This is a genomic window from Pseudoduganella rivuli (genome assembly GCF_009674485.1).
Classification (GTDB): domain Bacteria; phylum Pseudomonadota; class Gammaproteobacteria; order Burkholderiales; family Burkholderiaceae_D; genus Rugamonas; species Rugamonas rivuli_B.
Window position 1 is genome coordinate 1 of the sequence record NZ_WKJJ01000008.1, and the last position, 115,343, is coordinate 115,343.

Genomic DNA, 115,343 nt, shown 5'->3' on the forward strand with positions numbered 1-115,343 from the left:
ACTCACCCGTTCGCCACTCGCCGCCAGGCCGAAGCCCGCGCTGCCGTTCGACTTGCATGTGTAAAGCATGCCGCCAGCGTTCAATCTGAGCCAGGATCAAACTCTTCAGTTCAATCTCTGTTTTTCCAGCATTGCTGCCGGAGGTCACTCACTCAAAATACTGACGAATTCTCCGAAGAGAATTACGTTAATTTTTGTGCGAGTGTTAAATAATAATTTGAGCATCAGCGATTTACATCGCCGGGCCGATCTCATCTAACACCCACACTTATCGACTGTTTATTTTTAAAGAAGGCTGCTTACTTTTCGTATTCGACGAAGCGTTTTGTTCGTCAGCAGCAGAGAAGCGAGATTATCTAGTGTTTCGTGATTCTCGTCAACCCCTTGCTTCGCTACGCTGTTTTGCTTGAGGCATCTCAGCGCTGCGGGGACAGAACTATAGCAAACCCATCCCCTCCCCGCAAGCCCTGGATTACAACCCCTCGAAATTCGGCGCGCGTTTTTCCAGGAAGGCATGCATGCCTTCACGCTGCGCCGGCGTACCGAATGCAGCCTGGAACAGGCGGCGTTCATAATTGACGCCTTCCGTCAGCGTGGTTTCAAAGGCGCGGTTCACCGCGTCCTTGATTTGCATGGCGACCGCCGACGACATCGACGCAATCTGCGTGGCCACGGCCAGGGTTTCTTCAATCAGCTTGTCGGCCGGCACCACGCGCGACACCAGGCCGATGCGTTCCGCTTCCGCCGAATCGATCATGCGCGCAGTCAGCAGCAGGTCCATGGCTTTCGCCTTGCCGATCGCGCGCGGCAAGCGCTGCGTGCCGCCGGCGCCCGGCGGCACGCCAACCTTGATTTCAGGCTGGCCAAACTTGGCGCTGTCCGCCGCAAACAGCATGTCGCACATCATCGCCAGTTCGCAGCCACCACCCAGTGCAAAGCCCGCCACGGCGCCGATCACCGGCTTGCGCACTTTCAGGATGTGCTCCCAATTGCGCGTGATGTAATTGTCGCGGTACGTGTCCTGGTACGTGTAATCCGCCATGGCGGCAATGTCCGCCCCCGCCGCAAATGCTTTTTCACTGCCCGTCAGGATGAAGCAGCCGATGGCTGGATCCGCATCGAGTTTGGCAAAGGCATCGCCCAGCTCATTCATCATGCGGTCATTCAGCGCATTCATGGCCTTGGGACGGTTCAGGCGGATCAGGGCTACCCGGCCATGGGTTTCTACGATCAGGTCTTCATATTGCATGGACGACTCCTCTATATGTGGAAAGCGATACCGGGCGATTTTAGCGGTTCTTGATGTTGCACTGTTATTATTCCCCTCTAAATGATTACTGCCATACAACGCTACCTGGCGTCCACGCTCGGCGCCGATCCCCTGCTGCGCAACGCAGCCTTCCTGCGCTACTGGTTTTCCAGCATCCTGAACAGTTTTGGTGCGCAAGTCAGCGCGCTGGCCGTGCCGCTGTGCTCCGCCATCCTGCTGCAAGCGACGCCTGGCCAGATGAGCCTGGTCGCTACCTGCCAGGCATTGCCAGCACTGCTGTTCTCGCTGCCTGCCGGCGTCTGGCTGGACCGCCGCCGCAAATTGCCCATCCTGCTGGCGTGCCAGGTCATCCAGGGCCTGTGCCTGGCCAGCATCCCGCTGGCATGGTGGCTGGGCATCCTGTCCATGCCGTGGCTGTATGCCAGCACGCTGGTTTTCCATACCTGCAATGTCATCGGCGGCGGCGCGGAACAAATCTTTGTCATGCTGGTCGTCGGCCGCGACAAGCTGATCGACGCGCAATCAAAATTCACGATGACCGATTCCGCGTCCCGGCTGATCGCCCCCGGCCTGGCGGGCTTGCTGATCCAGTGGCTGACGGCGCCCTATGCCGTGCTGGCCAATGCCGCCAGCTTCCTGCTATCCGCATGGAATCTGCGCCAGACCAACGTGACGGAACCGGCGCCGCAGCCTTCCGAAAAACACCCATTGCGTGAAATCCGCGAAGGTTTTGTCTTTATCTGGAACACGCCGCTGCTGCGCACGCTCGCATGGAGCATCGGCTTGTGGCACATGCTGTATTACGGCTTCGCTGCGCTGCAAATCCTGTTGGCGACGCGCGAACTGGGAATGACACCGGGCTTGCTGGGCGTCGCGCAAATGCTGGGCGGGCTGGGCATGCTGGCCAGCTCCATGCTGGTCAAACCAATGACGCGCCGATTCGGCGCGGGCAAGACCATGCTGACCGGCATCGCCGCGACGGTTCTCGGCGGCTTCGTACTGCAAGCCACAATTCCCGCCAACTGGTTCGGCCAGCCGCTGGCCAGCGCAGCCGCCTATGCACTGCTGGTGTTTGTCTATGACTGCGGCGTCATGCTGTTCTTCATCCCCTATTTGTCGATGCGCGCCCATGCCACGCCGGACGCTTATATGGGACGCATCATTTCCACCATGCGCTTCCTGACCGTCGCCACCGCGCCGCTGGGCGCGCTGGCAGCCGGCGCGATTGCCGACCGCTACGGTGTCCGTACCGGCCTGGCCTGCGTGGGCGCGTGCGGCATGCTGCTGACCGCCGCCATGATTGCTTCACCGCACATCCGTAGCGTGCGCCCGGACTGAAAGCTTCGCGCCTACACTGGGACCAACGGATAGCTTCAGGAGTTGGTCATGTTCAACAACATCTTATTTCCTACGGACGGTTCCGACTTGTCCGATAAAGCCGCCGCCACCGTCATCGAACTGGCCCGCAAGCACGGCGGCAAGATCGTCGCCATCAGCGTTTTGCAGCCTTACCCGTTCGTGCCAATGGGGGATTCCGGTGTGGCCGTACCAGACGTGGGCACCTATGAAACCCGCATGATGGACATCACCAACGACAATGTAAACAAGGTGGCGGCAGCGGCCAGCGCGGCCGGCATCGCGTGCGACACCGTCACATCGATGGCAGCCAGCCCTTATGAAGCGATTGTCGAGGCGGCGGAGAAGCACGGCTGCGACGCCATCGTCATGGCGTCGCATGGCCGCAAGGGCTTGAACAAGCTATTCCTCGGCAGCGAAACGCAGAAAGTGCTGGCGCACACGAAGCTGCCGGTACTGGTCTTGCGTTAGCAGATCACGACTTGCGCGGCGCAGCCGTTACCGACACGGCGGGCGACGGCGCCTCTTTCGGCATCAACACCCACACCGTGCCCTTTTGCTTCATGCGGCCCGCGTTTTCCGCCGCTTCCGTGCCGAAGCCAAAGAAGTAATCGACGCGGATGGCGCCACGGATGGCCCCGCCCGTATCCTGCGCCATCACCAGCCGTTGCAGCGGCATATCGCTGTTGGCATGGGTGGTCGACAGGAAGACCGGCGCGCCCAGCGGCAATTGCGTCGCATCGACGGCAACGGAGCGCAGCGGTGTCAGCGGCACGCCCAACGAACCTTTCGGGCCGATCTTTGGGTCCGGCAGCTTTTCTTCACGGAAGAACACATACGACGGATTCGCATTGAACAGTTCCGCCATGCGGGTCGGATGGCCCGCGATCCACGCCTTGATGCCCTGCGCGGACGCCTGGTCGCCCGTCAACTCACCCTTTTCCACCAGGTAGCGGCCGATCGACTTGTACGGATGGCCATTCTGGTCGGCATAGGCGACGCGCACGGTTTCGTCGCCCAACTGCACGCGGCCGGAACCCTGCACCTGCAGGAAAAACGCTTCCACCGGGTCATCCACCCACAGCAATTCCTTGCCCGTGAAATCCGCCCGGTCGATCTGCTCGCGCGTGGAATACGGCACCAGTTTCTTGCCCTGCAAGCGTCCACGCAAGCGCATACCCTTCAATTCCGGGTAGACGCCGGCCAGGTCCACGGTAATGAGGTCATCCGGAACCTTGTACAGCGGCGTCTGGAACGGACCGCCCTTCTTGCGCGAACCGCGCAGCAGCGGTTCATAGTAGCCGGTGACCAGGCCCGTGTCGGCGCCGTCCGGGGCAATCACCTGGCGTGGTTCAAAGAAGCTTTCAAAGAAAAGGCGGATCGCCTTGTCGTCATTGCCGTTGACCTGGCGCGCGATGGTGCACGGTTCTTTCCACTCCGCGCGCTTGACCAGCACCGAGCACGACGACATGAACGCCGGCCACGCGGCCCGCACGTCGTCACGCTCCCAGCCGGGCAGCGCGGCAAACGTGGCCGGCACGAACTGGATGGCGCCCGGTTTCGCGGGCTCCGCCGGCTTGGACGGCGGCACCGACGGCTGCACCGGCTGCTGCGGCTGTGCAGGTGGTTGCGGCTGCGGCGCCTGCGTGGCGCAACCGGCCAGGGCCAGCGCGACGGCGCTGAGGGAAAGGTTTAAACTACGGCGTGTCAAAAACATGGAGTCGGTATGTGGGTCTTGTATCTGGAAGCATTCGTGGCGCTGTTCCTGCTGGTGTTCATCGTCTGGTGGACCTTGCCGTCCAAGAAGAAGCCGGCGGCAAAGCCTTTGCCGCCCAAGCAGGAACGCGGTAAAGACGAAGCTTAATGCAGCGTGCGCGGCAGCGACAACACGAATTCGGGAATCTTGGCCTCGAACTGGTGACCGTCTTCCGCCACGCAGAAATATTCGCCCAGCATCGAGCCTTGCGGCGTGGCCAGTTGCGTGCCGCTGGTATATTCAAACTGTTCGCCCGGCTGCAGCAGCGGCTGGTGCCCGACGACGCCGAGACCGCGCACTTCCTGCGTATGGTTGTTGGCGTCGGTGATGACCCAGTGACGGGAGATCAGCTGTGCGGCCACCGTTCCCGTATTTTTAATCGTGATCGAGTAGGTGAACACGAAATTGGTGCGTTCGGGATCGGACTGTTCAGGCAGGTACTGCGTCCTGACCGACACAGTGAACTCATAAGATGCCATGGGGCTTTTCCTTGTTAATGTTTCCTCGCCAGCAAGGATGGCGAATTGTTATCGTGTATCTGTCATTGCACCCCAAATCGGACGCACATGCAAGGGTCAGCGTAAAATAGCGCATCTTTTTATAGCCAGACCTCTCAGCCATGACCACCTTCCGTATCGCTCCCAGCATCCTGTCCGCCGATTTCGCCCGCCTGGGTGAAGAAGTGCGCAACGTTGTCGCTTCCGGCGCCGACATTATCCACTTCGACGTGATGGACAACCATTACGTCCCGAACCTGACGGTCGGCCCACTGGTATGCCAGGCGATCCGCCCGCACGTGCAAGTGCCGATCGACGTGCACCTGATGGTCAAGCCGGTCGACCGCATCATCCCGGATTTCGCCAAGGCCGGCGCCAACATCATCACCTTCCACCCGGAAGCGTCCGACCACATCGACCGTTCGCTGCAACTGATCCGCGATAACGGCTGCAAAGCCGGCCTGGTATTCAACCCGGCCACTCCGCTGAGCTACCTGGACCACGTGATGGACAAGATCGACATGATCCTGATTATGTCCGTCAACCCGGGCTTCGGCGGCCAGTCGTTCATCCCGCGCGCCCTGGACAAGATCGCGGAAGCGCGCCGCCGCATCGATGAATCGGGCCGCGACATCCTGCTGGAAGTCGACGGCGGCATCAAGATCGACAACATCGCCGCCGCCGCCAAGGCCGGCGCCGATACCTTCGTGGCAGGTTCCGCCATCTTCGGCCAGCCGGACTACAAGGCCGTCATCGACGCGATGCGCGAACAGTTGAAAGGCGTATAAGCACCATGGCGGCCACGACTCCCCTGCGCGGCGTAAAGGCCGCCATCATCGACCTGGACGGCACCATGCTCGACACGGTGCTGGACATCCATGCCGCCATCAACATGATGCGCGCCGACCTGGACCTGGAACCGATGCCGGTCGCGCAAATCCGCGACATGATCGGCAAGGGTTCCGACAAGCTGGTGCGCGACGTGCTGGCCATCGATTACGACGCCGCCGGCGTGGAACTGCGTTTCCAGGCCGCGTTCGACGCCTATCAGCGCCACTACGAAACCATCAACGGCGACCATTCCACGCACTATCCGGACGTGGCCGAGGGCTTGCAGACGTTGCAGGACGATGGCTTGCGCTTGGCGTGCGTGACCAACAAGCCGATCGGCCTGGCCCGTCCGCTGCTGGAGCTGAAAGGCTTGTCGCGCTACTTCGACGTGATTTACGGCGGCGATTCGCTGGAAAAGAAAAAGCCCCATCCGATGCCGCTTTTGCAAGTGTGTAAAGATTTCGCGCTCGCCCCGCAGCAAGTGGTGGCCATCGGCGATTCGTCCAATGATGCACAGGCCGCGCGGGCCGCCGGTTGCCCGGTCCTGACGGTGCCTTATGGCTATAACCACGGCGAGTCTATACACGAAACGGATTCCGATGGTATAGTTGACACGCTGCTGCACGCGGCAAAGTTGATTCGCTTGCACAACGCAAAGTAAAAAAACTCTCAAAAACACAGCATGTTTCTCAACAAAAGACACAATGTTACCCACCGAGGCTCGATTGAGGCCTGGCTGTGGCGACGCTGGCAATCCTGGGCAAACTGACCCGCGCTGATTGCTGTCCCTGCACACCCCTTCGCAGCGACAGGTTTTTTGAACCATTACCGCCATACGTACATCCATAGTGGATCCAGGGCGGCCTGGAGAGAAGCATGACTGAACTCGAATTCAAATCGCTGGCCACGCAAGGCTACAACCGTATTCCATTGATCGCGGAAGCTTTCGCCGATCTCGAAACCCCGCTGACCCTGTACCTGAAACTGGCCCAGAGCCAGAACAACGGCAAGAACACCTTCCTGCTGGAGTCGGTGGTCGGCGGCGAACGTTTTGGCCGCTATTCCTTCATCGGCCTGCCGGCCACCACCTTGCTGCGCAACCGCGGCAAGGTGACGGAAGTGCTGAAAAACGGCCAGGTCATCGAGACGCACGAAGGCAATCCCCTCGAATTCATCGAGCAATACCAGGCCCGCTTCAAAGTCGCGCTGCGTCCCGGCATGCCCCGTTTCTGCGGCGGCCTGGCCGGCTACTTCGGCTACGACACGGTGCGCCACATCGAGAAAACGCTGGTCAACACCGCGCCGAAAGATGACCTGAACCTGCCGGACATCCAGTTGATGGTGACGGAAGAACTGGCGGTGATCGACAACATCACGGGCAAGCTGTACCTGATCGTATATGCCGACACCACGCAGCCGGAAGCCTATTCGAAAGCGCGCCAGCGCCTGAAAGACTTGCGCGCGCTGCTGCGCCGCGGCGTCGATGCGCCGGTGACGACCGCTTCGGTGCGCACGGAAATCATCCGCGATTTCGCCAAGGAAGATTACCTGAAGGCCGTCAAGGTCGCGCACGAATACGTGCTGGCGGGCGACCTGATGCAAGTGCAGATCGGCCAGCGCCTGCGCAAGCCGTACGTGGATGCACCGCTGTCGCTGTACCGCGCGCTGCGTTCGCTGAACCCGTCGCCGTACATGTACTTCTATAACTTCGGCGACATGCAGGTGGTCGGCGCGTCGCCGGAAATCCTGGTGCGCAACGAAACCAATCCGGATGGCGGCAAGACCGTTACCCTGCGCCCGATTGCCGGCACCCGCCCGCGCGGCGCGACGCCGGAACGCGATGCGGAACTCGCGAAAGAGTTGCTGGCCGATCCGAAAGAAATCGCCGAACACGTGATGCTGATCGACCTGGCCCGCAATGACCTGGGCCGCATTTCCGAAATCGGTTCCGTGAAAGTCACGGACAAGATGGTGATCGAAAAGTATTCGCACGTGCAGCACATCGTGTCGAATGTCGAAGGCAAGCTGAAAGACGGCATGTCCAACCTCGACGTGCTGCGCGCCACCTTCCCGGCCGGCACGCTGACCGGTGCACCGAAAGTGCGCGCAATGGAAATCATCGACGAACTGGAAATCTGCAAGCGCGGCATTTATGGCGGCGCGTGCGGCTACCTGTCGTTCGGCGGCGAAATGGATGTGGCGATTGCCATCCGCACCGGCGTGATCAAGGATGGCATGCTGTATGTGCAAGCCGCCGCCGGCATCGTGGCCGACTCGATACCGGAAATGGAATGGCAGGAAACTGAACACAAGGCGCGCGCCGTGCTGCGCGCCGCCGAGCAAGTGCAAGATGGCCTGGATGGGGAGTTCTGAGATGCTGCTGATGATCGACAACTACGACTCCTTCACCTACAACATCGTGCAGTACTTTGGCGAGTTGGGCGAAGAGGTGCGCACGCACCGCAACGATGAAATCACCATCGCGGAAATCGAAGCGATGAATCCGGACCGCATCTGCATTTCGCCCGGTCCGAAAGATCCTGCACAGGCAGGCATTTCCATCGAAGTGCTCAAGCATTTCGCTGGCAAGAAACCAATTCTGGGCGTTTGCCTCGGCCACCAGGCCATCGGCGAAGCCTTCGGCGGTAAAGTCATCCGTGCCAAGCAAGTCATGCATGGCAAGACTTCCGTCATCGCGCATACGGGTGTGGGCGTCTTCAAGGATTTGCCCAGCCCCTTCACGGTAATCCGTTACCACTCGCTGGCAATCGAGCGTTCGTCGCTGCCTTCCTGCCTGGAAGTCACGGCGTGGACCGACGATGGCGAGATCATGGGCGTACGCCACAAGGAATACGATATCGAGGGTGTGCAATTCCACCCTGAATCGATCCTGTCCGAACACGGACACGCCCTGTTGAAGAACTTCCTGGACCGGGTCTGACACCCCGCGCGTTTCAACGACGCGCGCCGACAATCAGACTTGATCCGCTCTCATCATACGAATGACGAAGGAATAGCCATGCCTGCGACCCAGAAACCGACGCACCAGATCACGCCCCAGGAAGCGCTGCTGCGCTGCATCGAACACCGTGAAATCTTCCACGACGAGATGCTGCACTTGTTCCGCCAGATCATGTCCGGCGAAATGTCGCCCGTGATGATCGCCGCCCTGACCATGGGCTTGCGCGTGAAAAAGGAAACCATCGGTGAAATCGCCGCCGCCGCCACGGTGATGCGCGAATTCGCCACCAAGGTGCCGATGGCCGACACCACCAACCTGCTCGACATCGTCGGCACCGGCGGCGACGGCGCGCACACGTTCAATATCTCGACCACGGCCATGTTCGTGGCGGCGGCCGCCGGCGCGCGTGTCGCCAAGCACGGCGGCCGCAGCGTCTCGTCATCGTCCGGTTCGGCCGACGTGATTGAATCGCTGGGCGCGTCGATCAGCCTGAAGCCGGAACAGATCGCGCAATCCATTGCGCAGACCGGCATCGGCTTCATGTTCGCACCGAACCACCACACGGCCATGAAGCACGTGGCGCCGGTGCGCCGCGAACTGGGCGTGCGCTCGATCTTCAACATCCTGGGCCCGCTGACCAATCCGGCCGGCGCGCCGAATATCCTGATGGGCGTGTTCCACCCGGACCTGGTGGGTATCCAGGTGCGCGTGCTGCAGCGCCTGGGCACGCAGCATGCGGTGGTGGTGTACGGCAAGGACAACATGGATGAAGTGTCGCTGGGCGCCGCCACCATGGTGGGTGAACTGGTGAACGGCGAAATCCGCGAATATGAAATCCACCCGGAAGACTTCGGCCTGCCGATGATCGCCAGCCGCAACTTGAAGGTGGCCGATGCAGCCGAATCCAAAGCGAAAATGTTCGAAGCGCTGCGCGGCGAACCGGGTCCGGCCTACGACATCGTGGCGCTGAATGCCGGCACGGCGCTGTACGCGGCGGGTGTCGCATCGTCGATAGAAGACGGCCTGGCCAAGGCCCGCGCCGCCATCACGTCGGGCGCGGCACTGGCCAAGGTCGAACAGTTCGTCAACATCACGCAAAAGCTGGCGGCGGAAGCCGCATAAAGGAGCGGCATCATGTACGGCATCCATGACCTGACCCTGTTCATCATTTCAGGCCTGCTGCTGAACATCATGCCGGGGCCGGATTCATTGCTGATCATGGCGCGCAGCGCGACGCAGGGCTGGCGCGCCGGCTGCTCCGCGGCGCTGGGTGTCGGCGCCGGCACCATGGTGCACGTGACGGCCGCCGCCATCGGGATTTCCGCGCTGCTGGCGGCGTCAAGCATGGCATTCAATATCGTCAAATGGGTCGGCGCCGCGTACATCGTGTGGATGGGCATCGGCATGCTGCGCGCCCGGCTGAAAGGTGAAGCAACGGCTCCCGCCACGGCGCCGGCATCCCAGCCCTATGGCCGCATCTTCGCCCAGGGTTTCCTCACCAATGTGCTGAACCCCAAGGTTGCGCTGTTTTTCCTGGCCTTCGTGCCGCAATTTATTTCGGCCGACTCCCCCAACAAGGCGGCCGCGTTTTTCATCCTGGGCTGTATCTTCAACTTCAACGGCATGTTGTGGTGTAACGGCCTGGCCGTGTTCACGGCATTTGCCAGCGCGCGCCTGAAGGTCAGGCCGCTGGCGGCGCTGTGGCTGAACCGCATTACCGGCAGCCTGTTTGTCGCGCTGGGCGCGCGGCTGGCGTTATCCGAACAACATTGAGCATGTAATTATTATGTCCGACATCCTGAATAAAATCCTGGCCACCAAGGCCGATGAAGTGGCCGCCGCCAAGAAATACCGCAGCTTCGCCAGCCTGCGCGCCGACGTGGAAAGCAATGCGGAATTGCGCGCCGGCCTGCGCGGCTTTGAAGCTTCCATGCGCGGCAAGATCGCGGCGGGCCAGCCAGCAGTGATTGCAGAAGTCAAGAAAGCGTCGCCGTCGAAAGGCGTGATCCGCGCGGATTTCCGTCCTGCGGAGATCGCGGCCAGCTATGCCAGCCATGGCGCGGCCTGCCTGTCGGTGCTGACGGACGTCCAGTATTTCCAGGGTTCCGAGGAATACCTGAAGCAGGCCCGCGCCGCCTGCAACATCCCTGTGCTGCGCAAGGATTTCATGGTCGACATGTACCAGATCTATGAAGCACGCGCGATGGGCGCCGATTGCATCCTGCTGATCGTGGCGGCGCTGGACCATGGCTTGATGGCGGAAATGGAAGCGTGCGCGCATGAACTGGGCATGGATGTGCTGATCGAGTCGCACGACGGCGACGAACTGGATGCGGCACTGAAACTGAAGAGCAACCTGATCGGCATTAACAACCGCAACCTGCGCACGTTTGAAGTCACGCTGGATACGACCCTGAACCTGCTGCCGCGCATTCCGCCGAACCGCATGGTGATCACGGAGTCCGCAATCCTGACGCCGGCCGACGTGAAACGCATGCGCGATGCGGACGTGCACAGTTTCCTCGTGGGTGAGGCGTTCATGCGGGCGCAGGATCCGGGGGCGGAGTTGCAGCGCTTGTTTGCCTGATTTGCCGGCCGCGCATGGCGGCTTCCGCTGCGCGGAAACCGCCCTACGGAATTACATCGCGATTTCTATACGGTCGCGGCCATTTTCCTTGGCGCGGTACAAGGCCGCATCCGTCCGCGCCAGCAGCGCGTCCAGCGATTCCTGCTCCGATGCATGGCAGCCAATGCCGATACTGACTGTCACCATCGGCAACTGGATATCGGCAAACCTGCGCAGCGCATCGCGGATACGTTCCGCCGCCAGCACCGCATTGTGTTCATCCGAATCCGGCAACAGCACGACGAATTCCTCGCCGCCAAAGCGCGCCACGTCGTCCGTCTCGCGCAAGGTCTGGCGGATGGCACGCGCCACCTGCACCAGCACTTTATCCCCCACCATGTGGCCAAAGCGGTCGTTGACGGCCTTGAAGTGATCGAGGTCGATCGCCATCAGGGTGATGGGTTTGCCCGCGCGGCGCATCTGCAAGCGCTGGTGTTCATAAAACATGGCAAAGCCGCGCCGGTTCAACACGCCCGTCAGCGGGTCATGCGTGGAGCGCTGCTCCAGGATGGTTTGCAGGCGGCGCGTGGCCATCGTCATGAAGGCCACCGTCAGCATCAGCGCCATGAAATTCGCAACACCCAAGTAAATGTTGGCCATGGCGTTGTCGCGCATCAGGTCGATATTCGCCACCATCGCGCGCAGCGCCATGCAGCCGCGCACCAGCACCACCAATGCCTGGATGCCGATCAGCGTGCCGAAGAAGCGGGTGGAAAAATGCGGCGTGCCGTGACGCCAGACAAGCCGCACCTGTTCCGCATAAAAGTAAAACACGAGGAATGAAAAGATCGTGACGCGGGCGGCAAAATCCGGCTTGATCACGAGGAACCAGCCGATCAACACAAAGCCGCCGGCCGCGATGGCCCAGAAGGTGCGCCACGACGGCTGCCGGCCAAAGAATTCCTGGGTGCCGATCATCGACAGGCCGATGCCGCAAAACAGCAGCGCATTGGTGGCCATCGGCAACGGTGTTTGCGGAAACTCGTCACGCAGCATGAAGGCCACGCCGCCGCCCACCAGCGCCAGCAAACCCATCGCCCAGCGGTCCAGGCCTTTGACTTCCTTGCCAAAGTTGCTGTGCGCCGAGTGCATGACAATCGACATGGCGACGCTCATCAGCGTCGTCATGAACAGCACCGTCTTCGGGTCGAGCGAAATCACGTCGTACTGCCAGCCCCCATCGTCGGTCAGCGGTCGGCGCTGGGGCGCAGCGGGCCGGTTGCCTTCTTTCCGGCCGGGTCCAGCGACAGCGTCACGGCGGGAATGCGCTCGCCCTGCAACGTCACGCTGAAGGTTTGCAATTCATCGCGGCGGAAGGCATGCACATCCACCGTATCCCCCACCGCATAAGGGGCCAGCAAGGTGTCGACATTGCCCGGCGTGACCCGTAAGCCATCGATGGCCACCAGCAGGTCGCCTGCCGACAGGCCGGCCTGATGCGCGGCGCCGCCCTCATGTACGGCGGACAGCTTGCAATCGGCGCCATCGCGGCCCAGGTTGGCGTCCAGGCTGGGTTTATCGGACTTGCGCACGTCGCTGTATTTGACACCGAACGGCGCCAGCAGCTTCGCCAGCGGTAAATCTTCCGTCCCGCGTACGTACCGGTCGAAGAATGGTTTCAATTTGGCGCCGCAAATGTCGTCGGCCAGGGCTTCCACTTCGGCCGGCGTGACGCCGCGGCCCGCGCCTTCATAGAAATCGCGGCCATAGCGCTGCCACAGCGCCTGCATCAAATCGTCCAGTGACTTCCTGCCATTGGTTTTCGCGCGGATGGTCAAGTCCAGCGCCATGCACACGAGAGAACCCTTGGTGTAGTAACTGACGATGGCGTTCGGTGCATTTTCATCCTGGCGGTAGTACTTGCCCCATGCATCGAAGCTGGAGTCGGCCACGCTTTGCTTCAGGCGTCCCGCGCCGCGCAGCACGCCGCCCACGGTTTTGCCCAGCATCTTGAAATACGTGGCTTCCGTGATGATGCCGGCGCGGACCAGCAGCAAATCGTCGTAGTAGCTGGTGCCGCCTTCGAACAGCCAGAGCAGCGGCGTATAGTTTTCCACGTTCAAATCGTAGGGCGCAAACGCGGCCGGCTTGATGCGCTTGACGTTCCACGTATGGAAGTATTCGTGGCTGCACAGGCCGAGGAACTTGATGTACCCCTCGCTCAATTCCTTATCCTTGCCGTTGGCCTTGCCGCCCGTGGTCGGCAAATCAGCGCGCGCGCACACCAGCGCCGTCGACGCGCGGTGCTCCAGGCCGCCATAGCCATCGCCCACCACCATGGTCATGAAGACATAGCGGTCCATCGGCGCCTTCTTGGTTTTCGGCTCGAAGAACGTGATCTGCGTTTCGCAAATGGCTTTCAAGTCCGAGCACAGGCGCGCCAGGTCCAGGTTCGGCACTTTGCCCGTGAACACGATATCGTGCGGCACGCCGTGCGCCTTGAACGTGGCCATCTGGAAGTCGCCCATTTCCACCGGGTGGTCGACCAGGTCATCGTAGTTGGCGCCGATGTACGTACCGAAACCATAGCGCTTGGCTTTCAACTCAGGCAGCGAGGTCGCCACGCGCCACGTTTTCGCGGCCGGGTCTTGCGGACGCTGGATATCGACGATGTGGGGCCCATCTTCCTGGCCCGCCACGCGCAGGAACACGCTGGTGCCGTTATAAAACGCGTGCGTGCGGTCCATGTGCGCGGCGCGCACCGACAGATCCCATGCATAGACTTCGTACTCGACCACCAGTTCGCCCTTGACGGGGGCTGCGCGCCACGTGTGCTTGTCGACCTTGGCCAGCTTGACGGCTTGGCCATCCGACTCGGCGCGGATCTGCACGATGTTGCGCGAGAATTCGCGGATCATGTAGCTGCCGGGAATCCAGGCCGGCAGCGCCAGCACCTGCCCTTGCGGGTCAGGTTCGTGCACGGTCAACGTCACCTGGAAAATATGGCCCGGCAAATCCTTGCCGACGATGGCGTAGCTGACGCCTGGTTTCTGTACGGTCTTCTTCATGGTTGTCCTTGGTCGTGCAGGTCGGCCGGGGTGTCGATGTCTTGCAGGATGCCCGCATCGTCCACGTCCACTTCCTGCACCGGATATTGCTTGAGGATGCCGCGCGCGCCCTGGTCGCCTTGCAGGGCCAGCAATTGCGGCAAATACTGGCGGCTGAACCCGACGGGGTTGCCGCGTTTGCCCCGGTACATGGGCGCGGCAATGCCGGCGCCTTGTTCCAGTGCGTATTGTAGCGAGTGTATTGTTTCCGGGCTCACCCTGGGCATGTCGCCGAGAGCGACGATCCAGCCTTGCGCATCTGCGGCCTGGCCCAGTGCGCAGACCAGCGAGGCGGCCATGCCGGTGTCGGCAAGGTCGCAGGTGACGACTTCGCAGCCGAGCTGTTTCAGTTCCGTGGCGACGGCTTCCGCGCCGGGGCGGACCACGGCGACGACACGGGGCAGGACGCTCAGCAGGTTCGCTGCGCTGGCGGCGACCACCGGGCGCGAGGGCATGGCTTGCCCAGGCGCCGCAGGCAAGGCCTGCAGCAACTTGTTTTGCGCGCCCGAAGGGTCAAACCGGCTGCCCCGGCCGGCGGCCAGCAGGATACCGACAATCCCTCCGGACGCACCCATGCTTACGCTTTGACCGTACCGGCCACGTCGAATGGCAGCTTACGCAAGCGCTTGCCCGTCAGCTTCGCGATGGCGTTGGCGTACGCGGGCGCCAGCGGCGGCAAGCCCGGTTCGCCCATGCCGGTCGGCGGCTCCGTCGACGGTACGATATGCACGGTGATTTCCGGCATATCCGGCATGCGCGCCAACGTGTAGTCGCCAAAGTTCTGCTGGTCGACCACGCCATCCTTCAGGGTCACGGCGGCTCCCGGCAACGTCATGCCCAGCCCCATCAGCGCCGCGCCCTGCACCTGCGCCGCCACCGTCAGTGGATTGACGGCCGTGTTGCAATGCACGCCCGCCGTCACCGTATGCAGTTTCGGCGTATTGCCCTTGAGCGACGCCGTCACCACGTACGCCACCACGGTGTTGAACGATTCGTGCACGGCCACGCCCCACGCCTGCCCTTTCGGCAGCTTTTTCTTGCCATAGCCGGACTGCTCGACGGCCAGGTCCAGCGCCGCGTGCACGCGCGTGTGCTTGGCGTCGATCAGCTTCTTGCGGTACGCGACCGGGTCCATTTTCGCGATCTGCGCCGCTTCATCGATCAGCGTTTCCATCACGAAGGCCGTGTGCGTGGAACCGACGGAACGCCACCACAGCACCGGCACATTGGCCTTGACGTTATGCACGGTCAGGTTCATCGGCACGTCATACGGTTCGCCCATGCCTTCCACCATGGTGGCGTCGACGCCATTCTTGACCATGAATTGTTCGAACGGCGTGCCCACGAGAATCGGCTGGCCCACGATGGTGTGGTCCCACGCGACGATATTGCCCTTGGCGTCAAGGCCGACCTCCGCGCGGTGCACGTGCGACGGGCGATAGTAGCCGCCCTTGATATCGTCTTCGCGGCTCCAGATGACTTTCAGCGGACCGGATTTGCCGGCCGCCTTGTACGCCGCCGCCAGGTTCGCCGCTTCCACCAGGTAGTCAGAGCTCGGCACGGCGCGCCGCCCAAAGCCGCCACCCGCCATCATCGTATGCAACGTCACCTGTTCCGGCTTCATGCCGACCGTGCGCGCCACGGCCGCCTGGTCCAGCGTCTGGAATTGCGAACCGGCCCACACTTCGCAGCTGTCCGCGCGCAAGTCGATCACGCAGTTCAGCGGTTCCATCGGTGCGTGCGCCAGGTAGGGGAATTCATAGACAGCGGAGATTTTCCGGGCCGCGCCTTTCAGCTTCGACGTGTCCGCCGTCTTGGCCGGCTGCCCGGTTTTTTGCGCCAGCGCGCGGTATTCCGCCATTTGCTTTTTCGTGTCGACCTTGTCGACGGCGGACGTGTCCCACTGCACGTTGAGCGCGTCGCGCCCCTGCTTGGCGGGCCAGTAACCGGTGGCGATCACAGCCACGCCACGGCCGCCACGGTCGGTCGCCACTTCCAGCACATCGGTCACACCGGGAATCGCCTTCGCTTTCGCCGCATCCAGCTTGGCCACCTTGGCGCCAAACACGGGAGGACGCGCCACCACGGCGACCTTGGTCCCGGCCGGCTTGAAATCCATGCCGAATTGCTGGGTGCCGGTGGTCTTGGCGCGCGCATCGAGGCGCGGCACGGGTTTACCGATCAAGACAAAGTCTTTCGGGTCTTTCAGCTTGACCGATTCCGGCATCGGCAACTTCATGGCCGCATCGGCCATGGCGCCATACGTGGCGCGCTGGCCCGCCGGGCCCGTGAGGATGCCTTTCGACGCCTTGACCTGGTCCGGGCTGACTTTCCATTCCGCGGCCGCGGCCGCTACCAGCATGGCGCGGGCGCGGGCGCCAATTTCGCGGTATTGCTGCCACGAGCTGCGCATCGTGTTCGAACCGCCCGTCATCTGGATGCCGAAGCCCGGATCTTTATAGGGATCGCCGGCCGGCGCCAGTTCGCCGCGCATTTGCGACCAGTCCGCATCCAGTTCTTCCGCGATCAGGATCGGCAGCGCCGTTTGCACGCCCTGGCCGAATTCCAGGCGGTTCACTTGCACGGTCACGGTATTGTCCGGCGCGATGCGCAGGAATGCATTGGGCTGATAAACCGGTTTTTGCGCCGGCTGCGCCTGGGCGAACCTGCCGCCGCCGCTGACAAAAAAGCCCAGCACCAGGCCGCTGCCGGCCGCTGCCTTCATGAAGGTGCGGCGCGACACGCCGCTACTCCCGCGACCCTGCGGTGCTGCCGCCTCGGCGACCGGCGCCAGGGCGCCGCCTTCATTTACCACTGCATCATCATTGATCCATTCTTTACGCATGGTATGGCTCCCGTAGTGGCGGTTCAGGCGATGGTTTTGGCGGCGTCCTTGATGGCGGCGCGGATGCGCTGATAGGTACCGCAGCGGCAGATATTGCCGCTCATGGCATTGTCGATGTCGGCGTCGGTAGGGGTCTTATTGGTGCGCAGCAGCGCGGTGGCGCTCATCACCTGGCCGCTCTGGCAGTAGCCGCATTGCGGCACGTCGTGCTTGACCCACGCATCCTGCACCGCCTTGCCGACGCGGTCCGCTTCCATGGCTTCGATGGTGGTGATTTTCTGGCCTGCCGTGATGGCGGAAATCGGCGTGATGCAGGAGCGGATCGGCGCGCCGTCCAGGTGCACGGTGCAGGCGCCGCACAGCGCCGCGCCGCAGCCGAACTTGGTGCCGGTCATATTCAGGTTGTCACGCAGCGCCCACAGGACGGGCGTCGATGGATCGGCATCCACCTGCATGTCGCGTCCATTGATATTCAAGGTAATCATCGGCAAACTCCCTCGTTAAGAACTCGTAAGAACACAATACGCACAATACGACACGGGCCGCGTGTATGCGGCCCCCGGGTAACACTGCACTGCGGATGAACTGCTGCTTACTGCTTGACCGTTGCCAGTTTGGCTTCCAGCGATTTCAGATCGATTGCCCCCGGCACGCGGCTGCCGTCCGCGAAGAAGATATTGGGGGTGCCGTTGATGCGCAGCTTCTGGCCCAGCGCCAGCACTTCATCGTTCGGCGTATTGCAGCCGGCCGGCGCCACTGGCGCGACTTTCCCGGACAACATCCAGTCATCCCATGCCTTGTTGCGGTCCGCCGCGCACCAGATGTTTTTCGACTTGGTGAACGAATCCGGCGACAGGATGTTGTACATGAACGTGTAGATCGTGACGTTGTCCACTTCCTTCAGCGTATTCTGGCGGAAGCGCTTGCAATAGCCACAGTTCGGATCTTCGAAAATCGCGATGACGCGCTTGCCGTTGCCCTTGACGGTTTTCAGCGCCATTTCCAGCGGCAGGTCTGAGAACTTGATCTTGTTGAGTTCGTCGATGCGTTCCTGCGTCACATTGGTCTGGGTTTTCAGATTGATGATCTGGCCCATGAACAGGTAAGTGCCCGTCTTGTCCGTGTAATGCACGTCGCCGCCGATGCGCACTTCATACAGGCCGGAATACGGGGTTTCCTTGATGCCGTCCACTTTCACGCCATTGCCCAGGCGCGGTTCGATATTCTTCTTGATCGTGGCTTCGACGGATGTCTCGGCGCCGACACAGGCCGCCACCAGGGCCGATGCGACCAATACTGCGGTCTTGCTGAATTTCATTTGTTCTCCGTTACAACTTGCCGAGGGCATGTGAAATAAGCCGGCGTTTGAGTACCGGCAACTTATCCAACAAGTTTAATCCTAAATTACGCGCCACGCGCACCGGCTCGAAACCGATGCCGAACAGGCGCTCCAGCCCGTCGGTGGCCAGTTGCATCAACAGCACGTCTTCCTTGCGGGCGCGCGCATAGCGGGCCAGCACGCGTTCGTCGCCAATGCCGCGGTGCGCTTCGCGCTCCGAAACGATGCGCACCAGGTCCGCCACGTCGCCAAAGCCCAGGTTCATGCCGTGGCCCGCCAGCGGGTGCACCACGTGGGCCGCGTCGCCCACCAGCGCCACGCGGTTCGCCACCATCGAATGGGGACGCATCAGCCGCAGCGGGAACGCGCGCACCAACTCTGGCTGCACGGGCGTGAGTTTGCCCAATTTATCGTGGGCATACTGGGACAGGCGCTCGGCCAGCACGGAGGCCGGCTTGTCCGCCAGCGATTCGGCCAACATGTCCGGCGCCGACCACACCAGCGACACCATGTCGCCGGGCAGCGGCAACAGCGCCACGATGCCCTCTTCGCCCGTGAACCACTGGTGCGCCACGCCATGGTGCGGGCGCTCGCAATGGAAGTTGGTGACGATGGCACGCTGCCCGTACGAGCGGTAATCCATGCCGATATCGCACTGGCCGCGCACCCACGATTCCGCGCCGTCCGCGCCGATCACCAGTTCCGCGTCGATGGCGGAACCGTCCGCCAGCCTGACACTGGCGCTATCGGCGTCGCACCGCAGTTCGACGGCCTTGCCCGCCACCATCGTGACATTGCTGGCAAAGCGCAGCGCCGCATCGAGCGCCTGGTTCAGGTTGGAATCTTCGACGATCCACGCCAGCGTGCCCGTGTGGGCGCCATACGCATCGAAATTCAGGCCGCCGGGCTGGCCGCCGTCGCCAAACACTTGCATGGCGTCGACCGGCGCGACACGGGCCGCGTCGAGCGCGCCCCATACTTTCAAGGCTGACAACAAATGGTAAGCCGTGTGGTTGAGCGCATACACGCGCACATCCCAATTGCCGCTGGCGGGCGGCGGGGCGGACGCGGCAGGAGTGAGCAGGGTGACGCTCTGCCCGGCCTGGGCGAACCCGAGCGCCGCCGCCTTGGCGACCGCGCCATTGCCGACGATGCAAATGCCGCTGCGCTGCCGCCGGGTGGAGGTGGTGGGATTATTCATGTCCCGCATTATATAGGGGGCCACCCTGCGCGCGGGCAGAGGGCCAGTACGACGGTCGGGATTGTGTCGGTGGCGATGCGCCGCGTATCAATCCGCGCTCGCCTCAAGAATTTTATGCATCGGCCCTTGCATTCTTTCAAAGAGTGGCTATAATAGCTGGCTCTTGGCCTGGTAGCTCAGTTGGTAGAGCAGAGGATTGAAAATCCTTGTGTCGGTGGTTCGATTCCGCCCCGGGCCACCAAGAATATCCTTCGCGAAACGCCGATCCATGCTGATCGGCGTTTTTGTTTCCGCAGCAAGAAGTCCTCGTGTCCGGTCTATTTCCGGCTCACCTTCCCACTGTCGCGCAACCGTCCGAATCGTCCGATCGGTCGGGGTTGAGCGATTGGACTTCCCAAGTGTCCATGTGGAGGCCGGCGCTCAGCCCAGCCAGACCGGATCGAACGCGGCAATGCCGGCCAGTTCGATGGTGACGCCGTCGGACAGCGTCAACAGCACATTGGCGCCTGCCGCGCCCACCGACGCCACCACCACGCCGGTCAACACGATGCGGTCGCCCTGCCCGCCGTTGAAATCCGTGATCACGTCATGCTGCGCACCGCCGCCGGCAGCCGGCGCATACACGAAGCGGTCGGCGCCAGCGCCGCCGGTGAGGGTGTCAGAGCCATCGCCGCCGGCAAGCGTATCGTTGCCATCGCCGCCACGCAGCACATCGTGTCCGCCACCGCCGGCGAGGCGGTTGTCCAGCGCGTTGCCGGTCAGCTCCACGGTGGCGTTGGCGCCGCAGATGACGTCTTCCACATTGGCCGGCACCGTCAGCACGGCCTTGCCGCCCGTGATATCAATCACGTCATGGCCCTGGCCGGGCGCTTCGACGATGCTGACCGCGCTGTCGTCCAGGGACACGATCGACAACACATAGCGGTCGTCGCCAGCGCCGCCGATCAGGGTATCGCGCGTGCTGTAGCCGTAGTTGCCGCCGCCGTGGCTGACCAGCGTATCGTTGCCTGCACCGCCATCGAGGATTTCGTCGAAATAAAACGTCGTGGCGCTATCGGACAGATAATCGTCAAAAGCCGTGCCGATCACACCGTTGATGTTGACCAGCGTGTCGTGCAGCGCCATGCCGGCCACCTGCCCGCTGCCCGTCACGTGCGCATATCCGCGGGTGCCGTCGAAGTGGTATTCGGTCGTGTTGGTGACGATGGCGCCGGACAGGAGCACCGTCACGCCGGCGCCGGCGGCGCTGTAGTCCACCGTATCGGGAACGCCCGACGGCGCCCAGTCGCCGCCGATCAGGGTGTCGCCATCGCCGCTGGCGACCAGCACGTCGCTGCCGTCGCCGCCATTGACCGTGTCGATGCCGGCTCCGCCGTCGAGGCGGTCGGCGCCCCAGCTGCCCTGCAGGCTGTCGTCGCCGCTGCCGCCCAACAGTACGTCGTTGCCGATGCCGCCATCGAGCGTATCGTTGCCGGCGCCACCAGCCAGGACATCATCGCCGCCGCGTCCCCACATGGCGTCGGCCCCCGCACCGCCATGCATATGGTCCGTGAGCGAGGTGCCCAGCAGCGTGCCGCCTGCCGCGGCAGCCGTGATGGTCATGGCCGCGCCGTCAAACACCGTGCTGGTGCCGGCGCGCTGCGCTGTTTCGCCGGCATCGGTGCCATACAGGTATTGCAGCGCTGCCAGGTCATAGGCGCCGTAATGCGCGGCAAACCGGCCGCCCGGATCATACGACGCCGTCATGACCGTATAGTCCTGGTTGTCCTCGGCCAGCGTCAGGCCGCCGTCCGACACCACCGCATGCTTCAGGCCCAGTGCGTGACCTATCTCATGCAGCAACACGTAATAGCCTTCGCTGCCCGGTTGCATGGCAGCATCGCGCATGAGCTGCGCGTTCAGGAAGACATCGCCATAGGTGCCCTCCTGGTCCAGGTTGTCCAGCGATTTGGGATTGTCGTTACTGAGACCATCGTCCACGCCCGGTTCGTAGGCGGTGCCGCCGGTATTGAGGTTCATGTCGCGCATGCCCAGTGCAATGTCGGCGCCCAGCGCGGCAGGCACTTCCTGGAACGACAGGCCGGTGGCCTGCGCCAGCACGCGGAAAATCGCGCGCGCCGCATCCATCTGCGCACTGTCGAAGGCTTCGAAGCCCGCCACGCGCGCCAGGTTGGGCTGGTGGCTATAGGCATACTCATTGTAGTAATCGGGCACGCCCGTCATGAAGCTGTACGTGACCGTCAGCGGCGTCCCGTTGGGGGCTTGCTGGATGAATTTGCCGTACCAGGACACACTGCATTGGAGCAGCGCCATGAACTTGCTGGAGTCCACGCTGCCCGGCGCAATCGATGGGTCGGGCACGAACGGATGCGCTGCCGGCACCAGGGGCACGGCGGCCACCGATGGCGCGCCCTGGCTGTCGAGCGCATGGGCGCTGCCCAGGCTCGCGGTCGCGTGGACCGCCCCCTCCAGCGCAGCGCCGGCGGCCAGGGCCGACGCGTCATCGGTCACGCCGGCCAGGAACTTCTTGGCGTAGGCCAGCGCAGCGGCGCCGTTATAGGCGCCCGGATGGTCGGAAGACGCCAGCGCCTCGGTAAAGCGGGTCGCCACCCGGACCTTGTTAGCCACGGCGTCCGCATCCTGGCCTGCCGCCGCATCGGCCAGCACCGCCACCACGTCGGCGGCGCCTATTGCGCCCGCCTCGTACAAGCCGGTCCAGAAGGCCAGCCCGGCAGCTTCCGCATGGCGGCCAAACAGGTTCAGGTAGACGCTGTCCACCACCTCGGCAGGTGTCCGCGCTCCGATCAAGCCGGCGTATTCCGGAGACTGGGCAAACGCTTGCGATACGGCACGGGTATCGCCGCCGGAAGCCGCCACCACGGCTTCCCAGTACGCCAGGCCGGCCACATCGGCGGGGCGATTGAAATACGCTACATACAGTTTTTCAATGGCGGCAGTGTAGCGGGTGACCATGGCGGCGCTCCTTTTCTTGCCAGCTTACGCCTGTCATGCCGGATTGCAACATTTTATTTGCACGCCGCCGGCAGTGGCGCCACGCGCCATGGGGACCGCTGCCGTAACAATATCCCGCGCCGTCGGCCTCGCCTTTAGCGTCGATGCCCGAAGATCCTTTCTTTATTTTCCCCGCCGTACCCAGCCATCTTGCCGCGCAGCCCGCTCCCCCTCCGCATCCAGCGCCGGACCCGCGATGCGGGCGTCGATCGCTTCCAGCACCACGGCCGGCATGGCGCTGGCAGCCTGCCGGTAGTCGCCAGCGGCGCCCCGCTCCGCTTCGGCCATCACCGGCAGGGTCCATTGTGCGCCGTTGCGGCACGCCAGGCCCGCCGCCGTCCCGATGCGGAAGCTGCGGCAAAAGGCGCCATCCCTGGCGGCAAAGCTGACGCCGATCGTGACGTTGGCGCCACCGGGCGCGCTGCCGGCCAGCTGGCTGGTCAGGGCCTCCGCCAACGCCCCCGTGGCCACCAGCGCGCCATCGGCACTGGCAATGCCGGACTGGGACTGATTGCCGCCGAGCAGCATGCTGCCGGCCAGCACCCCGACCGCCAGCGAGGCGGCCATGCCTCCCCACTCGGCCCATGACCAGCCACGGCGCGGCGCGCGGGGATCGGGCGGGACCGCCGCCGCCTCGGCCGGGCCACTCCCGCTTGCGCGGACCGCGGCCAGATCGGCCACCTTGCCCGGCAGCGCGGCGGCCGTCAGGCGCGCAGGCAATGGTTCGTCCAGCACCGGTGCAAACGCGCCAAACACGTCCGCGCGCAGCGCCTGGTGGCGCGCCACCCGGGCGGCCACTTCCGGGTCGCCGCGCATGGCGCGTTCGACTTCCTCGCACTCCGGCTGCGCCAGTTCGCCGTCGGCATACGCCATCAGGGTTTCATCGGAAAGGCTCATTTCACTGTCCTCGCTTGATCGGATAATAATTCCTGCAATGCCGCGCGGGCGCGTACCAGCCGGCTGGTCAGCGTCCCCATGGGGATTTCCAGCACCTCGGCCGCCTCCTTGTACGGCATGCCGTCCACCAGCACCAGTGCGACCACCATACGGTGCTCGTCCGACAGCATGCTGACCGCCTTTTCGATCGCCATGCGCTGCTGATGCGCTTCCGCGTAACCGTCGCCGACATGTTCGCCCGCTTCTTCCGGCGCAAACAGCCGGTCGCGCCGCATGCGCGAGCGCACCTCATCGATCCAGGCATTCTTGATGATCCTGAACATCCAGCTGTCGAGCCGCGTACCGGGCTCCCATTGCCCGCTGCGCGCCAATGCGCGCTCAATCGCGGCCTGCACCAGGTCATCCGCATCCTCGCGGTGGTACACCAGGGTGCGGGCGAAGCGGCGCAGGCGCGGCAGCAGGGCCGCGATGTCATGATTGATGGCGTGATCGGTCATGGATAACAGGTAAACGCTGGCGCCATGGATTTTAATCCCTGTCCCGTACGTTTTCCTGCTCAACAGGTACAAAGTACAGCCACTATATAATGATCCGACCAGCCATGATGCCGATCAAACCACTCATCACCGCGTTGGCCTGCGCACTCGTCACCTGCAGCGCCCACGCGCAACTGCGCTTGCCGCCATTGCAACTGCCGCAACTGCCGCAGTTGCAAGACCAGTTGGGCAGTCCCCTGCTGCGCGGCGGCCAGCGGCTGCTGGACCGCAGCGATCTTGGCGATTTGCGCGGCTTGCGCCTGAAGCAGGTTGGCGACTTGCTGAAATGGCACCGCGACGTGCTGGAAGCCGACCCGCGCGGCGAGCCGGTGGTACGGCGCCAAATCCTCGCGTGGCCGGCCAGCCCGCAAGGACTGGACATGGCGCGCGCGGACGGTCTGGCCGTGACCGGCGGCGGCGCCGATGGCGTCCTGGTCTTGCACCTGCCCGCCGGCGCGGACATGGCCGCCACACTGGAACGCCTGCGCGCCGCGGATCCCGAGGGCGCCTATGATTACAACCATATCTATACCGGCAGCGGCGCCGCGCCCCGGGAGCTGGCGCCATCCACCGGCACCGACAGCGTTCCGGCCGCTCCCGGCGCGGCCGCCGGGGCATCGCGGGTCGGGCTGGTCGACAGCGGCATCGAGCGCGGCCATGAAGTATTCGCCGATGCCGCCATCGTGCGATGGGGTTGCGACGACGGCCCCCATCCCAGCGCGCATGGCACGGCGGTGGCGGCCTTGATGGTGGGCCGCTCGGCGCGCTTCCAGGGCGCCGCGCCGCAAGCCACGCTGTATGCGGCGGACATATATTGTGACAGCGGCAGCGGCGGGTCGGCCGCGCGCATTGCCGCCGCGCTGGACTGGCTGGCGCGCGAGCAAGTCGCGGCAATCAATCTCAGCCTGGTCGGACCGCCTAACCAGATCCTCGAACGCGTGGTGCGCAACATGGTGCAGCGCGGCCACCTGCTGGTCGCCGCGGTCGGCAATGATGGGCCGGCCGCGCCGCCGTTGTATCCGGCCAGCTATCCAGGCGTGATCGGCGTCAGCGGCGTCGACAGGCAGGGGCGGCCGCTGCCGGAAGCGGCACGCGGTCCGCAAGTGATGTTCGCGGCGCCCGGCAGCCAGATGGTCAGCGCCGCCATCGGCGCACCGCCTTACCGCACCGTGCGGGGTACCTCGTTCGCGGCGCCGCTGGTGGCGGCGCTGCTGTCCCGTGGACTGGGGCCGCCCGCGCCGCACACGGCCAAGGCGGCAATCGCCAGGCTGGCCGAGTCCGCCACCGGCATGGCGGCAGGCGCCCGCAGCAATGACATTGGATATGGCGTGCTGGGGACGGCGTTCCGCACCGATCCGGCATCTTTCCGCTGACAGGCAAAAAAAACCAAAAAAATTTTCAGGGCGATGGATTAAACCGCCGAGGGCGGACGTTTTCCTTGCAACAGCCGCAGACGGTCTGCGGCGCCAACCAGGAGAACCATCATGAAAAACGTCACCATCGCCAAACCATTGATCATCGCCCTGTCCCTCGGTATCGCGTGCTCGGCCCAGGCCCAGTTGCTGGGACGGGGCGGCGCCGTCGGCGGCATCATCGGAGGTTCCGGCAGCTTCGGCGGCCAATTGAGCGGCATGACATCCTTTGCCGGCCGTGGCGACGCGCTGGAGCGCACGCGTTCAGCCACCAATGCCATCAATACCGATGAACTGCGCAAGCCGCGCAGCGCCAATGGCGAAGCCGGCGGCAATGGTGCGGCTTCCGGTTCGCTGGCCGGCAACGTGATGAAGAACGCCGCGCTGGTGCAACCCGTTGCCAACGGCGCAACCGGCAGCGCCAGTGGCAACGGCGCCGCCGAGGGTGCGGTCAGCGCCGACAGCGGCAACCATGCCGCCCTGCCGGACAGCGTGGCGCAAGGTGCACGCGGCGCGGTGCAGCCACTGCGCGACGGCGCCAGGTCCCAGACCGACAATACCCGCGGCTACACCCAGACCAGCGCGGCAACGGTCGCGTCTTCCGCCAAGGGCGGCAAGGCAGCGGCGGCCGACGGTGCACGCGCTATCGGTGGCGCGGCGGCGGGCGCCCAACCGTCGGCCGGCACCAGCGGCTCAGCGAATGGCGCGGCGAACGGCACCGCCGGCCCGGGCAGTAAGGCCGGCAAGGATAGTGGCAGCGGCGCCATGTGAACTCCCTGGAGACCAGGGCGCACGTTCCCCTGGCGTCCTGATTAAAATCCTTGCGCCGGCCCATTGGGGCTCCATGAATTCCCGGATTCGCGAATGTGGCCGGCGCCGGAGTGCGTGGAACTACGCGACCAGAAAACGTCTTTCTATATGCTCAACAGCAACGTGCCAACGAAATATCCGACACCGGTGGGATTTCTCCTACAAAATAAAGTATATTTGGATCCGTAAATGCGCAATGATGCGTCCAGCCTGCGCCCAGCAGGCGGCCGCGGCGGCACCTAACACGCCCCGATCTCAATGCGATCGCGCTCCCTCCTGCGCGCCCTTTCACATGCTCGGAAAGGAAATCACATGATTCAGGTCAAGACATCCCGGCAGTTGGCACTTGAACAGACTGCATTCGCCGAAGCTATCGAGCATAACCTGACGCGCATCGTCAGCGCGGCGGCGGCTGGCGATTTTTCCCAGCGGGTCGACACTGGCGCCTTGCCGCCAGCCGTGGGCAAGACAGGCGCCGCAGTCAACCGCTTGCTGGACAACCTGCAGGCGATCCGCGCTGACATGGACCGGATGCGCGCGGAACACGACAAGGGCGACATCGACGTGACGCTCGATGCACAAAAATTCGACGGTGAATTCCGCACGATGGCACAAGGCGTCAACACAATGGTCGGCGCCCACATCGCCACAAAAAAGATGGCCATGGACGTGATCAAGGAATTCGGCCGGGGTAATTTCGACGCCCCGATGGACAAACTGCCCGGCAAAAAAGCGTTCATCAACGACACGATCAACCAGGTGCGGGGCAACCTCAGGGGCTTAATTGCCGAGATCAACAGGATGTCGGCGGAGCATGACAAGGGCGACATCGACGTGACGATCAATGTGCAGCAGTTCGAAGGTGATTTCCGCACCATGGCGCAAAGCATCAACGCGATGGTGGGCGCGCACATTGCCGTCAAAAAGACAGCCATGGGCGTGTTCAAGGAATTCGGCCGCGGCAATTTCGATGCCCAAATCGACAGGCTGCCCGGCAAGAAGGCGTTCATCAACGATACCATCGATCAGGTGCGGGGCAACCTCAAGGGATTGATTGCCGAGATCAACCGGATGTCGGCCGAACATGACAAGGGCGACATCGATGTCACGATCGATGCACAGAAGTTCGAAGGTGATTTCCGTACCATGGCGCAGGGCATCAACGCGATGGTCGGCGCGCACATTGCCGTCAAAAAGACAGCCATGGGAGTGGTCAGGGAGTTCGGCCGCGGCAATTTCGACGCCCCAATGGAAAAACTGCCTGGAAAGAAGGCGTTCATCAACGATACCATCGAGCAGGTACGCGGCAACCTCAAGGGCATGATTGACGAGATGAACAAAATGTCCTCAGAGCACGACAAGGGCGACATCGACGTCATGATCGATGCCCAGAAGTTCGAAGGCGATTTCCGCACCATGGCGCAAGGCATCAACAACATGGTGGCGGGCCATATCGCCGTGAAGAAAAAAGCCATGGCTTGCGTGAAGTCCTTTGGCGAGGGCGACTTCAGTGCGCCGCTGGAGACCTTCCCCGGCAAGAAGGCGTTCATCAATCACACCATCGAGCAGGTACGTGCGAACCTGATGGCCTTGATTGACGACACGGGCAAACTGGCCAAGGCAGCCCAAGCGGGCCAGCTTGACACACGCGCGGACGCTAGCAGGCATAACGGCGACTTCAGGCGCATCGTCGAAGGCGTGAACAACGCGCTGGACGCCATCGTCATCCCGCTGCGTGAAGTGCAGCAGGTGCTGGGAGGAATGGAAACTGGCGATTTAACGCAATCCATCCAGGGCGACTACCTGGGCGCCTTTGCCGAACTGAAGAACGCCGTCAACAGCATGGCCTGCAAACTGGCGGAGGTCGTCAATGAGGTCGCGTGCGGAGCCGACGCGCTTGCCAGTGCGTCGGAAGAAGTCAGCGCTACCGCGCAGGCACTGTCGCAGGCAGCCAGCGAACAGGCCGCCGGTGTCGAACAGACCAGCGCCTCGATCGAGCAGATCACAGCCTCGATCTCGCAAAATACCGATAACGCCAAGATCACCGACGGCATTGCAACCAAGGCCGCACAAGAAGCGACGCAGGGCGGCGCGGCCGTCAAGGAAACGGTTTCGGCGATGAACCAGATCGCCAGGAAGATCAGCATCATCGACGACATTGCTTACCAGACCAATCTGCTGGCCCTGAATGCGGCTATCGAAGCGGCGCGGGCAGGCGAACACGGCAAGGGCTTCGCGGTGGTGGCGGCCGAAGTGCGCAAACTGGCCGAACGCAGCCAGGTGGCGGCGCAGGAAATTGGCGAAGTGGCGATCAACAGCGTGAAACTGGCGGAGATGGCCGGCAAGCTGCTGGATGAAATGGTGCCGAACATCAAGCGTACGTCAGACCTGGTGCAGGAAATTACCGCGGCGTCGGAAGAACAGTCGAGCGGAGCCGGCCAGATCAATGCGGCGGTGGGGCAGTTGAGCCATTCCACGCAGCAAAATGCGTCGAGTTCAGAAGAGCTGGCAGCCACCGCTGAGGAAATGAGCGAACAGGCCGAGCAGTTAAAGCAGACGATTTCGTTCTTTAAGCTCGCTGAAGCGAAACATCCCGGCACCATATCATTGGCGCGTAGCGCGCCGGTGGCTGGCCGGGAAACCAGCGGCAAGGCTGGCGTTCGCAAGTTCGCATCCACGCCGGCAAACAAGCTGTATCTGTCTCCGGATGACACGCAATTCACGCGATTCTAGCCGGGGGCGGGCTGACCCGGCCCCTTTCGCCTGGGCCACCGGGAATGCTTCAGGACCGCCTACGCGACGGCAGCCACCGCGTGCGGCTGTGCCGGCTGTGGCGCGGGCGGCGCGTCGAATTGATAGTCTGCGGCATCATGCAGCGCCCATGCGCCCTCCCCCAGCAGTTGCAGCACGTGGGTGTGGTAACGCAGCACGCCGGGACGATGCGCGATACTGATCAGCGTTGCACCACTTTCGCGCAGGCGCGCATAGAGCGACGATTCGTTGCCGCTGTCCAGCGCGCTGGTCGCTTCATCGAGGATGATGGTGCCAGGCGCATGCACCAGCACGCGGGCGAAGGCCAGGCGTTGCTGTTCGCCCACCGACAACAGTTTTTCCCAGTCCTGCACCGCATCCAGCCCGCCCATCCGCTCCGCCAGGTGGGGCAAATGGACTTGCTGCAGGATTTCCAGCAATTGCTCGTCGTCCAGGGCGGATTGCGCGCTCGGGTACAGCAACTGGCTGCGCAGCGTGCCGGGCTGCAGGTAGGGCTGCTGGGGCAGGAAGAAGCAGTCTTCCAGCGGCGGGCGATGAATGACGCCGCTGCCGGTATGCCACAAGCCTGCGATGGCGCGCAACAGCGAGCTTTTGCCGCAACCGCTGTCGCCGGTGATGAGCAGGGCATCGCCCGGTTTCAACACCAGGCTCAGTTCCTTGATCAGCACCCGCTCCGATTGCGGCGGATGCAGCGTGACCGATTCCAGCGCAAGGTGCCCGGCCGGACGTAACTCGATGCGCGGCGTGCTGCCTGCCGCGGTTTCCGCTTGCGCATCGGGCAGTACCAGGTCCGACAGGGCCTGGAGGCGGCTGATCCCCGCCACGAAGCGGCTCAGGCTCTCGAAATTATCGACAATGACCGCCACCGCGCCCAGCACCGCAGTAAATGCCCCGGCCGCCTGAATCGCCCGGCCGACTTCCAGCTCACCCGACAGGACGCGTTCCGCCAGGATCACACCCGGCAGCACCAGCGTCAGTTGGCTGAACGTGCGCTGGAACAGGTTGAGGGAACGCTGTTTCGTGATCAGCTTCGAGAAATTAGTGATGACCTTGTCGAGCTTGCCGTCGATGTGCGACCGCTCCTGCGCCTCGCCCCGGTAAAAAGCGATGGATTCGGCGTTTTCGCGTACGCGCATCAGGCTGAAGCGGAAATCCGCTTCGCGCCGCAATTGCCAGAAATTCAACTGAATCAGCGGGTTGCCGAATACATAGAGGGCAATCGTGGTGCCCATCAATGCATACACCGCCAACACCCCGACCAGCAAGTGTGAAATCGACCAGAGCACCGTGCTGAATGCCACCAGTTGCATGATCGAGCCCAGGAAAATCAGCAGGAAGTGAATCGACCGGCCGGTGAACGTGTTGATGTCTTCGCTGATACGCTGGTCGGGATTGTCGATTTCGCTGTCGGTGCCCAGCATGTAGTACTTGCGGCCTGTGAGGTAGCCGTCGAGAAAACGGCCGGTCAGCCAGCGCCGCCACTGGTTGGCGAACAAGTCGCGCATGTAGTAATAGAAAGCGTAGACCGGCACGGCGAACGCCAGGACCAGCAGGCAGGCCCGCACCGTGCTCCAGAAACGGCCGCCATCCCTGGCCGCCAGCGCCGACGTCATCTCGCCGGCCTGATTGTTCAGCATGACGGCGAATTTAGTCTCGAGCAGCATCAGGACCACCAGCAGCAACAGCAGGGCCCAGGCTTTCTTCCTTTCCTCTTCCAGCCAATAGGGTTTCGCCACATTGACGAACTGCCGCCACGCGGCGAGCGACAGGCGGGCGGATCGGATACGTTTCCCGGGCGGCGCCGGATCTTCAGGGGCGGCGGTGCCGGCGGAAGAGGTGGTAGCCATGGTCTTGCTCCATTCGCTGTCGTGGTCGGCCCGGGTCGGATTGGCGGGACCGGCAAATCATGCCTGCCTTTGCCGCCAGCCAAGCATCCCACCGGGTACACATCTATTCAGTGCGGAAACAGACATAGCAACGATTTGCAACAGGCGGATTTCCCATTTGCTATAATGCCAGACCTTGGCCTGGTAGCTCAGTTGGTAGAGCAGAGGATTGAAAATCCTTGTGTCGGTGGTTCGATTCCGCCCCGGGCCACCAGGAATTGCTGAGATAGCTCTACTATGGAACTGAGGCAACTGCGATACTTCGTGCGCGTGGTCGAGCTTGGAAGTATGGGGCGTGCGGCTGCGGACTTGGGCGTCGTCACGTCAACACTGAGTCAGCAAATCAGCCGGCTCGAAAGCGAGCTGTCGACCCGTCTCCTGCGCCGGACAACGACGGGCATTGCGCCGACAGACGCGGGACTGGCGTTTTGGCGTCAAGCGCAGCTGGCCTTGCGGCATGCCGATGAAGCCATGCGGGTCGCACAGCAAGCAAGGTTGGCCGGTCATGTCAGTGTCGGACTCGCACCTTCCACGGCGTCCGTCCTCGCATTGCCGTTCATGAACGCGTTGCGTCAACGCTATCCGGACATCAGTTTGAGACTGGTCGAGAGCCTGTCGGGCAATCTGTCAGCCATGCTCAACGCGCGGCAACTGGATCTTGCGGTCCTATTCGAAACCGACGCGGCAAGCCATCCACATGCCATTCCACTTCTCGATGAACGCCTGTTCGTTATTGGGGCATCCTCCTTGACCGGCATGCCGGCCGCCAAAAAGGTTCGGATTAAAGACATCCTCGCATTGCCGCTGGTCATGCCCAGCGGTACGCATGGGCTGAGGGCAATCGTTTCGACGGCATTCGCGCAGGCCAGGTGCAAGCCCAATATCGTCGCAGAGGTCGATGGTTTGGCGATTTTGATGGACGTGGTTCGCTCGGGCCTGGCCGCGACGATACAACCTGGCGCTGCCACAACGCGCTTGCCTGCTTCAGAGATCCGATTGGCCGAACTGGCGGAAAGAGGACTGCGCCGCCGCAATCTCCTTGCCAGTCTTCCCGAGGACGAGCTATCCCCGGCCGTGCTCGCCTCCCGTATTGTTCTCAGGGATGTGGTGCGGGAACTCGTGGCCAAGGCAGCTTGGCCGGGTGCGAGTCTTCACGAATCGTAAAGAGGTCTTGCTGGCGAGGGTACTACCTGGCATGAATGGCTTCACCTACCATTGTTTTCCAATCAGGAGGAAAACAAATGGTGGACGTGTTGGTCATTGGCGGAGGTAATGCAGCCCTTTGCGCAGCGCTGATGGCGCGCGAGGCCGGTGCTTCCGTACTCATGCTCGAAGCATCACCGCGCACGTGGCGCGGGGGGAATTCTCAACACACACGCAACTTGCGATGCATGCACGAGGCACCGCAAGATGTCCTGGTCGATGCCTATCCCGAAGAGGAATATTGGCAGGACTTGCTCAAGGTCACGGGCGGGATGACCAATGAAAAGCTCGCCCGGCTGGTGATTCGTGCTTCATCCACCTGTCGCGACTGGATGCGTCGTCACGGCGTGCGCTTCCAGCCGCCGCTGTCGGGAGCGTTGCACGTCGCACGCACGAATGCGTTCTTCATGGGGGGTGGCAAGGCGCTGGTCAACGCGTACTATCGCAGCGCCGAGCGGCTTGGCGTACAAATCCGATATGCCACGCCAGTGGCTTCACTGGAACTCGACGACGGCCGTTTCGTTGCCGCCTTTACGGCTGACGGGCAGCTCATCCCGGCCAAGAGTTGCGTACTTGCGGCTGGAGGCTTCGAATCGAATCGGGACTGGCTGCGCGATGCGTGGGGCCAAAACGAACGCGGTGAATGGCCTTCGGACAATTTCCTGATCCGCGGCACGCGTTTCAACGAAGGCATACTTCTCAAGCATATGATCAGCGCCGGAGCCGACGCGATTGGCGACCCGACACAGGCGCACATGGTGGCGATCGATGCGCGCGCCCCCTTATATGACGGTGGCATTTGCACCCGCATCGATTGCGTCTCGCTTGGCATCGTTGTGAATCGCGATGGCGCCCGCTTCCATGACGAGGGCGAGGACTTCTGGCCGAAGCGTTATGCGATATGGGGCCGCCTCGTCGCCAGGCAGCCCGGCCAGATTGCCTACTCGATCATCGACCAGAAGGCGATCGGTCGATTCATGCCCCCGGTTTTCCCAGGCGTTACCGCGAGCTCGTTACCGGAATTGGCGTTGAAGCTTGGGTTGCCGCAGGAAGCCTTTGTGAAGACGATGGCGGACTATAACGCCGCGTGCCAGCCAAACGATTTCGACCACACCGTGCTGGACCACTGTCACACCCAGGACTTGATGCCCCCAAAAACCCACTGGGCGCGCCCCATCGATACACCGCCATTCCATGGCTATGCGCTCAGGCCAGGCATCACCTTTACTTACCTCGGGCTCAAGGTCAATGAAGAGGCCGCGGTCCATTTCAACGGATGCCCCAGCCCCAACCTCTTCGTCGCGGGCGAAATGATGGCAGGAAACGTACTTGGCCAAGGCTATACGGCGGGAGTCGGCATGTCCATTGGTACAGCCTTCGGCCGCATTGCGGGTACCCAGGCTGCCAAAGCCGCCACACAGAAAGCAAACCATGCAGCAGCTTGAAGCCATCATTCGCGAGGGCCGAGCACTCGCTGCCCCTGCCTATCCCGTTATCCCTATCCTCAGCGCCAACGAGGCTGAAGTGAGTCGTCAGATGACGATCTGCAATTCCTGCCGGTACTGCGAAGGGTTTTGCGCAGTGTTCCCCGCCATGACGCGGCGGCTGGAGTTTGTGAAGGCTGACATTCACTATCTCGCCAACCTTTGCCATAACTGCGGCGCGTGTCTGCACGCATGCCAATATGCGCCTCCGCACGAATTCGCGGTCAACGTGCCACAGGCTATGGCCAAGGTACGCGTAGAGACTTACTCGGACTATGCGTGGCCGCCGGCGCTCGGTGCACTGTACAAGCGCAATGGCTTGATGCTTTCCGTCGCACTGGTTTCGGCGTTGACGCTGTTCCTGGCCCTGGCTGCCGGTCTTCGAGGTTCGCTCTTCAACGTGCTCCCTGGAGCGGGCTTCTACGCCATCTTCCCGCATCACTTGATGGTGAGCCTGTTTGCGCCAGTCTTCCTGTTCGCCGCGCTGGCACTTGGCCTTGGCGTCCGGAAGTTCTGGCGCGATGTCTCGCCTGGCCAGGCTTCATGGGAATCCATGGGGGATGCAGTCGATAAGGTGCTGCGGCTGAAATATCTGGATGGTGGACATGGCGATGGATGCCATAACGCGGATGACGCTTACACACTCGCGCGCCGTCGCTTCCACCATTTTACGTTTTACGGCTTCATGCTGTGTTTCGCCGCCACCGGCGTCGCCACGCTGTATCACTACCTGTTCGGCTGGGCAGCGCCTTACGGTTACACCACGATCCCCAAGCTGCTCGGCATTGCAGGCGGGGTCTCCTTATTGGCCGGTACGACAGGCCTGTTCTCGCTGAACCTGCGCCGGCATCCGCTGCTGGGTGACAAGATTCAGAAGCCGATGGATTTGGGCTTCATCGCACTGCTTTTCCTCATCGCGCTGAGCGGATTGGGCTTGATGCTGGCCCGTGCGACGCCCTATTTGCCGCCGGTCCTGTGCATCCACCTGGCCGCCGTCATGGCGTTGTTCGCCACACTGCCTTACGGGAAGTTTTCCCATGGTGTTTTCAGAAGCGCAGCACTGCTCAAGTGGGCCATCGAGAAACGGCAGCCGGACCGCCTTCAGTTGGGAAGCCAGTAGTCCAAGCCATCCGCTGGGAATCGTCCTTCAACCTTTCCTGGGCGTTGTTTTACCAGCGGAAGTGTTTCTGCTGGACAGTGTTCCGCTCACTGCATACACTGACAAATTGTCAGCCTGTCAATAAGAGACGATGACCCAGAGTCCCCTGCTGCTGCGGCGCTTGCTACGTGCGAAAGACCGGATGGACGGCGCTCCCCATGAGGAGTGGCCGGTGCAACGCCTGGCCGAGGTGAGCGCGGTCTCGGCCGCCTATTTTGCGCGCGAATTCAAGAAAGCCTTCGGCTTGCCGCCCCATCGCTACCTGCTGACCCGCCGCATCGAGCGCGCCACCGCACTGTTGCGCGACACCGACCTGCCGATTACCGACATCGCCCTGCAAACCGGCTGGACCAGCCTGGGCACCTTTGGCCGCATTTTCCGGGACATCACCGGCGCCAGCCCGGGCGAGCTGCGCTCGCATGCCCGCTCGCAGCCGCAGACCGGCGAGCAGATTCCCGAATGCGTCGCGCGCAGCGCACAGCGGCCGGACCTCAATATCGCAGTTTTGGAGAAGCGGCGCATCAAGGCCGCTGGCAAACTGTAGCCTCATTTTCCAAGGAGGCGATATGACTCAAAGTATCAATGTGGCCGGTATCTATGTGCGCGACCAGGACGAAGCGCTGGCGTTCTACGTCGGCAAGCTGGGATTCGTGGTCCATACCGACGTTCAGAACGGACACTATCGTTGGCTGACGGTGCAGCATCCCGACCAGCCATCGTTCCAGCTGGGCTTGTTCAAACCCGGACCGCCGGTGCATGACGCCGCCACCGCGCAGACCCTCAATGAAATGGTGGCGAAAGGGGCCATGCCGCCACTGGTCCTCACCGTGGACAACTGCCGTGCAGCGTACGAACGCCTGCATGCCTGCGGCGTGGAATTTACCCAGCAACCCATGGACCGCTACGGCAAAGTCGATGCCGGCTTCCGGGACCCGTCCGGCAACGGATGGAAGATGATCGAAGCGCCGGCGAAAGCGGATGCGGGGACAGCGCAATGAGCCGGCCCGACTGGATACGGCAAAGCCACCGCTGGCTGGCCATCGTTTTCACCGCGACCGTGCTGGCCAACTTCGCCGCAAGGGCGATGCACGCAGGCGAACCATCGCCGTGGATCACCTATGCGCCGCTGCCGCCACTGTTCCTGATGCTGTTTTCCGGCCTCTACCTGTTCGCACTGCCCTATATGGGCAAGCGCGGCAGGAGAGCGGCCTGACGCGTCGTTCAACCAGCGCCACTTCAGGATGGCGCTTTTGTTACATCGTCCAGCGCCAGCAGCGCCATCGCATGCGCCCCCGCATACGACTTGGCCGATGCGATAAACCTGCCGTTGTGGCAAAAACCCGCATCCGGCACGCCGGTCACGGCGGCCAGTTCCGCGTCGCGTAATCCGGCCCACGCCTCGGGCAAGTCGGCGCGCGCATCGAAACTTTCCGTGTTCAGCGGGACGGTGTGCAGCATGTAGCGCTGCTCGGCAATGCTGTGGCTGATGACGAACAATACTTTCGGCATTTCCCTGCGCACCACCTGGCTCCAGGGCAGCGCCCCGTTTTCCAGGAATAACAATTTACCGCCCTCCAGCACTTGCGCGTTGCGCACCTGCTCCACCGCCAGCATCGCCCCCACCCGGTATTTCACGGCATTGACCATGGAGTCGGCCAACACCGCCATCGCGCGCCGGAATTGCGCCATCCGGTAGGCTTCCGCGGCTTCGCCATAGCCCAGCCTTTGTTCATCGAGCCAGTTCGTGTTGTAGCCCGAGACCACGGCGGAGAGCCCATAACTGCCGGGCGCACTTTTCGCGACACCGACGTCCGACAAGTCCAGGTATTGAACGATATCGGCATCGATGGCATAGGCAATTTCACGCGCCTTGTCGTCTGGCAACTGGCATCCCGCATGTTCGGCGGCCAGCATGGCGACGCAGCGCGCGCCATATTCCCGCCACACCAACCCCGCGCTGGCATAGGGCACACCGGATTGCCTTGCCCCGCTAAAACCCTTTTGGTGGTGATCGAAGCGGCCGGAAGCCGGATCCCAGATGCCGCCCACATCGACGGCAAAGTCCGCTGCCTCGATCGCGGCAGCGTCGCGCGTCCGGATGATGTCACATCCGGGAAATACGATATTCAATACAGCGACTGCCCACGCATCGTCCGCGTGGAATTTGCCGCTATGCGTCACGATCACCATAGCATTCCTATCCCGTTACTCAACCATGCACACCGGCATGTAAGACAGGCCAGATCATACCGGGATTGACGTCCCGGGCGCGCGTTAATCCAAACGGCCTATGGGACCAGCAATGCCTGGATCTCCGGATTTTGATAGGTATCCCGGGTAACCATCACCGCGTCGGTGAGAATGACGGGGTCCTTGACAGGCGCCCCCTTTGCGGCGGCCACCGCTGCTTTCATGGACAAATACCCCATCTGGCGGGGGTCCTGCACCACCAGGCCATGGATGTCCTTCTTCTTCAGTCCGTCCAGCAGGAAATCGGTGGTATCGAAGCCGACAAATTTCTTGATCCCGCCCAGCCCCGCTTGCCGCAGCGCCCGCAGCATCCCATCGCTGGTCGATTCATTGACAGCAAAAATACCGTCGACATTGGGGTGCTTTTCCAATAACAGCGCTGCGCTGCGCGCCGCCTTGCCGCGGGTGCCGCCGCCATATTCATCAGCCACGATCGTGATGTGCGGCGCATTCTTTTTCAGGTAATCGACAAAGCCGTTGGCCCGGTCGTCCGTCGAGCCGCTACCCGCAATCGTACGCTGCACCAGCACCGTGCCCTTCCCGTTCAGCAGGCCGGACATGTGTTGCGCCGCCAGCTTGCCCGCCGCGTAATTGTTGGTGGTGACGAAGTTAACGTGCGCGTTGCCGTCCAGCGCGGAATCCACCGCGACCACCTTGACGCCCAGCGCCGCGGCTTGTTTGACGGGGTCGGCCAGCCTGCTGCGGTCGGTCGGGGCAATGATGATGGCATCGACATCCGGCCGGGAATACAGGCGCAGGATCTCGATCTGGGAATCGATGTCATCGTTATGGGCCGGGCCGCGCCAGGTCAGTTGCACCTGCCCGGCTTCGCGCACCGCGCGGTCAACGCCCTGCCGCATGAAAGTCCAGAAATCCTGGTCACGCGACTTCGGTATGAAGACAATATTCAAGTCCCCGCCATACGCCGGACACAGGGAAAACACGACACACCCGAGAAAGAGGAATATCCGTTTTTTCATGATGTGCCATTGTACGCCCGGGCGCCCGCCTTATGCCGGCCCGAAGTCAAACGGTAATTTACGCAGGCGCTTGCCGGTGAGGCCGAAGATGGCGTTGGCGAAGGCCGGCGCCAGCGGCGGCAGGCCCGCCTCGCCAACGCCGGCCGGCGGGTCGTTCGATGGCACGATGCACACTTCCACCAGCGGCATGTCGGGCATGCGCGCCACGGCGTAGCCGTCGAAATTGCGCTGTTCGACGACACCATCCTTGAGCGTGATGGCGGAACCCGGCAGGGTGGTGCCGACGGCCATCAGCACCGCCCCCTGTACCTGCGCCTCGATCGTCAGGGGATTGACCGCGATGCCACAATGCACCCCGGCCGTGACCTTGTGCAGCCGGGGCACACCGTCCCTCAGCGACGCTTCCACCACGTAGGCCACCACGCTGCCGGACACGCCATGCAGCGCCACGCCCCAGCCATGGCCCTTGGGCAGCTTTTTCTTGCCATAGCCGGATCGTGCGACCGCCAGGTCGAGCGCGGCCAGGTGACGCGGACGTTTCCCGTCCAGCAACTTGCGGCGGTAGATCACGGGATCGATCCCGGCCGCATGGGCGGCTTCGTCCAGCAGCGTCTCCATGACAAAGGCGGTGTGGGACGACGCTGCGGCACGCCACCACAGCACCGGTACATTGGCCTTGACGTGATGCACCGACAGGTTCACCGGCAAGGCATAGGTTTCACCGACACCCTCGATCGTCGTGGCGTCGACACCGTTCTTCACCAGCGCCGGTTCGAATGGCGTCCCGGCGCTGATGGACTGGCCAACGATCACATGATTCCAGGCCAGGACGCCGCCTCGTTCATCCAGGCCGATATCGACCTTGTGCACATGCGATGGGCGATAGTAGCCGCCCTGGATGTCGTCTTCGCGGCTCCACATCACTTTCAGCGGACCGCGCCAGAACGCCTTGGCGATATTGACCGCTTCGATCAGTTCGTCCGACGTGGGTACCCCGCGGCGCCCGAAGCTGCCGCCGGACGTCATGGTGTTCAAGACCACCTGCTCCGGCTTGAGGCCGGTGGTGGCGACGATAGCGGCATGGTCAAAGGTCTGGAACTGCGAACCAGCCCATACGGTGCAGTGATCCGGCTTGAGATCGACCAGGCAGTTGAGCGGCTCCAGCGGTGCGTGCGCCAGGTAAGGGAATTCATAGACCGCCGAGATCTTCCGGGGCGCCGCCGCCAGCTTGCCGACATCCGCCGCCATGGCCGATGTGCCCTGGCTGTTGGCGAGTGCGTGGTAAGCGTCCATCTGCTGGACCGAACTGACCTTTTCAACCGCACTGGTATCCCAATCGATCACCAGCGCGTTGCGGCCCTGCGTCGCGGGCCAATAACCATCCGCGATCACCGCCATGCCACGGCCGCCGCAGCAGGTCGCCACTTCGATCACGTCGATCACGCCCTTGACGGCCTTCGCTTTGCTGGCGTCCACGCTGGCGGCCCTGGCGCCGAATACCGGCGGCCTGGCGACTACGGCCACCTTTGCACCAGGCAGTGTAAAGTCGATACCGAACTGCTGCGCGCCGTTCGACTTGGCGCGTGCATCGAGCCGCCCGGCCGGTTTGCCAATGTAGTGGAACGCCCAGGCGTCCTTCAGCCGGACAGTGGCCGGCACCGGCTGCCTCATGGCAGCATCGGCCAGCGCGCCGTAGCTGGCCTGGCGGCCACCGGGACCGAAGACCACTCCCCTGGCCGTGCGGCACTGTTCCGGGCTGACTTGCCAGCGTTGGGCGGCGGCGGCAACGAGCATCGCGCGGGCGCGGGCGCCGGTTTCCCGATAGTGGGTAAACGAATGCGCCACCGAGATCGAACCGCCCGTCATTTGAATGCCGAAGCGCGGATCTTTATAGGCGCCATCGGCCGGCGCCAGCTCGCCGCGTACCTGCTTCCAGTCGGCGTCCAGTTCTTCGGCGATCAGCATCGGCAGTGCGGTCTGCACGCCCTGCCCGAACTCGAGACGGTTGACCATCACGGTGACGGCGCCATCGGGTGCGATGCGCAGGAATGCGTTGGGCGCGGGCGGCGTGGCCGCGTCGCCCGCCTCCGCCAAACGGCTGGCGTCGGGAATGACAAAGCCCAGTATCAGCCCGCTGCCGGCAACCGTGCCCGCCTTGAGAAAGCCGCGGCGCGAAATGGCGCCCGGGGTTACGCGCGGCAATGCCGCATGGTTGATCCACTTGCTTCGCATGCGCCGCTCCGTAGACTGTTTTGTCCGCCGGACCGGGGGACGATCGCAAAATCATACGCATCGGCCAGATGGGCCAAGTTACGAATTTCACCAGATCGCGTTGCAAAATCTTCCATCCCGGACTGCCGCGAATGAATTTCCTCAGCGCCCATTTCGAATTTGCCCAATTGCGTCAAGGCGATCAATACCACCCGTATAATTTTGGGAAATACTGTTAGGGTGGAAACCGACATGATCTTGCTTCATCAAGTCAGGTCAGCTCATTTGCTGGCATTGTTCGCCGCTGGCGTTCAAGCACAGATCACTGGGACGGTGACTGAAGCCGGCGTCCGCCCCGTCCTGTGGGACGGAGCTTCCAGGAGCAAAACCTGATGAATCAGCCGGCTTCCCGCACGATGAGAAAAAGTTATTATTTAATAACTTTTTTGCTGTTACTTACGCCCGCATTATTGATGTGGCAGCATTTCGGCATGACCCGGATCATCGAGATTTCACCCCGCCAGCCGCACGGCGCCAGGGTGACCGATGACAGCGAGCACGATCACGGTAATTCGGTCTCGTCGCTGGTTCTCAGCGACGATGCCATCATCATGCGCTGCAAACTGGGACCGGCCGCGCCCTATCCGTTTTGTAAGCTGCAATTTCTGCTGGGCGCCGCAGGCAAAGGGGTGGACCTTTCGCAGTTTGAAACGATCGTGCTCAACATGCGCTATTCGGAGTCACCCCCGCAATCCATCAAGCTCCACCTGATGAATTTTGAGCCGGAAATGTCCACGGTGGGAGACTGGAACTCGCAGCGGTTTAATGAAGCCGAAATCAAACCCGCCGGCCAGCCCTCCCTCGCGATTCCAGTCAATGTCCTGCGCACCGCGGACTGGTGGCGAAGTGTGCGCAAGGTGCCGCTGTCCCGGAGCTATGCCCGGCTCGATAACGTGACGGCCGTGGAACTGTCGACGGGATACGTCCCGCCCGGCCAACAATTCACCATCGAGCTGCAATCGATCCAGATCCGCGGGAAATGGATTTCGCAGGCAAAACTGCTGATGTACCTGGTGTCCGCGTGGATCGGATTCGGCATTCTCGGCCTGGCAAGCATGCAAGCCCGCACCGCGGAGCTGCGCCAGCAAACCCGTTATCTGCGCACACTGATCGACACGCTGCCACTGTGGGTCTGGCTCAAGGATACGGGCCACCGCTACCTGGCGGTCAACCAGGCCAAAGCCGCGGCCTGCGGGCGCAGCGTCGAGGAAATGGTGGGCAAGTCGGACCAGGAATTGTGGCCGCCCGAACTGGCCGGTTCCTATCATGCCGACGATACCGAAGTGATCACCACGCGCCACCGGGCAACCGTGGAACAGCCCGTCGCAAGCGAGAACGGCCTGGTCTGGATGGAAACCTACCGGGCCCCGGTGCTGGACGACGACGGTACGCTGCTGGGGATGGTGGGCGTGTCGCGCAACATCAACGAGCGCAAGGCGGCGGAAGCGGCGCGGGAAAAGGCGCTGGCCGAAGCGGTGCGGCTGGCGCGCCTGCGCAGCGAATTCCTGGCGCAGATGAGCCACGAATTGCGCACGCCGCTGAACGCCATCCTCGGCTATGCGCAAATCCTGCAGCGCGATCCGCATTTGACGAAGCGGCAGACCACGGGCCTGGCGACGATCCATGAAAGCGGCCAGCACCTGCTCACCCTTATCAACGATATCCTCGACCTGGCGCGCGTCGAAGCCGGCAAGCTCAGCCTGGACCCCAACGATGTCGACCCGTCCCACCTCCTGCGCATCGTCGACGACATCATCCGTGTCAAGGCAGAGGAGAAAAACCTGTCGTTCGAGTTCCGGACTTCGCCAGCGCTGCCCGCGGCGGTCACCGTGGACGACAAGCGCTTGCGCCAGGTACTGCTCAACCTTCTCGGGAATGCGGTGAAATTTACCGACCGCGGCGGAATCGTCCTGAGCGTACAGCGCGTCGCGGCGTTGGAAAGCAGCCAAAGCACGGTCCGCCTGCGCTTCGAAGTGGAGGACACCGGTATCGGCATGAGCGAAGAGCAGCTGTCGCGCATCTTCCAACCCTTTGAGCAGGTCAGCGACATACGGCGGCGCGAGGCGGGAACGGGATTGGGCCTGGCCATCAGCCAGCAACTCATTCGGCTCATGGGTGGGAATATCCACGTACGCAGCGAACAGGGCAAGGGCAGCCTGTTCTGGTTCGAGCTCGATCTGCCGCTCGCCAGTCCGCTGGTTACCGAGCTGCAGGCGCCAGCGCGCATCCTCGCCTATGAAGGCCCGCGCAGGAAAGTGCTGGTTGTGGATGACGTGCCGCACAATCGCGCCATGCTGATCGAGGCCTTGCAACCGCTTGGCTTCGACGTGTGCGATGCGAAGAATGGCGAGGAATGCCTGGCCGTGCTCGACGACGCCTGTCCTGATCTCATCGTGATGGATGTCATGATGCCGGTCATGGATGGACGGGAAGCGACGCGCAGGATACGCCGCATGCCGGAATTCGCCGGCATTCCCATCATCATCGTCACGGCCAGCGCGAACCGCGAAGAAGAGGCAATGAACCTGGAAGCCGGCGCCAATGCCTTCATTCCCAAACCCATCGAACTGGACAAGCTGCTGAAAACCATCGGCACCCTGCTGTCCCTGACCTGGATTCACGACGAGCGCGCGCAGGAAAATGCGGAAGAAACGGGGGACTTCGTCGCGCCGCCACAGCACGAAATCGAGACGCTATACCGGCTGGCCAAGCTGGGCAACATGAAGCTGATCATGGCACGCGCCGATTACCTGAAACAGTTGGACCAGCACTACATCCCCTTCGCATCACGCCTGCGGCATCTCGCGGACAGCTATCAATCCAAGGCAGTCATGGCGCTGGTGGAACGGTATCGCTCCAACCAGGAGTAATGCGGACGGAGGGCCCGCCGCGCTGGTCGCCCCCGCCCCGGCATGATTTTGTCGAAAATTCTTACAGTCATAAAACCGTGCCGCCACAACTGATTGATTTAAAACATTAATTCCTATAGGCACAATGTTTGCTTATAGAAATTTAATTTTCCATAAACCAATCATTTGCACAGATACCATGAAAAAATTCCTTGCCCGTGCCGTCCTTGCCTTCGCCGCTCTCGTGCCAGCCTTGTCGCAGGCTACCGTGATCGATTTCACCGCGCTGGGTAGCACCCATAACCAGGACAGCCCTGTCGACGGCAACACCTGGGCGTCGCTCGGCATCATCTTCTCCAGCCCGCAAGGCCTGGTCACGGCGTGCGGCGGAACTTGCCTGACGGCTGGCGCCCAAAGCTATACCGGTGTAGTCAACGGTAGCTTTGTTTCCCCGGTCGGCGGCGCCACGGCCACGGTCAATACCCTGTCCATCACTGCCATTACCGGCAATGCCCAGACTCAGTTGTTCGATATCTCGAACAACCTGATCGCCACGTACGCATCCTCCTTCAACTATTCGGGCACGGTCGGTGTGGCACGCTTCTCGACCGCTGAAAACTATGACGCGTTCTGGGAATTGTCCTTCGACGATCTGGCCCCAGCCAATGTCCCTGAGCCGGCAAGCCTGGCCCTGTTCGGTTTGGGCCTGCTGGGCGTCGCGGCAGCACGCCGCCGCAAGCAATAAGCCAGTCAGGAGAAAATCGAAAACGCCAATCACCCCGGTTGGCGTTTTTTTTAATCCCACTTAACGCTGAGCGTCAACAGTATGAGTTCCGGCCGTGTGCAAACAAGGCCGCAGTGCGCCATGCAAGGCGCTGGGCCTGCCGCGCTGAGATTTCATTGTTTACACCGGCGCCGCTGCCTATACTGAAACGGCCGACCTGGCGCCCGCCGTTACCAGCGAAGGAATTCATCATGACGCGCAAATTTATCGATTGCCGGGACTTCCCCAGCGATATGCACTGCTCGGTTGCCATCTCCGCCGACACCGAGGACGAGTTATTGCAAATTGCGGTGGAGCACGCGGTCTCGGTACACCACCATACCGACACACCGGAACTGCGCACGCAACTGCGCCAGCTGTTCAAGGATGGCATGCCGCCGGAACATCCGCCGATGGCGGGGCAAGCCGCCGCGACCGGCGCCACGGCTGCCCGCCATTGACCCCGCCTGCCGCCGGGCAAATATTTTGTGCACCGCACAAAAACTGTGCTACACTCCGCTCCGTTGTGAAGTTCTCGAGTACTTCACCGTTGTAGCACCATATACGTTGGTCATACGTTGGCACCTTGCAGATAGCATGGGCCAACAGCTCCGCACCATGCAGATAGGATGGGCTGGAGCCGCGATTGAAGCATTGGCATTACATTGAAACGAAGCCCGCCGCAAGCGGGCTTTTTTTTCGCTCCCCCATCGCAGCCTGGCACGTTGCGTCTCACCCGCAACACCACCGAAAGGCGCCCATGGGCAAAGAAGAATTAATTGAAATGAATGGCGTGGTGGTCGAAGTGCTGCCTGACCAGCGGTTCCGTGTCGACCTGGACAATGGTCACAAGCTGATCGCTTACGCCGCAGGCCGGATGAAAAAGAATTTCATCCGCATCCTCGCCGGGGACAAGGTCTCCCTGGAACTGTCGCCCTACGACCTGTCCAAGGGACGCATCATTTTCCGCCACATCGAAAAGCGCAGCCCCGGCAACCCGCCGCCGGTTCGCCGCCGCTAAAAAACGCGCCAGGCTTGACGCCGGCCTGATTCGGGCCTATATTAAACCAATTGGTTAATTAATCAATCGGTGAAATTCATGCAAGACCATCTCAGCCAAACCTTTTCCGCGCTCGCGGACCCGACACGGCGCGCCATGCTGGCCCGGTTGTCATTGGGCGAAGCCAATGTTTCCGACCTGGCCGAACCCTTTCTGGGAGAGATGAGCCTGCCTGCCGTGACCAAACATTTGCAGGTGCTCGAAAAGGCCGGCCTCATCACCAAGACGCGCAAGGCGCAGTGGCGCTCCTGCAAGATCAATGGCGATGGGCTCAAGGAAGCCGCCGACTGGATGGAGCATTACCGCGTGTTCTGGGAAGAGAGTTTCGACCGTCTCGACACCTACCTGAAAACCGTTACCGCCCCACCCAAAAAAGGAGATGAAAATGTCTGAGTTCAGCGCCCCGAATGAAATCCGCATCGTCCGCATGTACGACGCGCCCGTGCAGGCGGTCTGGGACGCCTGGACCGACCCGGCCCAGGTCGCGCAATGGTGGGGGCCGCGCGGTTTCACGCTGACCACGCACAGCAAGGATCTGCGCGTGGGCGGCGTCTGGCGCTACACCATGCATGGGCCGGACGGCACCGACTACCCCAACAAGACCGTCTATCACGTGGTGGAACCGCTGCGCAAACTGGTCTACGACCACGGCGCCACCGACACCAGTCCGCCCCTGTTCCACGTCACCGTGCTGTTCGACGAAGTCGATGGCAAGACCCGCATGGACATGACCATGGCGCTGGCCGATGCGGAAGCCGCCAAGCAAACCCGCCAGTTCATCAAGCACGCCAACGGCGATTCCACCTGGGACCGCTTGGCCGAATACCTGGGCAAGCGCCTGGCGGACCAGGACAAGTTCGTCATCAACCGCAGCTTCGACGCGCCGCAGGATGTCGTGTTCGACATGTGGACCAAGCCTGAACACCTGGCGCGCTGGCTGCCGCCGACCGGCATGGAAATGCGTTTCCTGCGCGCCGACATCCGCACCGGCGGCGGTTCGCTGTATTGCATGAGCAACGATGCCATCACCATGTATGGCCGCGCGCATTACGAGGAAATCCGCCGGCCCGACCTGCTGGTCTACACGCAGCAGTTCTGCGACGAGCATGAAAACATCGCGCGCCACCCGATGGCGCCCGTGTGGCCGGAAACCATGCGCACCACCGTGCAATTCAGCGCCGAAACGCCCAATCGCACCCGGGTTACGGTGACTTGGGAAGTCGCGGGCAAGGCAACAGCCGAAGAACTGGCGGTCTTCCTCGAACACCGCGCCAGCATGACGGGCGGCTGGACCGGGTCGTTCGACAAGCTGGAAGCGGCGCTGGGCGGCTGATGACCAGTTGCGCGCCTCCGCTCGCAGCGGAAGCGCGCGCCCCGCAGCGCAGCTTCGGCATATATCCTGACTGCAAGATCAGGATATCCTTACTATTTCCTACCCCGCTTCCCGCCTACGCTGTAATCAACAGCAAGCCCCTTGCAACAAGCTAGTGAAATCAATCACAGGCAGCAAACGCACGAGGCAGTTGGGACTGGCAACCGGCTCCTGGTTGCTTTGATAACGAGGGGGAGATGCAAAATGAAATGGCTCGCGAATCTGCAATTGTCCACGAAACTCATGATTTCGTTCCTGTCGGTGCTGCTGCTGGGCGTGCTGCTGGGCGGTTTTTCCATTGTCCAGCTGGCGCGTGTCAACCAGACATCGACCGACATGGAACAACACTGGATGCCCAGCGTTCGCAACACGCTGACCATGAGCAGCAATATCGCCAACCTGCGCATCAAGGCATTGCAACATATCCTGTCCGACAGTGACGCCGAGTGGAGCCGCTACGAAGGCGAGATGGCGACAATCCTGGCCACCTTTGAGCAAAACCGGACCGAATACGCGAAGCTGATCGCCTCCCCCGCCGAGCAAATGGTGTACGACTCGTTCATGGCCAACTGGGGCGATTTTCTGGCGGAACGCAAAAAAGTGCTGGCGCTGTCGCGCGAACACAAGGATGCCGAAGCGCTGGCCGTGATCCGCGGCCTGTCGCAGCAAAAATACAACGCGGCCAACGCCGACCTGACCAAACTGGGCGACATGAACATCGAAGGCGGACGCAAAGCCAGCCAGGCCGGCGATGAAATTTATCACGATTCGCGCCATATGATCATGTGGTGCCTGGGCAGCATGGCGGTGTTCAGCATGGGTATCGTGTTCCTGCTGATGCGCAATGTGCTGGGCCAGCTTGGCGGTGATCCGGCGTATGCGGCAAGCATCGTGCGCCGCATTGCCTCCGGCGACTTGAGCGTGTCAGTCGATACCCGCCGCCACGATACCCAAAGCCTGCTGTACTTCATGAAAGAGATGCGCGACAACCTGGCCGGCATCGTCAACCAGGTGCGCGGCGGTGCGAACAGCATTGCCAGCGCCACCAACCAGATCGCGGCCGGCAATCTCGACTTGTCCTCCCGCACCGAGCAGCAGGCTGGTTCGCTGGAAGAAACCGCGTCATCCATGGAAGAAATGACGGCCACCGTGAAGCAAAACGCGGACAATGCACAGCAAGCGAACCAGATGGCGATCAATGCCGCGGACGTGGCGCGCAAAGGCGGCGCCGTGGTGTCGCAAGTGGTGGAGACCATGACCGCCATCAACACCTCGTCAGGCAAAATTGCCGACATCATCGGCGTCATCGACGGCATTGCGTTCCAGACCAATATCCTGGCGCTGAACGCGGCAGTGGAGGCGGCCCGCGCCGGCGAACAGGGACGCGGCTTCGCCGTGGTGGCGACCGAAGTGCGCAGCCTGGCGCAACGTTCCGCCGCGGCCGCCAAGGAAATCAAGGCGCTGATCGAAGATTCATCCGCCAAGGTCCACAGCGGCACCATGCTGGTCGAGGAAGCGGGCGCCACGATGGCGGCCATCGTCACCAGCATCCGCAATGTGACGGACATCATGGGCGACATCAGCGCCGCCAGCCGGGAGCAGACGGCGGGGATCGAGCAAATCAATGAAGCGGTCACGCAAATGGACCAGGTGACGCAGGAAAACGCCGCGCTGGTGGAAGAAGCGGCCGCCGCCGCCGCGTCTTTGCAACAACAGGCCGGCGCCCTGGTGGACATCGTCAGCCAGTTCAAGACCGAAGCGGCGGAAGCGGCGCCACAGCATGCCGCCGCGCGCGCCTCTGCCGCCCCCCGGGCTGCGAAAAGCATGCGGCTGATGTCGCAACTGGGCGGCGTCCCGGCGCCTCTGCCAGCCTGAATCCTGTTGCCCCCTCCCCCGCCCGCTTCGGACAGCAAACCGCCGTCATTCAGGCAGTTTGCTGTCCCCGCCTGCCCTGGTAGCACTGGTAGGCGTCTTCCACGATGGCTACCAGCATCTCCGGCTGCACCGGCTTTTCAATGAATTTGTAGACGGCGCCCATATTGATGGCCTGCCGTGTCGATTCGGCATCGTCGCAGGCGCTGAGCATGATGCGCAGCACATCGGGATACATGTGCCGCACGCGGCCCAGGAATTCCACCCCGCTGATGGCCGGCATCCGCAAGTCGCTCAGCACGACAGCCACGTCATGGCAGGCAAGGATTTCAAAGGCTTGCCCGGGGGCGGTGGCGACATGCACGGCATAGCCTTCGTTGCTCAGCACCAGGTCCAGGTAGCCCAGGATGTGGGGATCGTCATCCAGCACCAGTAGTGCCGGCGCGTCAGGCAGGCGGCCAATCAAGTGGTCCGGCAGGCGGCGGCCCTCGCGCAGCAGCGCCGCAAGCGCACCGGCTTCCAGCGGCTTGCTGAAGTAATAGCCTTGCACGATATCGCAGTGGCGCAATGCCAGCAGCGACAATTGCCCTTCCGTTTCCACGCCTTCCGCCACGACTTCCAGGTGCAGGCTGTGCGACATCGTGATGATGGCATCTGAAATGGCCAGGCTGCCAGGATCCGTGGTGATTTCCCGCACAAACGAGATATCGAGTTTCAGCCGGTCGATCGGGAAGCGCTTCAGGTAACTCATATTCGAGTAGCCCGTGCCGAAATCGTCGATCGACAACTCGACCCCGATTGCTTTCATGCGTTCCATCATGGGCACGCTGTGTTCCGGATCGGCCATCGAAATACTCTCCGTCAGCTCCAGCTCCAGGCAATGCGGGTCCAGGCCGCTGCTGTCCAGCGCCGACCGCACCACCGCTTCCAGGCCGTGGTGGGCGCACTGGCGGGCCGAGATGTTGACCGCCACCGGAATCGCCGGCAATCCCGCGTCCTGCCACGCCTTGTTCTGCATGCAGGCGCGCCGCAACACCCATTCGCCGATCGGGATGATCAGTCCGGACTCCTCCGCGAAGGAAATGAAATGCCCGGGTCCCAGCAAGCCCCGCTCCGGATGGCGCCAGCGCAGCAATGCCTCGACGCCGACCACGCGGCCACTGCGCAAGCTGACCTGCGGCTGGTAATGCAATTCGAATTCATCGCGCTCCAGCGCAAGGCGCAGGCTGGCCCCCAGTTCCAGCTGTTGCTGCGCGCGCAGCTGCAATGCCTCGGTAAAGAACTGGAAGCCGTTGCGGCCCAGCTCCTTGGCCCGGTACATGGCCGTATCGGCATGCTTGATCAGCATTTCCGCGTCCTCGCCATCCTGCGGATAGGCGGCAAGGCCAATGCTGCAACTGATCTGGATATCCCGTCCGGCCAGTGCCAGCGGCGCCGCGACGTTCTGCAATATTGCCCGCACCAGCTCCGTCAATTGCGATTCCGCCAGCGCCGGCTGGGCGCCTTCATCGAGCAGCAACAGGACAAATTCATCGCCACCGAAACGGGCCGCCGTATCTCCCGGACGTATGCTGTCCCGCAAGCGTTGCGCCACGGCGCGCAACAGCTGATCGCCCACTTCGTGCCCCAGGTTATCGTTGATCAGCTTGAAATCATCCAGGTCGATGAAGGCCACCACGATGCGGTCGAAATGGCGCCCCGCGCTGCCGATCGCCTGGTTCAGGCGGTCCAGCATCAGGCTGCGATTCGCGAGGCCGGTCAGCGTGTCGAACTGGGCCTGGTGCGCCAGCTGGTCGGCATCGTTGCGCGCCTCCGTGATGTCGCTGATGATGGCCACATAATGGCTCGGCGCTTCCTCGTCGTTGCGCACCGGCGCGATACTGACTTCGTTCCAGAACAGTGCGCCATCCTGGCGATAGCCGCGCAACACGACATGGGCTTCGCGCCCTTCGCGCATGGCCTGGCGGATCTGGTGCAGGCCCGGCTGGTCGACATCGTCGCGCACCAGGAAATCGGACGGTTTGCCCAGCACTTGCTGCGCACGATAGCCAGTGATCCGTTCGAATGCCTTGTTGACGTACTCGAGCGGGAAGCCAGGCTTGCCCAGGTCCACGATCATGATGCCATTGAAGGTCGATTCCATTGCACGCTCGCGCAAGTGCAGCGCGGCGCTCATCGTGTTGAAGACCGTGGCCAACTCGCCAATCTCGTCGCGCGTATCCCTGACAGCGGCAATTGCGCGCCGGCCGCGTCCCAGCTGCATCGCGGCATTGGTTAGCTGCTTCAGCGGCACCGACACGGCCCGCGCCAGGTAAGCCGCACTGGCCAGCGCCAGCACGATGCCGGCCACCGCCAGCGCGGTGACCCAGCGCAGCGCTTGCGACGCCAGCCCGGACACATCATCGTGCAGCGGCGTGTATTCATACACCAGGGCTGCCACGATGCGATTGGCCATGTCGCGCACCGGCACCACGATCTGGTGCATTTCAGGTTCGTCCGCAGTGGCCGCTTCCGTCATCGTGCGCGGCTGGCCATCGCGCAGCGTGCGTCCGATGATGCCGCGCCGCGGCCCCTCCTCGATCTTGGTACCGATGTGCTCCGCCGTGACGTCGGCCAGGATGACGAGATCCGGCGCGACGATTTCCAGGTCGCGCCTGTCCCGGGCGGCGATAAAGTCGATCAAGTCCTGGTAGCGCTTCTGGCGGGCCGCCGGTGTATCCCTGGCGGTTTCAAAGGCCACCAGGGTAGACATGGACTCGGCCAGATAGCGCGCCTCGGTGCCGATGGAACGGCGCGCGATATCCTGCATCTGGCCGATGGTGAGCGCGCCCGCGACACCGATGATGGTGAACACCGTCGCGACAACGAGAGTGAGCTTGGTCGAAATCCGCATGGCGCCCTTTCTTTAAACCCGTGTGCAACAGCTTAGTCCACTTCGGCTCCGCTCCCGGCTTTTGCCGGCCGCCCGTTACCAGAAGATCACACGCTGGTCCGGTGGCAGGTACATCTTGTCGCCTTCCCTGACGTCGAACGCCTCATAGAAACCGGGGTGGTTCCTGACGCTGCCATTGACGCGGAATTCGGCCGGCGAATGCGGATCGGATTTGACCTGGGCGATGGCGGCGGCGTCGCGCGCCTTGCCACGGCGGGCTTGCGCCATGCCCATGAACAGGCGCTGTTCGGCCGTGTAGCCGTCGATCACCGGGCCGGGCTGCCCTTTCATGTGGAGCTTGTAGGCGCGGGTGGCCATGATCAGGCCGGCGTTGTCCGCGATGTTTTCGCCCAGCGTCAATTCACCATTGATGAAGTAGCCCGGCAGCGGGCTGTATGTGTTGTACTGGGCCACCAGCATCTTGCCGCGTGCAGCGAACTTCTCGCCATCTTCCTTGGTCCACCAGTTGCGCAGGTTGCCATCGCCATCGTATTGCGACCCCTTGTCGTCAAACGCGTGGCTGATTTCGTGGCCGATAGAAATGCCGACGGCGCCATAGTTGACTGCCGGCTCAGCATCGGCGTCATACAACGGGTATTGCAGCCGCGCGGCGGGGAATACCACTTCGTTCAGCGACGGGTTGTAATACGCGTTCACGGTTTGCGGCGTCATCCCCCACGCTGCGCGGTCGACCGGCTTGCCTAGCTTGTTGATCGCGTATTCGTGGCCGAAATCGCGGGAGCGCAACACGTTGCCCACCAGGTCGCCGCGCTTGACAGCCAATTTCGAATAATCGCGCCATTGGTCCGGATAACCGACCTTCACGCTGATCTTGGACAGCTTGATTTGCGCTTCAGCCTTGGTTTCCTTGCTCATCCAGTCGAGCGACTCGATGCCTTCGCGGAAGGCGGCAATGAAGTTCTGCGCCATGTCCGCCACCTGCTGCTTGCGCTCCGCAGGGAAGTATTGCTTCACGTAGGCCTTGCCCACGACTTCGCCCAGCGCGCGGTTCACTTCGGCGATGGCGCGCTTGGACAAGGCCCGGTTTTCCTTTGCGCCCGACAGCACCGTGCCGCGGAAGGCGAAGCTTTCATCGACAAACGCTTGCGACAGGTAGGGCGCGTAGGCGCTGAGCAGGTGGAATTCGAAATACGCTTTCCACACCGGCAGCGGCGTGGACACGATCAGTTTGTCCAGGCTGGCCAGGTAGCTCGGCTGGCGCACGATCAGCGCATCGACCTTGCCGGCCACTCCGATACCCTTCAGGTAGGCATCCCAGTCAAAGTTCGGCATCAGCGCCTTGAGTTGCGCCAGCGTCAGCTTGTTATAAGCCTTGACCGGATCGCGCCGCTCGACGGCGGTCCAGTGTGCGCGGGCGATGTCCGTTTCCAGCGCGACGATTTGCGCCGCTTCCGCCGCGGCCTGCGGATGGCCGGCCAGCACCAGCATCTTTTCCACGTGCCCCTGGTATTTGACGCGGATGTCGGACAGGCGGGCGTCGTTGTCCGACAGGAAGTAATCGCGGTTGGGCAAGCCCAGGCCGGACTGCGAAATGTTGACGATGTAACGGGTCGAATCCCGGTTGTCCTGCCCCACGCCCATGTCGAGCGGCGCGCCGCCATCGATGCGGTTCATGTGCGCCATCAGCGCCGCCAGCCCCTGCTTGCCGGACAGCGCGACAATGCGCGCACGTTCGGCTTTCAACGGCGTCAGGCCCAGCGCATTGCGGCGGCCCTCATCCATGAAACTGGCGTAATAGTCGCCGATCTTTTGCGCGTCGGAGCCGGGCTTGCGCGTCTTGTCCTGTTCGGCCTGCTCAATGATGGAGCGCACCTGCTCTTCGACTTTTTCCTGCGCCACATTGAAGGCGCCCCAGCTGGAGCGGTCGGCGGGGATGTCCACGTCGCTCAGCCACTTGCCCTGCGTATGGCGGAAAAAGTCGTCCTGGGCGCGGACCTTCTGGTCGATGCCGGCGGCGTCGATGCCCGCTTGCGGACCCGCCGCCCACGCGTGGAAACAGCCGAACAGCATCATGCCGAGCAGGGTGCGTTTCATAACTCACAACTCCGACGAAATAATCACGAACAGAAGTATGACGCAGCAATCGGCAGTCAACGTCGGGATTTTGTATCAGGAATGTTTCAGGGCACCGCGCGCCGCCGCGCCATCAGCGCGTCCGGCGCCGCCAGCAGCAGCATGTCGTCGTTCAGCGCGTCCAATGCCTGCTGGCGGCGCGCCTCTCGCGCCGCACGCGTATCGTCGGCACGGCCATCGTCGCCCGCCTGGTACGGCGCCAGGCTGGCCATCAAATCGAGCACCAGCGTCTGCTGGCCGGGGATGGTTTTATCGGACACCAGTTTGCCCATCGCATAGGTTTGAATGCGTTCGGACTGGCTGGCCGACTGGCGCAGCGCCGCCTTGAACAAGCGTCCGTCCCGGTAACCCAGTTCGACGTTGCTGTCGGCCGCGTCATCGATGCGGTGGTATTCGTACGTTTGCGATGGCGGCGTCACATCCAGTTTCAGCGCACCGCCCTTTTTGACCGGCGCATGGAATTGCGCGGCCAGGCGCGCCTGCTGGGTCTGCGACACGGTGCGTTCATCGCGGCGGGCGCCGTCGATATGGGTCTGTTGCGACACCGAATAACTGAAACTATCCTTTTCCGCCGAGCGCAGCGGATTGCTCCACTTCGGCGTTTGCGTGACGGACGCGCTGAAATCGGCCAGCCCGGTCAGCACCGCATGGTCTTCCGCCGCCAGCGGCCACTGTCCCGGCAGCGACAGGCCCGTGTCACGCGCTTCGTCGCGCGCCGACGTGCGGTTCATGTCGGCGAAGGCATCCTTGAACATCGTCATCAGCCGAACGTCGCCGTGGCCGCGTTCCACCGCCTGGTCAAACTGTTTCAGGTAACTGTCGATGGCTTTCGCCTGCTGCTGCTTCGTGCCCTGGCTGGCGGACTGGCTGGTATCGACGGCGACTTCCGCACTGCCGTCCGGGCCATCAAAGCTGACTTTGCGCTGTTTGTCGTCGGTACGGAATGCCAGGGATTGCGTCCCGGCGGCTTGTTTGACCTCCGCATGGAGTTCCACAGATTGCAACGCTTTGGCATCGAACCGCGTCAGCGCACCAAGGCGGATTTGCGGCTCCCCCGCCGCCATGCCGTCGATCGCCGCCTGGAAGCCTTCGGCGAGACGGGACAGCGCGCCGCGTTCCGCATCGCTCAATTCCGCACTGGCGCTGACCTGCAAGGTCATCCCGTCCTCCAGGCTGGCCAGGGTCAGGTCGACCTTTACGCCGCTGCGGGTCACGATGCCGAGGGTGAATTTGTTATCGACGTTGTCCGGCAAGGCGGCCTGCGTGGCGGGAACGGCTGCGCCCGTATTGAATTGCCGCAGCATGGCCGCCCCCACGTCCTTGAAGCGGACCGGGAACGGCGGCATGGCGTCATCCGCCTGCGCTTGCCTGGCGGCGACCAGGCTTTCGGGACTGAGCCGGACAATGGCCGACGGCGGCGCGGCAGCCGCCCCGGTGGCGACAAATCGGCCGGCGGGGGCAGCGGGCAAGCGCATGGCAGGTTGCCAGTTCGACAAGGAAGAAATCGACGTCATCCCCGGTTAACGGCACGCATTGCCGTTTCATTAACTCCGTTCGTCACACTGCGCGTAACCCATTGATTTCCATGCGGAAACTTTGTTGTTTTCGCGTCAATCTGAACAAATAAACCGCTGCTGAGATTGACCCGCCGTTAGAAGATTTCTAACATCGCCTTTCCACAACGCCGTCCGGCGCCACCGTGCCAGCGGTTTTCGATATCCATTCCACCTACAAGGGGAGATTATGTTTCAATCCACCAAGAACACTATCGCAGCCGCGGTAACGGTACTGATTGCAACTGCCGGCGCCGCGCATGCAGCGCCCGCCGCCGCCAGCACGGACGACACGGCGCGCGTGATCGTCGGCTTCAAAGCCGGCGGCAAGCAAAACGGCAAAGCCGCCATCGCTGCTGCGAAAGGCAACGTCAAAGTGGATATGGACGACATCAACGCGTCGGTAGCCGAAGTGCCGGCCAAGGCTGTCAACGATTTGCGCAATAACCCGCACATTGAATTCGTGGAAAACGATGGCAAGCGCTACCTGACCGCGCTGGCCACGCCGTCCACCGGCACCCCGTATAAAACCGGTCAGCAAGTGCCATATGGCATCGCCATGGTGCAGGCGGACCAGTTGCCGGACACCTATGCGGGCAACCGCACCGTCTGCATCATCGACTCCGGCATCGACCTGGCGCATGAAGACTTGTCGGGCAACCACGTGACGGGCCAGACCAATCCCGGCACCGGTGCGTGGAACACGGACGAAAACCACCATGGCACCCACGTGGCCGGCACCATTGCCGCCCTCAACAATGCGGGCAAGGGCGTCGTCGGCGTCAATGCCAATGGCAAGCTGAACCTGCACATCATCAAGGTGTTCGGCGCCGATGGCTGGGCCTACACGTCGACCCTGATTGCCGCCGCCAACAAGTGCGGCGCGGCGGGCGCCAACGTGATCAGCATGTCGCTGGGCGGCGACGAGCGCAGCCAGGCGGAAGAACGCGCGTTCGACGGGCTGGCCAAGCGCGGCGTGCTGTCGATTGCGGCGGCAGGCAACGATGGCAACAATACGCAATCGTATCCGGCCGGCTACCCGAGCGTGATGTCGGTGGCGGCCCTCGATGAAAACAAGGTGGTCGCGAACTTCTCGCAATTCACGGACAAGGTGGAAATCGCCGGACCGGGCGTGGGCGTGCTGTCGACCGTGCCGATGGGCAGCGGCCGCGAATCCGCGTTGAAAGTGGGCGCCACCACCTATGCGCCGGGCGGCATGGACGGTTCGCCGGCCGCCTCGGTCACGGCGCCGCTGGCCGACTTCGGCCTGGGCGACGCCACCAATGCCGCCGTGGCGGGCAAGGTGTGCCTGATCAAGCGCGGCAGCATTGCCTTCTCCGTCAAGGTGGCCAATTGCCAGGCCAGCGGCGGCGTCGGCGCCGTGGTCTACAACAACGCGCCGGAAGGCTTTGCCGGCACGCTGGGTGGCGCCGCGTCGTCGATTCCGTCCGTGACCGCATCGGGCACGGAAGGCGCCACGCTGCAAGCACAACTGGGCCAGAGCGCCACCGTCAATGTGACGGCCACCAACTACGCCTACTTCAACGGCACGTCGATGGCGACGCCGCACGTGTCGGCCGTGGCTGCGCTGGTGTGGAGCTACTTCCCGAATTGCAGCGCCGCCCAGATCCGCAGCACCCTGGGCAAGACGGCGCTGGACCTGGGCGCGCCGGGCCGCGACGCGTACTACGGCTATGGCCTGGTGCAGGCGAAGGCAGCGTACGACCGCATCCGCGCCAACGGTTGCAATAACTGATCACGGCAGGCGCAGGGGCGGCCTGAACAGTCCGTCCCTACGCCGCCAGTTCGGTCATTTCCGTCAGCAGCGCGAGTTCATCCATCGACAACACGGCGCCGACGTCCAGGATCACGACAAACTTGCCGTTGACCTTGCCCATGCCCTGGATGAACTCCACGCGCACGCTGGCGCCAAAGGCAGGACGCGGTTCGACGTCGTCATCGTCGATTTCCACCACGGCGTTGACGGCGTCGACCATCACGCCAATGTCCTGCCCGGTCTCGCCATCCGTCACTTCAATGATCACGATACAGCTGCGGCGTACCTGCGACAGCGCGCCATGCCCAAAGCGCGCGCCGAGGTCGATCACCGGCACCACCGCGCCGCGCAGGTTGATCACGCCCCGTATGGAATCAGGCACGCACGGTATCGCCGTCACGCCGCCGTACGGGATGATTTCCTTGATGCCGGCGATGCGCATCGCATAGGTTTCACCGCCCAGCATGAAGGTCAGGTATTGCTGTTTGCCACCAATCATAAGCGTGGCCGCCATATTCAATTGGCCCATCATGGCTCCTCAAAAAGAGACGAAGTCCGTTTCGTCGACCGGCGGCTTGGCCGCGTACACGACCGGGCGCCCGGCTGATGCGCGGCGCCGGGACGCCAAATCATGCACGGTGCCGCGCGCCGGGGTCCTTACCGGCGGCGCCGTATCGGCCACCGTGAAGAAGCGCACCAGTTCCTGCAGCTGGGTTGCCTGGCCGCTCATTTCTTCCGCCGTGGCAGCCAGTTCTTCCGATGAACTGGCGTTGAGCTGGGTGCTCTGGCTCAGTTGCCCCATCGCCATGTTGATCTGGCCCGCACCCACCGATTGTTCTTCCGATCCGGCGGCGATTTCCTGCACCAGGCTTGAGGTGCGGGTAATCGCCGGCACCATCTCGTCAAGCAGCTTGCCGGCCAGTTCCGCCTTGTCCACGCTGCCACTGGCCAGTTCCCCGATTTCCTGCGCCGCCACCTGGCTGCGTTCGGCCAGCTTGCGCACCTCGGCCGCCACCACGGCAAATCCCTTGCCGTGTTCGCCGGCGCGCGCCGCCTCGATGGCCGCGTTCAGCGCCAGCAGGTTGGTTTGATACGCGATGTCGTCAATGATGCCGATCTTGCCGGCAATGCTGCGCATCGCCACCACCGTGTCGCGCACCGCCACGCCGCCTTGCGCCGCCTGGGTGGCCGCCTGCGACGCCATGCTGTCGGTGGTGCGCGCATTGGCTGTGTTTTGCGTGATGGACGAACTCATTTGCTCCACCGCGGCAGAGGTCTGCTCCACGCTGGCCGCCTGTTCGCTGCTGGCCTGGCTCATGCCCTGCGCGGTCGCGCTGACCTGTTCGGACGCGCTGGCCAGCGCATCGGCGGCGCCGCGCACGTCGCCGATGATGCCCGACAGCTTGCCGGCCATGGTGGCGATCGCGTACAGCAGGCTGCTGTCGTCGCCCGGGCGGGTGCTGACCGTGACCGTCAAGTCGCCCTGCGCCACACGGTTGGCGACGCGCACGGCGTAATCCGGTTCGCCGCCCAACTGGCGCAGCAGGTTGCGTGTCAAGAACACACCCAGTGCGCCCACCGTCAGCAAAGTGGCTGCCGCCACGCCGATCAACAGCCGCAGCGCCAGCGCTTTCGCGTCTGCCGCCAGCTTGGCCGCCGCCTCGCCCAGTTGCGCTTTGTATGCGCGGTGTTCCTCGAACACGGCGCCGACGCGGACACCTTCCGGCGCATTCATCAGCAACGCGATGGCTTCCGTATCTTTCTGTTCGCGCGACAGGTGCATCACGCGCAGACGCAGGTTTTCATACGCCTGCACGGCCGCCCGGTCGGCCGCCAGCATGGTGCGGTCCTTGCTATCTGAAATGTCGTTCTTTTCGTAATCCCCCAACGCGTCTTCCACCACCTGCATCCGGTCACGCATCTTTGCTTCCATCTCGACAATGGCAACGCTGTCCGTCAGCGCAATATGGCGCCACACGTCGGCGCGCAGGTTGGAAATGGCCGTGTAGGCGCGGTCGATATCGCGGATGCTGGGGACCGTGTTTTCATTGGCAAAGTTGGCGCGTTCATAGACGGTGTCGATCTGGTTATGGCTGATCACGCCCAGCAGCAGGATGCCGATCAGCGCGCTCAGTACCAGCAGGAACATTTTTTTGGCAACAGTCATGGGTGACGCTTTCTATGTAAAGTTCAACGCACGCCCAGCGTCGGCTGGAGCGCGGATCGTGGATAGGCCGGCGCGGCCCGGTGGCGCGGTGCAACCGGTACACCGGCGACGCTGTCAGTGACCTTGAAATACGCAACCAGTTGCTGCAAATGCGCGGCCTGGCTGCTCATTTCCTCGGAGGTGGCGGCCAGCTCCTCGGACGAGCTGGCGTTTTGCTGGGTAGCCTGGCTCAATTGGCCCAGCGCCATATTGATTTGCGACGCGCCATGCGCCTGCTCCGACGATGCGGCGGCGATTTCCTGCACCAGTTCCGATGTGCGGGTGATCACCGGCACCATGTCATCGAGCAGCCTGCCCGCCAATTCCGCCTGGTTCACGCTGCCGCTGGCCAGTTCACTGATTTCCAGCGCCGCCACCTGGCTGCGCTCGGCCAGTTTGCGCACTTCGGTCGCCACCACCGCGAATCCCTTGCCATGTTCGCCGGCGCGCGCCGCTTCGATGGCGGCGTTCAGCGCCAGCAAGTTGGTCTGGTATGCGATATCGTCAATGATGCTGATTTTGGCGGCAATGCTGCGCATGGCCATCACGGTGGCACGCACTGCCGCGCCGCCTTCCGTGGCCTGGCTGGCTGCCCGCGACGCCATGCTGTCCGTGCTGCGCGCACTGTCCGCATTGCGGTCCACCGTGGCGCTCATCTGCTCCACCGCGGCCGATGTCTCTTCCACACTGGCCGCCTGCTCGCTGCTGGCGTGGCTGATGCTCTGCGCGGTGGAACTGACTTCTTCGGAAGCGCCGGCCAGCGCATCGGCCGCGCCGCGCACTTCGCCGATGATGCCCGACAGTTTTTCCGTCATGCCGCGCAGCGCATACAGCATGCTGCTCTGGTCGCTGGGATGGGTCAGTACGCTGACCGTCAGGTCGCCGCGCGCCACCCGTGCGGCCACTTCGGCGGCATACACCGGTTCGCCGCCCAGCTGGCGCAGCAGGCTGCGCACGATCAGCACCGCCACCGCCGTGGCCAGCAGCACCGCCGCCACCCCGACGCCGATCATCAGCGAGCGCGCCTCTTCATTGCGCACGGCCAGGTCTTTGCGGGCCTGTTCCATCAGGTCGGTCTGCAAATCCTCCATCTTGTCCAGCGCGGCCAGCACGGCTTCGTTTTTCGGCACGAATTCCGTCAGCATGTAGCGCACCGCGCGTTCGCGGTCGTCCTTCAGCAAGGCGAACAATTGGTCATACTTGGGCGTCAGCTCCTTGCGCGCCGCCGTGATCGTGGCCATGACTTCCCGTTCCTCGGCGCCGGACAAGCGTTTTTCCATCTGCGCCAGCGTCTGCTGATTGTCCTGGCGGTTGGCCTGCACCCGCGCCATCATCGCGTCGTATTCGCTCGCATCGACCAGGAACAGGCTGCGCAGCAGGCGCCCGTTGTCCAGCGCCTTGCGCATGGCCTGGTTGGCCATGTCCACCTTGGCGAAGCGGTCGTTGACGATGTCGTCGGCCGTGCGGCTCATCGCCGACATTGCATTCAACCCCACCAGCAGTATCAATACCAGCAGCGACAGCACCATGCCGAACGCCAGCGCCATCCGTACGCTCACCCGCATCTTATTCATGTGTACTCTTCTCCAATTGCCGCATCAGTCCATGTATGTCCAGGATCAGCGCCACGTCGCCACCGCCCAGGATGGTGAATCCGGTGACGCCCGACAAGCCACTGAACATCCGTCCCAGCGGCTTGATCACCGTCTGGAATTCCCCCATCAGGCGGTCCACCACCAGCCCGGCCTTGCGTTCGCCATACCGCACCACCACCACGCTCTCGCGCCGCCCGGCCTGGCCCCCTATGCCGAACTGCTCGCGCAAGCGGCGGAACGGCAGCACTTCGCCGCGCAAGTCCAGGCAGCCGGCTTGCTTGCCCATGCAGGATGGAGTCAGCGCAATGCATTCCTCCACCATTTCAAGCGGAATCACGTAAGTGCAGTCGCCCACGCCGACCATGAAGCCGTCAATGATGGCCAGCGTCAACGGCAAGCGGATGCGCACCGTGCTGCCCTGCCCCGGCAAGCTTTCCAGGCTGACGCTGCCGCGCAGCGCTTCGATATTGGCGCGCACCACATCCATGCCGACACCGCGCCCCGACAGCTTGCTGACCGCATCGGCGGTGGAGAAACCCGGCTCGAAGATCAGGCGGTCGATCTCGCGCGGCGACAGTTCCGCATCGGCCGCCACCAGGCCGCGCTCGAGGGCCTTGCGCAAGATCTTGTCGCGGTCCAGGCCGGCGCCGTCATCGGTGACTTCGATCACGATCTGGCCGGCCTCGTGACGGGCATTGAGCAGCAATTGGCCTTGCGCCGGCTTGCCGCGCGCCAGTCGCGTGGCCGCGGTTTCCATGCCATGGTCGATCGCATTGCGCACCAGGTGGGTCAGCGGATCGGCAATGCGTTCCACCACCATCTTGTCCAGCTCCGTATCGCCACCGGTAATCACGAGGCGGATGTCCTTGCCCAGTTCCTGGCTGGTATCGCGCACCAGGCGCTGGAAACGGTCGAAGGTGGCGCCGATCGGCACCATGCGCAATTTCAGCGCCGAGTCGCGCACCGCCTGCACCAGCTGGTCCAGGGTTTCCGCCGCTTCGCGCATGGCGGTGGCGTCGGCCCGCTGCGCCGCCAGCTTGGCGCCGGCACTGGCCACCACCAGTTCGCCCATCAGGTTGATGTGGTGGTCCATCTTGTCCGCGTCGACCCGCAAGGTGGCGCCACCACGGCTGGCGCGGGCGGCGACCGTCGCATTACCGGCCTGCGCCATGGAATGCGCCGGCGGTGCGGTGACGACCATCGCGCGGCGCTGGCGGATCATGTCCAGCTCCTCCACGCTAAGCGACCCGCAGCGCACCAGGCGCTCGCCGGCGTCCGCTTCACCCGCACCGGACAACTCCTCCAGCAGCGCATCGAAATCCGACAGCGGACTGTCCGGCGGCAGGAAATGCAGGCGGCTGTCCTCGCGCACGAATTCAAACGCGCCGGCAATGGCATCGCGCCCGCAGTCGGCGAGGAACGCGACCTCAAACCCCAGGTGGCAAGTCTCGGGTTCCAGCTCGGCCAGGCGCGGCAGGTGGTCCAGCACGGTTTCCACGTGCAGCACCCGGCCCAGCGTATCCAGGTAGCTGAACAGTGACAGCGGGTCCATGCCATTGCGGAACAGGTCCGGACCGAAACGCAGCGAAAGGTGCCAGTGGCCGGCGGTGTGTCCTGCGCCGCTCGGGGCGGGTGCCGCCACGATCACGGCGGTGCCGGCCGAAATACCTTGCAAGTCCGGCAAGTCCTGCTGCAGGCGCTGCGCCAGGCTTGTCCCATGGGCCAGTACCGCCGCCGGCAAGTCGCCGCCGTCACAGTGCTCGACCAGTTGCAGCAAATGGTCGCCGCTTGCCAGCAGCAGCGCCACGCGGGCGCCGTCGAGCGCCAGTTCGCCGTCGCGCACGCGGTCCAGCAAACTTTCCAGCAAATGGGTGAAGGCAACGATGCGTTCCATGCCAAACAGGCCTGCCGAGCCTTTGATGGTGTGGGCGGCACGGAAAATTTCGTTGATCAGCGTCGCGTCATCCGGAGTACGCTCGACTTGCAGCAGCGCGTCTTCCATCGCGCGCAACAAGTCGCGGCTTTCCGCGATGAAGGTATACACAGGGTTGTCGGCATTCATGCCGGCTCCAGCCCGAACAATTCCTGCATGCGGTACAGCGCCACCACGCCGCTCACCGACGCGGCGGGATTGCGCAACACGACCTGGCGGCCTTGCGCATTGCCCTCCAGCTTGAGCAACGCCAGCAACTGCAGCCCGGCGCTGTCGAACTCCGCCACGGCGCCCAGGTCCAGTGTCAGCACCTGATGCTCCGCCAGCGCCGGCAGCAGGCGCGTACGCCAGCCATCGACGGTAAAGACCGTCAAATCGCCGTCAATGACAACCGCGGCAACGCTGTCAGCGGCAACATTTTCAGTGGAAGTTTCCATGGCGGTTCAGGGCCCGACGAGCTTGTTGACGGCCGCCAGCATTTGTTCCGGCTGGAACGGTTTCACCATCCATGCCCTGGCGCCCGCGTCCCTGCCCGCCTGTTTTTTCGATTCGTTGACTTCGGTGGTCAGCATGACGATGGGCGTGAACCGGTACGCCGGCAATTGCTTGGCGGCGCGCACGAAGCTGATGCCATCCATGTTTGGCATGTTGACGTCGCTGATGATCAGATTGATCTTCTGGCCGGTGAGCCGGGCCAGCGCCTGCGCGCCGTCACTGGCTTCGATGACGTCATACCCTGCGCGCTTGAGCGCGATTCCGACCACCTGGCGCACCGAAGCCGAGTCGTCCACGATCATGATGGTTTTCGCCATGAAATATCCTTAGAAAAAAGTAATGGCCGGAGTACTGGCCGCCGTGCTGCCGCCACCGTGCAGCGCATGCTGTTCGGGGGTCGTATACGTCCGTTCCATGTCACTGAGCCACGCAGCCGCGTCGAGCATGCCCGGGGCCGCCCCGGCCAATACCTCCGACAGCTTGCCGATGTCGGCGCTGACTTGCGCCAGGATCTGACTGGACCGGTCCTGGAATTGCAGCGAAACCAGGATGTCGGAAATGTCGTCGCGAATCAGGTTGCTCTCCGTCCGCAGCAATTGCGTCGCATCACTCAAGCCGCCCGCATTACCGCGGAAGCGCTCCAGTACGGCGTGGATGGTTTGCTCGGCATGGGCCGCCACTTCCGCATCCTGCCGCGCATACTGGCGCGACACCGCCAGCGTGGCCGCAATCACCTTGTTGACGGTCGCCACCGTGGCGCCGATCTGGCGGCCGGTGTCGGCGGAGCGCTGCGACAAGGTCCGCACTTCCCCCGCCACCACGGCAAAGCCTCGTCCGGCCTGGCCGGCGCGGGCCGCTTCGATGGATGCGTTCAGCGATAACAGGTTGGTCTGGGCGGCAATCCGTCCGACGTCGTCCGCCATGTCCTTCAACTGCACCGTCAAGCCTTCCAGCGCGTGGATCTCGGCCAGCATGGCTTCCTTTTCCAGCGCCGCAGTGCGCATGGCTTCCACCACACTGTGCAGGTCGTCCTGGCTGGAACTGAGTAGCGCCAGCACGCTGCCATCGGCATCGCCATCTTCGCCTGTGGACTGGTGGGAGGCGGCGACGGCCGACTCGATGCGCTCGACCAGTTGCGCAAAACGCGCCGCCAGCGACTCGACAGCCTGCTCGGTCTGGGTGCGGGCGCTGCCGATCTGCGCTTCCCATACCGGCAGCACGCTGCCGCACAATACTTCCAGTTCGCCGGCGCCACGCTCCGGCAGCGCAGGCACGGGATTGCGCACGGCCAGCCACCATGCGCAGCCTCCCGTACCAGCGGCCAGCGCCAGCGCCAGCCAGGTTCCATATTCACCGCCGCCGGCCAGCAAGGCCAATGCGCCCGCCATGCCGATCAAGGCCATCAGCCGTACCGCCACGCGGCGCTCGTCTTCCATCACTGCGGTGACGCTCATTGCAGGTCCGTCCAAATTGCTGTCATTATTGTTCTGGCCACGTTGTCTCCAAAGGTTTGTCTAAACATACAAATTGCAAACCTGTTTTTCCATCAGGTCATCCTGAAACATCGGTAAGGATTGCAGCATGGAAGTTAAGGATTTCCCGAGGCAACACTTCTCAGGCCGCGACCGCGGCGCCCTCCGAACGCAGCGACGCCAGGAATTCCGCCACCGGCATGGGCCTGGCGTACAGGTATCCCTGCACCATGTCGCAGCCGACCAGCGCCAGCAAATCGCGCTGCGCCACGGTCTCCACGCCTTCCGCGATGGTTTTCAATCCCAGCTTGTGCGCCATGACGATGATGGCTTCGGCAATGGCCTTGTCGCTGGGATCGGCGTCCAGGTCGCGCACGAACGAGCGGTCGACCTTCAGGTAATCGATATTGAATTTTTTCAGGTACGCCATGGCGGAATAGCCGGTACCGAAGTCGTCCAGCGCCAGTTGCATGCCGGCGCTGCGCAGGCGGGCGAGCTTGTCGACAATATCGGCCCGGTCGGTCAGCAGCAGCCCTTCCGTGATTTCAATCACCATGCTGTGGGGCGGCACATCCAGTTCGCGCAATGCCGCCAGGCAGGTATCGACCAGCGTGTCGCTGACGAACTGGCGCGGCGACACATTGACGCTGACCTGGCACGGCGCGCCGTCCCCCTGCTCCAGCCACTGGCGGGCGGCGGCCGCCGCTTGCCGGAAGATCCAGTTACCCAGCTCGACGATAATCCCCGTCTCTTCCGCGATGGGAATGAACTGGCCGGGCGGCACCATGCCGTGCACCGGATGCTGCCAGCGCAGCAGCGCTTCCGCTTTGCACACGCGGCCGGTCGACAGGTCGACGATCGGCTGCAGCCAGATTTGCAGTTGGCCGTCCGCCAGCGCCTGGCGCAAATCGTTGGCCAGCAGCAGGCGCGACTTGGCTTGCTGATGCATCGGCGGCGTGAAGAAGCGGTAAGCGTTGCGCCCCTCTTCCTTCGCCGCATACATGGCGCGGTCCGCATAGGTGGTCAATTGTTCCACGCTGCCCGCGTCGGCGGGATAGCTGGCGATGCCGATGCTGCCCGACACGTACGCGGTATGGCCATCGAGCTGCAACGGCCGGCGCACCACATCCAGGATGGTTTGCGCGATGCGCCGCAGCGACGCCGTATCGCCATGGTCCGGCAAAATCACCACGAATTCATCGCCACCCAGGCGCGCCACCACGTCCGACGTGCGCACGCAGGTGCGCAGGCGCGCCGCCACTTCCACCAGCAGCCGGTCCCCCATGTGGTGGCCCAGGGAGTCATTGACATCCTTGAAGTGATCCAGGTCGATGAACATCACCGCCACCATGCCGCCGCTGCGGCCGGCCCGCGCGACTTCCTCGCGCAGGCGGTCGCCGAACATGCGCCGGTTCGGCAAGCCGGTCAGCATGTCATAGGCCGCCTGGTGCCGTAATTGTTCCTCGATGCGCTTGCGCTCGATGGCGATGGCGGCCAGATTGCCGGCATTGCAGAACAACTCGCATTCATCGGCCGACAACGGGGTCGGCACATCGCGATGGATGACGATATACCCCAGCACCTTGCCGGCCGCATCGCGGATCGGTTCCACCCAGTCGCCGTCCGGCCATACCTCCGGCGCGCCATCGTCCAGCAGCGTGATGGTGCAGCGCAAGTCCGTGCCCGCTTCTTCCACGTAGGCGGCCACCTGCGCCAGCACCTCGTCCAGCTTGCCGCCCTGCGCCAGCAATTCAAACGCGCGGGCCCGCTTGGCGCCGACGCGCAAGCGCTGCCGGATATCGCTGATGTCGCGCGCCACGCCCACCGTACCCAGCACCGTACCATCGTCGTCCAGCACCGGCGCATGGTAAGTCTGGATCCACGCCGGCCGGCTTGCACCCGGCAGCCATTCTTCACGCTCGACCGTCTTGCGCTGGCGCGTTGCCATCACTTCCAGCTCATCGGCCCGCACCAGGTCGGCGCGCGCGTGCGGCCACCATTCATAGTCGGTCTTGCCGATCATGGCTTCCACCGGTTGCCCGTGGGTTTCCGCGCTTGGCTGGTTGGCGGATAAATAGCGGCCTTCGGTATCCTTCAGCCACACCCACAGCGGTAGCATGTCGAACAACGTGCGCATGTAGCGGGTGCGCTGGCGCAAGGTGGCGGTGCGTTCATGCACGCGCAGTTCCAGGCCCGCGTTCAGCAAATCGATCTGTTGCTTGGAGCGGCGCAGCCGCACCAGGAAATACGCCAGCCCGGCCAGCATCGCGCAGCTGCCGGCCGCCACCGTCCACAGCCAGCGCTGCTGCAGGGTACGCCAGCGCAGCTCGTCGGTCTGCTGGCGGTTGCGGCGGGTCAGTTCATCGATTTCACGCTGCTTGCTTTCCGACTTGTAATGCCGCGCCAGTTCCAGCATCTGGGTGCCGAGCTTTTCGCGCGTGGCGCGCGCCATCAGTTCGTTCGCTTCCGCGAGCAGCTTGTAGGCCTGCGCCTGGTTGCCGTCGGCGGCGGCCAGGGCCGCCAGGCGTTTGGTGCTCTCGCCCAGGTAAATCCGGATATCGATGGTTTTCGCCACCGCGTACGCCTCGGCGGCATCCGCGCGGGCGGCGGCCATCCGGCCCTGCGCCTCGGCATTGATGCTGCGGGCGCCCAGCGCGTACCACCGGTTCAGTGGATTCGGGTAGCGCGCATTGATCGACAGGACTTCATCGAGCAAGCGCTGCGCGTCGTCGTAGCGCTGCTGGCGGCGCTTGAATTCCGCCAGCGTATACAGTGCGGTATTCTGGTAAAAAGGCGCGCCGGCGTCACGCGCCAGCAGCAGCGCGTCGTGCGTCAGTTGCTCGGCGCCGGCCAGGTCGTCCTGCCTGGCTTTTTCCATGGCCAGGCCCAGCAAGGCTTCCATTTCCAGCAAGGCCGAATGCGCAAGCCGCGCTTGCTGCCGCATGTGTTCATAATGCTCTGCGGACTCCCGGAAGTGGCCGCCAAAACGGTACACGAAGGCCAGTCCCTGGTGCGAATACGCCAGCACCAGCGGATCGTGGCTGGCGTGCGCAATATCCATCGATTGCATTGCCATCGCCACGGATTCCGGCAGCATGTCGTAGCGGTAATACATCATCGCCATACGCAACAGCGCTTCGCCCAGCAAGTCCGGCCGGTCCACCCCCTTCAGCAATTCCACGCTGTGCTTGGCGGCGGCCAGCATGGCGTCGATCCTGGCCGTGTTGACGGACGTGATGACGATGTTCAGTTCCGCTTCGGCCTGGCCGACGCGGTCATCCGACTTGGCCGCCAGGTCGAGCGCTTGCCGCGCGTGGCGCTCCGCTTCGGCGGTCTGCCCCAGGTTCGCTTCGGTGCGCGCCAGCAGGTTCAGGGCCCGCGCGCGGTCGGCGGGTGCGGCATCGGACGGCAACGCGGCCAGCAGCCGCGTTGCCTTGCCCAGGGCGCGCGGCAAATCGTTCTCCGCCAGGATGCGGGTCTGCGCGACGTCGTCGCGCCATGCACTGGCGGGGTCGGGAGCGGCCATACCGGGGCGGGTGCAGCCCATCATGGCCAGTCCCAGCAGCAATAGGCAGGGATGGGGGAACCGCATCAACAAAGACTCAACAAGGCGTGCAAGAAAATGTACAAGTTTTTACAACGGAATTTGTATCTTCCCTGAACACTGCCGGCCCGCCCATCAGGAAATTCCGATATTGGCGTAGGGATCGCAGCCTGAATGGCGCATTCCGTCGGGAATTCCTTACCCAGAATCAGGCGGGCCCGATATCGGTCACCCGACCAACTTACGATAATCGGCAGATACCAATAATCCAACAATCACTACTGACATGAATTTCTCGAACCTCCGGCTCGGCACGCGCCTTGCCATTGGCTATTCCGCCGTGGCGGCGGCGCTGGTCGCCGCCATCGGCATCGCCGCCTGGCGCTTTGGCGCGGTACACGAAGCAGTCGACTTCATGGTGAATGACGTCATGACCAAGGAGCGCCTGGTCGCCGCCTGGGCCGCCAATACCAACCTGAATGGCGCACGCACCTTCATGATCCTGGAAATGGATAACGAATCCCGGCTGGCCCGGGTGCAGGAACTGGTGCGGAAAACCAGCACGGACATCTCAGCGCTGCAAAAGCAGCTGGAAGGCCATGACAAGAATGCGCAAGAGCAGGAATTGCTGGCCAGGATCGCGCGGGCGCGCAACGACTATATCAACTTGCGCGCGGCGGTATTCAAGCAGCGCGAATCGGACCCGGATGGCGCGCGGGAACGGGCCTGGCGTGAACTCGATCCGCTGCTGGCTGGCTATGTCGGCAGTATCCGCAAGCTGACGGAGTATGAAGCTGCCACCACGTCGGACATCCGCGGCGACACGGCCGATCTGGCGAGCTCGTCACAACGCTTGCTGGCCTTGCTCGGTGCGGCGACCCTGCTGTCGTCCGCGCTGATCGGCGCGTACATCATTCGCGGCACCCTGCGCCAACTGGGCGGCGATCCGGCCGACGTCAAACGTATTGCCAACCGTATCGCGGTCGGCGACCTGGCGGTCGGCATCGTCACCCGCCCGGGCGATACCACCAGCGTCATGTACGCCGTCAGGCAAATGCAGGACAGCTTTGCCCGCATCGTGTCGCAGGTGCGGCAAGGCGCCATGGCGCTGCAATCGGCATCGGAGGAAATTGCGGCGGGCAATGGCGACTTGTCCGCCCGTACGGAAGCGCAGACCACCGCGCTGGAACGCACGGCGGCGTCGGTACAGCGACAGGCCGAGGCCATGCGGCACCATGCGGCGCGCGCCACCAGCGCCAGCGAACTGGCCAGCGCCGCTTCCGTCGTGGCGGAACGGGGCGGCGTGGCAATGGCCGACGCGGTACGCATGATGGAGACCACGCAGCAATCCGCCCTGCGCATCGTGGACATCATTGGCGTGATCGACGGCATCGCCTTCCAGACCAATATCCTGGCGCTGAACGCCGCGGTGGAGGCGGCGCGCGCGGGCGAACACGGGCGCGGCTTCGCCGTCGTCGCATCCGAAGTGCGCGCGCTGGCGCAGCGCAGCGCGCAGGCCGCAGGCGAAATCAAGCGACTGATCGGTGCATCGGTCACTAACGCCGAAGCGGGCAGCATGCTGATCGGACAGGCGGGCGGCACCATGCGCGACGTCGTGGCACAGATCGGCCGCGTGCGCGACGCGATCGGCGATCTCAGCCAGGCCAGCCGCGAACACGCCGAAGGTGTCGAGCAAGTCACTTTCACTGTCGTGCAAATGGACGACGCCACACAGCAAAACGCCGCGCTGGTGGAGCAGATGGCGGCCGCGTCGGAGGCGCTGCGCGAACAGGCCGCCCGCCTGGCGCAGTCGGTCGATGCGTTCCGGTTGCCAGTTGACGGACCGGCAAGGCGTTGACGGCGGCAGGGCAAGACAGTGTTGTATTACGACCCTGACGGCTTGCCCGCCGCCCCCGCTCATGTCAGCATGCATCCGTGGCAAACCGCATCCTGCGCGGCTCCACGGAAAGATGACAAAAGCAGGATTTCGCAGCAAATGTCCCCGTGGAGACCGACGATGCGCACACCTGACATCAAGACCCGCTTTACCATCCTGCTTGCCTGCTTTGCCCTGGGATTCATGATATATGGCGCCTGGTCGATCAAGCTGTTGCGGGAAGTGCGTGTCACCGGGCCGATTTACGACCGCATCGTGCAGAGCAAAGACCTTGTGGCAGACATCCTGCCACCGCCGGAATACATCATTGAGTCCTACCTCGTTACTTTCCAACTGCAAGCCTCATCGGATCCTGCGGAACAGGAGCGCCTGATGCAAAGGATCCAAGCCTTGCAGGCGGAATACGATACGCGCCACAAGTTCTGGCTGGAGCAGGCGCTGGAACCGGAATTGAAACAGGCCTACCTGCACGATGCGCACACGCCGGCGCAAGCGTTTTATGGCGTGGTCCAGAAGGAATTCCTGCCCGCCATCCGCAAGCAGGACAAGGAGGCGGCAACCGCCGCCATGGCGCGCCTGCATGGCCACTATGAACAACACCGGCAAGCCATCGACCGTGTGGTGGACATGGCGAACAAGCGTTCAGCCACCGATGAAACGGCGGCGCGTGAACGCATCGAGGCGGCCAGCTGGCAAATGCCGGCCATCCTGCTGCTGTCGCTGGCGGCCGGTGTCGGTGTCGCGGTGCATATCCTGCGCCAGCTGTTCCGCCAGCTGGGCGGCGATCCCGCCGCGGCGGCCGAACTGGCCGACCGCATCGCTTCCGGCGACCTGACCGCCCCGATCCGGCTGCGTCCTGGCGACAGCAGCAGCCTGCTGCATGCCATGCAGGAAATGCGTGACAACCTGGCGTTGATCGTATCGCGGGCGCGCAGTGCGACCGAAGCGATTTCCAGCGCATCGTCGCAAATTGCCAGCGGCAACCAGGACCTGGCGACACGCACGTCGGAACAGGCCGGATCGCTGGAGCAAACCACGGCGTCGATGCATGGGTTGACCAGCACCGTCGAGCAAAACGCCGGCCTGGCGCAGCAAGCCAACCAGCTGGCGGACGCCGCATCGGAAACCGCGCGCCGCGGCGGCGACGTGGTATCGCAAGTGGTGCAAACCATGGGCGCCATCAATGCCTCGTCGCGCCGCATTGCCGACATCATCGGCGTCATCGACGGCATCGCTTTTCAAACCAATATCCTGGCGCTGAATGCCGCCGTGGAAGCGGCCCGCGCCGGTGAGCAGGGACGCGGTTTTGCCGTGGTGGCGTCGGAAGTGCGTTCGCTGGCGCAGCGTTCGGCGGCGGCGGCCAAGGAAATCAAGGAATTGATCGGCGACTCCGTGCAGCAAGTCGTGGCCGGCAGTGCACTGGCCGACCAGGCCGGCGCCACCATGCAGGACGTGGTGGCCAGCATCGAGCGGGTGGCGGGCATCATGAACGACATTACGCAGGCCAGCCATCACCAGAACGGCGGTATCGCCCAGGTGCACGATGCGCTGCGCCAGATGGATGCGGCCACCCATCAGAATGCCGCGCTGGTGGAACAGGCGTCGGCCGCCGCGCAATCGATGCAGGCGCAGGCTGGCCAGCTGGTGGACGTGGTCAGTGTATTCCGGCTCAATGACGAAGCGCCGCCGGCGCGCCCGGTGGCGACGTCTCCCGCTGCGCGTCCGGACGTACCCCGGCTGCGGGCCGCCTGAGCGCAGGCGCGGCGCGCCACCCGTGTTCACCCCGGACTTAACGGGAGGATGCCGCCGCGTACGCCACGACATAGTCCCGGCCGGGCTCAAGCGTCATCTCATAATGGCCCGTGCTCGCCGTGCGGATCACCCCCTCCCTGCAGCGCGGCGCAACGGTGCTCGCGAAGCGCAGCGTGCCCTGGCCGCCATGCGCACGGACCCGGATTTCCGTGGTGCTGGCCGCCACGTCGATATCGCCGTGCGGCGTCGGCACTTTGCCTTCGATCCACTCCAGGCAGCCCAGCCGGGGTTCCACCACATACGTGGCATAGCCTGGCTGCACCGGCCGCACGCCCAGGTAATAGCGGCCGAACAGGTACAGGGGGCTGGCGCCCCACGCGTGACACAGGCTCATGCCGAACGCCTTGCCATACATGGCGTAGCGTTCAGGCGCTTTTTGCGCCGGATCGTACTGTTCCCAGAAACAGGTGGCGCCATCGTTCAGCATCCCGCCCCAGTAATCCCGGACCTGGCCGGTAACGTAATCCTGCCGGCCGCTCTCCGCCAGCGCCGCCAGTTCATAAAAGCGCATATACGGCGTGGTGATCTTTTGCACCTGGTCGTTCATCAGCACGTTGCGTTTCACCGCTTCCGCCTGCGCCGCATCGAGATAGCCGAACATCAGGGCAAACATGTTGGGATGGCGCGTCACCAGCGTATCGGGCTTGCCGTCCTTGCGGCGGTGGATGAACGCTTGCCGCTCGGGGTCCCAGAACGCGGCCATGATTTTCTGTTTCAAGTCCGCCGCGAGTGCGCGGTATTTCGCCGCCCGCTCAACGTCTTTCACCAGCGTGGCGGAATCCGCCATGGCGTCAAGGCTGCGGGCCAGCAGCAGCTGGATCACCGCCAGTTCGCCATCGGTGGGCATCGGCGCCCAGTCGACGAACACCCAGTCGCCCGGCATGCCTTCCAGCATGCCGTTGCTGTTGCGCCGTCCCAGCACAAAATCCATCAACGTCACCATGCGCGGATAAATGCTTTGCACGAAAGCCGCGTCGCCCGTGTAGCGGTAATAGTCGTCGATGCCGATAAACCAGTACAGCGAATAGTCCAGGATGGTATTGATGTGCATATCGACCGGATCGGCGCCCCGTAGCGCCCACGTGGTGCGCTTCACGGTATCGCTGTCGAAGAACGCGTAGTAATTCATCAAATACGTTTGCACGGCATCGCCTGACCAGATCCAATGGTCGCGTTTGATACCGTCAAGGAAGAATTCGCGCGTATTCAATTCCAGTGTCCGCAGCGAGACATCCCAGATGCGGTTCAGCGCCGCATCGGAACTTTTAAAGCTGCCGCGCCGCACCTGCGGCAGGTATTCGTACAGCAGCGCGACATCGCCAATGTCCACGTCATCGTCAAAACGGATATTCACGTAGCGCATGGCGCGCGAGTTGGGCAAGACCATGTCGCCGTCATGGGCGATGGCCAGGCGGTCCAGCGTCTCGCCAGTCTCGGTGGCGAGCGCTTCTTCCAGCGATTCGCCGTAATACAGTGTCACGTTGCCCCGGCCCTTCACCTGCTTCAATTTCACGAAACCGATGGTTTCCTGCCCGAAGTCCACCAGCAACGAGTGTGCGCCACGCTGGATCCTGGCCGCGCCGATTTCCCGTGTCGCCAGCCGGTAACGCGACGGCGGCGCGGCGGGCGTATCGAAGTGCCAGCTGGCCGCCTGCACTGGCACGCCGTTCAACGGTTTGTAAAAGGGTTTCGGCCCGACAGTCCAGTGGCCGTCCGACCGGATGGTCTTGCCCTGCACGTAGATGGCAGGCGGCGTGGCGGCGTTATAGACCTGCACATTGATGCCATGCTTGCCGGCCGGGACCAGGACATGGCGCTGGTCGCCCTGCACGAATTTGCCGTCCACCACCACGCTGTATTTGCCCTCCACCTGCAGCGAGATGGTTTCCGGCTCCGCCAGGTCCACGTGGCGGGTGAAATTGACTTGCGGCTGGTGGCTGTAAAAGCGCCAGAACGGCATGAACAGTGCATCGCGTTCATTGCGTTTGACTTGCATTTCATTGCTCAGCCAAATCTCGAAATCGCCGGGATACCAGATCCACGTGGCCGGCGCCGGGGCCTGGGCCATGCCGGTGAGGGGAAAAACGAGTGCCGCGATGGCGGCGGCAAGGTGGCGTGCAGATAGTTTCATGCCACCATGTTATCCATAACAGGACGCCATGGTGATCAATTTTTTGATTATCCGGCCAGGCTTCGGTTTTCCGCCTTGTGCGCGGCCTTGCACGCATACATGGCCTGATCCGCATAGCGCATCAAGTGATCCGTCGCATCGCCATGTTCCGGGTACAGCGCAATCCCGATGCTGGCGGCCGCCTGCATGCGCACGCCCGCCAGCGGCAACGGCTTGCCGATGGCCTGGTGGATTTTGGCCACGACGGCTTGCGCCTGTTCCATCGTGTCGACATTTTCCAGCAGCGCCACGAATTCATCGCCGCCCAGGCGCGCCACCGTATCGCACTCGCGCACGCAGCTCACGATGCGGCGCGCCACCGCTTGCAGCAACTGGTCGCCGATCGCGTGGCCATAGTCATCGTTGACGCGCTTGAAGTCATCCAGATCGATGAACAGCAGCGCCCCGCGCGACCGGTCGCGGCGGCTGCGGGCAAAGGCCGATTGCATGCGGTCCTGGAACAGGCGGCGGTTCGGCAAGCCCGTCAATTCGTCATAGCGGGCCGCATAGGCCAGGTCCGCGTGCAGCGCCAGCCGTTCGATGACGGTGGCGGCCTGGGCCGCTGCGAATTGCAGCACGTCGCGGTCGTGCGCGGACAGCACGGCGGCGTGCTCGACGTCAAAGCGCAGTTCGCCGAATTTCATGCCCGGCGTGGACATCGGTTCGGCAAACCAGCGCGACGTGTCCGGCGGCGCACCCGCCGCACCGTCGACGCCCGGCATGGCCGCGGCATAGGCCACGCGCGCACCCGGATCCAGCACGGCGGCCAGCCCCCGCAGCGGCATCAGTTCCAGCAAAATCCCATGAAATGCCACGAACAGCGCCTCCAGCGATTCCGCCCCCTGCGCCGCCGTCGACAGCGCCAGCATGCCGGCCAGCCGCTGCTCCGCCAGCTTGCGTTCGCTGATATCGCGCGCCACGCCGATCCGCAACTGGTCTTCATCCGACCAGCGCGCCGACCACATGATGTGCGCCACGCTGCCATCCTTGCGCAGGTAGCGGTTTTCAAAGCCGAAGCCGGGGCGCCCGCGCGCCACCTGCGCCATTTCCGCAACGGTGCGCTGCAAGTCGCCGGGATGGATGAAGTCGAGTATCTGGCGCCCGATCATTTCATCGGGCTGGTAGCCGAACACGGCCGTACAGGCGGGATTCACGTAGACGATGCGGCCGCCCTCTTCCACCAGAAAAACCACATCCAGCAGCAAGTCAGCCAAACGGTGCAAAGTGTTGTTCATTGCCTGAATCAATGAGGTAGTTCCAGGATTATAGCAAGTCGCTGTGGTGATTCGGCTGCGGGCATGCCCCGTAACAACATCAGATATTCCTTCCCCCACGTGCCGCTTGTATAGTGTCGCCACCACGCAACCAACTGAGACGAGCAGCACATGGATGATTTCATCGGGGTGTACGACAACGCCCTCACGCCAGAGCAATGCGCACACATCATCGGGCGCTTCGACGCCAGCAAGGACGTCATCCGCGGCAAGACCGGACAGGGTGTCGACCTCAGCAAGAAGGACAGCTACGACCTCACGATTTCCAATCACAAGGACTGGAACGATGTGTCGAACCTGCTCATGGCGGCGGTGTTGAAGCACCTGGTCACCTATGTGGGCCAATACCGCATGCTGTTGATGGGCGCCCTGTCGCCAACGCTGGAGCATCCGGGGACGGGACAACCGGTGGTGTTGTCGCTGGACAACTTCGACGATTTCGATGCCGGGCGCATCAGCGACGTGATCCGCGCCATGTATCGTGGCGGCGCGATCAATCTGCAAAAGTATCTGCAAAACAGCGGCGGCTACCACCACTGGCATTCCGAGGTGTATCCGCAAAACGCGAGTTGCGAAACGCTGCACCGGGTGCTGCTGTTCCAGTTTTACCTGAACGACGTGCAGGAAGGCGGCTCGACCGAGTTCTTCTACCAGAAGCGCCACGTGGAGGCGCGCCAGGGCCGGCTGGTGATCGCCCCGGCCGGCTTCACCCACTCCCACAAGGGCCATGTCGCCACGAGCGGCGACAAATACATCGCCACTTCCTGGATCCTGTTCCAGCGCGCCGAAGCCCTCTATGGCCGGTAAATTTGTCAATTTAAAAATCTTTCAGCCTTACACTTAGTGTTACATGCCGCCGATTGACCGCCGCCGGCGCAGCCCGGATACTTGCCGGATTTCTTACGCCCCATACCCCACAAGGAGACCCCAGTGAAGAAACCCGCCATGCTGGCTACCACCATGCTGTTGGCCACTACCGCCACGATCGCCGCCACCGCGGCCGACCACGTCCCGCAAATCGAAGCCCAGCGCCTGTCGCACGACGTCAAAGTGCTGGCGTCCGACGAATTCGAAGGCCGCGGCCCGAATACCGCCGGCGAAACCAAGACCGTCCATTACCTGATCGAACAATTCAAGGCCGCCGGCCTGAAGCCGGGCGGCGACATGGTCAAAGGCAAGCGCGCGTGGACCCAGGAAGTGCCGCTGGGCCGCTTTGAAATCAAGGGCCCGGTCACGCTGACCCTGAACGACGGCAAATCCAGCCAGACCTTCCTGCAGGGCGACCAGATGGCCGTGCGCGCCGCCATGACAGGCGCCAAGCGCGTGGATTTCGACAAAGTTCCACTGGTGTTCGTCGGCTATGGCGTCAAGGCGCCGGAGCGCAACTGGGATGACTTCAAGGGCGTCAACCTGAAAGGCAAGCTGGCGGTCGTGCTGATCAACGACCCGGATTTTGAAACGGGCGAAGGTGATTTCGGCGGCAAGGCCATGACGTATTACGGCCGCTGGACGTACAAGTATGAAGAAATGGCGCGCCAGGGCGCGGTCGGCACCCTCATCGTGCATGAAACCGCGCCGGCGTCGTATGGCTGGCCGACCGTGAAGAATTCCAACACCAATGTCATGTATGACATCGTGCGCAAGGAACCGGGCAAGTCGCACGCGCCAATGGAAGCGTGGATCCAGCGCGACGTGGTGGCCGACTTGTTCAAGCGTGCCGGCCTGGACTTCGACGCGGCCAAGAAGCAGGCGCAAACGCGCGACTTCAAGCCGGTCGAACTGAAAGGCATCAACCTGTCCGCCCACTATGCGGTCGATGCGCAAGTGATCAAGTCGAAAAACGTGGCCGCCATCAAGGAAGGCACGGACCAGAAAGACCAGACCGTCATGTACACCGGTCACTGGGACCACCTGGGCGTGGGTGAACCGGACGCCAAGGGCGACAAGATCTATAACGGCGCCATCGACAACGCCACCGGCATCGCCTCCCTGCTCGAACTGGGCCGCGCTTACGGCAAGGCGCCCGCGCCGAAACGCAGCGTGCTGTTCCTGGCCGTGACGGCGGAAGAAAAAGGCTTGCTCGGTTCCGAATACTATGCCGCCAACCCGCTGTATCCGCTGGCCACCACGGTTGCCATGATCAATGTGGATGCCCTGCTCCCGTACGGCCCGGCGCGCAACTTCAGCACGTCCGGCAGCGCGAAACAGGACTTGCTGGACATGCTGATCGCCAAGGCCAGGAACTGGAACCTCAGCTACTCGCCGGATTCGAAACCGGAAGCGGGCCACTTCTTCCGTTCCGACCATTTCCCGATGGCCAAGCGCGGCGTGCCGGCGGTGTCGTTTGAATCCGGCGAAGACCTGGAAGAAGGCGGCCTGGCAGCCGGCAAGGCGGTCAAGGAAGCCTACAACGAGCACAATTATCACCAGCCATCCGATGAATGGAGCGCCAACTGGCCATTCACGGGCATGGCGCGCGACCTGCAACTGCTGTACAGCGTCGGCCGCGACCTGGCGGAATCGAAAGACTGGCCAAACTGGAGCAAGGATTCCGAATTCCGCGCCCCGCGTGACGTGACCGCTTCCAAGCGCCGCTGATCGCCCCGTGCCCCGGCGCCATGCCGGGGCGCGTAGTTTATTGACAACACTCCCCTCCTGCCGTAACCACGGCGTAGCCAGCCCCGGCTAGAATCAAACAAGGCCATTCCCGCACGGGAGGATATGCCATGCCTTGTCTGCCACACCGCTTTGCCAGGATTGCCGGCCTTGCCGCGGCGCTGCTGGCGTTGCCGGCCGTGTCCGCGCCGGTCCAGCCGGCGTGTCCTACCCGTCCCATCGTGCTGGGCCTCTATGAATTCGGCCATTACTACCGCGCCGGCGCCGGGCTGGACAAGGACGTCGCCGACCAGCTGGCCAAACGCAGCGGCTGCAAATTCGACTTGCGCGTCACGTCGCGCCGCATGATCTGGCAAGGCATGCAAGATGGCTCGATCGACATCACCCTGTCCGCCTTCGCGCCGCCGGAGCGCCTGGCGTTTGCGTGGGCCGAACCCTACCTGTGGGTGCGTTACCACGTGCTGCTGAAAAAAGAAGTCGATTCCCGCGTGCACACGGCGGCCGACTTCATTGCCGCGCCCAACCTGCGCATGGGCGTGGGCCGTGGCCACATGGCCAGCGCCCCCTATGACGAGGTGGTGGCGCAGTTGCGCAATATCGGCCGGGTCGAAGACGTCGACGACACGGACCGCATGTTCGCCATGTTCAAGGCCGGGCGCTTCCACGCGATGCTGGGCTCGCCCCTGGTGTATGGCAGCTACCTGAAGGAGGAATTGCAAGCCAATGCCATCCGCATCGAAGACTGGAGCCAGAACAAGCCCAAGATGCCCATACACATGTTAGTCAGCAAGAAAAACTTCAGTGCCGACGAATCCCGGCGCTGGGGGGAACTCATGAAAAGCATCGCCGCCGACGGCACCATGCTGCGCCTGGTTTCGCGCTACGTGGACGCCGACAGCGCCGCGAAAATGCTGGCGCCATAACGTCCAAAGGCGCCATTTCCCACCATACAAAAACCGGATCCCACATCGCGAAACAGGATGCTGCAATTGTTGGCCGCGATCGCTTCATTTCCTGAAAAACGATTTCACATAATAAAAATATGTCCGTAAGTCATTGAAGCATAACGGGCAATTTAAGTTATATGTCTTATATAAGACATCTTTTACAAAACCAAAAACAGCGCTATTATTTAGTCATGCAGTTAGCTTTTGGATTCAGTACCGGACCGCGTCTCACAACGCTTTCTTAATCAAGCTTCTTAATTAGGATCACTACCATGTCTACCTACACCGACGACATCAAAGCCATCGCCACCCTGAAAGACAAAGAAGGCAGCGCATGGAACGCCATCAACCCTGAATCCGCCGCCCGCATGCGCGCCCAGAACAAGTTCAAGACTGGCCTGGACATCGCCCGCTACACGGCCAAGATCATGCGCAACGATATGGCCCGCTACGATGCCGACCCATCCCAGTACACCCAGTCGCTGGGCTGCTGGCACGGTTTCATCGGCCAGCAAAAGCTGATCTCGATTAAAAAGCACTTCAACAGCACCGACCGCCGCTACCTGTACCTGTCCGGCTGGATGGTTGCCGCCCTGCGTTCGGAATTCGGCCCGCTGCCGGACCAGTCGATGCATGAAAAAACCGCTGTCTCGGCGCTGATCAAAGAGCTGTACACCTTCCTGCGCCAGGCCGACGCCCGTGAACTGGGCGGCCTGTTCCGCGAACTGGACGCCGCCAGCGATGCCGACAAGCCAGCGATCCAGGCCAAGATCGACAACCACGTCACCCACGTGGTACCGATCATCGCCGACATCGACGCCGGTTTCGGCAATGCCGAAGCAACCTACCTGCTGGCCAAGCAATTCATCGAAGCGGGCGCCTGCTGCATCCAGATCGAAAACCAGGTGTCCGACGAGAAGCAATGCGGCCACCAGGACGGTAAAGTCACGGTGCCGCACGAAGACTTCCTGGCCAAGATCCGCGCCATCCGCTACGCGTTCCTGGAACTGGGCGTGGAAGACGGCGTGATCGTTGCCCGTACCGACTCGCTGGGCGCCGGCCTGACCAAGCAGATCGCCTACACCACCGAACCAGGCGACCTGGGCGACCAGTACAACTCGTTCCTGGACGTGGAAGAAGTCACCACCGACACCATGAACAACGGCGACGTCGTGATCAAGCAAGGCGGCAAGCTGGTACGTCCTAAGCGCCTGCCAAGCAACCTGTTCCAGTTCCGTGCAGGCACCGGCGAAGCACGTTGCGTACTCGACTGCATCACCTCGCTGCAAAACGGCGCCGACCTGCTGTGGATCGAAACGGAAAAACCACATATCGCCCAGATCGGCGGCATGGTGAAGGAAATCCGCAAGGTCATCCCGAACGCGAAGCTGGTGTACAACAACAGCCCATCGTTCAACTGGACCCTGAACTTCCGCCAGCAGGTTTACGATGCGATGAAGGAAGCAGGCCAGGACGTATCGGCTTACGAACGTGCCAAGCTGATGAGCGTGGAATACGACGAAACCGAACTGGCCAAGCAAGCCGACGAGAAGATCCGCACCTTCCAGGCTGACGCGGCCCGCGAAGCCGGCATCTTCCACCACCTGATCACGCTGCCGACCTACCACACCGCCGCGCTGTCGACCGACAACCTGGCCAAGGAATACTTCGGCGACCAGGGCATGCTGGGCTACGTGGCTGGCGTACAGCGCAAGGAAATCCGCCAGGGCATCGCCTGCGTCAAGCACCAGAACATGTCCGGTTCGGACCTGGGCGACGACCACAAGGAATACTTCAGCGGCGAAGCGGCACTGAAAGCCGCTGGTAAAGACAACACGATGAACCAGTTCCACTGATTCATCGGTTGTACCGGCCAGAGGTCGCTGGCCGGTGTAATTCTCCAGTGAAGCAGGACGCCACCTTCGGGTGGCGTTTTCACTTGGCGGCTGCGAAAAATCATCACGCTGTTGATTGTTTTTATAATTGACAAATTGACATGTCGCAGAGATACTCCTGCGCATGATCGAACTCAGCAACATCCGCAAGACTTATCGCCAGGGCGGCAGCGATATCCACGCCCTCGACGGCATTGACTTGCAGGTTGCACCGGGCGAATTCATCGCCGTGATGGGACCGTCCGGTTCCGGCAAATCCACACTGTTGAATGTACTGGGCGGACTGGACCGGCCCGACAGCGGCCGCTACCGTCTGGCGCAAGATGAAATCAGCGCCCTCGACGATGACGCCGCGTCCGATGTGCGCAACCGCCGCATCGGCTTCGTGTTCCAGTCGTTCCACCTGTTGCCGCGCCTGACCGTGCTGGAAAACGTGTTGCTGCCCCAGCGCTATGCGCGCCACCGCGATGCACAGGCGCCGGAACGCGCCCGCGCGCTGCTCGAACGTATCGGCCTGGGACAACGCCTCGACCACTTGCCGGGCCAGTTATCGGGCGGACAATTGCAGCGCGCCGCGATTGCCCGCGCGCTGCTGAACCAGCCGGCCTTGCTGCTGGCGGACGAACCCACCGGCAACCTCGATTCCACCAGCGCGGCCGACGTGATGGCGCTGCTGCGCGAACTGCATGCCGGAGGCCAGACGCTGGTGCTGGTCACCCACGATCCGGCGATCGCCGCCAGCGCGCAGCGCACCATCCACCTGCGCGACGGCCGTATTGCCGCCGGCCAGCCATGAAGCGCCGTCACGTTGCCGTGTTGTGCGCGGCGCCGGCGCTGGCGCTGGCGATTGCCGCCGCCGTCAACCATGCGGACACCAGCGCCAGCGCCCACGCCACGCCACATACCACCGGTCCCGCACCAGTGCCGGGCGCGGCAAAATCCGAGCCACGGCCGGTCCTGCTGACCGGCGAAGTGGAAGCGCTGGATTCCCAAACCGTCTTCGTGCCGCCGTCGAACAGTTCGCCGGTGGTGTTGCGTAACTATGTCGCGGAAGGCAGCCAGGTGAAAGCCGGCGACCTGGTGTTGCGGATCGAGAATGCGGGCGCCACCAATATCGACCGCCTGAAGCTGGACCTGGAAGCGGCCCGCGCGCGCACCGTGCGCGAGACCGCCAATCTCGACGTGGCGGCGGTCGAGGCGGAAAAGGCGCTGGTCAGCGCGCAGGCCGCGCTGGACAAGGCCAGGGTCGATGCGGCGCTGCCCAAGCAGCAAGTCTCGGCGCTGAATTACGACCGCTACCAGGCCGAATTGGACCGCGCCACGCGCGACCTGGCGATCAAGCAGGGCAGCCTGGAAAATGCCCGGGCAGCCATGGCCCGCCGCAAGGAAGACGGCGAACTGGAAGTAAAGAAATTGCAGGTCAACATCGCGTTCCAGGTGGCCCAGCAGGCGCAGTCCGAAGTGCGCGCCGCGCGCGACGGTATCGTGGTGCACGGTTACAGCCCGTGGCGCGGCGAGCGGCTGGACGAAGGCGCGACGGCATGGCCCGGCAATGCCGCCGGCGCGGTGCTGGGCGATGGCCAGATGGCTGTCACGGCATGGGTGCTGGAAGCGGACCGTCCCTATCTGCGCGAGGACCAGGCTGTCCGCCTGCGCTTCGACGCGTTGCCGGGCGTGGCGCTGAACGGCAAGGTCGCCACCATTACCAGTGCACCGGAGGCGCGCGCCCGCTGGGGGCTGGGGCGCTATTTCCGCGTGAAGATCGATTTGCCGCCGGACCATGGCTTGCCGCTGGCGGCGGGAATGAGCGTGCTGGCCGAGCCGCTGGCGCCACAGCCCGCCGGAGCGGCAATTGCCGCTCCGGCGCCCGCGCGGGCCGCCGCCGCGCTGACGGTCGAAGGGGAAATCGCGTCGCGACTCACCATGCCGGTGGCGCCGCCGACGATTCCCTTCATCTGGCAATACAAGCTGGCGCAGCTGGCCCCCGAAGGCATGATGGTGGAAGCGGGCCAGCCCATCGCCGTGTTTGAAGCCGGTGAAGTGACGACCCAGCTGATCTCCCAGCAAAGCACGTTGAATGAACGCCAGCGGGCCCTGGACAAATTGCAGCTGGACCAGGCCGAAGCGGAGCGCGCCGGCGCGCTGGCGATCGCCGAGGCGCGCAGCAATGCGGAAAAGGCCGAGCGCAAGGCCAGCCAGCCGAAGGAATTGATCCGCCGCGTCGATTACGACAAGCTGGTGATCGAACGCGCAGAAAAAGCCGAGTTGTCCAGGCTGGCGCAAGCCCAGTATGACGCCCAGCAGCGCGCCCGCCAGGGCGAGCGCGCCGGTCTGGTGTCCGAAGTGGAACAGTTGCGGGCCCAGATCGCCATCCTGCAAAAGGGCCAGGCGGCATTGACCGTGCTGGCGCCGCGCCGGGGCCTGGTGCTGTACCGGACCAGTTTCAATGGCGAGAAATTCACGCCCGGCACGCAGGTCTGGATGGGCCTGTCGGTCGCCACGCTGGCCGATCCGGACCGGTTGTACGTCAACGCCATGGTGCCCGAAGCGCAGGCGGCTGGCGTGCACGTGGGCCAGGCTGCGCGCGTCACCGTCTCCGGCGCGCGCCAGGCGCTGCCGGCCCGGGTCAGTGCGCTGGGCCGTGTCTTCCACGGCAAGTCGTCCGCGCAATCGGCTGTGGTGCGCGATCTTGAACTGCAATTCGACACCCCGCCCAAGGACTTGAAGCCGGGCGCCGCGGTACAGGTGGAGCTGTTGCCGGCCGCCACCCGGCGCGCAGCGGGTACGCCAACGTAGCCTTGAACCAGTCCATGTCCATGCCCCGTTCCCCTGCCGCGCGCGCGGCCATCGCCGCCACGCTGGCGGCAAGCGTGACCCTCCCCGCAGCCTTGCTGTCCGGTTGCGACGCCGCCTCGTCCACCGTGGCCAGTCCCAGCGAAACCCTGGCCGCGCGGGCGTGGAGCGAAACCCTGGAAGCGGACGGCGAAATCAAGGCTGCCGCCAGCACGCCGCTGGCCGTGCCCGGCAGCGGCTGGAGCAGCCGGGTGCTGGTGGACATGCTGGCCGACGGCAGCAGCGTCAAGAAGGGCCAGGTGGTCGCCCGTTTCGACGCGCCGCAGGCACGCATGGAACTGACCCAGGCCGAATACGAGCTGGTGCGCAAGACGCTGGCCGAGGAAACCAGCCGCCAGAGCGCCGCGGTCGAGCGCAGTGTGCTGGCCGGCGAACGCGCCAAGGTCGATGACGATCTCGGCCTGAGCCAGCGTTATGCGCGCGTCGATCTCAGCATCTTCAGCAAGAACACCATCCTCGATGCGCTGGCCGACGTCGGCTTCCTCACCAACAAGCGCGGCTACCTGGAGTGGAAAGGCGGCCAGGTGCAGGCGCGCACCGCGGCGCAAGAGGCGGTGCTGCACTCGCAGCGCGGCAGCGTGATGCAGACCGCCGCGCAAAAACGGCAAAGCCTGGAGTCGCTGGAACTGGTCGCGCCGCACGACGGCGTGTTCTTGCTGGCGGCGCGCTGGGACGGCGCCAAGGCACAGGTCGGCGCGCCGCAGATGGCCGGCGCGGAATTCGGCATGCTGCCCGATCTCGACCAGCTGGTGGCGCATTTCACCGTGGCCGAAGGCCAGGCTTACGGGCTCAAGCCGGGCTTGCCAGTGCGGGTACGCCTGGCCGGCACCGGGACGGAACTGGATTTGACCGTGACCAAGGTCGGCAACAGCGCCGGCACCATTTCGCCCGAGTCGCCCGTGAAGTACAGCGATTTCGACGCCGCCATTGCCAACGAGACCGCGCGCCGGCTGGGCCTGAAACCGGGCCAGGCGCTGCATGGCACGGTGCGGCTGGTGGCGCGCGCATCGGCGCTGACCGTGCCGAACATCGCCGTGGTGCAGGATGGCGCCAGCTACGCGGTGTATACCGACGACGCCGGCCGGCAAGTCAAACACCAGGTCGAACTGGGCCTGCGCGGCCCGGTCCGCAGTGAAATCAAAGGCGGCCTGGCGCCCGGCGCGCGCATCCTGCTGCTGCCGCCAACGGAAAAGAAAACGTGATGAACCGGGCACTGTTATTGGAAGCCGTCGCCGAACTGCGGAGGCGGCAATTGCGCACCGGCCTGACGCTGCTGGGCATGATCTTTGGCGTCGGCGCCATCGTCGCCATGCTGGCCGTGGGCGAAGGCAGCAAGCGCGAGGCGCTGCGGCTGGTGGCCGAACTGGGGCTGGACAATGTGCTGGTCGAGAGCAAGGCGATCGAAACCGAGCAATTGAAGGACATCCGGGCCCGCTCGCTGGGCTTGTCGGCCGCCGACGGCATGGCGGTACTGGCCGTGGTACCGGGCGCGCGGTCGGTGGCATTGAAAAAGGAAATCAAGGCCGAGCAACTGGTGGTGGGCGACCAGGTGGCCAGCGGGCGCGCATTTGCCGTATCGCCGGCCTATGCGGAACACAGCGGCCTGACGCTGAAGGAAGGCCGCTGGCTGGCCCCGGACGATGGCGCCACGCTGGCGCCGGTGTGCGTGCTGGGCGCCCGCCTGGCGCGCACGCTGTTCGGTGCGGCGCCGGCAGTCGGGCAACGGCTCAAGCTGAACCACGTGTGGCTGCAAGTGGTGGGCGTGCTGGCCGACCGCGCGCAAAACAAGGCGGAGTTCGAAGGCGTCAAGCTGGGGCTGGACGACGAGCGCCTGTTCGTTCCGTGGGAAACAGGCCGCGCCCGTTTCAGCTTCAAGCGCATCGAAGACGAAGTCGATGGCATCAGCGTGCGGCTGGACGGCAAAGTGGCGCCGGACAGCGCGGCCCGCGTGCTGCAGGCGCTGATCAGCCAGCGCCATGGCGGCGCCGACGACACCAACCTGATCGTGCCGATGGGCTTGTACCGGCAAAACCAGCAAACGCAGCGCATTTTCACCATCGTCATGAGTTCGATCGCGGCGGTGTCGCTGCTGGTGGGCGGCATCGGCATCATGAACATCATGCTGGCCAATGTGCTGGAACGGCGCCGCGAAGTGGGCTTGAAACGGGCGCTGGGCGCGCGCCGGCGCGACGTGGTGGAGCAATTCCTGGCCGAAGCGCTGGTGATTGCCGTCACTGGCGCGCTGCTGGGCATCGTCCTTGGCGCGGTGGCCGCTTACAGTATTGCCGCGCTGGCGGGATGGTCGGTGGCGTGGTCGCCACTGAGTCTGCTGCTGGCCGTGCTGCTGTGCGTGGCGGTCGGGCTGGCGTTTGGCGTCTATCCGGCCCGCCAGGCGGCCGCGCTGGACCCGATCGCGGCGTTGCGCAGCGACGGCTAGTGCGTCACCTGGTGTTCCGCTAAAACATGCGGCTGATGCCGAGCACCACTTCGTGCGTGGTGCGGGGGTCGCCGCCGTAGTCATACACGCCGCCGGTCTTGCGCTTGCGCGCCGCATCGAACGACAGTTCGGCGCGCCAGTCATTCCATCCGCCCTGCACGCCCAGCCGCACGTCATGGCGGCCGATCATGGCGCCCGGCGCCGCATGCACGGAACCCAGGTAACCGATATGCCAGAATGCGCGCAGCCGCATACCGGGTAAATGGGAAACATCGGGCAAGTCCTTGCCGCCATTGACTTCACCATACCAGGTGCGGGTGCCGAGGCCGAGGTAATCGGGCGCATAGGAAAGGCGGGCGCTGACATTGTCCAGCGCCACGCCGCCCGTCACTTCATTGAAATGCCAGCCCGGCCGCTGCGGAAAGGCATAGCGCGACACGCCGGCTTCCCAGCTCACGCCGGACGCCAGTTGCCGCGCATAGCCCGCATACCCGAGCCACTGCGCACTGCGGCCGGTGGCGCCGCTAAGCTGGGCGGAAATCACCTGTCCGCCCGCGTACCAGCCATCCGCGCCATCGTAGTTGACGGCCAGGCGCGGCGCGGCCTTGCCGGAGCTGAGGCTGATCCCCCGGTACAAATAATCCGAGACAATGCCGGCGCTGCCGCTCAGCTGGGCATGCGCGGCGGAACTGCTCAACAGGAGGATGGCGCACAGGCATGCGCGCGCGTCAGCCATACGCTATGGCGTGCGCACGTAGTTTGCAGCGCTGGTAGAAGTGTTGGCAGGCGTGCATCCGCATGTACATTTTCCGGTGAAGCGCGTGACGGTCGCGCATAAATCGAGACTGGTGGCGCCTGTCACCAGGCTGTCGCGCAACTCGGTCAGCGGCATGCGCGGTTTCAGCTCACTCAGCACGGCCATCATGCCAGAGACATGTGCGGCTGCATAGGAGGAGCCCGATACCATACCCCAGCGCGCGCCCGTCATCGTGGTCGGAATGTCGCGGCCCGGCGCCGCCAGGACATTACCTGCGTGCGGCATGGCGCCTTCCGCCGCCACCGCGAACACGCCCGGATACGACGCGGGAAAACCGCCGTCGGTGCGCGTGGGATCGAACGCGCCCACCACCCGTATGCCCCGTGCGCGGGCCACGTCGATCAATTGCTGCAGCAGGCGGTCATCCGGGCCGGACAAGCTCATGTTGATCACTTGCGCGCCATGCAGCAGCGCGTAATTCAGCGCCTTCCCCAGCGTAAAACTGTTGCAGCGGGTGGCGCCATCGGGCGACTGCCAGCATGCGCGCAGCGCCATCAGCCGCGCGCCGGGCGCCACGCCTTCGATGCCGACGCCGTTGCCCGCATGGGCGGCGATCACCCCCGCGACCGCGGTGCCATGGGTTTCACTGGCATAGCGCTGGCCATCGACAAAGTTTTCCTTGATCGCCACCTGCCCCGCCAGGTCCGGATGGTCGGTTTCGATGCCGCTGTCGACCACCGCCACCAGCACTTTGCGTCCCGTGGCGACTTTACGCACTTCCGTCAGTTGCCATGGCTGCGCGGCCGGCTGCACGGGATACAGCGGATCGCTGCCCGCCTGCGCCGAATAGCTTTGCACGGGCTGCGCCCATTTCACACGGGCGTCATGCGCCAGCGCTTCCAGCACCGGGGCGCTGGATTGTCCCGGCGCCAGTTGCATGCGGTAGCAATCGACATTCAGCGCGGGCATGGCCCAGTCTTCCACCAGCGCCAGCCCGTGTTCGCGCGCCAGCGCCTCGGCAATGCGGCGGCGCGCCGCACGTGCGGCGTCGTCGCGGTAAGTCGCGCCGTGGTAGCCGTCCGGGCGGAAGTGCGGCGCGGGCAAATGCAGCATGACGAGGATGTCGCGTGAAGCCTGTTCCTCCGGCTGCACGGCCGGAACAACCGGTGCACTTGGCGGAACGGGGGATGCCGTTTGCGCCACCGCCACCCCGGAAAAGAGCCACGCGGCCAGGCCGGCGGCCAGCAGCGGCCCTGCCGCGGCCACGGAGTTCACGGCTTCGCTCCCGCGCCCAGCGGCTCGGCCAGCCGCACGGCGGGATCGGCGCGCAGCGCCGCCAGCAATTGCGCCCGGTGCGCCGTGTCCACGTCGACCAGATACGCGCCGGCCACGGTGGGGCCGTCGACGATGCGGCCGCCGGACGCCTGCAGCAATTGCTGCACGTGCTCGAGGCGCGCATCCGGCTGGAACATCACCACCACGTCCGGCGCGGCCGCCGTGCCGCTGCCCAGCGCCCGGTAGGCGGGGTCAAGGCTGCCACCGGCCGGCGCCAGCGACACACCGAGGCCGATGATGACGGCAAACTGCGCGGCCAGCGCCCAGTTGCGCCAGCCACCGCCGTCAAACACATCCGTCACGCGCCGCCACCAGTTGCGCAGCGCCAGCGGCGCCGCCGCACTCGCCGCTTGGGATCGCATGGCTGACGGCGCGGCTTCCTGCGCGGCGCCATCGAGCCGCGGCATCAGCCGCGCCAGCGCCGCCTCGGCGTCCAGCCCGTCCGGCAACGCCGGTTCGGCCGCGATCACGCGGCGCTCCAGCGCCACATCGGCGCGGCAGGCGGCGCACGTCTCGAGGTGCCGGCCCACCATGGCATGTTCACCGGCGGACAGCGTACCCGCCGCATACCACGGCAATAGCTGCTGCACCGCCAGGTGCTCTTGTTCGTTGGACAATGGTTGCGGGTTCATTCTGTTGCTTCCATATGGCGTGACAGCATGGCTTTCAATCGCTGGCGCGCGTGGAACATGCGCGTCTTGACCGTATTGACGGGGCATCCCATGGTGTCGGCAATTTCCTGGTACGCCATGTCGTGAAAATAAGTGAGGCTGACCACCATGCGCTGCTCCAGCGGCAAGGCGTTCAGCGCGGCGCTGACGCCCTGCTGCAATTGTTTGCCGGCCAGCGCATGGTCCGGTTCGAACTCCGGCCCGCCCTGCTGTTCCACTGTGGATTCCACCGGTTCATCCAGGCCGCGCAGCGCTTTCAGCGCCTGGCGGTAAGCGATGCCGAAAATCCACGTCGACACCTTGCTGCTGCCGTCATACGTCAGGGCCTTTTGCCACACCACCAGCATCGTGTCGTTGATGATTTCTTCCATCAGCGGCACATTGCGCGTCATGCGGCCCAGGAAACGCGCCAGCCGGGGAAAATATACACGGTACAGTTCCTGAAAAGCGTGACGGTCCCCCCGGCCGACGCACGCGACCAGCCGCGCGTCGCCGTCTCCGGCCTCCGGACTTCCCGCTCCCCAGCTTTTCCGCATGCAGCAATTCTCCCTTGTCGCCGTCAATACCCGTTCAGCGCAGAAAGGTTCAATAGCGCCGCACAATTTTAACGCTGACCGGTGCAATGTTCCTCACATGCTTATGGACAACATGCCGTACGGCACGACACAATGGCTTGTCGCCACTCTCCCGATGCCACCATGCGCCGCATCCTGCCGCCGCTGCTTGCCTGCCTGCTGATGGATGGCGCCGCCATGGCGGCAACGTGCCCGGATCCCGTGCGCGCCGGCATCAGCGAGCTGGGTTATTCCGGTTACCTCGATCATGAAGAAGCGCGCGGCGCCGCCGTCGACGTGCTGCGCGAAGCGGCGCGCCGCAGCGGTTGCGCCATCGAACTGACGCTCTATCCCCGTTCACGGCTGTTTGTGGAATTTGAATCGGGTCTGCTGGACGTGGCGGCCAGTGCGGCCCGCTCGGATGAACGCGACCGCCACGGCATCTTCGTTCCATATGCCATGTCGCGGTTCGACCTGGTGCTGGCGTCCCGCCCGGCGCGCCGGATGCTGAGCCTGGCCGATTTCGTCGAGCGGGGCACGGGTACGCTGAATATCGTGCGTGGTGCGTTTTATGCACCGGAAGTGCTGCGCCAGCTGGAGCGCTTGCGCAAACTGCACCGGCTGGAAGAAGTCACGGATTTTGAAATGGCGTTCCGCAAAATCGCCGCCGGCCGCGCGGCCGGCACGCTGGCGCCGGAAATGGTGTCGGCGCGGCTGCGGAATGAATTCGGCATTGTGGCCAGCAGTGAAATCGTCGCCGTTCCGGAATCGCCGGCGATGCAAGTGGGCGCTTACTTATCGCGCAATAAACTGTCGGTGGCCGAACAGGATGCGCTCGGCAATGCGCTGCGCGCGATGGTCCGGGATGGCACCGTCCTGGCGATCTATCGCCGTTACGTGGGCGACGCCACGGCGCGCGCGCTGGCCGGGACGTCCCGGCGGCGCTAAACGGCGGCGGCCCGCTCCCGGCGCACCATGCGCGCGATGGTGGTGAGGTTGACGACGGCGATCACCAGCTCCAGCGCCGTGCCGCCGATCGAGCCGGACACGATATTGTTGGCCACCCACAGCAGGGTGCCGCACAACATCATCAGCCGCATGGGAATACCCTGCAGGCGGAACAACGAATACGACCCCAGGCACGACGCCACCAGCGGCAGCCAGTCGGCCGGCTGCCTGGCGAGGGTCAGCCCCAGCGCAATACTGGTGGCGATAAACACCGCCGCCACCCACGGCTGGCGGGTCCGCAGCGCCACGATCGAGCGCAGCAGCGATACCGACGAACTGGCCACGGCCGTCGGGTTGCCCAGCAAACTGAAATGAATCACATACGCCAGGCATTCCGCAGCCATGAACAGCTTGAAGCGGCGGTCGTCCGTCTGCATGAACGAGCCAACGCCAAAAACAAACGCGACATAACCGACGCACTGCGCCGGGGAAAACCAATCGATAGCCATGGGAATGCAAAGTGACGGGCAGGACGCTGCCGGAACCCGCCATCATAGCAGTCATCGTACGACACTGCTGGCGGCAGGCTCACTGATCCCGCGCTCAGCCCAGCTCGAAGGTCGTGATGCCATAGGTGCGCGCCAGGTCCAGCGCCGGCGCGGCGCCGGTGTACATGCGCGCGGTTTCGAAGCAGGGTTGCATGCCGTAGCTGCGCGCCAGCGCCAGCGCTTCCCGGTTCGGCTCCGGCACATCCAGGTAAACCGGGCTGCCGGCCGGCGCATGGGCCAGCAGCGCATCGAACAAGGCGTGCGCCTGCGCCGGTGTGTCGGCAAACAGCGGCCCCACCTTGTAGCCGGAACGGCATGGCCGCAGCACCGCATAGCCGGCCAGGCGGCCGGCGGCGGCAATGCCCAGCGCCACGCTGCCTGGCTGCGTAATCCAGTGGCGGATGAACCGGCCCCGGTCATCGGCAAAGAACGGCTGGTCATAGCGCACCACTTCATCGGCGCCGATCGCCGCCAGCGGCACCACGCCGCCGTGCGCGCCATGTGTGCCGGGGCCGCCGGAATCGCCCGACATGCCGCGCCCCCGCCCTTCATACCGCACATTGCGGTGCGCCAGCACGAATCCGGACTTCGCGTAATTGCCCTGCTGCGCCGGCACGCCGTCCAGGCCTACGGTCCGTCCCGCCAGGCGCGCCATGCCGGCCTGCCACACCGCCATGCCGTGTCCCTGGCCACGGAACGGCGGCAACGCGATATAGCCGCCGATAAAGCCGAAGCGCGCGCCATAGCGCACGGCAAAGATGCTGGCCGCCGGGACACCGTCCACGCGCGCCAGCAGGTAGCCGTCCGGATCGGCCGCATAAAAGCTGTCCGCATCGTGCAGGCCGGGATTCCAGCCTTCGGCCGCCGCCCAGTCCAGCACCATGCACAGTTCGTCCTTGCTCATCGTCTGAATGTCCATGTCCCCTCCTGTTCCCCTGTCTGCACGCTACGGCCCAGGCGCCAGGCTGTCAATTGTTGCCCGAAGTCCACAACCGGCTTGTCACAATGGCTGACTGGCCGCACACTGGATTACCTATCCTCATGCAACCATGAACAAGCTACGCCGCCTCGCGCTTGCCCTGCTGCTGACATGTGGCGGCAGCGCCCATGCCGAGCCGCCGCTCGACCATGTCCGCATGCAGTTGCGCTGGACGCACCAGTTCCAGTTCGCCGGCTATTACGCCGCGGTGCAGCAAGGCTATTACCGCGAAGCGGGGCTGGATGTGGAACTCATCCCCGGCAACAACGTCGCCCCCGCCATCACACGGGTATTGAAGGGCGAAGCGGATTTTGGCGTCACCAACGCGGGACTGGCGCAAGCGTATATCGAAGGCAAGCCGGTGGTGGCGCTGGCCGCGATCCTGCAATCGTCGCCCAGTGTGTGGATCACGACGGGAAATTTGACGCGTCCCGCCGACTTGATGGGCAAGCGGCTGATGGCGTTGCCCCCGCCGGAAAACGCGGAATTGCTGGCCGTATTCCTATACGAAGGCATCCCGCTGGATCAACTGGACCTGCAAATGACCAGTTACCGGATCGATGACCTGCTCGAAGGCAAGGCGGACGCCTTCAACGGCTATATCAGCAACGAGCCGGATTTGCTGCGGGCGCGGGGCATTCGTTATAACGTGATCAGCCCGCGCCAGTATGGCGTGGATTTTTACAGCGAAGTGCTGTTCACCAGCCAGGAACAGATCCGGCAGCATCCGGAGCGGGTGCGCGCTTTCCGCGCCGCCACGCTGAAGGGTTGGCAGTATGCGCTCGATCACCAGGACGAGATCGTCAAGCTGATCCACGACAAATATGCGCCCGACTTGTCGGTCGAGCACTTGCGTTACGAAGCGCAGGAAATCTCCAAGCTGGTGCTGCCGACACTGGTACCGCTGGGTCACATGAACCCGGGCCGCTGGCAGCATATCGCCGACACCTACCTCAAGCTGGGCATGGTCAAACGCAGCATCCCGCTGGACGGCATGCTGTACGATCCCGAACCGCCGCGCACCGATCCGCGCCCGCTGTATTACACGCTGGCGGGCATCAGCGTGCTGCTGCTGGCGGCAGCGGCGCTGGCCATGACGTATCACCGGCTGTACCGGCAATTGCAGCGCACCACGGCGGAGCGGGAAGCGGCGCTGCGCGAAGTGCGGCGCCTGGCGCACTTCGACCCGCTGACGCATTTGCCGAACCGGCTCTTGCTCGATGAATTGATGCTGCAGGCTATCGCCACGGCGCGCCGCCAGCGCCAGCAGGTGGCCGTGTGTTTCATCGACCTCGATGGCTTCAAACCCATCAACGATGCGCTGGGCCATGCGGCCGGCGACCACGTGCTGCGGGAAATCGCGTCGCGGCTGCGCCAGTCCCTGCGCAACAGCGACGTGGTGGCGCGCTGGGGCGGCGATGAATTCGTCGCGGTCTTGCCGGATACGTCGGAACTGGCGGCCATTGAATGCATGGCGCAGGTACGGCAGCGCCTGGCGCAGGCATTGCGCCTGGCCGGCCACGAATACCACGTCAATGCCAGCGTCGGCATCGCCATGTATCCAGCCCACAGTGAAAGCCGCACGGAATTGCTGGAGCTGGCCGATCAGGCCATGTATTGCGCCAAGACGCAGGGGAAAGGCAGGACGTGCGTGGCGGCGCGTCCCGGTGCGGCCTGATGCCAGGCCGACGAAAAAAAAACCGCCCCTTGGAGGGGCGGTCTTCATGCTGCGTTCCGCTGAACGCGGATCAGAAGCGGTAGTTCAGCGACGCGGCAAAGGTGCGGCCCAGCTGGCTGAATTGCGAACCGTCGTAGGTCACCATCGAGTAGCGGCCGTTGAAGGTCACCAGGTTGCGCTGGATTTCGATCGGCGTCAGGCCATACGACGCGTCGAGTTTCTTGTCGTCGATAATGGCCTGGCCGGCGGAATTGAGCGCCTTGAAGTGCCACTGCGGCGTCACGTTGAACAGGTTGTTGACGTTGAACGACAGGGTCGTGCTTGGCGTCAGGTTGTAGTTCATCGCGAAGTCGGTCACGGTCTTGGTCTTGAACGCGACTTCCAGGTTGCGGTCCATACCGGCGTTGCGGAAGCGGGTCGGGCCGAACACGGTGTTGTTCAGCGAGAAGTTCACGTCCTTGTAGTCCAGGTCCACGCCCAGGATGGTCTTGTACTTCGGACGCGACGTGAACATCAGTGCTTCCTGCGTTTCGTCCAGCACGGACTGGCCCGCATTGGCAATCAGCAGCGGATTGTTGACCGCACCGTCGCGTTCGTTCTTCAGCGCATAGTTACCGGACAGGTTCAAGGTCATCTTGCCGCCCAGCGCAGGAATGTTCTTACGCGACAGCACGTAGTCCAGACCTTCGGTCTTGCTGGTCAGCGCGTTGACGAAGAAGCTGACCGAGACGATACCGGCCTTGGCCAGTTCCTTGTCCAGCTGTTGCGTCGGATCGCCGGTCGGGACAATTTCCTTGCCCAGCACGATACGGTCCTTGACCTTGATGTTGTAGTAGTCGACCGTGATGGACGTATCGCTGTCCGGCTTCAGGCCCAGGCCCAGCGTGATGTTGTTGGACTTTTCCGCACGCAGTTTCGGCACTTGCAGCGCAGCCGCTTGCGGCGACACGTTGTTCACCAGGCCCGACACCTGGATGCCCGAACCCGGCACGAACGAGTACTGCGCCTTCTGCGTGAACGTTTGCGCCAGCGACGGTGCGCGGAAGCCGGTCGACGCCGATCCGCGCAGGGTCACGGTATCGGAAACCTTGAAGCGGGTCGAACCTTTCCACACGAACGCGCTGCCGAAGTCGGTGTACTTTTCGTAGCGGCCGGTGCCGTCGATCAGCCACTGCTTGGTGATGTCCCACGTGGCGCCGCCATACACGCCATAGTTCGAGCGCGACGACGGGAACGAGTTTTCAGGCGCGTTGCCGGCAAACGAATCGGCGCCGCCCAGGATGTACGACGCGCGGTCGCCGGCCACGACTTCAAATTTTTCATGGCGCATCTCGGTGCCGGCATACACCGACACGTCCGACGTGATCTGCTTCGAGATATCGCCGTTCAGCACGAAGTGTTCGAACTTCACGCCGCCCGCGTTGAACTCGGTCGGCGAATGCTCGGTGCTGGTGCCGGCCAGTACGGCGTTTTCCATGCCACGGTTGATGGAATTGCCAACGTGGTATTTCTGCTCGTTGCCGCCATAGGTCAGGCTGACATCGGTGTTCCAGCCATTCAGGTCGAGCTTGATGCCGCCAGTCGCGTTGTAGTCGTCCAGCGTACCGATGAAGGTCGGCACGTAGCCCACGTAAGGCGTACCTGCCTTGTGCAGCAGGCCGTAGTCGGTCGGGCGCCAGTACGGGGTCCGGTAGTTCGCATAGCTGTCGACCTTCTTGTGCACATACGCGGCATTGCCGTAGATGCTGGTGCCATCGGCGATTTCATAACGGCTGTTGATCAGCGCCTTTTCGGCCTTGGTCTTCGGCGAACCATTGATGTTGCCGGCGTCCGGTTTCTGCGCCAGGAATGCCTGGACCTGGGCCAGGCTGGCGCCGAAGTCGCCTGCTTCGCCACGCGCGTTCACCACGCCGGGACGATTGGACAGGCCGACGGTCGACACGTCCAGCGTGTAGTTGACGAAGCCGCGGTCGCCCAGCGGCACGCCCTGGTTCAGCGACAGGCCGCCCATCTTGCCGTCTTTTTCGTGCGTGATGCCGGCACGCGCCGTGACGGAACCGCCTTCAGGATTGTCTTTCAGGATGATGTTGACCACGCCGGCAATCGCGTCGGAACCGTATTGCGCGGATGCGCCGTCGCGCAGCACTTCGATACGCTTGATGGCGTCGGCCGGAATGGCGGAAATGTCGGAACCGCTTTCGCCGCGGCCTGGCGACGTTTGCGTGTAAATCAGCGAGCTGGCGTTCTTGCGCTTGCCGTTGATCAGGACCAGCACGCGGCTAGGACCCATGTTACGGATTTCGTACGGGTCCAGCAGCGACGTGGCGTCGTTGACCGGCGTTTGCACGGTGTTAAAGGATGGCACACGGAACTGCATCGACTTGTCGAGAGAAACCTGGCCGGTCTTGGTCAGCTCACGCGCACCCAGGATATCGACCGGCACCGGGGTGTCGATCATGGTGCGCTGCGAGCCGCGGCTACCGGTGGAAACGATGACGACCTTCTGGATGTCTTCCTGTGGCGCGCCCGATGCCGATGGATCGACCGACTGGGGCGATGCCGCATCGCCGGATTGGGCGAATGCGAACTGGCTTGCGCACAGCATCATTACTGCAAGTGGAATACTTTTCTTCTTCATCATGTACTTATCTCTCTTCTGTTGACGACAGGCTGGTCCGGGTACTTCCTTGCATGCAAGCCAAGAAAATATATGCAATCCGTCTATACATCCATGCTTTAGAGTTATGGGTGTATAAAAAACAACACTTTCGTGCCATTTTGTTACGTAGGGCAGATTTCAATTTTCAATGCAAGTGGTATTGACGCCACACGCAGCCTACCTTTGGTCGTTTCGCAACGCAAACTGAGAAAAAGATTGTTTGTCTTGAAAGGGGGCAATACGGGTGCTACAACAAATGAACGGATGCAATAAATCTGTCCGTACAAAAATAGACGCCAATACAGGGAGGATAGCGATGCTTTCGAGAAAGATATCCCGCATTTCCACCATTTCCGTTGTTGTCCTGCTCGCATCCTGCGGCAGTTCCGACGGCCCCTCCACCCCCGCTCCCGCGACGACCACCACCACCACGACCACCACCACGACCGCCGCATCGGTGGTCACCGGTTCCATCGTCAAAGGGAATGTGTCGGGCGCGACGGTGACCATCAAGAATGCCGCCAACGGCGCCACCCTCGGCACCGGCACCACGGACGCGAGCGGCGCTTATACGGTCAGCATCACCTTCACTGGCGACGTCATCGTCGAAGCCACCGGCGGCACCTATACCGACGAGGCGACCAATCAGTCGACCCAGTTGTCGACGCCGCTGCGCGCCGTGGTTGCCGTCGCACCAGGCAATTCGACCGCCATGGTGACGCCGCTGACCACCATGGCCTATGCCAACGCATTCTCCAGCGCCAGCACCGCCATTACCGCCGCCGCGTTCAATACGCAGGCCGCCAACGTGGCCAAATTGTTCAAGCTGAACGGCAGCCTGACATCGACCATGCCCACCGTCAGCGGCGCCAACATCAACGATTACGGCCGCGCCCTGGCCGGGTTGTCGAAATACCTGCAAGCCAACAGCGCAACCTTGGCCAGCGTCACGGCAGCGTCGTTCAATACCGACCAGTGGACCAAGTTCGTCAGCGCGTATAACAACGCCTATGTGGCGATGTTCCCGAACATTTCGTTCAGCCTGGACGGCTCGGCATTCAACATCAGCGGCACCGGCGTGGGCGGCGGCACCGGCACCTGCGGCATCGCCGTGCAGGGCTCCGTCTCCGCCAACGGGCTGACCGTGCCGGTCAACTTCAACTACTGCATCAACGGCATTGCGGCAGGCTCCTGCGGCGCCGGCAATGCGTCGATTTCGCAGGCGCTGTCTGCACAGTCGGGCCTCGCCGGCGGCGTGAACCTGACGTACCAGTATTCGTCGACCTGCGCGCCAAGGGCGATCACCATCAACCTGAAATAATCGCCACACTCAAACGCAGGGACAAGCCGGCTTGCCACACAGGTGGCAAGCCGTTTTTTTACTTGTACGTACGCGTCTCGAACAGGTAATCGCCGCCTGCCGCGTGGCCCGCCGACACCGCCGCGCCATACTGCGGCACTTGCGGATACGCCGCCGTCACCTGCTCGCGCGTGGCATCGAAGACGCGGCTGCCCGGCTCGACCTGGCCCACTTTCTTCATGCTTTGCATCAGGCTCCACGCAAAGATCGAGTGGCCTTCGACACCTTCGTCGGACACCGGCTCTTCACCGCCGGACGACATCACCACCACCGAGCGGCGCGCCAGGATCGCTGATGGGTCGCCGCTGGCCGCCACCTTCTGTTCGCGGCTGAAGGCGCCCGAATAGCAGCTGTCCGACACCAGCATCACCTGTTTGGCGGGAATATTGGCCAGCAGTTTCGACACGTCCGAATTCGACATCCAGTTCGCAGGATTGCTGACCGCGCCATCGGCCGGAATCCAGTAGCCTTGCGCCGGGCCTTTGGCCACGGGCCGCAGGTAGCCGTGGCCGGCGTAATACACGACCAGGCTGTCGTTCGGATCCAGCTCGCGCGCCACCCCTTGCAGCGCCGCCACGATCTCGGCCTTGGTGGCATTGCGCAGCACGCGGGTTTCATAGCCCATCGATGTTTCAAGCTGTTTCGCCACCGCGTCCGCATCCGGCACGGCCGTGTCGAGCTGCGGGATGCGCTTGTCGGCATAGTCGTTGATGCCGATAACGATGGCCACCTTGCGTTCGATTTGCGGCAGGGATGCGGCGACCGGCTTGCGCACCAGCGGCCGCGCCGTCGGCCACTCCATGCGGGCCTGGGCAAAGCTCGGCATGCAGGTATTGCTGATATTGCCGCCGCAGGCCGGCAAGTCCGCCGCGCGGCCATTCTGCTCCAGGACCTTCAATGCATCCTTGAACAGCACGCCCTTGTATTCATGGCGCAAGGCGGCCAGCCCCGCCAGTTGGCTGGCGGTCATCGACGCGTTGGCGCCCGCCACGAACGCTTTCACGGCCCGGTCGCGGCGGGTGGCATCGCGCCGCGCCACTTCGGCCATGCCCTCGTCCGCCTTGCGCTGCTTGGCTTCCGCTGCCTGCGCCTTGGCGTTGGCGGCGGACTGGCTCGCTTCGACCCGCCTGGTTTCCGTCGCCACCAGTTTTTCCGCGACTTCCTTGCCGCCCTGCGCCGTGCGTCCTGCTCCGCCTTTACCGCCCGCCAGCACCTCTTCCTGGCGCGCACGGGCCACCGCGCGTTGCAACCGCACTTCATCGCGGCGCGCTTGCGCCAAGGCTTGCGCAGCCTGGGCTTGCGCCTGGCGGGCATCCGCCTGCGCCTTGCCCTGCTCGGCCGCGAAGCGCAAGTCGTCGGCAAACGATTTTCGGACATCGCTTTCCGCAGCGTGCTGCGTGGCTTCGATGCGCTTGTCGTCCGCCAGGCGTTCCGCCGCCGCCCGGCTGACCGGATCCTTGGCTTCGCGGGCGCGCACCAGCGCTTCCTTGTGCGCCAGGTCGGCCAGTTTCGCCTCGGCGGCCGCTTCGCGGGACCGCGCATCGAGCACCACGGCATCGGCCTGCGCGCTGCGCGCCCCTGCCTCGCTGCCCTGGGCGCCCAGTTCGGCGCGTTTGGCGCGCGCATCGGCCAGTTTCGCTTCCGCGCCCGCACGGGCGGCTTCCGCCGTCGCCAGGCGCAACTGGGCCTGGTTTTTCAGTGCCGGTGTCGTTGCCGCGCCGAGCGCGGCGCGGGCGTCACGCGCATCGGCTTCCGCCGCGCGCAAATCGCCTTCCGCGGCGCCCACTGCCGCCGTCGCGCGCACCGCCTGCGCTTCGGTCTTCGCGGCGGCGGCGGCGAGCCGCTTCGCTTCGGCAGCTTCTTTCTGCGCGGCCAGCGCGGCCTTGCGCGCGGCGTCCTGGCTGGCTTTCGCCTGCGTATTGGCTTCGCGTGCTTCGCGCTTCAGGTCGGCGGTGGATTTCTTTTGTTCGTCCGCACGGGCAGCTTCGCGTTCGCGCGCGGCCACGCGCGGTCCCTGCACTTTGGCTTCAGGGGCCGCTGCGGCTGGCGGCGTTTCCGGCTTGTTTTGCGCCAGCGAAGCCGACAACGGGGTCTCATCGACACCGCCCGTCAGTTTCACGTCGATCACCACCGGGGCGACCGCGCTGGCCGGCGTGGCGGCGGCAATCGGCGGCGTCACGCACAGCGCAGGGTTGGCCGTGCAAGCCGCCTGCGCAATGGCTTCATCCGCATGCGTTTCAACGATCGGCGAGTTATCCGGCAGGATGAAACGGAAGTCCTGCGCATTGCTGCTGTTATAGGCTTCCGGCGTCCACTGGTAGCCATGCGACGCCAGCGCGTTGTAGGTCAGCGTGTTCTGCTGCGTACCGACCGACGCCGCCGCGTTCTTGCCCAGTACGGCGATCCAGGTGCCGTTCGGCGTATTGATTGCCGCGTTGTCGGACACGTCGATGCCGTCGCTGGCATACACTTCCGCCACGATGGGTTTCGCGCCCAGCGCGCGCCAGCCGGGGCCATTGATGGTGCCGCCGCTGTAGCTGCCGACCAGTTGGGCATCCGGGCTGGAGCCGACGACGTTAATGGCGCCTTCCAGTGCAAAGTATTTACCGGAGGCGGCGAAGGTCGACGTGGTGAAGCTGTCGGCCGTACCAAGTTCGAGGCCGGCCGATCCGGCCTGCGGCATCGTGTCGCCGCTCAGCACCCCGGTCCCGATGCCGGCCACCGACGCCCCTGCATCCATGCGGGTTGCCCCATGAATGTCGGCGGTGAGCTTGCCGCCGCTGGTCAGCAGGATGCCGGCCGGAGAGGTACTGCCCGTGCCGCCATGGATGACCAGATTGCCGCCAACTTTCAGGTCGACATTGCCGCGCGCGGCAATCCCGGCCAGCGAACCGAAATCGAGCCAATAGGCCTGGGCTGGATTAGTCGATTTCACGTAAGCCAGGCTGCTGCTGCCACCATTCATCACCAGGTCGCCGGTGACGTTGACGATACTGTTGCCATTACCAGCCGCCAGCAAGGCGCCGCCCCGTTCGTTGGCGGCGCCGCCGCCGTTGAGCGTGATGGATTTGGCGTTGATGGTTTTCAGGCCGTTGGCCGCAACGGACGGCGTACTGCTGTCAAAAGCGCCCAGCGCCGCCACGTTGCCGACATTGGCGCCATCGGCGGGGTTGTAAAAGCCGCTGCCGCTGCCGCCCGTCAGTGTGATGACGGGGTAATTGGCAGCGCCGCCGGAACTGGTGACGGTCTGCGTGCCGCCGTTGTCCATGCTGCCGATGAGGAGCGCGGCATTATCGCTGCCGCGCGTGCCACCCGTCAGCGTCAGCGTACCGCCGGAAACGAAGTCAACCACCTGGCTGCCGCCATTGTTGATGATCAAGGCGCCATTGGAGCTGAGCTTGCAGCCGCCGCAGTAGGATGTGGCAGGCCGCCCCGTCGCGGGCAACGCGTCGCCCGAGCCGCCCTGCAGCGCCAGCGAGCCGCCACCCTTGATCGTGATGGTTTGCTTGCCAACGCCGCCGAAAATGCCGGCCTGGTTTTGCTGGCCACCGCCCCCCGTCAGCGACACACGGTTGGCGCCGAGGGCCTGGTCTCCCGAGCTGCTGATGTATGCCATGTTGGTGGTGCCGCTGCTGCCGCCGGCCAGCGTGATGCTGTCCGCACCGATACTCTGGGCGCCATTGGCGGTGACGAAAGCGGAAGCGTTGTTGCCCTGCCCGCCGGTCAGCGCCATCGCACCGGTCAAGTCGATACTCTGCGTTCCACCTGCACGGCTGTTTTGCACCGACGCCGACGACAGGCGGCCGGCCAAGGTCAGCGAACCGCCCTTGATTTCCTGTACCCCGTAATTCAGCAGCAGCGCATTGGCTGCCGAATTGGCGGCGGTGCCGGTGGTGCCAGTCAGGTTGATGGCGGCCGCGTTGATGCGTTGCGTGGATGGCGTGGCATCCTGGTAGCCGGCGGCGACGTGCGCCCAGTTGCCGGCGCCGTTACCTGCAGTCATGTTCAGGCTTCCGGTGGCGGTAATGTCTTGCGTCACCCGCGTGCCATTCGCATGAAGGCCGGCGATATTGTCCGTGCCGCCAGTACCACCTTGCAACGTCACGGCGCCCGCCGTGACTTTTTGCACCGTATCGGTGCCGCCATTGATGGAAATATTGGCGTGATTGGCCGAGCCGCCGGAACCGCCCGTAATGGATAGTGCACCCGCTTCCAGCGTCTGGTTACCCGCACTGCCCAGCGCGGCCGAGTTGCCGGTGCCGCCGGCGCCGGCGGTCAGGTTGAATGCATTCTTCACCTTCACGGTCATTGCCGCGCCGCTGTTCAAATTGGCGCCGTTGCCGCTGCCGGTGGCGCCGGCCGTCATCGCCAGCGATCCGGCATTGATGGTCAGGTTGGCCGATGATGCCGTGTTGGCGGCATTATTGGTTCCCCCCGCGCCGCCCGTCAGGTTGAAAGCGTTGCTGACATTGATGGTGACATTGTTGACCGCATTGATTTGCGCGACGCTGTTGGTCCCTGCCGAGCCGCCTTGCAGCGTGATCGTGTCCGCAGAAACATCGACTGTTCCGCTGCCGCCTATGCGCGCTTCCGCACCGTCATTGGCGCCCGCCGTCATGGTCAGCGCATTCTTGACGACAATCGCCTGGTTGCCTTCCGAGCCGATCACGCCCCCGGCATTCACACCCGTACCGCCCGTGAGCGTGATGGCGTCGGCGGTGACTTTCTGGTCGGCGTTGCCGCCGATCATGGCGTTCTGGTCCGTGCCGCCACTGCCACCCGTCAATGCGATGGCGCCGGCCGTGATGGTTTGCTTGCCCTTGTTCGCGCCGGAGGTGTCGTTGAACCACAAGTGCGCCCAGTTGCCGCTGGCCGTGCCCCCGCCGCCTTTTATCGTCAACGTGTTTGCCGTCACGGTTTGCGTGATGTTCGCGCCGTCCGCATGAATCCCGGCAAAGTTGTCGGTGCCGCTGCCGCCTTGCAGCACGATGCTGTTTGCCGTGATGCTCTGGGTGACATTGGAATTGCCGAAGATCGAAACATTGGAGCTGTTACTCTTGCCCGACGCCCCGCCTGTAATGCTCAGCGTTCCCGCGGCAATGGCCTGATTGCCGCCGCTGTACAGGTCAGCACTGCTGCCCAGCTCTCCCGCGCCCCCCGTCAGGGACAAGGCGCCCGTGACTTTGACGGTTTGCCCCGAGTCGGCCGAAATCGAAGCATACGGGGCTGAACCGGTGGTGGCCGTGCCACTGTTCCCGCCGGTAATGGCAATCGACCCGGCAGTCACGCTCTGCACATTCGGCGTATAAATCGTCGCATAGTTTTCGTTGGCCCCGCCACCGCCCGTCACCTTGATGGCGCCCGCCGTGATTTTTTGTGTCGACGTGGCGCCGGCGTCGACGCCTTCGCTCTTGATGATGGCGAGGTTACGCACGCCGCCCGCGCCGCCCGTGATATCCAGGCTGACGTTGGCGGTAATGTCCTGCACCGCGTTATTACCCGTGGCAATGATGACCGTGCGGTTGTCCGTTCCAGCGCTGCCGCCGGTCATCGCGATGCGGTCCGCCTTGACGGTCTGCGTGGCGCCGGCGGCGTTATCGGAAATGATGGCCCAGCCGGAGGCGCCCGCATTCAGCGTGATGTCCGTGGCAGTAATGGTTTGATTACCCTTGGCGCTGATTTCCGTATGGTTGCCCGCCGCGCCGGCGCTGTTACCGGCACGCAGTATCAACTGGCTGGCGCTAATGGTTTGCGCGCCGTCGGAGAACAGCGCGGTCTGGCGCGCACGTCCCGCCGCATCGTTGCCGCTGCCCGCCTCCAGCAACAATTGGCCGGTCGTGCTGAGCGACTGGGTTCCCGTCGCGGAAGTCATGCGCAGCGCGGTAAAAGCGGTGCCTCCGTGGACCATGTTGATATTGCCGCCGGTACTGATCAAAGTCTGGCTGGCGTTCGACGTCAAATCCCCGCCGATGTCGATCGTGCCCGTCAGGTTGGCGCCGCCCACGCCGGTCTGCGTGGTGGTGCCGAAGGCATTCGACGCTTCCAGACGCAAGCCCACCACCCGGGTATTGATATTGCTGCCATTGCCGACCTGGATATACGGCGCCAGCACGTTCATCGTGATCCCGGCGGGAATCGACGTGCCGACCGCCACGTTGCCGCCACTGGGCAGGAACGTGATGAAGTCGGTGGCCTGCAGAGTGCCGCCGGTCGACACCAGGATGTTGCCCAGCGTGTTGAAACTGGTCGCCCCCGCCGCCGCCGCGCCCGTGCACTCGCTGGCGCTGCTCGCATAGAAGCAGAACACGGCCGGATCCAGCAGCCAGTTACCGGTTATCCCTTTCGGCGCCAGCGTATTCACGGAACCCTGGTCAAACGACAGTTGCTTGCCCGACGTTTCCACCTGCCCGCCATTGCCGCCCAGCGCACCGCCCCGTGCGGCAATGCTGCCCGCAAAGTCCGTCTTGTCGTTGGACCATACGACGACCTTGCCGCCATCGCCATTGCCGGTGGCGCTGGCGTCGATCTGCGCGCCCGCCGCCACCGTGGCCGTACGTGCGTTGGGAATGGCGGGATTGGCGCCTTTCAGGTCGCCGCCCACCAGCACCGTGCCGCCGCCTTGCTGGCCCGACGCATCGATGCGCGCGCTGCCGCCCAAGGCAACGCTGTCGCCCAGCACTTGCACGGAACCGCCAGCGCCTGCCGTATTGGCCGCGCTGATGGCGCCGGACACGGTGGCGGCCTGCGTGGCTTTCAGCACCACGTTGCCGTGCGCATCGACCGCCGCGCTGTCGGCGCGCGCGATGCCCTGGTGATCGACCAGCGCGCCATACAGGTCGATGCTGCCGCCCTGCGCATGCAGTTCGCCCAGGTTCAACGCCTTGTTGCCATCCGCCTTCAGCGTTACCGACACCCCTGGCGTGCCGGCATCGGCCAGGCTGACGGATTGCCCCGCCGCCAGCAGGATGCGTCCGCCCGGCGCCGTGATCACGCCGCTGTTGGTGACATCGCCGCCAATCAGGAATACGCTGCCGCCCAGCGGCGTGGTGATGCGCCCCTGGTTTTGCAGCACGCCGCCGGCGCCATTGAAGGCCATGCGGCCGGCCAGGAAGTCCGCATCGGACAGGTTCAGCGTGGAGGCGATCAGCCCGGCCACGTCGACATTGGCATTCGGTCCGAACAGCACACCGTTCGGGTTGACCAGGATGACACGGCCGTTCGATTGCAGCGTGCCAAACAGCTGGCTGGGGTCGGCGCCGGTCACGCGGTTCAGCACCACGGACTGGGGATTTTGCTGCAGGAAGCGCAGCAATTCGCCGTTGGCCACATTGAACTGGCGCCAGTCGATGATGGTGTTGGGCGCATTGGTCACGGTGTAGACGTTGCCGTTGATGGCGAATGTCGCCGTGCCGGCGCGCACCACCGGGTCGACCGGCGCGGCTTGCGCGGATTGTGGCAACGTCGCGGGCAACAGCAGCGGCAGCACCACCAGGGAAACACCGCGGGTGGCGTGGTAAGCGGCACGGATTTGAGCAGTCAGGTAAGCAAGGCGCGGCATGTCCGGTCCCCTTAGAACGAATAGACGAAGTTGACGTGCGCAAAGGCATCGTGGCGCTCACGCGCCGCTACGCTGCCTGCTCCCACCGCGGTCTGCGCAAAGCCGACATCGCAGCGCAACGCCACCTCCTTGCCGAAGCCGTAGCGCAGGCCCGCGCCAACGCTGGACAAGTGCTTGGCGGCCGGCGGCGTGGCGTCGGTGTTATGCACATAGCCGGCGTCGTAGAACACCAGTCCCCGCAACGCGTGGCGCCCTTGCTGGCCGCCCGCCAGTTCCGGCGTGTACAGTTCCAGGCTGCCCGTGATGCCTTTGTCGCCGGCCGACGTGCGTTCGTCATAGCCCCGCACCGATGCAGCGCCGCCGATACCGAATTGTTCGCTGGGGATCAGCGCATCGCTGCTGGCCTGGCCGTTGACGGTGCCGCGCCATTGCCAGTCGCCCATGGAGACGCCGACAAAGGCGCTGCCGCGCAGCGCCTGCCAGTTGCGGGGCCGCGTGCCATATTCAGCCTGCCCGCCATGGCTGCCGCCTGGAATATTGCGGTAATAACCCAGGCTTGCCCCGGCCTGGAAGCGCGCTCCCACGGCCTGCCCCAGGTAAGTGATGCTGACCGGTACGCTGGTGATGGTGCCGCAGCGGTCCAGCGCGATCGCGCCGATGCGGCAACTGTTGTTGAAGTCCTTGTAGTCGATCCCGTACACCAGCTTCTGGCGGTAATCGCCGCGGCTGGGCAAGGCCTGGTTCAGGCGCATGCCGGCATACACACCTTTGCCGCTGAAGAACAGCGGACCGGCAATCGACGTGGTGTCGCTCTTGCTGTCCGAGTAGGCGGCAATCAAGTCCAGCGACAGGCGCTGTTCATAAAACGGCATGCGGTAGGCCGCCGTCAGGCTGGCGCCCTTGCCCGGGTGCTCCACGCCCGCCATTGCCTGCAGGTTCAGCACATGGTCGCGGCCAAACAGGTTCGCGTGCTGGTAGCCCAGCGCCACGCGGGCGCGGCCCGTGGTGCGCGCACCGGCATTGTCCAGCGACACGCTGGTCTTGCTGACCTTGTCCTCGGCCACATCGATGCGCGCATCGACGTCGCCCGGCTGTGATCCCGGCGAAAAATTCACCGAGACCTGGCGCGCGGGATTGTCATTGGCCAGCAGCACGGCCGCCGCCACCGCATTGGTATTCGGGTTCACGCCTTCCCGCAACGGCGGCAGGCTGGCCCGCACATTTTGCTCGGTATAGGCGCGTTGCCCCGCCACGGCGACTTTCGCCACTTTGCCTTCCACCACGCGCAACGTGACGGCGCCGCCGCGCAGTTCCTGGGCCGGCGCATACACTTGCACGATCGGGTATCCCGCCGATGCATAGGCTTCCCGGATCGCGGCGGTGGCGGCATGGACGCCGTCCATGCCTTTACCCGCTCCCGCAAACGGCGCCGCCACCGCCTGCAGGCGGGCGGCATCGACCAGGGTCGCGCCTTCTATGTTGAACGTGGAAATATCAAATGCGGGGGATTGGGCCAGGGCAGCCTGGCAGGCGAATATTACCGGCATCAAGCCGGCCATCCGGGACATCGTCATCAAGCGTCTCCCAAGCTATAGCAAGTTGCTCCCAAGCTAGCATTGGACAAATGGCATGTAAATAAAACATTTCGTTACAAAAGCCCGATCAGGATGAAACGTCCCGAAAACGCTTTGGTTTTGTTGTAGACATACGTCATTCCGGCAAATGGAAGTTTGCGACAGCTCAGGATGGGATAACTGCAGTTCATCGCAAATTTAACAATTCTCAAGAACGCGCTCCTACAATCGCCACATCAAATTCTTGAGCCATCACATAAGGACGATCGACATGCGCCGTTTCCTGATTCTTGCAGCACTGACCGCCACCACGGCAACCGCCGTCACCGCCCCGGCCCGCGCCGACGAGCAGCAGGTACGCCCGCTGCAACCGTTCACGGCCATCGACAGCCGCGGTCCGCTCAGCATCACCGTGGAAGGGGGCAAGACGCAAAGCGTCACGGTTTCCGGCGGCAAGGAATTCATCAGCCGCGTGCAGACCGAAGTGGTCAACGGCGAACTGAAAATCTTCATCAAGGATAAAGGACCGCTGACATTGAAAGGCGATCCCCGCATCACGGTGACGATGCCGACGCTGGTGAAATTCATCGGCGAGGGCGCCGGCGAAACCATCCTGAAAAACATCCAGGGCGAACGCCTCGACGTCAGCTACCAGGGCGCCGGCAGCTTCACCGCCAGCGGCAAGGTGGCGCTGCTGCGCATGCGCGCGGAAGGCGTGGGCGAAGTCAATACCAAGGGGCTGGAAGCGGAACGCGCCGACGTGAATTTCAATGGCCTGGGCAGCATCAAGGTCACGGCCAGGGATACGCTGAACGCCGTAGTGAACGGCATGGGCAGCCTGAATTATTACGGCAAGCCGCGCACCGTCAACAAGACTGTCAACGGCATCGGCAGCGTGAATGCCGGCGACTGACGGATGGCCTGGGCGGACGGCGGGCGCGCCATAACGCGCCGCCGCATCCGCCACGTTACTGTTATTGCTGCTGTTTCTTCTTCGTGTCTTTTTTGGCCGCCGGTTTGGCAGGCTGTTGCGCCGCCGCGGCGCTGGTGGAGGCCGGCGTCGTGCCGCCCTGTACGCCGAGCGCACCACCGGTGCCCAAACCGCCCTGCACTTCCTGCGCCTTGTAGTTGCGCACGGCCTTGACCAACTGGTTGTACGAATCCATGAACGACGCCACCAGGATCTTGCCTTCCGGCGTATTCGAATAACCTCCAGCACCCGCAAAGCCGCCGGCAAACACGCCGCCGAACAGATTGAAGTCGAAGTTTTTCGCACTGCCTTCGGCAGCCGCCAGTTGCACGCCGGAACGGTTGTCCGTCATCAGCAGCGTGGTCGACGCTTCGTTGGCCTTCATGCCGCCCGCGACCATGCCGGCGACGCTGCCGATGATGCCGAAGCCGCCCAGGGCACCGGAAATGCCTTGCGTGCCTTTCTGGCTGAACGTGATCGACGGCGTCATCGTGTAATCGGCGGCCACCATCTGGCCTTTGCCGAAGCTGCTGCCGGCGCGCATTTCGCCGCTGTCCTGCAGCGCGCGCTCCGCCGTCATATTGCTCATGGCGGCGCCGCGTTCGACCACGACAAAGCAATTCGATTGCTGGATCATCATGCGCAGCACCGGCACGGTGGAGCCCAGCTTGTATTGCGACAGGTGGTGATACCACGGGGCGCTGGAATCTTCATGCACGGCCAGCGTGCCCAGTGAGCGGTCGCATTTTTCCAGTTGCGAATTGGCGTTCGACGCGGTGGCGCCGCCCGTGGAACCGGTGGCGACCGTGCTGGCGCCTCCCAGTTGTGGCGTGGTTCCGGCGCAGCCCGATAATGCGGCGGCTGTGGCGGCGGCAATGACCAGCAATTGCGTGCGATAGGTTGTTTTCATCAGTGGCTCCCCGGTGACAAGCCCAAATTGACGGGCGATTGTAGTGTCAAAATATTATAAATAAGAAAATATTTTGAATTCTCTCACATTGTCATGTGACCAATGATTTTTTGACATTGAATTGTGCGCAACAATAGCATTCAGGCAATCACCTGGGTGGCATGCGGGGAAAAACGGTTGCGGTATTGGCCGGGGCTGATGCCGAGGTGGCGCTGGAAGGCGCGCCGGAGATTCTGTTCGTCGGCATAGCCGCTGCGCGCGGCGATGCTCTTCAGGGGCAAGCCGGTTTCTTCCAGCGCACGGCGCGCCGCTTCCAGCCGCATGGTTTCCACCATCTTGCCGGGCGTGACTCCCATTTGCGCCACATACGTACGCGCAAACGTGCGCGGCGCCATGCCGGCCTGCGCGGCCAGCCGCTCCACGGTCAATTGCTCGTGCAAGTGTCCGGACATCCACGCATGCAGCTCGGCAAAGCGTCCTCCGGCCTTTTCCTGCGCCGCCAGCGGCGCGGAAAACTGCGACTGGCCGCCGGAACGCTTGATGAACACCACCATCTGGCGCGCCGCCTCGATGGCGATGCGGTGGCCGTAATCTTCTTCGATCAGCGCCAGCGCCAGGTCGATGCCGGCGCTGACGCCGGCCGACGTCCACACATTGCCGTCGCGGATAAAGATGCGCTCCGCATCGACCTTGACCCGCGGATGCAGTTTTTGCAGCTTGCCGGTCCAGGCCCAGTGCGTGGCGGCCGTGCGACCATCCAGCTGTCCCGCCGCCGCCAGGATGAATGCCCCGGTGCACACGGAACACACGCGCCGGGCCCGGGCGGCATGGCACGCCACCCACGCGGCCAGTTGCGGCGGCGCATGGAACTCGTCGCCGGCACAGCCGCCCGCCGCAATGATGGTGTCGACCGGCACGCCGTCGAGCACCGCCAGCGGCTGCGTCATCACCGGCAAACCCGCGCTGGTGGTGATCAACCCGCCGAATGCGGACACCACCACTGTTTCATACAGTGCGCGGCCGCTGCCGCGGTTGGCCGTGCACAGCGCCTGCAACGGACCGCTCAGGTCCAGCAGGTTCATATTGTCATAAGCGAGGATGGCGATGCGCAGGGGTTTCATTGAAAGGTGCGGACGTCAGGGGTAACCGGGATATTCAAAATCAAGGGCGACACGGTGCGCCGTCAGTTTGCCATACGCTTGCGCGATATCGTCCAGCAGGTGGCCGAATACCTTGCCGGGAGGGGCCGCCTGCGCCGCCAGCATCCGGTCCGGCACCAGGCCGGGCGCTTCCGGCAGCACCGACAAGCCGTTCAGCGTCCGTACCGGCACGTCCGCCCCGGACGCCGCATACGCCTTGCTGCGGCCCGTGCGCGACCACGCATCGACCGTCAACGCCAGCGCCAGCTCATCGACGCCATCGGCCACCTGCACCGCCAGCATGTCCTTATGATGCAGCACGGGATTGGTGAACCGCGTGGCATGGGCCGCCAGGTTGACGCCGAAGCGCGGGCGGAATGGCGCGCTGTCGTGCGCCTGGCTCCAGTCGCCCGCCGCCATCTCTTCCGCCAGTGCCGTGGCGCGCTCCGTACCGGCAATCGCTTCGACCAGCGCCAGCGACACCGGCAGCGACGCGCTGATGCCGGCGCTGGAGACGACTTTGCCGTCGGCCACGTAGCGCGCGTTGTCCAGCCAGCGCGTCTCCGGATAGCGATCCTTGCGCAGGCTGTCGGTGGCCCAGTGCCCCGTGCCGCTCTTGCCTTTCATGATGCCGCTGTTGGCCAGCACCAGGGCGCCATCGCAAATGCTGACAATGGTCGCGCCTTTGGCCGCCTGCGCCGCCACCCATTGAGGCAAGGCAGGGCCGGCATCGTGCACCACGGCGGGCACGATCACGTAATCGGCGCCGTCCGGATAGCGCTCGTCGAATTGCGCGATGGCCACATCCGGCGCAATGCGCAGACCGGGCAGCATTTGCAGCGGACCGTCCTGCGTCGCCACCGCCAGCACGTCGGCCACGCCGGCGCGGCGCAGCACGCTGTACGGAATAACGAAGTCCGTCAATTCCGTGCCGTGGTTGTCGCCGACCACCGCCACCAGCGGGCGGGAGCGGCCGAAGCGCGGCTGATAGCGCTCGATGGCGCCGGCGGCCGGCGTCACTGCGGGGGTCACCGCAGTGGCAACCGCGGCAGCCTGCTGCTGCCCGGCCGCGTACAGCGGCGCAGCGCCCAGCAAGGCCGCGGTGAATATGGCAAGGATGGCAGTACGTGGCATGGCGGCTCCTGTGAAAAACGTCTCCGCGCCATTATCGGATGGGCCACGGCGGCAGGAATGCCACAAAACCGTCAATTACTGCCACCTCTGCCTGCGCAAGCGCATCGCCAGGCCGATCGGCGACATGACGAACGCCATCAATTCTTCCGCTTCCTTGCCATCCGGCGTCGCCACGGCGTCGATGTCGTAGCGGCCCAGCAGCATGGCCATCACCACCTTCATTTCCAGCAGCGCCAGGTAGCGTCCCGGGCAAATGCGCGGGCCGGCGCCAAACGGCATCGCGACCTTGCGGTCGATGGCGCCCGGCCCTTCATGCAGCCAGCGCTGCGGATCGAATTGCGCGGCCTGTTCCACGTGGCTGTCGGCCATGCTGTGGTGACGCAGCACGCACCACACCAGCGTGCGCGCCGGCACATGGATGCCCGCCACTGACGTATCGTGCATCGCTTCGACGGGGATGAACGGCGCCACCGGCTTGATGCGCATGGATTCCTGGATGCAGCCATTCAGGTATTCCAGCTTGTCCATCTGCTCCATCGTGAACGCGGCGGGATCCGGCGCATGGCGCAGCACCTCGTCGCGCGCACGGGCCAGGGCTTCCGGATGGCGCTGCAACTGATACAGCAGCCATGCGATGGAATTGGCCGTCGTATCTTCCCCGGCCAGCAGCATGGTCAATACATTGCCGACCACGGCTTCATCGCCGACGCCGCTGCCCGGCTGGCCGGCCGCCGCCAGCATGGCTTCCAGCAGGTTGGCGGGATGCGCGGCACGCTCCGGCTCCCGCGCCATGCGGGTGCGCGCCTGGCCGATCAAGTCCTGTATCGCATGCCTCACCGTGGCCACCGAATGTTCGAGACGCCGGTCTTGCGGCAGCTTGAATACGCGCCAGTAGGCGACGAACGACAACGTACGGCGCGCGATGGCGGGCAGGATCACGTCCAGGTGGCGCTGGATGACTTCCTCGCCGCCATTGATGGTGTCGACGTCGGTGCCGAACGCCAGCCCGGCAATGATGTCGACCGTATAGCGTTTCAGGTCATCCGACAGCACGATGGTGCGCTCATCTTGCGCCGCGCGATCCCAGCGCTGCTGCAGCCGCAGCGCGACTTTCACCAGCGAGGGGAAATACGCCTTGATGCCCTGCGGGGAAAACGCATGCATGACCATGCGGCGCTGGTTGCGCCAGTCCTGCCCTTCCGCATCGAACAAGCCCGGCACGCAGCCCATTTCACGCATGATGCGCTCGGACAGCGCGGGGCGGCGGAACGTATCGGGGCGCTGTTTCAATACTTGCGCGACAACGTCATGGTCCGCCACCACCAGCGCCTGCTCGGGTCCCATGTACATCTGGAAGAAATCGCCGTACTCGCGGCACCAGGCTTCGACATCCTGGTGCAGCCGCAGTGGCCGTATTTGCAGCACATTGCCGACCAGCGGCCAGCGGCGTGGGCCAGGCAACGACTCGATGGTGCGTAATGGCGGTGGAAAGGTCGGCAATGGCAATGCCGTCGGTGTGCTGTCCATATGAAATCAATTATCAAATTATTATTTCTTAATGATAACTCGGCGTGGGGATTTCGTGCATGCCGTGCGAGCCAAAATCTTGTGGTGGCGTACCATCGGCGCATGAAAGGCAGGTACACCAGGGTACTCGCGCGCTGCGCGCGGCTCATGGGGGCGGCGGTCCTGCTGCTGTGCTGCACCAGCGCGGCGCAACAGGCCCAGCAACCAATCCAGTCCGTCACCGTGCCCAATACGCGCGACCCCGTCGACAAGTCTTACCGCAAGATGGTGCGGGGCATGGACCGCTATGCGCGCCACATTGCGCTAGCGCCGCAATCGGCATTGCGGTTCCGCCTGTTGCCCCGCTTACCCACTATCAATCTGGAAGGCGTGACCCTGAATGTGGTGGGCGACCACATCACGCTGCCGGTGGCGATCGCGCCCGACCACACGTTCACGCTGGAGCGCAACGAGCAGGCGCTGCGCGAAGATGCCGCGCTGGTGGCCAACCGCAAGACCAGCAGCATGACGTGGCGCGCGCAAGTCATCAGCAGCGGCGTACCGCCAGGCATGCGGCGGCTGGGCGATTTGCGGCTCGAATGCCTGGTGGGGGTGGAAGCGGGGCTGGTATCGAACAATGCGCGGATGTTTGCCTGGCTGTCGGATTTGCTGGCGGGGCCGGACCAGGTGTGCACGTCACCGGACGGCAATTACCTGCAATTTGCGGAACGGCCGCTGTTTGGCGTGACGTTGCGGTCCGGCGAACGCGTGGCGGTGCTGCCGTTCCGCGCGCTGTATGCGGGAGGAACGCAAACGCCGGCCACGCTGCCGTTCTGCGATTGCCAGGTGCTGCTGGACCGCAGTTATTACGCGCCCGTGTGGGATGCCAGCTGGCCGGACGATACGCTGGTGGAATTCGATTACATGGATGAAGCGCCGGCCGTTGCGCCCGAAGCGCCGCCGGACAGCGCCGCCGTGCTGGCGCGGCTGGGGGCACCGTTCAAGGCCATCACGTTCGACAGCGGCTATGAAGTGTGGCAATACCAGTATCCGCCCGCGCGGCGTCTGCCGGCCACTGCGGACGGCACTCCGCAGATGGCGGAACTGGTACTGCTTTTTGACAGCGAGGGAAAAACCGTCAAGGCGCGGCGGCGCGAACCATAACAGCACTCGCCGCTGCCCCCCTCAACTGCCGGCATTCGCCTGCGGACTGTACTTGTCCGCCTGTACCTTGCCGCCCACGCCATGCGTGCGCACCTCCGCCGTGATCGGCAACATGCTCGCATTCCATGTTTCCCACTGCTGCTTCAAGTCGGCCAGCTTGTCCGGATGGCGATAGGCCAGGTTGGCGCGTTCGCGCTGGTCCGCCGACAAATCGAACAGGAATTCATTGCCGTTCAACTTCAGGTATTTCCAGTTCCCCGCCCGCACGGCGCGCTGTTCATTGGCCTTGTAGCGCCAGAACAGCGTGCGCTCGACCGGTTTTTCCTCGCCCAGCAACACGGGCAGCAGGTTGGCGCCGTCCGGCTGGTAGGCGGGGTCGGGGACCGTGCCGGCGGCAGCCAGCAACGTCGGCAGCCAGTCCATGCTGATCGCCACCTGGCTGCTGACCTGTCCCGCCTTGATGCGGCCCGGCCAGCGTACGATGCCGGGCACGCGGATGCCGCCTTCCAGCAATTCGGTTTTCTGGCCGGCGAACGGCCACGTTTTCGAGAAGCGCTCGCCGCCGTTATCGCTGGAAAATACCACGATGGTGTTCTCGGCCAGGCCTTTTTGTTCCAGCGTTTTCAGCACGCGGCCGATCGACGCATCCAGCGCCACCACCATCTTGCCGTAGGTGGCCAGGTCGCCGCCGTCATAGTGGAAAATGCCGCCGCCGGATGCCGTCAGCGAACGGGAAATAGCTTCGTCGCCGGGCCCTTCCCACGGCCAGTGCGGCGCCGTGTAATGCAGCGACAGGAAGAACGGTTGCGCGGCGCTCTGCTGCCTGACGAACGCGGAAGCGCGCTGGCCCAGCAAGTCCGTGTAGTAGCCCACTTCGCTGACCGGCACCTCGCCTTCATACAAGTCGTCCTTCACGTCCGGTCCCACGCCCGGCTTGTGCGTGAAGTAATCGATGGCCCCGCCATAGTTGCCGTAGAAGGAATCGTAGCCGCTTTTCAGGGGGCCGAATTTCGGCAGCGATCCCAGATGCCACTTGCCGACCAGCGCGGTGCGGTAGCCCGCTTTCTTCAACAGCGATGGCAGGGTCGGATGTTCGGGCGGCAAGCCGATGGTGTCGGACGCGCCGGAAATCGGTTCTTCCAGGCCGCCCCGAAGGCGGTACTGGTAGCGGCCCGTGATCAGCCCGAAGCGGGTGGCCGAGCAGACGGCGGAATTCGAATAATGCTGCGTCAGGCGCAAGCCTTGTGCTGCCAGCTTATCCAGGTTCGGCGTGCGGAAATCCGTCTGGCCATAGACACTCAGGTCGCCCCAGCCCAGGTCATCGGCCAGGATGAAGATGATATTGGGCTGGCCGTTGCCGGCTTTTGCCAGCGCGGCGGGCGCCACGGCCGCCGCCAGGCCCAGGGTGGACAAGCCGCCAATCACGGCGCGGCGCTTGCGGTTAATCTTGCTCATGACTTCTCTCCTGTCATTCAGAATTCATAGCGGCCGGTGACGCCCACCGTGCGCGGGGTGCCGATCACGGCGTTATAGGAACCGAAATTGCTGTTCCACATGCTGGTGTAGTAGTGCTTGTCGAACGCGTTTTTCACCCACAGCGACACATCCCATGCGGCGCCCCGCGTGCTGCGCAAGCCCAGCGAGAAATTGCTGATGCTGTAGGCCGGGATCTTCGAATACTCGGAGGCATCCAGCGTGCCGTAGGTGGCGCCACGGTACGAATAGTTGGCGTTCACGTAGGCTTGCAACCCTTCGCCGGCGCGGTGCGCATACTGTGCGCTGGCGTTGGCGATCCAGCGCGGCGCGTTGACCAGCGCATTGCGGCCGGACAGGTCGCAGAACGTCGCGCTGCGCTCCGGCGGGCATGGCGCGTTGGTGTAGGCCAGGTAGCTGGCGTCATTGAACGACACGTTCGAGCGCAAGGTCAGGCCCCGGGTGGGCGTGGCCACCAGTTCCAGTTCCACGCCACGTGTACGCACATCACCCGCATTGGTCAAATACGACGTGCGGCTGACGGGGTCATACGCATTGCTCTGGTATCCATGCACGATGGTGGCGTACACGTTGCCGTTCAATTGC

The 115,343-nt window shown here is 63.6% G+C and carries 88 protein-coding genes, 2 tRNA genes and 1 rRNA gene (1 of these 91 running past the window's edge); 44 read left to right on the forward strand and 47 right to left on the reverse strand.

From position 1 onward, the window contains the following. Positions 1-112: ribosomal RNA gene (locus tag GJ700_RS13610) — 16S ribosomal RNA — on the reverse strand; the annotation flags it as partial. A 360-nt stretch (positions 113-472) separates the two neighbouring features. Continuing rightward, on the reverse strand, positions 473-1,249 hold the full coding sequence (locus tag GJ700_RS13615) for an enoyl-CoA hydratase (protein WP_154374658.1): 777 nt from the start codon (positions 1,247-1,249) through the stop codon (positions 473-475). Positions 1,250-1,330: 81 nt separating this feature from the next. Between GJ700_RS13615 and GJ700_RS13620 the strand changes: the two genes are divergently transcribed. Both GJ700_RS13620 and GJ700_RS13625 read left to right on the forward strand, forming a co-directional pair. Beyond that, positions 1,331-2,608 (forward strand): MFS transporter, encoded by a 1,278-nt coding sequence (locus GJ700_RS13620; RefSeq protein WP_229506992.1) that lies wholly within the window; start codon positions 1,331-1,333, stop codon positions 2,606-2,608. A gap of 48 nt (positions 2,609-2,656) precedes the next feature. After that, complete coding sequence (locus tag GJ700_RS13625; protein WP_154374660.1) at positions 2,657-3,097, forward strand: universal stress protein; 441 nt, start codon at positions 2,657-2,659, stop codon at positions 3,095-3,097. 4 nt (positions 3,098-3,101) lie between these two features. On the opposite strand, the gene mltA is transcribed toward GJ700_RS13625, so the two are convergent. After that, the gene (mltA, locus tag GJ700_RS13630; RefSeq protein ID WP_154374662.1) at positions 3,102-4,343 is read right to left on the reverse strand and encodes a murein transglycosylase A; all 1,242 of its coding nucleotides are present in this window, start codon (positions 4,341-4,343) and stop codon (positions 3,102-3,104) included. 9 nt (positions 4,344-4,352) lie between these two features. Here mltA and GJ700_RS34985 point away from each other — a divergent pair, with 9 nt between their 5' ends. Next, complete coding sequence (locus GJ700_RS34985) at positions 4,353-4,490, forward strand: hypothetical protein (protein ID WP_195763895.1); 138 nt, start codon at positions 4,353-4,355, stop codon at positions 4,488-4,490. Here GJ700_RS34985 and apaG read toward each other — a convergent pair. After that, on the reverse strand, positions 4,487-4,861 hold the full coding sequence (gene apaG, locus GJ700_RS13635; protein ID WP_154374664.1) for a Co2+/Mg2+ efflux facilitator ApaG/CorD: 375 nt from the start codon (positions 4,859-4,861) through the stop codon (positions 4,487-4,489). The genes GJ700_RS34985 and apaG overlap by 4 nt on opposite strands. 140 nt (positions 4,862-5,001) lie before the next feature. Between apaG and rpe the strand changes: the two genes are divergently transcribed. From rpe to trpC, 7 genes are all read left to right on the forward strand, one after another. After that, positions 5,002-5,667, forward strand: a complete 666-nt coding sequence (gene rpe / locus GJ700_RS13640; protein WP_154374666.1) for a ribulose-phosphate 3-epimerase — start codon at positions 5,002-5,004, stop codon at positions 5,665-5,667. A gap of 5 nt (positions 5,668-5,672) precedes the next feature. Further along, on the forward strand, positions 5,673-6,371 hold the full coding sequence (locus GJ700_RS13645; protein ID WP_154374668.1) for a phosphoglycolate phosphatase: 699 nt from the start codon (positions 5,673-5,675) through the stop codon (positions 6,369-6,371). A 215-nt stretch (positions 6,372-6,586) separates the two neighbouring features. Next, on the forward strand, positions 6,587-8,083 hold the full coding sequence (gene trpE, locus GJ700_RS13650; protein ID WP_154374670.1) for an anthranilate synthase component I: 1,497 nt from the start codon (positions 6,587-6,589) through the stop codon (positions 8,081-8,083). A 1-nt stretch (position 8,084) separates the two neighbouring features. Beyond that, entirely contained in the window at positions 8,085-8,651 is a 567-nt protein-coding gene (locus GJ700_RS13655) for an anthranilate synthase component II (RefSeq protein ID WP_154374672.1), read from the forward strand. 78 nt (positions 8,652-8,729) lie between these two features. After that, the gene (trpD, locus tag GJ700_RS13660; RefSeq protein WP_154374674.1) at positions 8,730-9,794 is read left to right on the forward strand and encodes an anthranilate phosphoribosyltransferase; all 1,065 of its coding nucleotides are present in this window, start codon (positions 8,730-8,732) and stop codon (positions 9,792-9,794) included. Positions 9,795-9,806: 12 nt separating this feature from the next. Next, on the forward strand, positions 9,807-10,445 hold the full coding sequence (locus GJ700_RS13665; RefSeq protein ID WP_154374676.1) for a LysE family translocator: 639 nt from the start codon (positions 9,807-9,809) through the stop codon (positions 10,443-10,445). 13 nt (positions 10,446-10,458) lie between these two features. Then, positions 10,459-11,259 (forward strand): indole-3-glycerol phosphate synthase TrpC, encoded by an 801-nt coding sequence (gene trpC, locus GJ700_RS13670; protein ID WP_154374678.1) that lies wholly within the window; start codon positions 10,459-10,461, stop codon positions 11,257-11,259. Positions 11,260-11,310: 51 nt separating this feature from the next. Here trpC and GJ700_RS13675 read toward each other — a convergent pair whose 3' ends face one another. The 7 genes from GJ700_RS13675 to GJ700_RS13705 form a co-directional block, all read right to left on the reverse strand. After that, positions 11,311-12,459: a GGDEF domain-containing protein gene (locus tag GJ700_RS13675; RefSeq protein WP_371867947.1), complete on the reverse strand. Its 1,149-nt coding sequence runs from the start codon at positions 12,457-12,459 to the stop codon at positions 11,311-11,313. A 26-nt stretch (positions 12,460-12,485) separates the two neighbouring features. Next, a complete protein-coding gene (locus tag GJ700_RS13680; protein ID WP_154374680.1) occupies positions 12,486-14,306 on the reverse strand; it encodes a M61 family metallopeptidase in 1,821 nt (606 codons plus the stop codon). Then, positions 14,303-14,920 carry a nucleotidyltransferase family protein gene (locus GJ700_RS13685; protein WP_154374682.1) on the reverse strand — a complete coding sequence of 206 codons (618 nt, stop codon included), beginning with the start codon at positions 14,918-14,920 and terminating at the stop codon, positions 14,303-14,305. Before GJ700_RS13685 ends, GJ700_RS13680 begins: the two co-directional genes overlap by 4 nt. 2 nt (positions 14,921-14,922) lie before the next feature. Continuing rightward, positions 14,923-17,190: a xanthine dehydrogenase family protein molybdopterin-binding subunit gene (locus GJ700_RS13690; RefSeq protein WP_154374684.1), complete on the reverse strand. Its 2,268-nt coding sequence runs from the start codon at positions 17,188-17,190 to the stop codon at positions 14,923-14,925. 23 nt (positions 17,191-17,213) lie between these two features. Continuing rightward, positions 17,214-17,675, reverse strand: coding sequence for a (2Fe-2S)-binding protein (locus GJ700_RS13695; protein WP_154374686.1), 462 nt, complete (start codon positions 17,673-17,675; stop codon positions 17,214-17,216). Between the two features lie 107 nt (positions 17,676-17,782). Next, positions 17,783-18,508, reverse strand: a complete 726-nt coding sequence (locus tag GJ700_RS13700) for a DsbC family protein (protein ID WP_154374688.1) — start codon at positions 18,506-18,508, stop codon at positions 17,783-17,785. Positions 18,509-18,518: 10 nt separating this feature from the next. Continuing rightward, positions 18,519-19,739 carry an FAD-dependent monooxygenase gene (locus GJ700_RS13705; RefSeq protein WP_371867948.1) on the reverse strand — a complete coding sequence of 407 codons (1,221 nt, stop codon included), beginning with the start codon at positions 19,737-19,739 and terminating at the stop codon, positions 18,519-18,521. Positions 19,740-19,895: 156 nt separating this feature from the next. On the opposite strand from GJ700_RS13705, the gene GJ700_RS13710 reads away from it, so the two are divergent. Beyond that, a tRNA-Phe gene (locus GJ700_RS13710) sits at positions 19,896-19,971 on the forward strand. Positions 19,972-20,150: 179 nt separating this feature from the next. Here the strand turns inward: GJ700_RS13710 and GJ700_RS13715 are convergent. The 3 genes from GJ700_RS13715 to GJ700_RS13725 form a co-directional block, all read right to left on the reverse strand. Then, positions 20,151-22,703 (reverse strand): DUF4214 domain-containing protein, encoded by a 2,553-nt coding sequence (locus GJ700_RS13715; protein ID WP_154374692.1) that lies wholly within the window; start codon positions 22,701-22,703, stop codon positions 20,151-20,153. Between the two features lie 162 nt (positions 22,704-22,865). Beyond that, positions 22,866-23,639 (reverse strand): anti-sigma factor, encoded by a 774-nt coding sequence (locus GJ700_RS13720; RefSeq protein ID WP_154374694.1) that lies wholly within the window; start codon positions 23,637-23,639, stop codon positions 22,866-22,868. Continuing rightward, positions 23,636-24,136 (reverse strand): RNA polymerase sigma factor, encoded by a 501-nt coding sequence (locus GJ700_RS13725; RefSeq protein WP_154374695.1) that lies wholly within the window; start codon positions 24,134-24,136, stop codon positions 23,636-23,638. The genes GJ700_RS13720 and GJ700_RS13725 overlap by 4 nt, the downstream gene beginning before the upstream one ends. 89 nt (positions 24,137-24,225) lie before the next feature. Here GJ700_RS13725 and GJ700_RS13730 point away from each other — a divergent pair, with 89 nt between their 5' ends. From GJ700_RS13730 to GJ700_RS13740, 3 genes are all read left to right on the forward strand, one after another. Next, complete coding sequence (locus GJ700_RS13730) at positions 24,226-25,548, forward strand: S8 family serine peptidase (RefSeq protein WP_229506993.1); 1,323 nt, start codon at positions 24,226-24,228, stop codon at positions 25,546-25,548. Positions 25,549-25,659: 111 nt separating this feature from the next. Further along, the gene (locus GJ700_RS13735; protein WP_154374698.1) at positions 25,660-26,358 is read left to right on the forward strand and encodes a hypothetical protein; all 699 of its coding nucleotides are present in this window, start codon (positions 25,660-25,662) and stop codon (positions 26,356-26,358) included. Positions 26,359-26,655: 297 nt separating this feature from the next. Next, the gene (locus GJ700_RS13740) at positions 26,656-29,130 is read left to right on the forward strand and encodes a methyl-accepting chemotaxis protein (protein WP_371867949.1); all 2,475 of its coding nucleotides are present in this window, start codon (positions 26,656-26,658) and stop codon (positions 29,128-29,130) included. 59 nt (positions 29,131-29,189) lie between these two features. On the opposite strand, the gene GJ700_RS13745 is transcribed toward GJ700_RS13740, so the two are convergent. Next, positions 29,190-31,016: an ABC transporter ATP-binding protein/permease gene (locus GJ700_RS13745; protein ID WP_154374700.1), complete on the reverse strand. Its 1,827-nt coding sequence runs from the start codon at positions 31,014-31,016 to the stop codon at positions 29,190-29,192. A 177-nt stretch (positions 31,017-31,193) separates the two neighbouring features. On the opposite strand from GJ700_RS13745, the gene GJ700_RS13750 reads away from it, so the two are divergent. The 7 genes from GJ700_RS13750 (at position 31,194) to GJ700_RS13780 (ending at position 36,114) form a co-directional block, all read left to right on the forward strand. After that, positions 31,194-31,269 (forward strand) — tRNA-Phe (locus GJ700_RS13750). A gap of 23 nt (positions 31,270-31,292) precedes the next feature. Beyond that, positions 31,293-32,219, forward strand: a complete 927-nt coding sequence (locus GJ700_RS13755) for a LysR family transcriptional regulator (RefSeq protein WP_154374702.1) — start codon at positions 31,293-31,295, stop codon at positions 32,217-32,219. A gap of 77 nt (positions 32,220-32,296) precedes the next feature. Next, the gene (gene tcuA, locus GJ700_RS13760) at positions 32,297-33,703 is read left to right on the forward strand and encodes an FAD-dependent tricarballylate dehydrogenase TcuA (RefSeq protein ID WP_154374704.1); all 1,407 of its coding nucleotides are present in this window, start codon (positions 32,297-32,299) and stop codon (positions 33,701-33,703) included. Continuing rightward, positions 33,690-34,862, forward strand: coding sequence for a tricarballylate utilization 4Fe-4S protein TcuB (tcuB, locus tag GJ700_RS13765; protein WP_154374706.1), 1,173 nt, complete (start codon positions 33,690-33,692; stop codon positions 34,860-34,862). Before tcuA ends, tcuB begins: the two co-directional genes overlap by 14 nt. Before the next feature lie 130 nt (positions 34,863-34,992). Continuing rightward, the gene (locus GJ700_RS13770) at positions 34,993-35,445 is read left to right on the forward strand and encodes a helix-turn-helix transcriptional regulator (RefSeq protein WP_154374709.1); all 453 of its coding nucleotides are present in this window, start codon (positions 34,993-34,995) and stop codon (positions 35,443-35,445) included. A gap of 22 nt (positions 35,446-35,467) precedes the next feature. After that, positions 35,468-35,899, forward strand: a complete 432-nt coding sequence (locus GJ700_RS13775) for a VOC family protein (protein ID WP_154374711.1) — start codon at positions 35,468-35,470, stop codon at positions 35,897-35,899. Next, positions 35,896-36,114 carry a hypothetical protein gene (locus GJ700_RS13780; protein ID WP_154374713.1) on the forward strand — a complete coding sequence of 73 codons (219 nt, stop codon included), beginning with the start codon at positions 35,896-35,898 and terminating at the stop codon, positions 36,112-36,114. Before GJ700_RS13775 ends, GJ700_RS13780 begins: the two co-directional genes overlap by 4 nt. 23 nt (positions 36,115-36,137) lie before the next feature. On the opposite strand, the gene GJ700_RS13785 is transcribed toward GJ700_RS13780, so the two are convergent. The 4 genes from GJ700_RS13785 to GJ700_RS34990 form a co-directional block, all read right to left on the reverse strand. Next, a complete protein-coding gene (locus GJ700_RS13785) occupies positions 36,138-37,091 on the reverse strand; it encodes an MYG1 family protein (RefSeq protein WP_154374715.1) in 954 nt (317 codons plus the stop codon). Positions 37,092-37,189: 98 nt separating this feature from the next. Beyond that, positions 37,190-38,062 carry an ABC transporter substrate-binding protein gene (locus GJ700_RS13790; protein WP_229506994.1) on the reverse strand — a complete coding sequence of 291 codons (873 nt, stop codon included), beginning with the start codon at positions 38,060-38,062 and terminating at the stop codon, positions 37,190-37,192. Between the two features lie 99 nt (positions 38,063-38,161). Continuing rightward, positions 38,162-40,363, reverse strand: a complete 2,202-nt coding sequence (locus tag GJ700_RS13795; RefSeq protein WP_154374719.1) for a xanthine dehydrogenase family protein molybdopterin-binding subunit — start codon at positions 40,361-40,363, stop codon at positions 38,162-38,164. Continuing rightward, a complete protein-coding gene (locus GJ700_RS34990) occupies positions 40,321-40,596 on the reverse strand; it encodes a hypothetical protein (RefSeq protein WP_195763896.1) in 276 nt (91 codons plus the stop codon). The genes GJ700_RS13795 and GJ700_RS34990 overlap by 43 nt, the downstream gene beginning before the upstream one ends. A 138-nt stretch (positions 40,597-40,734) precedes the next feature. Between GJ700_RS34990 and GJ700_RS13800 the strand changes: the two genes are divergently transcribed. The 7 genes from GJ700_RS13800 (at position 40,735) to GJ700_RS36090 (ending at position 48,321) form a co-directional block, all read left to right on the forward strand. Next, positions 40,735-43,272 carry an ATP-binding protein gene (locus GJ700_RS13800; protein WP_154374721.1) on the forward strand — a complete coding sequence of 846 codons (2,538 nt, stop codon included), beginning with the start codon at positions 40,735-40,737 and terminating at the stop codon, positions 43,270-43,272. 178 nt (positions 43,273-43,450) lie between these two features. Beyond that, the gene (locus GJ700_RS13805) at positions 43,451-43,996 is read left to right on the forward strand and encodes a PEP-CTERM sorting domain-containing protein (protein ID WP_229506995.1); all 546 of its coding nucleotides are present in this window, start codon (positions 43,451-43,453) and stop codon (positions 43,994-43,996) included. Between the two features lie 230 nt (positions 43,997-44,226). After that, positions 44,227-44,475 (forward strand): DUF1059 domain-containing protein, encoded by a 249-nt coding sequence (locus tag GJ700_RS13810; RefSeq protein WP_154374724.1) that lies wholly within the window; start codon positions 44,227-44,229, stop codon positions 44,473-44,475. A 299-nt stretch (positions 44,476-44,774) separates the two neighbouring features. Further along, positions 44,775-45,035: a translation initiation factor IF-1 gene (gene infA, locus GJ700_RS13815; RefSeq protein ID WP_154374726.1), complete on the forward strand. Its 261-nt coding sequence runs from the start codon at positions 44,775-44,777 to the stop codon at positions 45,033-45,035. Between the two features lie 78 nt (positions 45,036-45,113). After that, complete coding sequence (locus GJ700_RS13820) at positions 45,114-45,467, forward strand: ArsR/SmtB family transcription factor (RefSeq protein ID WP_154374728.1); 354 nt, start codon at positions 45,114-45,116, stop codon at positions 45,465-45,467. Continuing rightward, entirely contained in the window at positions 45,460-46,407 is a 948-nt protein-coding gene (locus GJ700_RS13825) for an SRPBCC family protein (RefSeq protein ID WP_154374730.1), read from the forward strand. Before GJ700_RS13820 ends, GJ700_RS13825 begins: the two co-directional genes overlap by 8 nt. Positions 46,408-46,650: 243 nt before the next feature. Next, a complete protein-coding gene (locus tag GJ700_RS36090; RefSeq protein ID WP_154374732.1) occupies positions 46,651-48,321 on the forward strand; it encodes a methyl-accepting chemotaxis protein in 1,671 nt (556 codons plus the stop codon). 49 nt (positions 48,322-48,370) lie between these two features. Here the strand turns inward: GJ700_RS36090 and GJ700_RS13835 are convergent, their stop codons facing one another. The 3 genes from GJ700_RS13835 to GJ700_RS13845 all read right to left on the reverse strand — a co-directional run bounded on the left by GJ700_RS13835 (position 48,371) and on the right by GJ700_RS13845 (position 54,819). Further along, positions 48,371-51,211: an EAL domain-containing protein gene (locus GJ700_RS13835; RefSeq protein WP_154374734.1), complete on the reverse strand. Its 2,841-nt coding sequence runs from the start codon at positions 51,209-51,211 to the stop codon at positions 48,371-48,373. Positions 51,212-51,286: 75 nt separating this feature from the next. Further along, a complete protein-coding gene (locus GJ700_RS13840; RefSeq protein ID WP_154374736.1) occupies positions 51,287-53,305 on the reverse strand; it encodes a M13 family metallopeptidase in 2,019 nt (672 codons plus the stop codon). Positions 53,306-53,391: 86 nt separating this feature from the next. Continuing rightward, positions 53,392-54,819 carry a hypothetical protein gene (locus GJ700_RS13845; RefSeq protein ID WP_154374738.1) on the reverse strand — a complete coding sequence of 476 codons (1,428 nt, stop codon included), beginning with the start codon at positions 54,817-54,819 and terminating at the stop codon, positions 53,392-53,394. A 268-nt stretch (positions 54,820-55,087) separates the two neighbouring features. On the opposite strand from GJ700_RS13845, the gene GJ700_RS13850 reads away from it, so the two are divergent. Continuing rightward, a complete protein-coding gene (locus tag GJ700_RS13850; protein ID WP_154374739.1) occupies positions 55,088-56,653 on the forward strand; it encodes a S8 family serine peptidase in 1,566 nt (521 codons plus the stop codon). A 37-nt stretch (positions 56,654-56,690) separates the two neighbouring features. Here GJ700_RS13850 and GJ700_RS13855 read toward each other — a convergent pair whose 3' ends face one another. The 8 genes from GJ700_RS13855 to GJ700_RS13890 form a co-directional block, all read right to left on the reverse strand. Beyond that, complete coding sequence (locus tag GJ700_RS13855; RefSeq protein ID WP_154374742.1) at positions 56,691-57,206, reverse strand: chemotaxis protein CheW; 516 nt, start codon at positions 57,204-57,206, stop codon at positions 56,691-56,693. A gap of 6 nt (positions 57,207-57,212) precedes the next feature. After that, positions 57,213-58,841: a methyl-accepting chemotaxis protein gene (locus GJ700_RS13860; protein WP_154374744.1), complete on the reverse strand. Its 1,629-nt coding sequence runs from the start codon at positions 58,839-58,841 to the stop codon at positions 57,213-57,215. A 23-nt stretch (positions 58,842-58,864) separates the two neighbouring features. Then, entirely contained in the window at positions 58,865-60,454 is a 1,590-nt protein-coding gene (locus GJ700_RS13865; RefSeq protein ID WP_229506996.1) for a methyl-accepting chemotaxis protein, read from the reverse strand. Further along, complete coding sequence (locus GJ700_RS13870) at positions 60,447-62,537, reverse strand: chemotaxis protein CheA (protein ID WP_154374746.1); 2,091 nt, start codon at positions 62,535-62,537, stop codon at positions 60,447-60,449. Before GJ700_RS13870 ends, GJ700_RS13865 begins: the two co-directional genes overlap by 8 nt. Beyond that, positions 62,534-62,845, reverse strand: coding sequence for an STAS domain-containing protein (locus GJ700_RS13875; RefSeq protein WP_154374747.1), 312 nt, complete (start codon positions 62,843-62,845; stop codon positions 62,534-62,536). The genes GJ700_RS13870 and GJ700_RS13875 overlap by 4 nt, the downstream gene beginning before the upstream one ends. Before the next feature lie 6 nt (positions 62,846-62,851). Beyond that, positions 62,852-63,220, reverse strand: a complete 369-nt coding sequence (locus GJ700_RS13880) for a response regulator (protein WP_154374749.1) — start codon at positions 63,218-63,220, stop codon at positions 62,852-62,854. 9 nt (positions 63,221-63,229) lie between these two features. Beyond that, complete coding sequence (locus GJ700_RS13885; protein WP_154374751.1) at positions 63,230-64,357, reverse strand: methyl-accepting chemotaxis protein; 1,128 nt, start codon at positions 64,355-64,357, stop codon at positions 63,230-63,232. 160 nt (positions 64,358-64,517) lie between these two features. Further along, positions 64,518-67,967, reverse strand: a complete 3,450-nt coding sequence (locus GJ700_RS13890) for an EAL domain-containing protein (protein ID WP_154374753.1) — start codon at positions 67,965-67,967, stop codon at positions 64,518-64,520. 238 nt (positions 67,968-68,205) lie between these two features. On the opposite strand from GJ700_RS13890, the gene GJ700_RS13895 reads away from it, so the two are divergent. Beyond that, the gene (locus GJ700_RS13895; protein ID WP_154374755.1) at positions 68,206-69,777 is read left to right on the forward strand and encodes a methyl-accepting chemotaxis protein; all 1,572 of its coding nucleotides are present in this window, start codon (positions 68,206-68,208) and stop codon (positions 69,775-69,777) included. A gap of 159 nt (positions 69,778-69,936) precedes the next feature. Further along, positions 69,937-71,568: a methyl-accepting chemotaxis protein gene (locus GJ700_RS36095; protein ID WP_154374757.1), complete on the forward strand. Its 1,632-nt coding sequence runs from the start codon at positions 69,937-69,939 to the stop codon at positions 71,566-71,568. Between the two features lie 37 nt (positions 71,569-71,605). On the opposite strand, the gene GJ700_RS13905 is transcribed toward GJ700_RS36095, so the two are convergent. Then, positions 71,606-73,759 carry an alpha-L-rhamnosidase-related protein gene (locus GJ700_RS13905; protein WP_154374759.1) on the reverse strand — a complete coding sequence of 718 codons (2,154 nt, stop codon included), beginning with the start codon at positions 73,757-73,759 and terminating at the stop codon, positions 71,606-71,608. Between the two features lie 47 nt (positions 73,760-73,806). Beyond that, a complete protein-coding gene (locus tag GJ700_RS13910; RefSeq protein WP_154374761.1) occupies positions 73,807-75,033 on the reverse strand; it encodes a GGDEF domain-containing protein in 1,227 nt (408 codons plus the stop codon). A gap of 150 nt (positions 75,034-75,183) precedes the next feature. Here GJ700_RS13910 and GJ700_RS13915 point away from each other — a divergent pair, with 150 nt between their 5' ends. The 8 genes from GJ700_RS13915 to GJ700_RS13950 all read left to right on the forward strand — a co-directional run bounded on the left by GJ700_RS13915 (position 75,184) and on the right by GJ700_RS13950 (position 85,820). Next, positions 75,184-75,879, forward strand: coding sequence for a 2OG-Fe(II) oxygenase (locus GJ700_RS13915; protein WP_154374764.1), 696 nt, complete (start codon positions 75,184-75,186; stop codon positions 75,877-75,879). Positions 75,880-76,002: 123 nt separating this feature from the next. Beyond that, a complete protein-coding gene (locus tag GJ700_RS13920; RefSeq protein ID WP_371867950.1) occupies positions 76,003-77,670 on the forward strand; it encodes a M28 family metallopeptidase in 1,668 nt (555 codons plus the stop codon). 128 nt (positions 77,671-77,798) lie between these two features. Continuing rightward, positions 77,799-78,611 (forward strand): substrate-binding periplasmic protein, encoded by an 813-nt coding sequence (locus tag GJ700_RS13925; RefSeq protein WP_154374766.1) that lies wholly within the window; start codon positions 77,799-77,801, stop codon positions 78,609-78,611. A 296-nt stretch (positions 78,612-78,907) separates the two neighbouring features. Further along, on the forward strand, positions 78,908-80,491 hold the full coding sequence (locus tag GJ700_RS13930) for an isocitrate lyase (protein WP_154374768.1): 1,584 nt from the start codon (positions 78,908-78,910) through the stop codon (positions 80,489-80,491). A 163-nt stretch (positions 80,492-80,654) separates the two neighbouring features. Then, entirely contained in the window at positions 80,655-81,326 is a 672-nt protein-coding gene (locus GJ700_RS13935; protein WP_154374770.1) for an ABC transporter ATP-binding protein, read from the forward strand. Beyond that, complete coding sequence (locus tag GJ700_RS13940) at positions 81,323-83,326, forward strand: HlyD family secretion protein (RefSeq protein WP_154374772.1); 2,004 nt, start codon at positions 81,323-81,325, stop codon at positions 83,324-83,326. The genes GJ700_RS13935 and GJ700_RS13940 overlap by 4 nt, the downstream gene beginning before the upstream one ends. A 14-nt stretch (positions 83,327-83,340) precedes the next feature. Further along, on the forward strand, positions 83,341-84,585 hold the full coding sequence (locus tag GJ700_RS13945; RefSeq protein WP_154374774.1) for an efflux RND transporter periplasmic adaptor subunit: 1,245 nt from the start codon (positions 83,341-83,343) through the stop codon (positions 84,583-84,585). After that, a complete protein-coding gene (locus GJ700_RS13950; RefSeq protein WP_154374776.1) occupies positions 84,585-85,820 on the forward strand; it encodes an ABC transporter permease in 1,236 nt (411 codons plus the stop codon). The genes GJ700_RS13945 and GJ700_RS13950 overlap by 1 nt, the downstream gene beginning before the upstream one ends. A 19-nt stretch (positions 85,821-85,839) precedes the next feature. On the opposite strand, the gene GJ700_RS13955 is transcribed toward GJ700_RS13950, so the two are convergent. Genes GJ700_RS13955 through GJ700_RS13970 form a run of 4 tightly spaced genes read right to left on the reverse strand, consistent with a single transcriptional unit; the run spans position 85,840 to position 89,119 of the window. Further along, the gene (locus GJ700_RS13955; protein ID WP_154374779.1) at positions 85,840-86,556 is read right to left on the reverse strand and encodes a TorF family putative porin; all 717 of its coding nucleotides are present in this window, start codon (positions 86,554-86,556) and stop codon (positions 85,840-85,842) included. A gap of 3 nt (positions 86,557-86,559) precedes the next feature. Further along, on the reverse strand, positions 86,560-87,852 hold the full coding sequence (locus GJ700_RS13960) for a S8 family peptidase (protein WP_371867951.1): 1,293 nt from the start codon (positions 87,850-87,852) through the stop codon (positions 86,560-86,562). After that, positions 87,849-88,544: a zf-HC2 domain-containing protein gene (locus GJ700_RS13965; protein ID WP_154374781.1), complete on the reverse strand. Its 696-nt coding sequence runs from the start codon at positions 88,542-88,544 to the stop codon at positions 87,849-87,851. Before GJ700_RS13965 ends, GJ700_RS13960 begins: the two co-directional genes overlap by 4 nt. Then, positions 88,541-89,119: an RNA polymerase sigma factor gene (locus GJ700_RS13970; RefSeq protein WP_154374783.1), complete on the reverse strand. Its 579-nt coding sequence runs from the start codon at positions 89,117-89,119 to the stop codon at positions 88,541-88,543. The genes GJ700_RS13965 and GJ700_RS13970 overlap by 4 nt, the downstream gene beginning before the upstream one ends. A 132-nt stretch (positions 89,120-89,251) precedes the next feature. Here GJ700_RS13970 and GJ700_RS13975 point away from each other — a divergent pair, with 132 nt between their 5' ends. Next, on the forward strand, positions 89,252-90,085 hold the full coding sequence (locus tag GJ700_RS13975) for a substrate-binding periplasmic protein (RefSeq protein WP_154374785.1): 834 nt from the start codon (positions 89,252-89,254) through the stop codon (positions 90,083-90,085). Here GJ700_RS13975 and GJ700_RS13980 read toward each other — a convergent pair. Both GJ700_RS13980 and GJ700_RS13985 read right to left on the reverse strand, forming a co-directional pair. Next, on the reverse strand, positions 90,082-90,594 hold the full coding sequence (locus GJ700_RS13980) for a YgjV family protein (protein ID WP_154374787.1): 513 nt from the start codon (positions 90,592-90,594) through the stop codon (positions 90,082-90,084). The genes GJ700_RS13975 and GJ700_RS13980 overlap by 4 nt on opposite strands. Before the next feature lie 94 nt (positions 90,595-90,688). After that, complete coding sequence (locus tag GJ700_RS13985) at positions 90,689-91,552, reverse strand: GNAT family N-acetyltransferase (protein WP_229506997.1); 864 nt, start codon at positions 91,550-91,552, stop codon at positions 90,689-90,691. Positions 91,553-91,682: 130 nt separating this feature from the next. On the opposite strand from GJ700_RS13985, the gene GJ700_RS13990 reads away from it, so the two are divergent. Further along, positions 91,683-93,290, forward strand: coding sequence for a GGDEF domain-containing protein (locus GJ700_RS13990; protein ID WP_154374789.1), 1,608 nt, complete (start codon positions 91,683-91,685; stop codon positions 93,288-93,290). A 70-nt stretch (positions 93,291-93,360) separates the two neighbouring features. On the opposite strand, the gene GJ700_RS13995 is transcribed toward GJ700_RS13990, so the two are convergent. Further along, positions 93,361-95,931, reverse strand: coding sequence for a TonB-dependent receptor plug domain-containing protein (locus GJ700_RS13995; protein WP_229506998.1), 2,571 nt, complete (start codon positions 95,929-95,931; stop codon positions 93,361-93,363). Between the two features lie 334 nt (positions 95,932-96,265). Between GJ700_RS13995 and GJ700_RS14000 the strand changes: the two genes are divergently transcribed. After that, complete coding sequence (locus GJ700_RS14000) at positions 96,266-97,270, forward strand: hypothetical protein (protein ID WP_154374791.1); 1,005 nt, start codon at positions 96,266-96,268, stop codon at positions 97,268-97,270. Between the two features lie 58 nt (positions 97,271-97,328). Here GJ700_RS14000 and GJ700_RS14005 read toward each other — a convergent pair whose 3' ends face one another. After that, complete coding sequence (locus GJ700_RS14005) at positions 97,329-104,867, reverse strand: caspase family protein (protein ID WP_154374793.1); 7,539 nt, start codon at positions 104,865-104,867, stop codon at positions 97,329-97,331. 11 nt (positions 104,868-104,878) lie between these two features. After that, on the reverse strand, positions 104,879-106,441 hold the full coding sequence (locus GJ700_RS14010) for a ShlB/FhaC/HecB family hemolysin secretion/activation protein (RefSeq protein WP_154374795.1): 1,563 nt from the start codon (positions 106,439-106,441) through the stop codon (positions 104,879-104,881). A gap of 271 nt (positions 106,442-106,712) precedes the next feature. On the opposite strand from GJ700_RS14010, the gene GJ700_RS14015 reads away from it, so the two are divergent. Continuing rightward, complete coding sequence (locus GJ700_RS14015; RefSeq protein WP_154374797.1) at positions 106,713-107,354, forward strand: head GIN domain-containing protein; 642 nt, start codon at positions 106,713-106,715, stop codon at positions 107,352-107,354. A gap of 61 nt (positions 107,355-107,415) precedes the next feature. Here GJ700_RS14015 and GJ700_RS14020 read toward each other — a convergent pair whose 3' ends face one another. The 4 genes from GJ700_RS14020 to GJ700_RS14035 all read right to left on the reverse strand — a co-directional run bounded on the left by GJ700_RS14020 (position 107,416) and on the right by GJ700_RS14035 (position 112,121). After that, positions 107,416-108,321, reverse strand: a complete 906-nt coding sequence (locus GJ700_RS14020; protein WP_154374799.1) for a CsgG/HfaB family protein — start codon at positions 108,319-108,321, stop codon at positions 107,416-107,418. A gap of 140 nt (positions 108,322-108,461) precedes the next feature. Beyond that, positions 108,462-109,433, reverse strand: a complete 972-nt coding sequence (locus GJ700_RS14025) for a GlxA family transcriptional regulator (RefSeq protein ID WP_443094165.1) — start codon at positions 109,431-109,433, stop codon at positions 108,462-108,464. A 24-nt stretch (positions 109,434-109,457) separates the two neighbouring features. Further along, positions 109,458-110,594 carry a DJ-1/PfpI family protein gene (locus GJ700_RS14030; protein WP_154374803.1) on the reverse strand — a complete coding sequence of 379 codons (1,137 nt, stop codon included), beginning with the start codon at positions 110,592-110,594 and terminating at the stop codon, positions 109,458-109,460. A gap of 75 nt (positions 110,595-110,669) precedes the next feature. After that, on the reverse strand, positions 110,670-112,121 hold the full coding sequence (locus GJ700_RS14035; protein WP_154374805.1) for a cytochrome P450: 1,452 nt from the start codon (positions 112,119-112,121) through the stop codon (positions 110,670-110,672). A 102-nt stretch (positions 112,122-112,223) separates the two neighbouring features. On the opposite strand from GJ700_RS14035, the gene GJ700_RS14040 reads away from it, so the two are divergent. Then, complete coding sequence (locus GJ700_RS14040) at positions 112,224-113,264, forward strand: hypothetical protein (RefSeq protein WP_229506999.1); 1,041 nt, start codon at positions 112,224-112,226, stop codon at positions 113,262-113,264. 21 nt (positions 113,265-113,285) lie between these two features. Here the strand turns inward: GJ700_RS14040 and GJ700_RS14045 are convergent, their stop codons facing one another. Together GJ700_RS14045 and GJ700_RS14050 are read right to left on the reverse strand one after the other, a co-directional pair. Continuing rightward, entirely contained in the window at positions 113,286-114,719 is a 1,434-nt protein-coding gene (locus GJ700_RS14045; protein ID WP_154374807.1) for a sulfatase family protein, read from the reverse strand. A 17-nt stretch (positions 114,720-114,736) separates the two neighbouring features. Continuing rightward, on the reverse strand, positions 114,737-115,343 hold the 3' portion of the coding sequence (locus GJ700_RS14050; RefSeq protein WP_371867953.1) for a TonB-dependent receptor. 1,808 nt of this gene lie beyond the right edge of the window; the window shows 607 of its 2,415 coding nt (coding positions 1,809-2,415); the start codon falls outside the window, past its right edge — the gene reads right to left on this strand; the stop codon is at positions 114,737-114,739.

Coding starts and splice junctions, on each gene's coding strand:
- GJ700_RS13615 (WP_154374658.1), bottom strand. CDS start 1,249: ATGCAATATGAAGACCTGATCGTAGAAACCCATGGCCGGGTAGCCCTG.
- GJ700_RS13620 (WP_229506992.1), top strand. CDS start 1,331: ATGATTACTGCCATACAACGCTACCTGGCGTCCACGCTCGGCGCCGAT.
- GJ700_RS13625 (WP_154374660.1), top strand. CDS start 2,657: ATGTTCAACAACATCTTATTTCCTACGGACGGTTCCGACTTGTCCGAT.
- mltA (WP_154374662.1), bottom strand. CDS start 4,343: ATGTTTTTGACACGCCGTAGTTTAAACCTTTCCCTCAGCGCCGTCGCG.
- GJ700_RS34985 (WP_195763895.1), top strand. CDS start 4,353: ATGTGGGTCTTGTATCTGGAAGCATTCGTGGCGCTGTTCCTGCTGGTG.
- apaG (WP_154374664.1), bottom strand. CDS start 4,861: ATGGCATCTTATGAGTTCACTGTGTCGGTCAGGACGCAGTACCTGCCT.
- rpe (WP_154374666.1), top strand. CDS start 5,002: ATGACCACCTTCCGTATCGCTCCCAGCATCCTGTCCGCCGATTTCGCC.
- GJ700_RS13645 (WP_154374668.1), top strand. CDS start 5,673: ATGGCGGCCACGACTCCCCTGCGCGGCGTAAAGGCCGCCATCATCGAC.
- trpE (WP_154374670.1), top strand. CDS start 6,587: ATGACTGAACTCGAATTCAAATCGCTGGCCACGCAAGGCTACAACCGT.
- GJ700_RS13655 (WP_154374672.1), top strand. CDS start 8,085: ATGCTGCTGATGATCGACAACTACGACTCCTTCACCTACAACATCGTG.
- trpD (WP_154374674.1), top strand. CDS start 8,730: ATGCCTGCGACCCAGAAACCGACGCACCAGATCACGCCCCAGGAAGCG.
- GJ700_RS13665 (WP_154374676.1), top strand. CDS start 9,807: ATGTACGGCATCCATGACCTGACCCTGTTCATCATTTCAGGCCTGCTG.
- trpC (WP_154374678.1), top strand. CDS start 10,459: ATGTCCGACATCCTGAATAAAATCCTGGCCACCAAGGCCGATGAAGTG.
- GJ700_RS13680 (WP_154374680.1), bottom strand. CDS start 14,306: ATGAAGAAGACCGTACAGAAACCAGGCGTCAGCTACGCCATCGTCGGC.
- GJ700_RS13685 (WP_154374682.1), bottom strand. CDS start 14,920: ATGGGTGCGTCCGGAGGGATTGTCGGTATCCTGCTGGCCGCCGGCCGG.
- GJ700_RS13690 (WP_154374684.1), bottom strand. CDS start 17,190: ATGCGTAAAGAATGGATCAATGATGATGCAGTGGTAAATGAAGGCGGC.
- GJ700_RS13695 (WP_154374686.1), bottom strand. CDS start 17,675: ATGATTACCTTGAATATCAATGGACGCGACATGCAGGTGGATGCCGAT.
- GJ700_RS13700 (WP_154374688.1), bottom strand. CDS start 18,508: ATGAAATTCAGCAAGACCGCAGTATTGGTCGCATCGGCCCTGGTGGCG.
- GJ700_RS13705 (WP_371867948.1), bottom strand. CDS start 19,739: ATGCGGGACATGAATAATCCCACCACCTCCACCCGGCGGCAGCGCAGC.
- GJ700_RS13715 (WP_154374692.1), bottom strand. CDS start 22,703: ATGGTCACCCGCTACACTGCCGCCATTGAAAAACTGTATGTAGCGTAT.
- GJ700_RS13720 (WP_154374694.1), bottom strand. CDS start 23,639: ATGAGCCTTTCCGATGAAACCCTGATGGCGTATGCCGACGGCGAACTG.
- GJ700_RS13725 (WP_154374695.1), bottom strand. CDS start 24,136: ATGACCGATCACGCCATCAATCATGACATCGCGGCCCTGCTGCCGCGC.
- GJ700_RS13730 (WP_229506993.1), top strand. CDS start 24,226: ATGATCCGACCAGCCATGATGCCGATCAAACCACTCATCACCGCGTTG.
- GJ700_RS13735 (WP_154374698.1), top strand. CDS start 25,660: ATGAAAAACGTCACCATCGCCAAACCATTGATCATCGCCCTGTCCCTC.
- GJ700_RS13740 (WP_371867949.1), top strand. CDS start 26,656: ATGCGATCGCGCTCCCTCCTGCGCGCCCTTTCACATGCTCGGAAAGGA.
- GJ700_RS13745 (WP_154374700.1), bottom strand. CDS start 31,016: ATGGCTACCACCTCTTCCGCCGGCACCGCCGCCCCTGAAGATCCGGCG.
- GJ700_RS13755 (WP_154374702.1), top strand. CDS start 31,293: ATGGAACTGAGGCAACTGCGATACTTCGTGCGCGTGGTCGAGCTTGGA.
- tcuA (WP_154374704.1), top strand. CDS start 32,297: ATGGTGGACGTGTTGGTCATTGGCGGAGGTAATGCAGCCCTTTGCGCA.
- tcuB (WP_154374706.1), top strand. CDS start 33,690: ATGCAGCAGCTTGAAGCCATCATTCGCGAGGGCCGAGCACTCGCTGCC.
- GJ700_RS13770 (WP_154374709.1), top strand. CDS start 34,993: ATGACCCAGAGTCCCCTGCTGCTGCGGCGCTTGCTACGTGCGAAAGAC.
- GJ700_RS13775 (WP_154374711.1), top strand. CDS start 35,468: ATGACTCAAAGTATCAATGTGGCCGGTATCTATGTGCGCGACCAGGAC.
- GJ700_RS13780 (WP_154374713.1), top strand. CDS start 35,896: ATGAGCCGGCCCGACTGGATACGGCAAAGCCACCGCTGGCTGGCCATC.
- GJ700_RS13785 (WP_154374715.1), bottom strand. CDS start 37,091: ATGGTGATCGTGACGCATAGCGGCAAATTCCACGCGGACGATGCGTGG.
- GJ700_RS13795 (WP_154374719.1), bottom strand. CDS start 40,363: ATGCGAAGCAAGTGGATCAACCATGCGGCATTGCCGCGCGTAACCCCG.
- GJ700_RS34990 (WP_195763896.1), bottom strand. CDS start 40,596: ATGTCGGTTTCCACCCTAACAGTATTTCCCAAAATTATACGGGTGGTA.
- GJ700_RS13800 (WP_154374721.1), top strand. CDS start 40,735: ATGAATCAGCCGGCTTCCCGCACGATGAGAAAAAGTTATTATTTAATA.
- GJ700_RS13805 (WP_229506995.1), top strand. CDS start 43,451: ATGAAAAAATTCCTTGCCCGTGCCGTCCTTGCCTTCGCCGCTCTCGTG.
- GJ700_RS13810 (WP_154374724.1), top strand. CDS start 44,227: ATGACGCGCAAATTTATCGATTGCCGGGACTTCCCCAGCGATATGCAC.
- infA (WP_154374726.1), top strand. CDS start 44,775: ATGGGCAAAGAAGAATTAATTGAAATGAATGGCGTGGTGGTCGAAGTG.
- GJ700_RS13820 (WP_154374728.1), top strand. CDS start 45,114: ATGCAAGACCATCTCAGCCAAACCTTTTCCGCGCTCGCGGACCCGACA.
- GJ700_RS13825 (WP_154374730.1), top strand. CDS start 45,460: ATGTCTGAGTTCAGCGCCCCGAATGAAATCCGCATCGTCCGCATGTAC.
- GJ700_RS36090 (WP_154374732.1), top strand. CDS start 46,651: ATGAAATGGCTCGCGAATCTGCAATTGTCCACGAAACTCATGATTTCG.
- GJ700_RS13835 (WP_154374734.1), bottom strand. CDS start 51,211: ATGCGGATTTCGACCAAGCTCACTCTCGTTGTCGCGACGGTGTTCACC.
- GJ700_RS13840 (WP_154374736.1), bottom strand. CDS start 53,305: ATGAAACGCACCCTGCTCGGCATGATGCTGTTCGGCTGTTTCCACGCG.
- GJ700_RS13845 (WP_154374738.1), bottom strand. CDS start 54,819: ATGCGCTTGCCCGCTGCCCCCGCCGGCCGATTTGTCGCCACCGGGGCG.
- GJ700_RS13850 (WP_154374739.1), top strand. CDS start 55,088: ATGTTTCAATCCACCAAGAACACTATCGCAGCCGCGGTAACGGTACTG.
- GJ700_RS13855 (WP_154374742.1), bottom strand. CDS start 57,206: ATGATGGGCCAATTGAATATGGCGGCCACGCTTATGATTGGTGGCAAA.
- GJ700_RS13860 (WP_154374744.1), bottom strand. CDS start 58,841: ATGACTGTTGCCAAAAAAATGTTCCTGCTGGTACTGAGCGCGCTGATC.
- GJ700_RS13865 (WP_229506996.1), bottom strand. CDS start 60,454: ATGAATAAGATGCGGGTGAGCGTACGGATGGCGCTGGCGTTCGGCATG.
- GJ700_RS13870 (WP_154374746.1), bottom strand. CDS start 62,537: ATGAATGCCGACAACCCTGTGTATACCTTCATCGCGGAAAGCCGCGAC.
- GJ700_RS13875 (WP_154374747.1), bottom strand. CDS start 62,845: ATGGAAACTTCCACTGAAAATGTTGCCGCTGACAGCGTTGCCGCGGTT.
- GJ700_RS13880 (WP_154374749.1), bottom strand. CDS start 63,220: ATGGCGAAAACCATCATGATCGTGGACGACTCGGCTTCGGTGCGCCAG.
- GJ700_RS13885 (WP_154374751.1), bottom strand. CDS start 64,357: ATGAGCGTCACCGCAGTGATGGAAGACGAGCGCCGCGTGGCGGTACGG.
- GJ700_RS13890 (WP_154374753.1), bottom strand. CDS start 67,967: ATGCGGTTCCCCCATCCCTGCCTATTGCTGCTGGGACTGGCCATGATG.
- GJ700_RS13895 (WP_154374755.1), top strand. CDS start 68,206: ATGAATTTCTCGAACCTCCGGCTCGGCACGCGCCTTGCCATTGGCTAT.
- GJ700_RS36095 (WP_154374757.1), top strand. CDS start 69,937: ATGCGCACACCTGACATCAAGACCCGCTTTACCATCCTGCTTGCCTGC.
- GJ700_RS13905 (WP_154374759.1), bottom strand. CDS start 73,759: ATGAAACTATCTGCACGCCACCTTGCCGCCGCCATCGCGGCACTCGTT.
- GJ700_RS13910 (WP_154374761.1), bottom strand. CDS start 75,033: ATGAACAACACTTTGCACCGTTTGGCTGACTTGCTGCTGGATGTGGTT.
- GJ700_RS13915 (WP_154374764.1), top strand. CDS start 75,184: ATGGATGATTTCATCGGGGTGTACGACAACGCCCTCACGCCAGAGCAA.
- GJ700_RS13925 (WP_154374766.1), top strand. CDS start 77,799: ATGCCTTGTCTGCCACACCGCTTTGCCAGGATTGCCGGCCTTGCCGCG.
- GJ700_RS13930 (WP_154374768.1), top strand. CDS start 78,908: ATGTCTACCTACACCGACGACATCAAAGCCATCGCCACCCTGAAAGAC.
- GJ700_RS13935 (WP_154374770.1), top strand. CDS start 80,655: ATGATCGAACTCAGCAACATCCGCAAGACTTATCGCCAGGGCGGCAGC.
- GJ700_RS13940 (WP_154374772.1), top strand. CDS start 81,323: ATGAAGCGCCGTCACGTTGCCGTGTTGTGCGCGGCGCCGGCGCTGGCG.
- GJ700_RS13945 (WP_154374774.1), top strand. CDS start 83,341: ATGTCCATGCCCCGTTCCCCTGCCGCGCGCGCGGCCATCGCCGCCACG.
- GJ700_RS13950 (WP_154374776.1), top strand. CDS start 84,585: ATGAACCGGGCACTGTTATTGGAAGCCGTCGCCGAACTGCGGAGGCGG.
- GJ700_RS13955 (WP_154374779.1), bottom strand. CDS start 86,556: ATGGCTGACGCGCGCGCATGCCTGTGCGCCATCCTCCTGTTGAGCAGT.
- GJ700_RS13965 (WP_154374781.1), bottom strand. CDS start 88,544: ATGAACCCGCAACCATTGTCCAACGAACAAGAGCACCTGGCGGTGCAG.
- GJ700_RS13970 (WP_154374783.1), bottom strand. CDS start 89,119: ATGCGGAAAAGCTGGGGAGCGGGAAGTCCGGAGGCCGGAGACGGCGAC.
- GJ700_RS13975 (WP_154374785.1), top strand. CDS start 89,252: ATGGCTTGTCGCCACTCTCCCGATGCCACCATGCGCCGCATCCTGCCG.
- GJ700_RS13980 (WP_154374787.1), bottom strand. CDS start 90,594: ATGGCTATCGATTGGTTTTCCCCGGCGCAGTGCGTCGGTTATGTCGCG.
- GJ700_RS13985 (WP_229506997.1), bottom strand. CDS start 91,552: ATGGACATTCAGACGATGAGCAAGGACGAACTGTGCATGGTGCTGGAC.
- GJ700_RS13990 (WP_154374789.1), top strand. CDS start 91,683: ATGAACAAGCTACGCCGCCTCGCGCTTGCCCTGCTGCTGACATGTGGC.
- GJ700_RS13995 (WP_229506998.1), bottom strand. CDS start 95,931: ATGATGAAGAAGAAAAGTATTCCACTTGCAGTAATGATGCTGTGCGCA.
- GJ700_RS14000 (WP_154374791.1), top strand. CDS start 96,266: ATGCTTTCGAGAAAGATATCCCGCATTTCCACCATTTCCGTTGTTGTC.
- GJ700_RS14005 (WP_154374793.1), bottom strand. CDS start 104,867: ATGCCGCGCCTTGCTTACCTGACTGCTCAAATCCGTGCCGCTTACCAC.
- GJ700_RS14010 (WP_154374795.1), bottom strand. CDS start 106,441: ATGACGATGTCCCGGATGGCCGGCTTGATGCCGGTAATATTCGCCTGC.
- GJ700_RS14015 (WP_154374797.1), top strand. CDS start 106,713: ATGCGCCGTTTCCTGATTCTTGCAGCACTGACCGCCACCACGGCAACC.
- GJ700_RS14020 (WP_154374799.1), bottom strand. CDS start 108,321: ATGAAAACAACCTATCGCACGCAATTGCTGGTCATTGCCGCCGCCACA.
- GJ700_RS14030 (WP_154374803.1), bottom strand. CDS start 110,594: ATGCCACGTACTGCCATCCTTGCCATATTCACCGCGGCCTTGCTGGGC.
- GJ700_RS14035 (WP_154374805.1), bottom strand. CDS start 112,121: ATGGACAGCACACCGACGGCATTGCCATTGCCGACCTTTCCACCGCCA.
- GJ700_RS14040 (WP_229506999.1), top strand. CDS start 112,224: ATGAAAGGCAGGTACACCAGGGTACTCGCGCGCTGCGCGCGGCTCATG.
- GJ700_RS14045 (WP_154374807.1), bottom strand. CDS start 114,719: ATGAGCAAGATTAACCGCAAGCGCCGCGCCGTGATTGGCGGCTTGTCC.